At 67.7% G+C, this 115,343-nt stretch carries 97 protein-coding genes, 4 tRNA genes, 4 pseudogenes and 1 riboswitch (1 of these 106 running past the window's edge); of the genes and pseudogenes, 65 read left to right on the top strand and 40 right to left on the bottom strand.

The window, feature by feature from the left end:
• On the bottom strand, positions 1-1,657 hold the 5' portion of the coding sequence (locus BLU62_RS17970; protein WP_074851153.1) for an Rv1355c family protein. 461 nt of this gene lie to the left of the window's left edge; 1,657 of the gene's 2,118 nt are visible here — the first part of the coding sequence; it begins with the start codon at positions 1,655-1,657; the stop codon falls past the left edge of the window.
• A 174-nt stretch (positions 1,658-1,831) separates the two neighbouring features.
• Here BLU62_RS17970 and BLU62_RS17965 point away from each other — a divergent pair, with 174 nt between their 5' ends.
• Positions 1,832-2,593: a hypothetical protein gene (locus BLU62_RS17965; RefSeq protein WP_084811825.1), complete on the top strand. Its 762-nt coding sequence runs from the start codon at positions 1,832-1,834 to the stop codon at positions 2,591-2,593.
• Here the strand turns inward: BLU62_RS17965 and BLU62_RS17960 are convergent.
• Positions 2,539-3,699 carry a GGDEF domain-containing protein gene (locus BLU62_RS17960; RefSeq protein WP_084811923.1) on the bottom strand — a complete coding sequence of 387 codons (1,161 nt, stop codon included), beginning with the start codon at positions 3,697-3,699 and terminating at the stop codon, positions 2,539-2,541. The genes BLU62_RS17965 and BLU62_RS17960 overlap by 55 nt on opposite strands.
• Before the next feature lie 553 nt (positions 3,700-4,252).
• On the opposite strand from BLU62_RS17960, the gene BLU62_RS17955 reads away from it, so the two are divergent.
• Entirely contained in the window at positions 4,253-5,434 is a 1,182-nt protein-coding gene (locus BLU62_RS17955; protein ID WP_375295816.1) for an EAL domain-containing protein, read from the top strand.
• A 105-nt stretch (positions 5,435-5,539) separates the two neighbouring features.
• Here BLU62_RS17955 and BLU62_RS17950 read toward each other — a convergent pair whose 3' ends face one another.
• The 4 genes from BLU62_RS17950 to BLU62_RS17935 all read right to left on the bottom strand — a co-directional run bounded on the left by BLU62_RS17950 (position 5,540) and on the right by BLU62_RS17935 (position 9,251).
• Positions 5,540-5,986: an Hsp20/alpha crystallin family protein gene (locus BLU62_RS17950; RefSeq protein WP_074851151.1), complete on the bottom strand. Its 447-nt coding sequence runs from the start codon at positions 5,984-5,986 to the stop codon at positions 5,540-5,542.
• 157 nt (positions 5,987-6,143) lie between these two features.
• Positions 6,144-7,445 carry a saccharopine dehydrogenase family protein gene (locus BLU62_RS17945; RefSeq protein WP_074852988.1) on the bottom strand — a complete coding sequence of 434 codons (1,302 nt, stop codon included), beginning with the start codon at positions 7,443-7,445 and terminating at the stop codon, positions 6,144-6,146.
• Between the two features lie 44 nt (positions 7,446-7,489).
• Complete coding sequence (locus tag BLU62_RS17940; protein ID WP_074851150.1) at positions 7,490-8,569, bottom strand: AbrB family transcriptional regulator; 1,080 nt, start codon at positions 8,567-8,569, stop codon at positions 7,490-7,492.
• Between the two features lie 64 nt (positions 8,570-8,633).
• Positions 8,634-9,251 (bottom strand): class I SAM-dependent methyltransferase, encoded by a 618-nt coding sequence (locus tag BLU62_RS17935; protein WP_074851149.1) that lies wholly within the window; start codon positions 9,249-9,251, stop codon positions 8,634-8,636.
• A 62-nt stretch (positions 9,252-9,313) separates the two neighbouring features.
• On the opposite strand from BLU62_RS17935, the gene menD reads away from it, so the two are divergent.
• Positions 9,314-11,002: a 2-succinyl-5-enolpyruvyl-6-hydroxy-3-cyclohexene-1-carboxylic-acid synthase gene (gene menD, locus BLU62_RS17930; protein WP_074851148.1), complete on the top strand. Its 1,689-nt coding sequence runs from the start codon at positions 9,314-9,316 to the stop codon at positions 11,000-11,002.
• A 53-nt stretch (positions 11,003-11,055) separates the two neighbouring features.
• On the top strand, positions 11,056-11,598 hold the full coding sequence (locus tag BLU62_RS17925) for a DUF3592 domain-containing protein (RefSeq protein ID WP_074851147.1): 543 nt from the start codon (positions 11,056-11,058) through the stop codon (positions 11,596-11,598).
• On the opposite strand, the gene BLU62_RS17920 is transcribed toward BLU62_RS17925, so the two are convergent.
• Positions 11,585-12,202 (bottom strand): Type 1 glutamine amidotransferase-like domain-containing protein, encoded by a 618-nt coding sequence (locus tag BLU62_RS17920; protein ID WP_074851146.1) that lies wholly within the window; start codon positions 12,200-12,202, stop codon positions 11,585-11,587. The two genes, BLU62_RS17925 and BLU62_RS17920, sit on opposite strands and share 14 nt — an antisense overlap.
• Before the next feature lie 128 nt (positions 12,203-12,330).
• Between BLU62_RS17920 and BLU62_RS17915 the strand changes: the two genes are divergently transcribed.
• Positions 12,331-13,485, top strand: a complete 1,155-nt coding sequence (locus BLU62_RS17915) for a glycosyltransferase family 4 protein (protein WP_074851145.1) — start codon at positions 12,331-12,333, stop codon at positions 13,483-13,485.
• On the opposite strand, the gene BLU62_RS17910 is transcribed toward BLU62_RS17915, so the two are convergent.
• Complete coding sequence (locus tag BLU62_RS17910; RefSeq protein ID WP_074851144.1) at positions 13,431-14,792, bottom strand: MFS transporter; 1,362 nt, start codon at positions 14,790-14,792, stop codon at positions 13,431-13,433. The two genes, BLU62_RS17915 and BLU62_RS17910, sit on opposite strands and share 55 nt — an antisense overlap.
• A gap of 104 nt (positions 14,793-14,896) precedes the next feature.
• Here BLU62_RS17910 and BLU62_RS17905 point away from each other — a divergent pair, with 104 nt between their 5' ends.
• Positions 14,897-15,604 carry a demethylmenaquinone methyltransferase gene (locus BLU62_RS17905; protein WP_074852987.1) on the top strand — a complete coding sequence of 236 codons (708 nt, stop codon included), beginning with the start codon at positions 14,897-14,899 and terminating at the stop codon, positions 15,602-15,604.
• 184 nt (positions 15,605-15,788) lie between these two features.
• Here BLU62_RS17905 and BLU62_RS17900 read toward each other — a convergent pair whose 3' ends face one another.
• Positions 15,789-16,808, bottom strand: coding sequence for an oxygenase MpaB family protein (locus BLU62_RS17900; protein ID WP_074851143.1), 1,020 nt, complete (start codon positions 16,806-16,808; stop codon positions 15,789-15,791).
• Between the two features lie 228 nt (positions 16,809-17,036).
• A complete protein-coding gene (locus BLU62_RS17895) occupies positions 17,037-18,311 on the bottom strand; it encodes a geranylgeranyl reductase family protein (RefSeq protein ID WP_074851142.1) in 1,275 nt (424 codons plus the stop codon).
• Between the two features lie 121 nt (positions 18,312-18,432).
• On the opposite strand from BLU62_RS17895, the gene BLU62_RS17890 reads away from it, so the two are divergent.
• A complete protein-coding gene (locus BLU62_RS17890; RefSeq protein ID WP_074851141.1) occupies positions 18,433-19,449 on the top strand; it encodes a polyprenyl synthetase family protein in 1,017 nt (338 codons plus the stop codon).
• Positions 19,450-19,658: 209 nt separating this feature from the next.
• On the opposite strand, the gene htpX is transcribed toward BLU62_RS17890, so the two are convergent.
• Entirely contained in the window at positions 19,659-20,516 is an 858-nt protein-coding gene (gene htpX, locus BLU62_RS17885; RefSeq protein ID WP_074851140.1) for a zinc metalloprotease HtpX, read from the bottom strand.
• 202 nt (positions 20,517-20,718) lie between these two features.
• Positions 20,719-21,210, bottom strand: coding sequence for a YajQ family cyclic di-GMP-binding protein (locus tag BLU62_RS17880; protein ID WP_074851139.1), 492 nt, complete (start codon positions 21,208-21,210; stop codon positions 20,719-20,721).
• A 315-nt stretch (positions 21,211-21,525) separates the two neighbouring features.
• Between BLU62_RS17880 and BLU62_RS17875 the strand changes: the two genes are divergently transcribed.
• The 5 genes from BLU62_RS17875 (at position 21,526) to BLU62_RS17855 (ending at position 23,484) form a co-directional block, all read left to right on the top strand.
• Positions 21,526-21,606 (top strand) — tRNA-Tyr (locus BLU62_RS17875).
• Between the two features lie 117 nt (positions 21,607-21,723).
• Positions 21,724-21,796 (top strand) — tRNA-Thr (locus tag BLU62_RS17870).
• Positions 21,797-21,818: 22 nt separating this feature from the next.
• Positions 21,819-21,892: transfer RNA gene (locus BLU62_RS17865), tRNA-Met, on the top strand.
• A 93-nt stretch (positions 21,893-21,985) separates the two neighbouring features.
• Entirely contained in the window at positions 21,986-22,153 is a 168-nt protein-coding gene (gene rpmG, locus BLU62_RS17860) for a 50S ribosomal protein L33 (RefSeq protein WP_003929651.1), read from the top strand.
• Positions 22,154-22,386: 233 nt separating this feature from the next.
• Entirely contained in the window at positions 22,387-23,484 is a 1,098-nt protein-coding gene (locus BLU62_RS17855) for a fused (3R)-hydroxyacyl-ACP dehydratase subunits HadA/HadB (protein ID WP_074851138.1), read from the top strand.
• On the opposite strand, the gene BLU62_RS32895 is transcribed toward BLU62_RS17855, so the two are convergent.
• Positions 23,477-23,815, bottom strand: coding sequence for a hypothetical protein (locus BLU62_RS32895; protein ID WP_159441560.1), 339 nt, complete (start codon positions 23,813-23,815; stop codon positions 23,477-23,479). The two genes, BLU62_RS17855 and BLU62_RS32895, sit on opposite strands and share 8 nt — an antisense overlap.
• 480 nt (positions 23,816-24,295) lie before the next feature.
• Here BLU62_RS32895 and BLU62_RS17845 point away from each other — a divergent pair.
• From BLU62_RS17845 to BLU62_RS17790, 12 genes are all read left to right on the top strand, one after another.
• A tRNA-Trp gene (locus BLU62_RS17845) sits at positions 24,296-24,368 on the top strand.
• Between the two features lie 39 nt (positions 24,369-24,407).
• The gene (gene secE / locus BLU62_RS17840) at positions 24,408-24,887 is read left to right on the top strand and encodes a preprotein translocase subunit SecE (RefSeq protein WP_074851136.1); all 480 of its coding nucleotides are present in this window, start codon (positions 24,408-24,410) and stop codon (positions 24,885-24,887) included.
• A 67-nt stretch (positions 24,888-24,954) separates the two neighbouring features.
• On the top strand, positions 24,955-25,803 hold the full coding sequence (gene nusG, locus BLU62_RS17835) for a transcription termination/antitermination protein NusG (protein WP_074851135.1): 849 nt from the start codon (positions 24,955-24,957) through the stop codon (positions 25,801-25,803).
• A 95-nt stretch (positions 25,804-25,898) separates the two neighbouring features.
• Entirely contained in the window at positions 25,899-26,333 is a 435-nt protein-coding gene (rplK, locus tag BLU62_RS17830; RefSeq protein WP_006358215.1) for a 50S ribosomal protein L11, read from the top strand.
• A gap of 100 nt (positions 26,334-26,433) precedes the next feature.
• Positions 26,434-27,150 carry a 50S ribosomal protein L1 gene (rplA, locus tag BLU62_RS17825; RefSeq protein ID WP_074851134.1) on the top strand — a complete coding sequence of 239 codons (717 nt, stop codon included), beginning with the start codon at positions 26,434-26,436 and terminating at the stop codon, positions 27,148-27,150.
• 117 nt (positions 27,151-27,267) lie between these two features.
• On the top strand, positions 27,268-28,149 hold the full coding sequence (locus tag BLU62_RS17820; protein WP_074851133.1) for an ABC transporter substrate-binding protein: 882 nt from the start codon (positions 27,268-27,270) through the stop codon (positions 28,147-28,149).
• A 1-nt stretch (position 28,150) separates the two neighbouring features.
• On the top strand, positions 28,151-29,173 hold the full coding sequence (locus tag BLU62_RS17815; RefSeq protein ID WP_074851132.1) for a FecCD family ABC transporter permease: 1,023 nt from the start codon (positions 28,151-28,153) through the stop codon (positions 29,171-29,173).
• Entirely contained in the window at positions 29,170-29,955 is a 786-nt protein-coding gene (locus BLU62_RS17810) for an ABC transporter ATP-binding protein (RefSeq protein ID WP_074851131.1), read from the top strand. The genes BLU62_RS17815 and BLU62_RS17810 overlap by 4 nt, the downstream gene beginning before the upstream one ends.
• A 2-nt stretch (positions 29,956-29,957) precedes the next feature.
• Positions 29,958-31,289 (top strand): bifunctional adenosylcobinamide kinase/adenosylcobinamide-phosphate guanylyltransferase, encoded by a 1,332-nt coding sequence (locus BLU62_RS17805; protein ID WP_074851130.1) that lies wholly within the window; start codon positions 29,958-29,960, stop codon positions 31,287-31,289.
• Positions 31,290-31,425: 136 nt separating this feature from the next.
• Positions 31,426-32,913: an NAD-dependent succinate-semialdehyde dehydrogenase gene (locus BLU62_RS17800; protein ID WP_244278237.1), complete on the top strand. Its 1,488-nt coding sequence runs from the start codon at positions 31,426-31,428 to the stop codon at positions 32,911-32,913.
• Positions 32,910-34,022 carry a phosphotransferase gene (locus BLU62_RS17795; protein WP_074851128.1) on the top strand — a complete coding sequence of 371 codons (1,113 nt, stop codon included), beginning with the start codon at positions 32,910-32,912 and terminating at the stop codon, positions 34,020-34,022. The genes BLU62_RS17800 and BLU62_RS17795 overlap by 4 nt, the downstream gene beginning before the upstream one ends.
• The gene (locus tag BLU62_RS17790; RefSeq protein ID WP_099047868.1) at positions 34,019-35,341 is read left to right on the top strand and encodes an aspartate aminotransferase family protein; all 1,323 of its coding nucleotides are present in this window, start codon (positions 34,019-34,021) and stop codon (positions 35,339-35,341) included. The genes BLU62_RS17795 and BLU62_RS17790 overlap by 4 nt, the downstream gene beginning before the upstream one ends.
• 79 nt (positions 35,342-35,420) lie before the next feature.
• Here the strand turns inward: BLU62_RS17790 and BLU62_RS17785 are convergent, their stop codons facing one another.
• Positions 35,421-36,116, bottom strand: coding sequence for a GntR family transcriptional regulator (locus BLU62_RS17785; RefSeq protein ID WP_074851126.1), 696 nt, complete (start codon positions 36,114-36,116; stop codon positions 35,421-35,423).
• 208 nt (positions 36,117-36,324) lie between these two features.
• Here BLU62_RS17785 and BLU62_RS17780 point away from each other — a divergent pair, with 208 nt between their 5' ends.
• From BLU62_RS17780 to BLU62_RS17740, 9 genes are all read left to right on the top strand, one after another.
• On the top strand, positions 36,325-37,830 hold the full coding sequence (locus BLU62_RS17780) for a sugar ABC transporter ATP-binding protein (protein ID WP_084811823.1): 1,506 nt from the start codon (positions 36,325-36,327) through the stop codon (positions 37,828-37,830).
• Positions 37,827-38,909 (top strand): ABC transporter permease, encoded by a 1,083-nt coding sequence (locus BLU62_RS17775; RefSeq protein ID WP_074851125.1) that lies wholly within the window; start codon positions 37,827-37,829, stop codon positions 38,907-38,909. Before BLU62_RS17780 ends, BLU62_RS17775 begins: the two co-directional genes overlap by 4 nt.
• Positions 38,909-39,880 carry an ABC transporter permease gene (locus tag BLU62_RS17770; protein WP_084811822.1) on the top strand — a complete coding sequence of 324 codons (972 nt, stop codon included), beginning with the start codon at positions 38,909-38,911 and terminating at the stop codon, positions 39,878-39,880. The genes BLU62_RS17775 and BLU62_RS17770 overlap by 1 nt, the downstream gene beginning before the upstream one ends.
• A gap of 203 nt (positions 39,881-40,083) precedes the next feature.
• Complete coding sequence (locus BLU62_RS17765) at positions 40,084-41,316, top strand: sugar ABC transporter substrate-binding protein (RefSeq protein WP_074851124.1); 1,233 nt, start codon at positions 40,084-40,086, stop codon at positions 41,314-41,316.
• Positions 41,317-41,487: 171 nt separating this feature from the next.
• Positions 41,488-42,258 (top strand): 5-oxoprolinase subunit PxpA, encoded by a 771-nt coding sequence (locus BLU62_RS17760; protein WP_074851123.1) that lies wholly within the window; start codon positions 41,488-41,490, stop codon positions 42,256-42,258.
• A complete protein-coding gene (locus BLU62_RS17755; protein ID WP_074851122.1) occupies positions 42,255-43,181 on the top strand; it encodes a 5-oxoprolinase subunit B family protein in 927 nt (308 codons plus the stop codon). Before BLU62_RS17760 ends, BLU62_RS17755 begins: the two co-directional genes overlap by 4 nt.
• On the top strand, positions 43,178-44,146 hold the full coding sequence (locus BLU62_RS17750; protein WP_074851121.1) for a 5-oxoprolinase subunit C family protein: 969 nt from the start codon (positions 43,178-43,180) through the stop codon (positions 44,144-44,146). Before BLU62_RS17755 ends, BLU62_RS17750 begins: the two co-directional genes overlap by 4 nt.
• A gap of 56 nt (positions 44,147-44,202) precedes the next feature.
• Positions 44,203-44,412: a biotin/lipoyl-containing protein gene (locus tag BLU62_RS17745; protein ID WP_208863641.1), complete on the top strand. Its 210-nt coding sequence runs from the start codon at positions 44,203-44,205 to the stop codon at positions 44,410-44,412.
• Entirely contained in the window at positions 44,412-45,788 is a 1,377-nt protein-coding gene (locus BLU62_RS17740; RefSeq protein ID WP_074851119.1) for an acetyl-CoA carboxylase biotin carboxylase subunit, read from the top strand. Before BLU62_RS17745 ends, BLU62_RS17740 begins: the two co-directional genes overlap by 1 nt.
• A gap of 77 nt (positions 45,789-45,865) precedes the next feature.
• Here BLU62_RS17740 and BLU62_RS17735 read toward each other — a convergent pair whose 3' ends face one another.
• Positions 45,866-46,441 carry a TetR/AcrR family transcriptional regulator gene (locus tag BLU62_RS17735; protein ID WP_074851118.1) on the bottom strand — a complete coding sequence of 192 codons (576 nt, stop codon included), beginning with the start codon at positions 46,439-46,441 and terminating at the stop codon, positions 45,866-45,868.
• 75 nt (positions 46,442-46,516) lie between these two features.
• On the opposite strand from BLU62_RS17735, the gene BLU62_RS17730 reads away from it, so the two are divergent.
• Positions 46,517-46,918 carry a VOC family protein gene (locus BLU62_RS17730; RefSeq protein WP_074851117.1) on the top strand — a complete coding sequence of 134 codons (402 nt, stop codon included), beginning with the start codon at positions 46,517-46,519 and terminating at the stop codon, positions 46,916-46,918.
• 18 nt (positions 46,919-46,936) lie between these two features.
• Here BLU62_RS17730 and BLU62_RS17725 read toward each other — a convergent pair whose 3' ends face one another.
• From BLU62_RS17725 to BLU62_RS17715, 3 genes are read right to left on the bottom strand one after another with little or no spacing between them, the layout of a single operon-like run.
• Positions 46,937-47,998 (bottom strand): ABC transporter substrate-binding protein, encoded by a 1,062-nt coding sequence (locus tag BLU62_RS17725; protein ID WP_074851116.1) that lies wholly within the window; start codon positions 47,996-47,998, stop codon positions 46,937-46,939.
• Positions 47,995-48,822 (bottom strand): ABC transporter ATP-binding protein, encoded by an 828-nt coding sequence (locus BLU62_RS17720; RefSeq protein WP_074851115.1) that lies wholly within the window; start codon positions 48,820-48,822, stop codon positions 47,995-47,997. The genes BLU62_RS17725 and BLU62_RS17720 overlap by 4 nt, the downstream gene beginning before the upstream one ends.
• Positions 48,822-49,874 carry a FecCD family ABC transporter permease gene (locus BLU62_RS17715; protein WP_074851114.1) on the bottom strand — a complete coding sequence of 351 codons (1,053 nt, stop codon included), beginning with the start codon at positions 49,872-49,874 and terminating at the stop codon, positions 48,822-48,824. The genes BLU62_RS17720 and BLU62_RS17715 overlap by 1 nt, the downstream gene beginning before the upstream one ends.
• 72 nt (positions 49,875-49,946) lie before the next feature.
• Positions 49,947-50,129, bottom strand: a riboswitch (cobalamin riboswitch).
• 134 nt (positions 50,130-50,263) lie between these two features.
• Here BLU62_RS17715 and BLU62_RS17710 point away from each other — a divergent pair.
• The 3 genes from BLU62_RS17710 (at position 50,264) to BLU62_RS17700 (ending at position 52,595) form a co-directional block, all read left to right on the top strand.
• Positions 50,264-51,217 carry an L-lactate dehydrogenase gene (locus BLU62_RS17710; RefSeq protein WP_074851113.1) on the top strand — a complete coding sequence of 318 codons (954 nt, stop codon included), beginning with the start codon at positions 50,264-50,266 and terminating at the stop codon, positions 51,215-51,217.
• A 201-nt stretch (positions 51,218-51,418) separates the two neighbouring features.
• The gene (locus BLU62_RS17705; protein WP_074851112.1) at positions 51,419-51,691 is read left to right on the top strand and encodes an excalibur calcium-binding domain-containing protein; all 273 of its coding nucleotides are present in this window, start codon (positions 51,419-51,421) and stop codon (positions 51,689-51,691) included.
• Between the two features lie 73 nt (positions 51,692-51,764).
• Positions 51,765-52,595 (top strand): DUF2786 domain-containing protein, encoded by an 831-nt coding sequence (locus tag BLU62_RS17700; protein ID WP_074852984.1) that lies wholly within the window; start codon positions 51,765-51,767, stop codon positions 52,593-52,595.
• Positions 52,596-52,601: 6 nt separating this feature from the next.
• Here the strand turns inward: BLU62_RS17700 and BLU62_RS17695 are convergent, their stop codons facing one another.
• The gene (locus BLU62_RS17695) at positions 52,602-53,504 is read right to left on the bottom strand and encodes a YihY/virulence factor BrkB family protein (protein WP_074851111.1); all 903 of its coding nucleotides are present in this window, start codon (positions 53,502-53,504) and stop codon (positions 52,602-52,604) included.
• A gap of 48 nt (positions 53,505-53,552) precedes the next feature.
• Between BLU62_RS17695 and BLU62_RS17690 the strand changes: the two genes are divergently transcribed.
• On the top strand, positions 53,553-54,068 hold the full coding sequence (locus tag BLU62_RS17690) for a TIGR04338 family metallohydrolase (protein ID WP_074852983.1): 516 nt from the start codon (positions 53,553-53,555) through the stop codon (positions 54,066-54,068).
• A gap of 6 nt (positions 54,069-54,074) precedes the next feature.
• Here BLU62_RS17690 and BLU62_RS17685 read toward each other — a convergent pair whose 3' ends face one another.
• The 4 genes from BLU62_RS17685 to BLU62_RS17670 all read right to left on the bottom strand — a co-directional run bounded on the left by BLU62_RS17685 (position 54,075) and on the right by BLU62_RS17670 (position 61,403).
• On the bottom strand, positions 54,075-55,352 hold the full coding sequence (locus BLU62_RS17685) for an oxygenase MpaB family protein (protein ID WP_084811821.1): 1,278 nt from the start codon (positions 55,350-55,352) through the stop codon (positions 54,075-54,077).
• A 198-nt stretch (positions 55,353-55,550) separates the two neighbouring features.
• Positions 55,551-57,173, bottom strand: a complete 1,623-nt coding sequence (locus tag BLU62_RS17680; RefSeq protein ID WP_074852982.1) for a purine-cytosine permease family protein — start codon at positions 57,171-57,173, stop codon at positions 55,551-55,553.
• A 131-nt stretch (positions 57,174-57,304) separates the two neighbouring features.
• Positions 57,305-59,317 (bottom strand): hydantoinase B/oxoprolinase family protein, encoded by a 2,013-nt coding sequence (locus tag BLU62_RS17675; RefSeq protein ID WP_074851107.1) that lies wholly within the window; start codon positions 59,315-59,317, stop codon positions 57,305-57,307.
• A gap of 34 nt (positions 59,318-59,351) precedes the next feature.
• Positions 59,352-61,403 carry a hydantoinase/oxoprolinase family protein gene (locus BLU62_RS17670; protein WP_074851105.1) on the bottom strand — a complete coding sequence of 684 codons (2,052 nt, stop codon included), beginning with the start codon at positions 61,401-61,403 and terminating at the stop codon, positions 59,352-59,354.
• A 307-nt stretch (positions 61,404-61,710) separates the two neighbouring features.
• Here BLU62_RS17670 and BLU62_RS17665 point away from each other — a divergent pair, with 307 nt between their 5' ends.
• Positions 61,711-63,222: a helix-turn-helix domain-containing protein gene (locus tag BLU62_RS17665; RefSeq protein WP_074851104.1), complete on the top strand. Its 1,512-nt coding sequence runs from the start codon at positions 61,711-61,713 to the stop codon at positions 63,220-63,222.
• Here BLU62_RS17665 and BLU62_RS17660 read toward each other — a convergent pair.
• From BLU62_RS17660 to BLU62_RS17650, 3 genes are all read right to left on the bottom strand, one after another.
• Entirely contained in the window at positions 63,187-64,293 is a 1,107-nt protein-coding gene (locus tag BLU62_RS17660; protein ID WP_074852981.1) for a transporter substrate-binding protein, read from the bottom strand. The two genes, BLU62_RS17665 and BLU62_RS17660, sit on opposite strands and share 36 nt — an antisense overlap.
• Positions 64,294-64,381: 88 nt before the next feature.
• Entirely contained in the window at positions 64,382-66,400 is a 2,019-nt protein-coding gene (locus tag BLU62_RS17655) for a CocE/NonD family hydrolase (RefSeq protein WP_074851103.1), read from the bottom strand.
• Positions 66,401-66,623: 223 nt separating this feature from the next.
• Positions 66,624-67,811 (bottom strand): glycoside hydrolase family 76 protein, encoded by a 1,188-nt coding sequence (locus tag BLU62_RS17650; protein ID WP_074852980.1) that lies wholly within the window; start codon positions 67,809-67,811, stop codon positions 66,624-66,626.
• Positions 67,812-68,084: 273 nt separating this feature from the next.
• Between BLU62_RS17650 and rplJ the strand changes: the two genes are divergently transcribed.
• The 16 genes and pseudogenes from rplJ (at position 68,085) to BLU62_RS17570 (ending at position 90,675) form a co-directional block, all read left to right on the top strand.
• Positions 68,085-68,609, top strand: coding sequence for a 50S ribosomal protein L10 (gene rplJ, locus BLU62_RS17645; RefSeq protein ID WP_006865201.1), 525 nt, complete (start codon positions 68,085-68,087; stop codon positions 68,607-68,609).
• A gap of 80 nt (positions 68,610-68,689) precedes the next feature.
• Positions 68,690-69,079 carry a 50S ribosomal protein L7/L12 gene (gene rplL, locus BLU62_RS17640; protein ID WP_074851102.1) on the top strand — a complete coding sequence of 130 codons (390 nt, stop codon included), beginning with the start codon at positions 68,690-68,692 and terminating at the stop codon, positions 69,077-69,079.
• A gap of 201 nt (positions 69,080-69,280) precedes the next feature.
• The gene (locus BLU62_RS17635) at positions 69,281-70,273 is read left to right on the top strand and encodes a hypothetical protein (RefSeq protein WP_074852979.1); all 993 of its coding nucleotides are present in this window, start codon (positions 69,281-69,283) and stop codon (positions 70,271-70,273) included.
• 385 nt (positions 70,274-70,658) lie between these two features.
• Entirely contained in the window at positions 70,659-71,891 is a 1,233-nt protein-coding gene (locus tag BLU62_RS17630) for an ABC transporter ATP-binding protein (protein WP_074851101.1), read from the top strand.
• A 2-nt stretch (positions 71,892-71,893) separates the two neighbouring features.
• Positions 71,894-72,700: an MlaE family ABC transporter permease gene (locus BLU62_RS17625; protein ID WP_074851100.1), complete on the top strand. Its 807-nt coding sequence runs from the start codon at positions 71,894-71,896 to the stop codon at positions 72,698-72,700.
• Position 72,701: 1 nt separating this feature from the next.
• Positions 72,702-73,583: an MlaE family ABC transporter permease gene (locus tag BLU62_RS17620; RefSeq protein ID WP_074851099.1), complete on the top strand. Its 882-nt coding sequence runs from the start codon at positions 72,702-72,704 to the stop codon at positions 73,581-73,583.
• Positions 73,584-73,586: 3 nt separating this feature from the next.
• On the top strand, positions 73,587-74,918 hold the full coding sequence (locus tag BLU62_RS17615) for an MCE family protein (protein WP_074851098.1): 1,332 nt from the start codon (positions 73,587-73,589) through the stop codon (positions 74,916-74,918).
• On the top strand, positions 74,915-75,997 hold the full coding sequence (locus BLU62_RS17610; protein WP_074851097.1) for an MCE family protein: 1,083 nt from the start codon (positions 74,915-74,917) through the stop codon (positions 75,995-75,997). Before BLU62_RS17615 ends, BLU62_RS17610 begins: the two co-directional genes overlap by 4 nt.
• Before the next feature lie 5 nt (positions 75,998-76,002).
• Positions 76,003-77,094, top strand: coding sequence for an MCE family protein (locus BLU62_RS17605; RefSeq protein ID WP_074852978.1), 1,092 nt, complete (start codon positions 76,003-76,005; stop codon positions 77,092-77,094).
• Positions 77,094-78,461, top strand: a complete 1,368-nt coding sequence (locus tag BLU62_RS17600) for an MCE family protein (RefSeq protein WP_074851096.1) — start codon at positions 77,094-77,096, stop codon at positions 78,459-78,461. Before BLU62_RS17605 ends, BLU62_RS17600 begins: the two co-directional genes overlap by 1 nt.
• Positions 78,461-79,786 carry an MCE family protein gene (locus tag BLU62_RS17595; protein WP_074851095.1) on the top strand — a complete coding sequence of 442 codons (1,326 nt, stop codon included), beginning with the start codon at positions 78,461-78,463 and terminating at the stop codon, positions 79,784-79,786. The genes BLU62_RS17600 and BLU62_RS17595 overlap by 1 nt, the downstream gene beginning before the upstream one ends.
• On the top strand, positions 79,783-81,024 hold the full coding sequence (locus BLU62_RS17590) for an MCE family protein (protein WP_074851094.1): 1,242 nt from the start codon (positions 79,783-79,785) through the stop codon (positions 81,022-81,024). The genes BLU62_RS17595 and BLU62_RS17590 overlap by 4 nt, the downstream gene beginning before the upstream one ends.
• Positions 81,025-81,117: 93 nt before the next feature.
• On the top strand, positions 81,118-81,786 hold the full coding sequence (locus tag BLU62_RS17585) for a hypothetical protein (RefSeq protein WP_099047867.1): 669 nt from the start codon (positions 81,118-81,120) through the stop codon (positions 81,784-81,786).
• Positions 81,786-82,826 carry a hypothetical protein gene (locus tag BLU62_RS17580; protein WP_099047866.1) on the top strand — a complete coding sequence of 347 codons (1,041 nt, stop codon included), beginning with the start codon at positions 81,786-81,788 and terminating at the stop codon, positions 82,824-82,826. Before BLU62_RS17585 ends, BLU62_RS17580 begins: the two co-directional genes overlap by 1 nt.
• Before the next feature lie 335 nt (positions 82,827-83,161).
• Positions 83,162-86,650, top strand: coding sequence for a DNA-directed RNA polymerase subunit beta (rpoB, locus tag BLU62_RS17575; protein WP_074852976.1), 3,489 nt, complete (start codon positions 83,162-83,164; stop codon positions 86,648-86,650).
• 69 nt (positions 86,651-86,719) lie between these two features.
• Positions 86,720-90,675, top strand: a pseudogene (locus BLU62_RS17570) (DNA-directed RNA polymerase subunit beta').
• A gap of 65 nt (positions 90,676-90,740) precedes the next feature.
• Here the strand turns inward: BLU62_RS17570 and BLU62_RS17565 are convergent.
• The 5 genes and pseudogenes from BLU62_RS17565 to BLU62_RS17545 all read right to left on the bottom strand — a co-directional run bounded on the left by BLU62_RS17565 (position 90,741) and on the right by BLU62_RS17545 (position 96,545).
• Positions 90,741-91,739: an alpha/beta fold hydrolase gene (locus BLU62_RS17565; protein WP_074851092.1), complete on the bottom strand. Its 999-nt coding sequence runs from the start codon at positions 91,737-91,739 to the stop codon at positions 90,741-90,743.
• A 66-nt stretch (positions 91,740-91,805) separates the two neighbouring features.
• Positions 91,806-93,320, bottom strand: coding sequence for an acyl-CoA synthetase (locus BLU62_RS17560; RefSeq protein WP_074851091.1), 1,515 nt, complete (start codon positions 93,318-93,320; stop codon positions 91,806-91,808).
• Positions 93,321-93,354: 34 nt separating this feature from the next.
• Entirely contained in the window at positions 93,355-94,191 is an 837-nt protein-coding gene (locus BLU62_RS17555) for an SDR family oxidoreductase (protein ID WP_074851090.1), read from the bottom strand.
• 57 nt (positions 94,192-94,248) lie between these two features.
• Positions 94,249-95,046: a maleylpyruvate isomerase family mycothiol-dependent enzyme gene (locus BLU62_RS17550; protein WP_074851089.1), complete on the bottom strand. Its 798-nt coding sequence runs from the start codon at positions 95,044-95,046 to the stop codon at positions 94,249-94,251.
• Positions 95,047-95,091: 45 nt separating this feature from the next.
• Positions 95,092-96,545 (bottom strand): annotated as a pseudogene (locus BLU62_RS17545) (aldehyde dehydrogenase).
• A 115-nt stretch (positions 96,546-96,660) separates the two neighbouring features.
• Between BLU62_RS17545 and BLU62_RS17540 the strand changes: the two are divergent.
• Positions 96,661-97,692 (top strand): AraC family transcriptional regulator, encoded by a 1,032-nt coding sequence (locus tag BLU62_RS17540; RefSeq protein ID WP_074851088.1) that lies wholly within the window; start codon positions 96,661-96,663, stop codon positions 97,690-97,692.
• A gap of 35 nt (positions 97,693-97,727) precedes the next feature.
• Here BLU62_RS17540 and glsA read toward each other — a convergent pair whose 3' ends face one another.
• The 6 genes and pseudogenes from glsA to BLU62_RS17510 all read right to left on the bottom strand — a co-directional run bounded on the left by glsA (position 97,728) and on the right by BLU62_RS17510 (position 101,946).
• Positions 97,728-98,957 carry a glutaminase A gene (glsA, locus tag BLU62_RS17535; RefSeq protein WP_074851087.1) on the bottom strand — a complete coding sequence of 410 codons (1,230 nt, stop codon included), beginning with the start codon at positions 98,955-98,957 and terminating at the stop codon, positions 97,728-97,730.
• A 36-nt stretch (positions 98,958-98,993) separates the two neighbouring features.
• A pseudogene (locus BLU62_RS17530) lies at positions 98,994-99,266 on the bottom strand (VOC family protein); the annotation flags it as partial.
• Positions 99,267-99,361: 95 nt separating this feature from the next.
• Positions 99,362-100,303: an AlbA family DNA-binding domain-containing protein gene (locus BLU62_RS17525; RefSeq protein ID WP_074852975.1), complete on the bottom strand. Its 942-nt coding sequence runs from the start codon at positions 100,301-100,303 to the stop codon at positions 99,362-99,364.
• A 107-nt stretch (positions 100,304-100,410) separates the two neighbouring features.
• Entirely contained in the window at positions 100,411-100,776 is a 366-nt protein-coding gene (locus BLU62_RS17520) for a hypothetical protein (RefSeq protein WP_074851083.1), read from the bottom strand.
• A gap of 235 nt (positions 100,777-101,011) precedes the next feature.
• Positions 101,012-101,566, bottom strand: coding sequence for an RNA polymerase sigma factor (locus BLU62_RS17515; protein ID WP_074851081.1), 555 nt, complete (start codon positions 101,564-101,566; stop codon positions 101,012-101,014).
• Positions 101,567-101,568: 2 nt separating this feature from the next.
• A complete protein-coding gene (locus tag BLU62_RS17510) occupies positions 101,569-101,946 on the bottom strand; it encodes a hypothetical protein (RefSeq protein ID WP_074851079.1) in 378 nt (125 codons plus the stop codon).
• 211 nt (positions 101,947-102,157) lie between these two features.
• On the opposite strand from BLU62_RS17510, the gene BLU62_RS17505 reads away from it, so the two are divergent.
• From BLU62_RS17505 to BLU62_RS17480, 6 genes are all read left to right on the top strand, one after another.
• Positions 102,158-103,540: a GTPase gene (locus tag BLU62_RS17505; RefSeq protein WP_244278234.1), complete on the top strand. Its 1,383-nt coding sequence runs from the start codon at positions 102,158-102,160 to the stop codon at positions 103,538-103,540.
• 31 nt (positions 103,541-103,571) lie between these two features.
• Positions 103,572-105,407: a dynamin family protein gene (locus BLU62_RS17500; protein WP_074851077.1), complete on the top strand. Its 1,836-nt coding sequence runs from the start codon at positions 103,572-103,574 to the stop codon at positions 105,405-105,407.
• Between the two features lie 55 nt (positions 105,408-105,462).
• On the top strand, positions 105,463-107,310 hold the full coding sequence (locus BLU62_RS17495; protein ID WP_074852973.1) for an Hsp70 family protein: 1,848 nt from the start codon (positions 105,463-105,465) through the stop codon (positions 107,308-107,310).
• Between the two features lie 155 nt (positions 107,311-107,465).
• Positions 107,466-107,909, top strand: coding sequence for a hypothetical protein (locus BLU62_RS17490; protein ID WP_074851075.1), 444 nt, complete (start codon positions 107,466-107,468; stop codon positions 107,907-107,909).
• Complete coding sequence (locus tag BLU62_RS17485; RefSeq protein ID WP_074851073.1) at positions 107,906-108,799, top strand: universal stress protein; 894 nt, start codon at positions 107,906-107,908, stop codon at positions 108,797-108,799. The genes BLU62_RS17490 and BLU62_RS17485 overlap by 4 nt, the downstream gene beginning before the upstream one ends.
• Before the next feature lie 50 nt (positions 108,800-108,849).
• Positions 108,850-109,407: a flavodoxin domain-containing protein gene (locus tag BLU62_RS17480; protein WP_074851071.1), complete on the top strand. Its 558-nt coding sequence runs from the start codon at positions 108,850-108,852 to the stop codon at positions 109,405-109,407.
• Between the two features lie 2 nt (positions 109,408-109,409).
• Here the strand turns inward: BLU62_RS17480 and BLU62_RS17475 are convergent, their stop codons facing one another.
• Positions 109,410-109,964 carry a hypothetical protein gene (locus tag BLU62_RS17475; RefSeq protein WP_244278232.1) on the bottom strand — a complete coding sequence of 185 codons (555 nt, stop codon included), beginning with the start codon at positions 109,962-109,964 and terminating at the stop codon, positions 109,410-109,412.
• Positions 109,965-110,153: 189 nt separating this feature from the next.
• Between BLU62_RS17475 and ppsA the strand changes: the two genes are divergently transcribed.
• On the top strand, positions 110,154-112,502 hold the full coding sequence (ppsA, locus tag BLU62_RS17470) for a phosphoenolpyruvate synthase (RefSeq protein WP_074851067.1): 2,349 nt from the start codon (positions 110,154-110,156) through the stop codon (positions 112,500-112,502).
• 104 nt (positions 112,503-112,606) lie between these two features.
• Complete coding sequence (locus BLU62_RS17465; protein WP_074851065.1) at positions 112,607-112,990, top strand: PadR family transcriptional regulator; 384 nt, start codon at positions 112,607-112,609, stop codon at positions 112,988-112,990.
• 19 nt (positions 112,991-113,009) lie between these two features.
• Here the strand turns inward: BLU62_RS17465 and BLU62_RS17460 are convergent, their stop codons facing one another.
• Together BLU62_RS17460 and BLU62_RS17455 are read right to left on the bottom strand one after the other, a co-directional pair.
• The gene (locus BLU62_RS17460; RefSeq protein WP_074851063.1) at positions 113,010-113,570 is read right to left on the bottom strand and encodes an Rv1733c family protein; all 561 of its coding nucleotides are present in this window, start codon (positions 113,568-113,570) and stop codon (positions 113,010-113,012) included.
• Positions 113,548-114,237, bottom strand: a pseudogene (locus BLU62_RS17455) (DUF4389 domain-containing protein); the annotation flags it as partial. The pseudogene BLU62_RS17455 and the gene BLU62_RS17460, both read right to left, overlap by 23 nt.
• A 334-nt stretch (positions 114,238-114,571) precedes the next feature.
• Here BLU62_RS17455 and BLU62_RS17450 point away from each other — a divergent pair.
• Positions 114,572-115,309 (top strand): hypothetical protein, encoded by a 738-nt coding sequence (locus BLU62_RS17450; protein ID WP_084811820.1) that lies wholly within the window; start codon positions 114,572-114,574, stop codon positions 115,307-115,309.
• Positions 115,310-115,343: the final 34 nt, after the last annotated feature.

Genomic DNA, 115,343 nt, shown 5'->3' with positions numbered 1-115,343 from the left:
CGGCGCCCGCGGTGGGGTCGGCGGTGAGTTCGGCGAACATCTCGCGGTGCAGTTCGGGGGTCAGGAAGCGCGCCCGGTCGGAGCGGTCGGAGATCGAGGCGAAGGTCGCGAGGCCCGTGCGATCGGCCAGCGGTACGAGTCGGGTGGCCTCGGTGTCGGCGACATCGGTGAGGCGGATCAGGTCGTCGTCGCCGAGAGGCGAACCGTCGCCGGGGCCGCGTCGGGTGCTCCGCGCGAGCAGGGCCCGGAGGTCGCGTTCGTACTCGGGAGCACGTACTCCCGCACCGACCCCCTTGAGCCGGACACGTCCGAGCACCGTCTGGTCGTCCCCGACGATCTCGATGTCGTCGAGCACGCCACGACTGGCGGCCGCGACTCGGGCGTTGTGGAGGGCGGCGCCCACCGCCACCGCCGAGGCGCGGTGCCCGACGTCGAGCGCCGAGGTGCGCGACCGGTCGAGGGCGATCGTGACGGTGTCGTCGTCGACACTGATCCGCCACGGCTGCTGGTTGCCCGCCGACGGGGCACGCGACGCAGCGTGCGTGATCAGTTCGAGGTCGGACATCTCCTCGACCGGGATCTCCCGGCGCGCGAACGACTCGGCGGCACCGGCGGATTCGCCGCGGGAACCACCGGCGGATTCGCCGCGGGGATCGGTGAGCCCGTCGAGCCAGGTGTCGCGGTCGAAGCGCACGCGCCCGGACGGCAGCGGCCTGCCCTGGACGAGGCGGCGGACCGCGGCGGCGACCGTCGCGCCGCCGAGCAGTACGTCGCCGGCCAGCTGCGGCCATGCCGTGACCGTGTGTCCGAGTTCGATCGCGGAGGCCGCCATCGACGCGGTGACCCTGGCGGGCTCGAGGACCTTGACGGCCAGCGGGGTGAGGTGTGCGCGGTCGAGGCCCACGAGGTCCTCGATGCGGAGGTCTCCGGCGAGGCCGTGGAACAGCGGGCGACCCGGTTCGAGGTCGAATCGCTCCACGTCGAGGGTTCCGCCGTCACTCGTCTCCATCAGCACCGGAATTCCCAGTTCGCGACAGCGGTGCCGCACCAGCACCTTCACGTCGAATGAGTCACACTCTTCGACGACGAGGTCGAGTCCGTCGAGGAATTCGTCGATGTTCTCCGTGGTTATGCCTTCTGTGAAAACAGTCGTCTTCAGGTAGGGGTCGATTTCCGAAATTCGACGAGAAGCGACGACAGCCTTGTTTGCGGAGATATCCAGCAATGTGGCCGGAATTCGATTCATATTGGTCAGTTCGAGGTCGTCAAAATCGGCCAGTCGCAATTCTCCGGCCAATCCTTCGAGGGCCAGGGTGAGTGCGATGGCATGACCCACGCTCAGGCCGACGATGCCGATGCGCAGATTCGCGGCGGTATCGAGGTCCGCAGCAGTCAGCTTATGCCGGTTGCGGTCTAGCCGAAGTCGACGAAAAGATCCCGGTCCGGGGATCTTTATCAGCGATCTGCGCCACGAATAGTACGCGAATCGAGGTTTTTCGGCTCGGAGAGCTGGGTCGACCGGAGGGAGGATCTCATCGAGTGCGCGCGTGGTCTGATCCGTCAGGTCCGCTCTGTCGATCGTGTCGTCGGCGAAGAGGGAAACGGGTACTTCGGACTCGGAGTACAGGATGGCGGCAGTGGTCGGCGCGGAGGGCATACCTCATCGTGACTTACTGGACTCGGCGTCGCCAACTGGGCCGATTAGCGCAGATTCTCCGACCGGAAGATAGCTTGTCGCCCCGCACAAAAACGTTCCTGTGGCAACATAACACGCGGGGTCAGGGGAGATCTCGCAACGAATTCCTAATTTTCTGGAAGGCACAATACTGCGATGAATACGACGAAAACCGCCAGTGAAGTGGTCAAGACCGGCATGCTTCGGGCCACCGCCCGGGAGGCCGGTACGGAGTACACGGTCATCGCGGCCAGCCCGCGGCGCGAGAGGGACCTGTGGGACCGGTATCTGGCCGGTGCCGCGGCGTCATACGAACGGCACGGCTGTGCGGCGGCACTCGACTACGACGAGGTCTCCTCGGGTGCGGGAACGGCGCTGTTCTTCGCTGTCCTCGACGAGACCGACCAGGTCCGCGGAGGTCTGCGCGTTCAGCCGCGGTTCAATGCCGCGGCGCAGTCGCACGCCCTCGTCGAGTGGGCCGGGCAGCCCGGTCAGGTGCAACTCGTCAACGCCATCGAAGAGCGGCTGGCGGGCGGGATCGTCGAGGTCAAGACGGCCTGGGTCGACGAGCGCTCGCCCATCGCGAGGTCCGTGGCCGGACAGCTGTCCCGGCTGGGACTGGTCATCATGGAGATGTCGGGCACCGACCACATGATGGCCACTGCGGCCGATCACGTGCTGCGGCGCTGGCAGTCGGGTGGTGGACGCGTCGACGAGTCCGTGCCGCCGACGCCGTTCCCCGACGAGCGCTACCGCACGCGCCTGATGTGGTGGGATCTCGTCCGCCTCCAGGAACACACCACCGAGGAGACCTGGCGCCGGATGCGTATGGAAGCCGACATCCTGCAATCGCCGGGGCATGCTCAGAGCCTCCCCGGGCGGGTGTCCATCTCCTCGAAGTCCCCCGGACGCTGGTAGAACACCTCGTACAGGCTCGCCGACGGCGGTGACGCCGGCGGATCCTCGGCCGCGTGGACGCTCAGCGTTCCGTCGTTCCAGATGACCGGGCCGATCGAGTCGATGACCGTGGTGTCGCGGCCGCACTCCTTGGCCCGGTACACGCACTCGTCGGCCTGGCCCAGCAGGTTTCCGATGACGTCGTCGGTGGAGCGGGCCTCGCCGCCGCGTGAGGACACCAACGGTGCGCAGACACCTCCGACACTCACCGTCACCGGCGCGGTCGCGGCCACCGCGGCGCGGAGGCGTTCGGCGCAGAGCCACAGTTCGTCCTCGTCGTGGACGACGTGGAACATCAGGAACTCCTCGCCGCCGTATCGGCACACCTCCGAGCCGACCGGAGCGTGTTCGCGGATCGCTGCGGACGCGGAGAGGAGGACGCCGTCCCCGGCCAGGTGACCGTACTCGTCGTTGATCCGCTTGAAGTGATCGACGTCGAGCAGCAGGATGCCGATCCGTCCGGTGGACGAGCGCGCAGCCGACAACAGCTGCGAGGCCCGGATGAGGAATCCGCGACGGTTGAGCAGGCCGGTCAGCGGGTCGATTCCGCACAGCCTGGTCTGCTGATCGAGAACGGCCTCCATGGACTTGCGCAGCGCCACCACCAGGAACACCGGCACGATGATGATCCCGAACAACGCGCCGAAACTGATCAGGAACGTAGGACCCGAGTCCGCGAGGTTCAAGAGCACGGCGGCCGCGCATGCGATGGCGATCGCCAGGTGAGAGAGGATCAGCCGGGTGGACGCGGTGATCGCGCCGATGGCCGGGATCGCCGCCACGATGGCCAGCACGAGCGCAGCGGCCAGGGGGTTGGCGAGGATGAGCGACGTACCGCCGATCCCGGCGATCCCGAGTCCGCCGAGGACCGCGAATTCCCGGTCCGTCAGCCGGCGACGCAGTGCGGTCACGGCGAACACCAGGGCGATGAACGACCAGATGGCCATCAGGAGGCCCATCTTCCCGGGTTCCACGGTGTCGGGTGCGAGCACGGCGATGAGAGGAAGGGGGAGAACGCCACCGGTGCTGATCAGCGTTGCCATGGAGCGCGCGTCGTAGCGGCGCATCACATTCCTGATCAAGGCCATACGCCGGGACCGCTTTCCGTCGGTATGGCCGCGCAAGCGGCCACGGGAACTCCGAAGATGATTTACGAGAACGAAATCGTAACTTGAACTAACGAATCCTGAGTGGCGTCGCACCCAGGACTCGGGTCAACCGTACCAGTCGTTTCCTAGCCTCTCTAATTGATTCGGTGATGAGATGAAAAGCAAATGTGGTTGCGTGGCGTCGGGAATTGGTCACCTCGTGTCCCTCGCTGTCCCACTGTGCGAGATCGGCGCCGGGCTCGGCCGAATCGGATAATAGTCAAGCGACGCCGGAGGTCATCGGATACCGAGGCCGAATTATACGTTCCGACCCAGGGGTGGCGCGCGGCGTCGTGATTGCCGACACTAACCGAAACGGTCGATTCGTCAGGCCGAATCCGATGATTTGTGGAGACTCCTGGCCGCGTCGCGCAGTGCCGAACGGGGGTCTCGACGAGTAAAGTCTCGCCCACAAGAGGGCGTGGCGACCGGGCCGCGGTCGGGGGATCGGACGAGAACAGATGACGGAGTGTTGAACCGCGGTGCAACGGTGATCGCGGTCTCGGTCGACCCCTATCACCGTGCTGTCGTCGCCTATGGGCATGGGGCGGCCGTATCGATCGCCGAACTGTTCGTCGAGCAGGTCCTGATGCCGATCAGTCCGCGCGCCCGGTTCGAGCGCCGGTCGGACCTGCACTGGCTGATCTCCCTGTCGTCGGAGGACGGTGGTCACGATGCCCTGATCGACGCTGCCCGCCGGAAACTGGGTGCGCACACCGTCAGCGACGGGGACCGCAGCGGATTCCTCGATGTCTGCATGGGCGTCGCCGTCGGCGCCGACCTCGAGTCGGTCTGCGATGAGGCGGATCTGGTGCGGCACGCCGACGCCGCCCTGTGTGTCGCCCTCACCCGGCGGGTGCACGTCGAGTTCGCACGTTCGAGCATGGTGCGGCAGATCAGTGCGGAGGTCGACCTCGCGGCGTGGCTCACCCGGTCGGTCGAGCGGGACTTCTCGGTCTTCTACCAGCCGATCGTCGCGATGCCGGACCGGCGGGTGGTCGGGTACGAGTCGCTCCTGCGGTGGCACACCGAATCAGGAGTGCTGTCTCCCGACGCGTTTCTCGCTGTGGCCGAGGGTATCTCGCTCCTCGCGCCGATCGGCCGGCACGCGATCGGGGAGGCCATCCGGGATCTGGCCACCGACATCTCCGACCTCGCCGGGGAGGAGGCCTTCGTCTCCCTCAACCTCTCCGCGCAGCAGCTGTCCGACGACGGTCTCGCTTGCTTCCTCGACGGCCTGATCCGCGACCACGGCGTCGATCCGGCCCGGGTCTGGATAGAGGTCCGAGAGGACCAGGTCATCCGGCTCGAGACCTCCGCGGCCCGCACCGTCAACGCGCTGCACGATCTCGGGTGCACGATCTGCGTCGACGATCTCGGTGCCGGTTTCTCCGCCCTCCGATATGTGCGGGATCTGCCCGTCGACGTCCTGAAGGTCGATCGCACGCTGATCGCCCAACTCGTCCACAGTCATTCCGATCGTGCTGTGGTGCGGGCGATCTCGGAGATGGCGGCGGCCACCGGTCTGCGGATGGTGGCCGAGGGCATCGAGAGCGACGACGTGCTCGGGGTCCTCACCGAGCTCGGCTTCGACTATGCGCAGGGCTTCTTCTTCGGTCGGCCGCAGCCGCTCGCCACGTGGGCCGGCAGGTAGCCCGGTCGTCAGGCTTCTGCAGACCAACCGGCCGGTTCGCCGTCCCCGGCGAACCGGCCGATTTGATGTGTCCTCCCGATGATGTTGCGGGAGAGGGATTTCGGACTACGTGACGGTTCCGGTCTCGATGGCCTGCGGACTGCCGGTGCTCTCCACCTCGATCCGACGCGGCTTGGCCTTCTCGGCCACCGGGATGGTCACGGTGAGCACGCCGTTGTCGTAGCGGGCGGAGATGCCGGCGCTGTCGATGGAGTCGCCGAGCGTGAGTTGGCGTCGATAGGTTCCGGAGAACCGCTCGCTGGCGAGCCACTGGACGCCCTCGTCGGACGGGGTGCTCCGCTGGGCGGACAGCGTGAGTACGCCGTTGTCGACGCTCACGTCGATCGAGCCCGGGTCCGCTCCGGGTAGGTCGGCGATGAGCACGTAGTGATCCTCGACCTTGTAGAGGTCCAAGGGCATGAACTTCGGTGTACGCGCGGTCCCGGCAGCCGAACCGGTCAGCATCCCCCGGGCCCAGGCATCCATGTCGGAAAAGGGATCGAAACGCAGCACAGCACTTCACCTCCTGTCTCACAAGGCTGCTCGCCACTCGTCCGGCGAGCAGCTCAACGCTGTACTGACACCGAAGATAGCACCGGATCCCGCGCTCGTCTAGCACTCTCCGACCGAGAGTGCCAGATTTTTTCCGGAGCGGCGGCGGCCGCTCGAATCAGCCGAGTTCGGTTGCGTCGATGGTGAATCCGGCGTCGCGGAGGCGGTCGATGAGGGCGTCGCCCATGGCGGCGGCTGTTGTCAGGACACCGGCTCGGGACGGGAGGCGATCGCGGTCGAGTGCGAGCGCGAGTGCGCTCTCGGCGAGCATGACCGCGGTCGCCTTGTAGCCGGGGTCGCCCTGGGCGCGCATCTGCGACCGGTAGCGTCGGCCGGTGCTGGTCCGGGTGAACGTCTCGACCACGAAATACCCACTGTTGCGGGACTTCTCGCTGGGTCCGTCGCCCGGTTTCGGGAGGGCGCGGTCGAGGAGGCGGCGGGTGGGGCCGAAGCTCATGGCACCCATGAAGACGCCGGTGCCCACGGCGACCGCACCGGCGGCGAGGGTCGACACGGCCGGCACGCCACCCACGTTCATCGTCTCCGCGTAGTGGAAGTTCGAGCCGTAAGCGTTGTCCAGCAAGACATTCGACCGCCGCACGATCCGGGTGTTGTGGGCCGCCATGAAGAACGGCGCGAGAGTTCCGCGCAGCGACGGGTCGACCTTCTTGGCGCTGATGATCGACAGGTCGCTCGGCTCGTCGGACAGGCCCGCCCGGGGGATCTCGCCGGGGCCGCTGGACAGGGCCTGCGGATTGAGCATCAGGCGTCGGCTCTGCGAGTTCTTGGCCTCGTCGGCGATGACCCGCATCGAGTCGATGGTGCCGCCGGACAGGCCGCCGCGCATCGACTTCACCACGAGGGTGGTGTCGGTCATCTCACCGGCCGCGTCCTCGGTGACCTTCTTGTAGAGCGCGTAGGTGGTGATGTCGGACGGGACGGAATCGAATCCGCAGGAGTGGACGATCCGCGCACCCGACGCGACGGCGGTGTCATGCGCCTTGTCGATGGAGTAGCGGACGAACGGGACCTCGCCGGTGAGATCGACGTAGTCGGTCCCCGCGGTGGCGGCCGCGACCACGAGCGCCTCGCCGTACTTGAGGTAGGGGCCCACCGTGGTGCAGACGACCTGCGTGCGGGCGACCATCGCGTCGAGCGCGGCCGGCGAGTTGGAGTCGGCGACGATCAGCGGCCAGTCGTGGGCCCGCAGGGGCAGACGGTCGCGGACCTGCGCGAGCTTGGACTCGTTGCGGCCGGCGAGCGCGACCTTGGTGCCGATGGGGGCGTGGTCGGCGAGATAACGCGCGGTGATCTCACCCACGAAGCCGGTGGCACCGTAGACGACGACGTCGAACTCGCGGCCGTGCGAGCCGGCTGCGGATGTGTTCTCGGATGTTTCGGTGTTGGATTCCCCGCTCATCTCTCCGACCTTACGTGGGACTCCGGTCACATGTGACCGGAGAGTCAGTTGCGCCGTCCGCCGCCTCGTCGGGACGCGGCCCGGGCGGCGAACGGCGCCACGAAGAGCATGAGCAGCACCCGCAGGATCTGGGCCGCGACGACGAAGGCGACGTTGCCTCCCGCGCCGGTGGCCGCTGCCAGGACGGCGTAGATGCCGCCGGGGGTGGTCGCGAGATAGCAGTCGAACATCGACTCGCCGGTCCATGCCGACAATGCGACACCGAGCAGGGCGCAGCCGACGCCGATGGCGAGGATGAGGGCGAGCGCGTGGGGCAGGACGCGTCCGATCGCCCGCAGGCGCTCCATGGTGAAGCCGAGCCCGGCCTGCCAGCCGATCAGCGCGTAGGCCACGGTGAGCAGGATCGGGGAGACCGCGGCGTCGCCGGCGATGCCGGTGAGTTCGGCGGCGGTCGACAGTGCGAGCGGGCCGAGCAGACCGGCGGCCGGGAGACGGAGAAGCCGTCCCACGGGGATGCCCACTCCCAGACACACCGCGAGCAACAACAGTCCCCACGCCTGATCGGTCCAGGACGCCGGGACGATCTCGATCGCGCCTTCTCCGGCGCCGAAGACGAGAGACGCCACGAGCGGGATGGTGACGGTGACCAGCGCGACCCGCAGGTACTGGATGACCGCGACCATCCGTTCGTCGCCGCCGAACTCGCGGGTGAGCGCGACCAGGCCGGAGGCGCCGCCCGCCACGAGTGCGAGTGACCCGGTGAGCGGGTCGACGTCGCGATGCAGCCCGAGCAGCGCGCCGCAGATGACGGAGATGGCCAGGGTCGCGATGCCGATCACCAGGACCGGGAACCACGACGACCCCAGTCCGCTCACCGTTTCCGGTTCGGCCATCGTGCCGATGTAGACACCGAGCACACCCTGGGACGAGACGAAGGCCCAGCGCGGCACGATCGGGGCGTCGGGGTCGTCGTCGGAGACGCGGCGCCGGGGTGCCCGGCCGGCGATGGCCAGCAGGCCGGCGACGGCGAGACCGGCGAACAAGGCCGCCGCGTCGACGTCGAACAGTTCCAGGATCAGCGTCGCGGCCGCGGTCAGAAGGGCCAGCAGTGTCCAGCGACGCATTGTGCCCACAGTAGGGCAGCACCCAGGCGGGTGCGGCGCGAGGCCGGGAGGATCCCGGGCGCGGTCAGGCGGGCTGCGCGGTGCCCAGGCTCAGTGCGCCATGGGGTTTCGGAACCCCCGGCTGATAGAACGCGTCGACGGTGCCGAGTGTGAAACCGGCCGCCGTCAGTTCGGCTCGTACGTCACGGGTCAGGTGACAGCCGCCGACGAGGCGCTTCTGGATCGGCTCGAGGCGGTGCTGCCAGCGACGTACCTTCTCGTCGGGCGCGAGACCGTGTTCGAGGAAGCCGAGGGTGCCGCCCGGACGCAGGACACGGCGGATCTCGGTGAGGGCCGCGCGCAGGTCGGGGATCGTGCACAGCGTGAACGTCGACAAGGCGGTGTCGAAGGACTCGTCGTCGAACGGCAGTTTCTGGCCGTCGAGCCCGGAGCGCTCGATCGGGACCGACGACCCGGCGACCCGATCGGCGGCCATCCGCCAGCCGACGTCGGAGGGCTCGACCGCCGCGACCTCGGTGACCGTATCGGGATAGAGCCCGACATTGAGACCCGAGCCGAAACCGACCTCGAGCATCCGCCCGCTCAGCGGGGCGCAGGCGCGTTCCCGCAGCGGTGTCAGGGCGGACATCCCGCACGCCAGGTGGACCAGATGCGGGACGACGCGGTCGTCATAGAATCCCACGTGACCAGCGTAACGCCGCTCCCGGCGCATCGGAGGCGAGTTCGAGTCCCTAGGCTTGAGGAATGAATCGACCGGGTCCGAATCCCTCGACGCTTCAGGCGCGGGTCATCGTCGACGAGCTGATCCGGGGCGGCGTGCAGGAGGCCGTGCTGTGCCCGGGCTCCCGGAACGCGCCGCTGGCCTTCGCGCTGCACGCCGCCGACACCGCGGGCCGGCTCCGGCTGCACGTCCGCATCGACGAGCGGTCGGCGGGGTACCTGGCACTGGGACTGGCGGTGTCGTCGAAGGAGCCGGTGCCGATCGTCATGACCAGCGGCACCGCCGTGGCGAACATGGGTCCGGCGGTCTTCGAGGCCAACTACGCACGGGTGCCGCTCGTGGTGATCAGCGCCAACCGGCCCTATGAACTGCTGGGATCGGGCGCCAACCAGACGGTCGAGCAGTTCGGCATCTTCGGCACCCAGGTGCGTGCCGCCATCAGTCTCGGTCTCGCCGAGCAGGACCTCGACACCAACAGCCAGTGGCGGTCGGCCGTCGGACGCGTGCTCGCCGCCGCACGCGGTGCGCGCACCGGCAACGCCGGCCCGGTCCAGTTCGACATCCCGCTGCGCGAGCCGCTGGTTCCCGACCCGGACGAGGTCGGGGACGATGATCTGGGCTCCTTCGCGGGCCGTCCCGGAGGCCTTCCGTGGACGCAGGCGCCGGTCGGCAAGCTCGACGTCCCGCTGCCCATCGACCTGTCGCTGGACACCGTGGTGGTGTCCGGGCACGGCTCCGGCGAGCATCCCGCGCTTGCCGGTGTGCCGACGGTCGCCGAACCGACCGCGCCGCATCCGGCGACCCCGCTGCACCCGCTGGCCCTCGACTCGCTGCGGCCGCGCCAGGCGATCATCTGCGGTCGGCCGACCCTGCATCGCGGGGTCTCGCGGCTGCTGGCCGATCCGGAGGTGCGGGTCTACGCGCTCACCACCGGTCCCCGCTGGCCCGACGTCTCGGGCAATGTCTACGCGACCGGCACGCGCATCGAGGTCGTCGGCGAACCGCGGGAGGACTGGCTCAAGGAATGCGCCGCGGTCCAGGAGCGAGTGGCCGGCGCGGTCGAGGCGGAACTCGACGAGCCCGGTCCGACCACGGGACTGCACGTCGCCCGCGCCGTCAGCGCCGCGATGGCGCCCGGTGACCAACTCGTCGTCGGGGCGTCGAACCCGATCCGCGACATCGCGCTCGCCGGGCGGGTCGCCGAGGGCGTGCGCGTGCTGTCCAACCGCGGTGTCGCCGGGATCGACGGGACCAACTCGACGGCCATCGGCGCTGCTCTGGCCCTCGACCATGAGCGGCCCGGGGCCCGGACCATCGCCCTCATGGGCGACCTGACCTTCGTCCACGACGCCACCGGCTTGGTCATCGGACCCGGCGAACCGCGGCCCGATTCGCTGCGGATCGTCGTGGCGAACGACGACGGCGGCGGGATCTTCGGACTGCTCGAACAGGGCGACCCGCGGTACAACACCGGGCAGTACGCGGGCGCCTACGAACGCGTCTTCGGAACCCCGCACCGCACCGACATCGCGTCGATGTGCGCCGGGTTCCACATCCCGCACCGGCGGGTGGACGTCGACGACCTGCGCGCAGTGCTGGCCGAGGAACCGGCCGCCGGCGGGATCGAGGTCGTCGAGGTGGCCACCGATCGGGAGCGGTTGCGGTCGGTGCACGGGGCGATCGCGGCCCGACTGCGAGGGTCGGCGAACTAGCCGCGCGACGGCGGTCGGTGTCCCCGGCAGGGCGGCCGGTTACCCTGAACGGCATGAATCCGGTGATCCAGCGACGCGTGCAGCTCGGACTGCTCGTCGTCGGGCTGACCATCACCGCGATGGCGCTGTCACTGGTCGCCGGGTGCTTCAAGAACGACTCGGCGATCGAGTCCAGCAAGGCCACCGTGATGGCCGAGGTCGTCTCGGTGGACGCGCTGCACGCCGCGGTCGACTTCCAGACCCCCGACGGCTCGTTCCACAGTCCGCGCTTCGGCCTGCTGTATCCCACCGAGCTCAGCGAGGGACAACGGATCAGCGTCGAATATGCCGCGTACAACCCGGATCTCGCGCGCCCGACCGGACGCACCGCGATGCTCTCGATCATCCCCGGGCTGTCCGTCGCAGTCGTGGGCTGGGTGGTCGTCGGCCTGCTTATGGTCGGGGTCGCGGAGTTCAGCCGGCGCATGACCCGCCGGAATGCCGCGAACTCCGACGATGTCCAGGACGCCGACGAAACCGGGAACTCCGACGAGGCCGGGAGCGCCGACGACGCCGCGGATGACGCGGTCGGCGAGGAGTCGCTCAGCCCGCGATGACCGTCATGGTCCCTCCGGAGATCACGAGGGCCTCGTCGTCGCGCAGGAAGTGCAGCGGATGGTCGGCGAACTCCTGTCGCGTCCGGTCGATCCGTCCGCGCCCGCCGACGGTTCCCTCCGCATGCGGCACGACCGTGACTTCGATGAGTTCGAGTCCGACGGTCGAGGTCAGGGGTGCGGCTTCGGCTGGGTCGTCGAGCAACGCGAGAGGTCCGATGTCGGGGCCGGTGACGGCCGCCCCGGCACTGACCCCGATGTAGGGCAGACCCAGGCGGACCGCGTCGACGAGAGGGCGGTCGGCGCCCGCGTGGCGGAGCGCGCCGAGCAGATGGAAGACGTTGCCGCCCGAGACGAACACCGCATCGATCTCGCCGAGCGCCCGGGTGAACGTGGCCGCCGGGACGAGTTCCGGATCGACGTCGACGACCTCGAATCCCTGCTCTCGCAGCGCGGCGCGGTCGAGGTCGAGCCAGGCCTGGTCGGGGTAGATCGACGACGCGGTCGGGATGAAACCGATGCGGGCGCCGGCGCCGACCCGGGGGACGAGGAAGTCGCGTACCGGCGTGAGCCACCGGCTCAGCAGCAGTAGGTCCGTGTCGGGCACACGTCCACTGTGCACGACGACCGCGTGGGCGGGTCGTCGGGAACCCGGTGCCGGGAATTCACCGGGTGTTGCGCGTCGTGTCACGCCGAACTCCTGCGGGCGCCAGACGGGGAGAGCAGGGTCGGGCCATGCGCGTCGCGATCGTCGCCGAGAGCTTCCTTCCGCAGATGAACGGGGTGGTCAACTCCGTCCTGCGGGTCGTCGAGCATCTGGAGTCCACCGGTCATGAGGTGGTCGTCATCGCCCCGGACACGCCGCGGGGTGCGCCGAGCGGGCCGCGGATGGTCGGGCGTTCGACGCCGGTGCACCTGCTGCCGTCGGTGCGGGTGCCGCGGGTGACGTCGTTGCCGGTCGGCGTGCCGTCACCGCTGTTGTACCGCGCGCTGCGCGACTTCGCGCCCGACGTCGTCCACCTCGCGTCGCCGTTCGTGGTCGGGGCGGCGGGCGCAGCGGCGGCCCGAGCGCTGGGCGTGCCGACGGTCGCGGTCTTCCAGACCGACGTCGCCGGGTTCGCGGCGTCGTACAAGCTCGGCGCGGTCGAGAAGGTGGCGTGGCGATACACCCGCCGGCTGCACGAGATGTGCGATCTGACCCTGGCGCCGTCGAGCGAGACCATGACCGCCCTCGCCGCGCGCGGGGTGCCGCGACTCCGGCGGTGGGGGCGCGGCGTCGACCTCGGCCTGTTCTCGCCTGACCGGCGGAGCGATGCGCTGCGGACCGGGTGGCTCCACGATCGTGAGGATGCGCTGGTCTGCGGGTTCGTCGGGCGACTGGCGCCGGAGAAGCACGTCGAGCGGCTGGCCGGCCTGGCCGGGGACCCGCTGGTGCGGCTGGTGATCGTCGGCGACGGTCCCGAACGCGCGCGACTGGAACGGCTCATGCCGGACGCGGTGTTCACCGGCGAACTCCGCGGCGAATCACTGGCCTGCGCGTACGCCTCGTTCGACGTCTTCGTGCACGCCGGCGAACACGAGACGTTCTGTCAGACGATCCAGGAGGCGATGGCCAGTGCACTGCCGGTCATCGCGCCCGACGCCGGCGGGCCCCGAGATCTGGTGTCGCCGTTCCGTACCGGATACCTGCTCGACGTCGGGCGATTCGAGGACACGCTGCCCTCGATCGTCCATTCCCTGCACGACGACGCGGTGCGCGCGGCGTTCGGCCGGGCTGCGGGGCAGGCGGTGCGGTCACGGACGTGGCCCGCGGTGTGTGCGGAACTCGTCGGGCACTACCGGTCGGTGACCGGTGCCGGCGTCGCGGCCGAGTTCGACCGGCCTGCCTGATCGTCGCCGAGTGCGTCGGGGCTGTCCGCGCGCCGGCGCGTTCCGACGACGAACGACAATGCGGCCGCGATGACGCACAGCACGGCGCCGCCCCACCACGCGTAGGTGTAGGTGCCGAAGGAGTCGCGGATGGCGCCGGCACCGATGGCCGCCGCCGCGGCGCCGACCTGATGGGACGCGAACACCCAGCCGAACACGATGGTCCCTCGTTGACCGAACAGTTCCCGGCACAGGGCTGCGGTGGGCGGCACGGTCGCGACCCAGTCGAGTCCGTAGATCACCACGAACATGATCATGCTCGGGTGGACGGTCTCCGACAGCAGCCACGGGAGCAGGAGGAGGCTCACTCCACGGAAACCGTAGTAGGCGACGAGCAGCTTGCGGGGATCGAATCTGTCGGTCAGCCAGCCGGAGGCGATGGTGCCGGCGATGTCGAAGACGCCGACCGCGGCGAGCAGTCCGGCGGCGACGGTCGTCGGCATGCCGTGGTCGTGCGCCGACGGGATGAAGTGGATGCCGATGAGTCCGTTGGTCGTCGCCCCGCAGATCGCGAAGGCGATCGCGAGCGCCCAGAACGACCACGACCGCGACGCGAACGCCAGGGCTTCCAGCGCGCGGGAGAACGCGCCGCCGGTGGCGTCGGCGGGCGGCGTGTAGGTGTTCGGATCGGCGCCGTAGGGGAGGACGCCGCGGTCGGACGGGTGGTCGCGCATCACGGCCCACACCAGCGGCACGACGACCAGCGCGGCCGCCGCGATCACCAGGGAGGCCGCGCGCCAGCCGGTGGACTCGGCGAGAGACGCGACGGGCGGCAGGATGATGAGCTGCCCGGTCGCCGACCCGGCGGTGAGCACGCCCATGACCAGGCCCCGTCGCTCGACGAACCAGCGCGTGGAGACGGTCGCGGCGAGCACGAGCGCCATCGACCCGGTTCCGGTGCCGATGAGCAGACCCCAGAACAGCAGCAGCTGCCACGACGCCGTCATGAACACGCTGCCGCCCGCGCCGCAGGCGACGAGCACCAGTGCCGCGGAGATGACCTGCCGCATCCCGAAGCGATCCATGAGTGCCGCAGCGAACGGCGCGATCAGTCCGAACAGGAGCAGGTTGATACTCACGGCCAGCGACATCACGCTGGTCGACCACCCGAACTCGTGGTGCAACGGCACCATCAGCGCACCCGGCGCGGCCCGGAATCCGGCCGCACCCAGCAGCGCGAGGAAGGCCACCGCGGCCACCCACCAGGCGGGATGGATGCGGTGGTCGCGGCCTGCGGAGCGGTGTCCGGAAGATGGGGCTGTGCTCACTCGACGATGATCCACTGCGCCCGCAGCGTCGGGACCGTCCGGGGGTCGCCGGTGCGGCGTACCTCACGACCGTCGCGACGTCGGCGCGCGGTAGCGTGACCCCCATGGCATCGACGGGCGCGAACCCACCGCAGCGGGCAAGTCTGGAGAAGGATCCGGCCGAGGTCGCGGCGATGTTCGACGGCGTCGCCCGACGCTATGACATCACCAACACGGTGCTGTCCTTCGGGCAGGATCGCGGCTGGCGCAAGAAGACCCGTAAGGCGCTCGATCTGCGCCCCGGGGACATCGTCCTCGACCTGGCGGCGGGAACGGCCGTGTCGACCGTCGAACTCGCCTCGTCGGGCGCGCACTGCGTGGCGGCCGACTTCTCACTCGGCATGCTGAAGGCCGGCGCGCACCGCGACGTGCCCAAGGTCGCAGCCGACGCGCTGTCGCTGCCGTTCGCCGACAACTCCTTCGACGCGGCCACCATCTCCTTCGGCCTGCGCAACGTCAATGACGTCCCGACCGCGCTCGCCGAACTGCGTCGTGTGCTGAAACCCGGTGGGCGGCTGGTGATCTGCGAGTTCTCCACGCCGACTCTCAAGCCGTTCCGCACGGTGTACATGGAGTACCTGATGAAGGCGCTGCCCGCGGTCGCGACCAAGGTGTCGAGCAGCCCGGCCGCGTATGTCTATCTGGCCGAGTCGATCCGGGCCTGGCCCGACCAGTTCGCGCTGGGCGACCTCATCCGCGAGGCCGGATTCGACCGGGTGCGCTGGCAGAACATGACCGGCGGGATCGCGGCGATCCACTCCGCGCGCGCCTGATCCGCCCCGCTCCCTGAGGTTGAGCGGCGGTGACCCCCTCGCTCCCTGAGGGCGAGCGAAGCGAGCCACGACGGGTCGGCGACGTCATCTCACCAGGCCTTCGAGGCTCGTCGCTTGCGCTCCTCGCGCCTCAGGCAGCGAGGGGAACGGCCGCCCGCGAAGCAGCCCTGGTCGCTCCCTTGCATCAGGAACCAGCAGCCTGCGGTGCTTCCTCGGCGAGGAGGTCATGCGGCACCGGGCATCCGGTGGGCGGCGTTGCAGCAGAGCTCTTCTCGGCCTTCGGGACCGGGCAACCCGGACTGAAGGTGCCGAGTTCCTCGAGGCGGTAACCGTTGGGGTAGCTGCGGATCTGCTTGGTCTGGCGGCCGAACAGCGGCTCGGTCCGCGGCGGGAAGAACAGCCGGATCGCGAGACCGCGGGCCTTCAGGCCGCCGCGCACCAGGATGCGTTCGACGAGGGTCGGCTTCGGGTACTTGAACGCGGTGAGGAGGCGATCGTCCATGAGCGCGAACGACATCCGGCGCACCACTGCGCGCGGGAGCAACTTGTAGGGCATGAAGGTGCCCATCAAGTCGAGTGTGGAGTCCGCGACGGCGAGGGCGTCGGGACTGAAGGCGAAGTTGGCCGTCTCGTAGTCCTCGTAGAACTGTTTGAAGCCCGCGTAGGTCTCCGGGATGTCCTTGATGCCCATGAGCTGCCCGATGCGGCGGTAGTAGTTCGTGAGTCCGCGGATCTCGTGGTTGGTGAGCTTGCGCCACTCGTAGGCGTTGACCCACTCGACCGGGCACACCACGAAGGTCGCCAGCACGTAGAGGAAGTCTCCGTTGGAGATGTCGTACATACCGTGCATCTGGTTGATGCGGCGGATGCCGGCGCGACCCAGTGGGCTGTCCACGCCGTGCTCGATCGGGGCGTCGAGCAGGAGGACCGTGTCGTCGTAGCGCTTCTGCGTCGACTCGGTGAACTGGCTCGTCTTGTACAGCAGGTCGCCGATCGACGGCACCGCGTACGTGCGGAACAGCGCGAAGCTCAGGGCCTGGGTGATGCCCCAGGGGAACTCCTGGGTGCCGAGTGCCCGGGCGATGGCCGTCGGGTCGTTGTCGGCGTCCATGCGATCGATGTCGCCACGCAGGTGATAGCGCTGTGCCACCCGGTTCTGGACGGCGTGCTTGGCGCGGGTGGCGAGAGTGGATGCAGTGGACATCTTCCATCTCCTGGGTCGACGGTGGTGATGATTGTTGCACGGGTGTGGTGGGCGCCACACTGTTGGAACAATACCGCCTCGATGTCTCTTCGGGCACCCCGGGTGGGGAGAGGTCGCAGATTTGCCGCGCGGGCGCTTCCTTCCCGCCTGCCGGTTTCCCTCGCGCTTGTCGGGTAGGGCCCGCGCGAGGGAGGCAGCACCGCGGGAAGGAAGCGGGCACGCGGCAGTTCAGGCGAACGGCGGCCGCGGATCGATGCGGCTGGAGATGCGGCCGACGGTCCGCCAGGCGCGGGCCACGAGGTCGGCGTCCTCGTCGGTGATCAGGTTGCCCATGACGCGGACGACGAGCGACATCAGCTGCGGCGACCGGATGCCGGGGCGGCCGAGCGTGGGCACGGCCTGCGGCATCGTGAGAAGTCCGGCGAGGCGTCGGGCGGCGGAGAACGCGAGCCCGTAGTGGCCGACGAGGATGTCGCGCCAGCGGTCGGTGTAGTCGTCGGCGCCGAGGAGTTCGACGGCCAGGCGCGCGGTCTCCATCGCGTAGTCGATGCCCTCGCCGTTGAGCGGGTTCACGCAGGCGGCGGCGTCGCCGATCAACACCCAGTTGCGGCCCGCGACACCGGTCACCGCACCGCCCATCGGCAGCAGGGCCGAGGCGATCCGGACCGGCGGTCCGTCGAGTGCCCACTCGTCACCGACCATGGCGGCGTAGTGCTCGAGAATCGGCCGAAGTGCCATGTGCGCCGGTCGTTTCGACATGGCGAGTGCGCCGACCCCGACGTTCACCAGCCCGCCGCCCGCCCCGCCGAGCGGGAACACCCAGCCATAGCCGGGCAGGAGTTCGCCGTCGGGCCCACGCAACTCCAGGTGCGAACCCATCCAATGGGAATCGGCCCGCGCCGAGGGTGCATAGGCGCGCGCGGCCACGCCGTATGCGGTGTCCCGATGCCATTCGCGGCCAAGGGATTTACCCAGACCGGAACGTACGCCGTCGGCGACGATCAGGTCGCCCACGCGGACGGTGTGCGTGGCGCCGCCGGAGGAGAACGTCACCGCGGCCACCCGATCGCCGTCCATCGTGACGTCGACGGCCTTGGCGCCCTGAACCATTCGGGCGCCCGTGCGCACCGCGTGCGCGCGGATCGCGTCGTCGAACTCGGTGCGTGCCACGGCGCTGCCGTACGCCGGGAAACGTCCCGACGGCCAGCGGACCTGCTGGCGGGCTCCCCACCCGTTGAGGAGCAGGCCGTCGATGCGGGGCCGGTCGGCCACCAGTGTTCCCAGACCGAGTGCGTCGAGTTCGGCGATGGCGCGCGGGGTGAGTCCGTCGCCGCAGGTCTTGTCGCGCGGGAACACCGCGGCGTCGACCAGGACGACCTCGCGACCGGCAGCAGCGGCATGCGCGGCGGCCGCCGACCCGCCCGGTCCGGCGCCGACCACCAACACGTCCGCGTGGTCGGGGAAGGAGGTGGCATCCGGGGGCGTCGTTTTCTCAGCGCTCACCCGAACAGTATGTCCGTTGCCCTGACCCGATAGGCTCGGCAGGCAAGGTGGGGCGACGAGGACACTCGGGCATCCGCCCACCGCATATTTGCCGGATCAGACGAGATGGGGCGGCATAGCTGTGAAGTCCACATTCGCCGGGTTGGACCTGGTATCGGATGAGTTCGCCGACACGGTGCGCTCCTCGTTGCAGAAGGTCGAAGACCTGCTGCTGAGTGAGCTCTCATCCGGGGACGACGTCATGACCGAGGCCGCGACCCACCTGGCCAAGGCCGGCGGCAAGCGGTTCCGGCCGATGTTCGCCATCCTGGCCTCGCAGTTCGGGCCGCGGCCCGAGTCGGACGACGTGATCACCTCGGCCACCGTGGTGGAGATGATCCACCTCGCGACGCTCTACCACGACGACGTGATGGACGAGGCCTCGATGCGCCGCGGCGCCCCGAGCGCCAACGCCCGCTGGACCAACAGCATCGCCATCCTCTCCGGCGACTTCCTGTTCGCCCGCGCCTCGCGCCTGGTGTCGACGCTGGGTCCCGATGCGGTGCGCATCATCGCCGAGACCTTCGCCGAACTCGTCACCGGCCAGATGCGGGAGACCGTCGGCGTCAAGCCCGGCGCCGATCCCATCGACCACTACCTGCAGGTGGTGTGGGAGAAGACCGGCTCGCTGATCGCCGCCGCCGCCCGCTTCGGCGCGATGGCCTCCGGCGCGACCTCCGACGACATCGAGCGTCTCTCCAAGATCGGCGACATCGTGGGCGTCGCCTTCCAGGTCTCCGACGACATCATCGACATCAGCTCGGTCTCGGTGGAGTCGGGCAAGACCCCGGGCACCGACCTGCGCGAGGGCGTCCACACCCTGCCGGTCCTCTACGCACTCACCGGCGACGACGCCACGTCGGCGCGGTTGCTCGAGCTGCTCGTCGGTGCCGACGGCGGATCACGCCCGCTCACCGACGACGCCGAGGTCGCCGAGGCACTCGAGTTGCTCGGCTCGTCGGCCGGTATGGCCGCCGCGCGGGCCAAGCTGCAGAGCTTCGCCGACGAGGCCCACGCGATGCTCGCCGAACTGCCGGAGACCCCGGCCCACAAGGCGTTGTCGTCGTTGGTCGACTACACGATCGACCGCGTCGGGTAGGGGGCTTCGACGCGGTGCCTCGCTGCGCTCAGTACCGGCTCAGCCGGCGGTAGGTGCGGGGCTTCGACGCGGTGCCTCGCTGCGCTCGGTACCGGCTCAGCCGGCAGGGGGCGTGCCTCGCTGCGCTCGGTACCGGCTCAGCCGGCAGGGGGCGTGCCTCGCTGCGCTCGGTACCGGCTCAGCCGGCGGGGGGACGCCGCGTATCGAGGTCAGCGCCCGTTGCGAGCCATCTCCTGGAGCCGCCGGATGCGTTCGGCGGTCGGCGGGTGCGTGGAGAACATCTTCGCCATCCGGTCGCCGGCCCGGAACGGGCTCTCGATCATCATGTGCGACTGCGCGGCGATGTCGGGCTGCGGCGGCAGCGGAGCAGCCTGGACGCCGCCGGAGATCTTCGCCAGCGCCGACGCGAGCGCGAGGGGATCGCCGGTCAGCTCGGCACCTGATTCGTCGGCCTGGAACTCGCGGGAACGCGAGACGGCCATCTTCACCAGCGTGGCCGAGATGGGGCCCAGGAATGCGATGAGGAGCATCGCGAGCGGATTGGGACCGTTGCCGCGGCCGCCGAACGCGCCCATGAACATCGCGAAGTTGGCCAGACCGCTGATGACCGCGGCCATCGCGCCGGCGATCGAGCTGATCAGGATGTCGCGGTTGTAGACGTGTGACAGCTCGTGGCCGAGCACCGCCCGCAGCTCCCGCTCGTCGAGCAGCTGCAGGATGCCCGTCGTGCAGCACACGGCGGCGTTCTTCGGGTTGCGGCCCGTCGCGAAGGCGTTGGGGGATTCGGTGGGGGAGATGTAGAGCGCCGGCATCGGCTGGTGGGCGGCGGTCGCCAGTTCACGCACGATCCGATAGATGACGGGCGCCTGCAGCTCGGTGACCGGCTGTGCGTGCATCGCCTTCAGCGACATCTTGGCGCTGTTGAAGTACACGTAGGCGTTCATGCCGACGGCGACGATCACCGAGCCCCACAGGATCAGGGGACTCTGGAACAGTGCACCGATTCCGACGATGATCGCCGACATCACACCCAGCAGGGCAGCGGTCTTCAATCCGTTGAGATTCATCGGGGTTCCTCGTCTGTCGGGCGCCGGAATCGGGGGAGGGCGCCTCGTTCATTCAAACGACGCAGCAAGCGTTTGGGTTTCCGACTGCCTGCTCTGCGATCTTGCACACATTTCACCGCTGCCGGGCGTCGCGGCTCGGTGGGGGTGAAGCGACACATCCCCGCCCGGCAGGTCGCGCGGGCGGGGATGGGTGTCGCGAGGGTCAGCGGTAGTTGACGAACTGCAGGGCGATGCCGAAATCCTCGCCCTTGAGCAGCGCGATCACGGCCTGGAGGTCGTCGCGCTTCTTGCTCGAGACGCGCAGCTCGTCGCCCTGGATCTGCGCCTTGACGCCCTTCGGGCCCTCGTCGCGGATCTTCTTGGAGATCTTCTTCGCGTGTTCGGAGTCGATGCCCTGGACCAGGTTGCCGCTGATCTTGAACGTCTTGCCCGACCCGACGACATCGCCGGCGTCGAACGCCTTCAGCGAGATGTCGCGACGGATCAGTTTCTCCTTGAACACCTCGAGGCCGGCCTGCGCGCGCTCCTCGGCGTCGGAGGTGATCACGATCGTCTCCTCGCCGGACCACTCGATACCGGTGTTGGTGCCACGGAAGTCGTAGCGCTGCGACAGTTCCTTGGCGGCCTGGTTGAGGGCGTTGTCGACCTCCTGGCGGTCGATCTTGCTAACCACGTCGAACGATGAATCAGCCATGTCCGACAGGTTATGTCATCGCCTCGGCACGATCGGGCTCGTGGCGGGGTTTCGACGTGGCTCAACCGGCAGAAGGACGGGGCTCAACCGGCAGAAGGACGTGGCTCAACCGGCAGAAGGACGGGGCTCAACCGGCAGAGGGGCGTGGCTCAACCGGCAGAGGGGCGTGGCTCGACCGGCAGAGGGGTGCGGCGGGTTCTCGGCGACCTGCCAAAACTGTCGCGCTGACCAGCCGGTTTGCATGCGGACGTATGGTTCGTTGTATTCTTCACCGCGTTGTTCCAACGACCGTCACGACGGCCGTCAGAGCAGCACGGCAGGTTGCCCGAGCGGCCAAAGGGAGCGGATTGTAAATCCGTCGCGCAAGCTACATAGGTTCGAATCCTATACCTGCCACGACGTGGTCGACGTTCATGAAAACTGCAAAAAGACGGTCGCTGACCTGCGATTTGTCTAGCACGGACATGAGTGTGTAACCTCGTTAAGGCCCTCGAGCAGCGATGCTCGGGGCACGCCCCCTTAGCTCAGTCGGCAGAGCGTTTCCATGGTAAGGAAAAGGTCGACGGTTCGATTCCGTCAGGGGGCTCGCTGGACGACAAAGTCCGCGGGGCGGTGTAGCTCAGCTGGTTAGAGCGCACGACTCATAATCGTGAGGTCGAGGGATCGAGTCCCTCCACCGCTACACATCGGGTCCGACCGGAACCGAGCGCAAGGGTCGCAAGCCCTGAGGGAACTGCCGAACCCGACCACGTACCACCCGAAAGAAGGCAATCAAGTGGCCTCCTCAACAGATGTTCGCCCCAAGATCACCTTGGCATGCGAGGTGTGCAAGCACCGTAACTACATCACCAAGAAGAACCGCCGCAACGATCCCGATCGCCTCGAGATCAAGAAGTTCTGCCCGAACTGCGGCAAGCATCAGGCGCACAAGGAATCGCGCTAGACACGCCTGTCGGCGATTCCGGTACAAGAACCAGCACACGGGCTGCCTCTGCGAAGAGGCGGCTCGTTTTGCTTGTTGGCGGGCCGTTAGTCGCCCGGCGCAAGGTGCTTCGCAAAACTAAATAAACTCAACGAGACAACACGCGCAGCGCGGCGCGGGTGGGTCGTCGATGACGGCCCACGTAGTCCGATCGGGCCCCTCCCGATCGGTCATGCGAAGGGAGCAGTAGTCACATGTCAGACGCGAGTGGAACAGACCTCCAGGAGCGGATCGCCGAGTCGAGGAACGGCGGTGTGAAGCTCACCCCCGAGGAGATCGCCGCGCACACCCAGTCGCTCGTCGGCTTCCACTACACCGTCGACGACTACTACGAGATCGGCCGCGAAGAGGTCCGCAAGCACGCGATGGCCGTGCAGGACGCGCACCCCACCCACTGGAGTGAGGAAGGCGCCCGCGAGTTCGGTCACGACACCCTGATCGCCGCTCCCACCTACGTCTCCGTCCTGGGCATCATCGCGCAGCGCAAGCTGTTCGAGGACGTGATCACCGGCTACGACATGTGGCAGATCATGCAGACCGATCAGCGCCTTGTCTACCACCGGCCGATGAAGGTCGGGGACCGGCTGATCTGCGACGTCTCGCTCGAGTCGTTCCGTCACGTCAGCAGCCCCGAGATGATCGACCTGATGGTCACCAAGAACGTCATCTGGAACCAGCACAACGAGCCGGTCATGACGACCTGGACGTCGCTGGCCGCGCGGCCCGGCATGGACGTCGACCCCGAGCTCGAGGCCTCCCTCGATCACGTGATGATGAAGATCGACGCGATCGGCGATCCCGGCCACACCGTCAAGGCACCGGCCGGCCGCTACGAGCTGCCCGATCCGACCAAGTCGCCCGACGCGTACGCGGCGGTGAACTTCGACACCCTGTCGGTCGGTCAGGAACTGCCCGCCAAGCGGTACTTCCTCACCCGGGGCAATCTGTCCAACTACGCCGGTGTCGCCGGCGACCCGAACCCGATCCACTTCTCCGACCACGTGATCAACGCGGCCGGAATGGATGACGTGGTCGCCCACGGAATGCAGACGATGGGCCTCGGCGCCAGCTTCGTCTCCGAGTTCATCGGCGATCCGGCCGCCTTCTGCGAGTACAACGTGCGCTTCACCAGCCCGGTGTACGTCCCGGCCGACAACAGCGCCGCCGTCGACTTCACCGGCAAGGTCAAGTCGCTCGACCCGGAGACCCGACGCGGCACGATCGCGATCACCGCGAAGCAGGACGATCGCCGGATCTTCGGCCGTGCCACGGTGGTCGTCCAGTTCAACTGACATCCGAACACACCGACGGCGGCGACCTCTGTGGTCGCCGCCGTCGGTGTTCTCGACGTAGTGTCCGAGATTGCGTCTCACGGCGTCGGCGTCGCCGGGCCGAGAAGCGGTGGTGTTGGCACGAGGGCCGGTGTCGAATACCAGCATCCGGCCCTGGCCGCGCAGGTGTGTCGGCGTCGATGTTCTGCCGCTGCTCGCCGTAGATTCCCTGCAGCGCAACGGGATACGCCTTCAGGGTGTAGTCGGGTTCCAACTCCATCGCCTTCTCCGCGGCGGCCGCGATCGGCACGTCGAGTGCCTGCCGGACCCAGATCGAAGTCGCGTGCGACATCGATCGGGTCGCGCGACCTCGGCCGATGTCGCAGATCCCGACTGAAGTCGCGTGCGACTTCATTTCGTCAGGCGCCGGAGCGTGTCGACGCCGGTCCTCCGGCGTGGCGCGGTGACGCGGAACACCCGCCGTGTCATCCGGGTACGACCGGGGAGACCAGCGTGTCCGTGCCCCGCCATCGCCGCCATTTCTGCAGGTCGCGGCCTGATGTCGTCGACCGTCGACAACGTTCCGGGGTGCGAAACGCCCGTCACGGGACTTGGGCGGACGTGCACCGTGTACGGTCGTCGATGGGAGCAGATGGAGCGCGTTTTGGGTCCACAGCCCCGGTGATCTACACTGAAGTGTCTGATTGATTCAGACTTGCGCGCTACCCAGTAGGGTGGCGCGTTGGTTTTGTCGGCGGTGAAACGCCGGTACCGGTCGCGAGGCCGGGATCGATGAGACGGCAGCGGAACCACCTCGGTGGGGAAGTCGCAAAGGGGCGTAGCTCAATTGGCAGAGCAGCGGTCTCCAAAACCGCAGGTTGCAGGTTCAAGTCCTGTCGCCCCTGCCCTGGTGAAGGGCACACGTTGACGAGAGGACCGCGAAGTTGAGCAAGCGAGATCGGGCCGCCCGCGCCAAAGAAGCCGCTGAGGGTTCTGCGGCCGATTCGGCAGCGGCTGAGCTCGACGGTCGCGACGAGGCAACCGGCGGTGCGGACGACGAGACGTCGACCGGCGCCGCGAAGGAGCTGCGTCCGTCCGGCAAGCGCTCGGCTCGTGGACGTCGCTCGTCAACCGGTGCATCCGGAACCGACGGAGACACCGACTCCGGCACGGGGTCGGCGGTAGCCGTCAAGGAACGCAAGAAGAAGAAAAAGGCGTCTGCTGAGGAGAGCCGGAATCCGTTCGTTCGGATCTGGTTGTTCCTCACGCAGGTCGTCGCCGAGCTGAAGAAGGTCATCTGGCCGACGCGGCGCGAGATGATCACGTACACGATCGTCGTGCTCGTGTTCGTCATCGTGATGACCGCGTTCATCTCCGGCCTCGACCTGGCCTTTGCCAAGGGCGTCCTCTGGTTGTTCGGCTGACCCACGCGGTGGGTGGCCGGGCGAGCGGGAGCCGACCGGAGATGAACCATAAGGAGCGTGGGCTGCAGTGAGCACCCCGGAGAACGAACTCGCATCGACCGACGCCGTCGAGGTGGCTGACACCGACGTCGACGCGGCCGTGACCGACGAGGTCGACGAGGCTGCAGTCGACGAGGCCGGTGACACCGACGTCGAGGCGGCCGCCGAGGGCGACGAGGCTCCCGCGACCGACGTCGACTCCGAAGACGCCGATGCCTCTGACGAGGCCGTCGAAGAAGCCCCTGAGGAAGAGGTCGATCCGGTCGAGGAGCTGCGCAAGCAGCTGCGACGCGCTCCCGGCGACTGGTACGTGATCCACAGCTACGCCGGCTACGAGAACAAGGTCAAGGCCAATCTCGAGACCCGCGTGCAGAACCTCGACGTCGGCGACTACATCTTCCAGGTCGAGGTTCCGACCGAAGAGGTCACCGAGATCAAGAACGGCCAGCCCAAGAAGGTCAACCGCAAGGTGCTGCCGGGCTACATCCTCGTTCGCATGGAACTCAACGACGAGTCGTGGGGCGCCGTGCGCAACACCCCGGGTGTCACCGGCTTCGTCGGGATGACCAGCAAGCCGTCGCCGCTGTCGCTCAACGAGGTGCTGCAGTTCCTCATGCCGCGCGCCGAGGCCAAGAAGCCGGCCCAGCGCGGTTCCGCCGCCGAGGGTGTCGAGGCCGCTGCGGCCGCCGCGTCGAACGTCATCGAGGTCGACTTCGAGGTCGGCGAGTCGGTCACCGTCATGGACGGCCCGTTCGCCACGCTTCCCGCGTCGATCAGCGAGGTCAACGCCGAGCAGCGCAAGGTCAAGGTGCTCGTCTCGATCTTCGGTCGCGAGACTCCGGTCGAGCTCGGGTTCAACCAGGTCGAGAAGATCTGACGCCCTCCGCGGAGAGCGGATGCACGGCAGATAAACACAGACTTTCACGTCTCCAGCGGGCGTGAATTCGCAAGGAAACAAGCAAGGACAAAAGGATGCCTCCCAAGAAGAAGAAGCTCGCCGGGATCATCAAGCTCCAGATCCAGGCAGGCGCGGCCAACCCGGCCCCGCCCGTGGGTCCGGCGCTCGGTCAGCACGGCGTGAACATCATGGAGTTCTGCAAGGCGTACAACGCGGCGACCGAGTCGCAGCGTGGCAACGTCATCCCGGTGGAGATCTTCGTGTACGAAGATCGCTCGTTCGACTTCAAGTTGAAGACCCCGCCGGCAGCAAAGCTCCTGCTCAAGGCCGCAGGCCTGCAGAAGGGCTCCGGCGAGCCCCACACCAACAAGGTCGGCAAGGTGAGCATGGACCAGGTCCGTGAGATCGCCAAGACCAAGGCCGAAGACCTGAACGCCAACGACATCGACCAGGCCGCGAAGATCATCGCCGGTACTGCTCGGTCCATGGGCATCACGGTCGAGGGCTAGACCCAACCGAGGGCTAGACCCAACACATTCATCTCGTGGGAGGGCCGGCTCGGCCCGCACCACACACCCCGCCGATTGAGTGCGGAGAAAGAACAGAGCCATGAGCAAGAAGAGCAAGGCCTACGCGGCCGCGGCCGAGAAGGTCGACAAGTCCAAGCTGTACAGCCCGCTGGAGGCTGTGGAGCTGGCCAAGGAAACCTCGTCGAAGAACACCGACGCGACCGTTGAGGTTGCGATGCGGCTGGGCGTCGACCCCCGTAAGGCAGATCAGATGGTTCGAGGCACCGTCAACCTGCCGCACGGCACGGGTAAGACCGCCCGCGTGATCGTGTTCGCCGCCGGCGACAAGGCCGCCGAGGCCACCGCCGCCGGTGCCGACGAGGTCGGCGCCGAGGACCTGATCGAGCGCATCCAGGGCGGTTGGCTGGACTTCGACGCCGCGATCGCCACCCCGGATCAGATGGCCAAGGTCGGCCGCATCGCGCGTGTCCTCGGACCGCGCGGCCTGATGCCGAACCCGAAGACGGGCACCGTGACCACCGACGTCACCAAGGCCGTCAACGACATCAAGGGCGGCAAGATCAACTTCCGCGTCGACAAGGCAGCCAACCTGCACTTCGTCATCGGCAAGGCTTCGTTCGACCCGGCCAAGCTGGCCGAGAACTACGGCGCCGCGTACGACGAGATCATGCGTGCGAAGCCGTCGGCAGCCAAGGGCCGCTACATCAAGAAGGTCACCATCTCCACCACCACGGGCCCGGGCATCCCGGTCGACCCGCAGGTGAGCCGCAACTTCGCCGACGCCCCGCAGGTCTGATCCTGTGGTAGGCGCTCGCGCGTAGCAAGAGACACCCACGAGGGGCTCGGCATCCGATGCCGGGCCCCTCGTGCTCTGTCTCCCCAGTTCTTCGGAGGTCAGTGGCTCGTGGTGAGAATGTGTATCCGTAACCGTGGTGTGGCGGTGGCCGCCGCGCTGCTGTCGATGTTGCTCGTGGTCGCCGGCTGCGGCATGGGAAGTGGGTCCGACGACGCCGCGGCGTCGGGCACCCCGTCGAGGATCGTGTCGATCAGTCCGACGGCCACGGAGATGCTGTTCGCGGTCGGCGCCGGTGATCAGGTCGTCGCCGTCGACGATCAGTCGGACCACCCGGCCGACGCACCGCGAACAGCGCTGTCGGGTTACACCCCGAATCTCGAGGCGATCCTCGCCCACGACCCCGATCTCGTCGTCCTCACCGACGACAACAACGACATCGTCGCCGGCCTGGACCGGGTGGGCGTCGAGGTTCTGAAGATCCCGGCAGCGACGAACCTCGACGAGACGTATACGCAGATCAAGCAGGTCGGTGACGCGACCGGACATGCTGAGGCAGCCGATGATCTCGTGGTCTCGATGCGTGACGAGATCGAGCAGATCGTCCGCACCGTGCCGCTGCGCGAGGTTCCGCTGACCTACTTCCACGAGCTCGACGACACGTACTACACGGTCACCGACGACACCTACCTCGGCCAGATCTACAGCCAGCTCGGTCTGCGGTCGATCGCGACCGGGCAGAACGGCTATCCGCAGCTGTCGCCCGAGTTCATCCTCGAGAGCGATCCCGAGGTCGTCTTCCTCGCCGACTCCCAATGCTGTGGGGTCACGCCGGAGAAGGTCGCCGCGCGTGCCGGCTGGGACGAGCTGCGTGCGGTCGTCGACGGTCAGATCCACGTCCTCGACGAGGACATCGCGAGCCGTTGGGGTCCCCGCGTCGTCGACCTGGTCCGCGACATCGCGCGGATCGTCTCCGGCGTCGACGGACAACCCTCGAACTGACATGGCCAGCCGTCACGTCGGGGTCATCTGCGGGGCGGTCGCGGTGCTGCTGGGCGCTTGTCTGCTCGCAGTCCTCGTCGGCCCGGCCGGCCTGACCCCGAAGGGCGTGCTGCTCGACCTTCTCGACCGACTCCCGCTCGTCGACGTCGAGTCGGGTCTCACACCGCGCCAGCAGGCGATCCTCTGGGAGGTGCGGATGCCGCGCGTCGCGCTCGGCGCGCTGGTCGGCGCGATGCTGGCCGTCGCGGGTGCCGCGTACCAGGGCGTCTTCCGCAATCCGCTCGCCGACCCCTACCTGCTCGGTGTGTCCAGCGGCGCGGGCCTCGGCGCGACCGTCGCGATCGTCCTCGGTGGTGCGGCCGGCACGATCGGCCTGCCGCCCGCGGCGTTCATCGGTGGCATCGTGGCGGTCGCCGCGACCTATGCACTCGGGCGGACCGTCGGCGGCGGCCGGACCGAGGTGGTCATCATTCTCGCCGGCGTCGCGGTGGCGGCGTTCGCGAACGCCATCCAGACCTTCCTCATGCAGCAGCACGACGACACCCTGCGGCAGGTCTACAACTGGATGCTCGGCCGGCTGTCCACCGACGGCTGGTCCGAGGTGATCACCGTGCTGCCGTACGTCGTCGTGTGCGTCGTCGTCATCGTGCTGTTCGGGCGCACACTCGACGTCATGGCGGTCGGCGACATCGAGGCGTCGAGTCTGGGGATCAGGCCCGAACGCGTGCGCCTGCTGCTCGTCTGCATCGCGACGCTCGGCACTGCGGCCGTGGTGTCGGTCAGCGGGTTGATCGGCTTCGTCGGCATCGTGATCCCGCATGCCGTGCGGCTTCTCGTCGGCCCGGGGCATCGGCTGTTGCTGCCGCTGTCGTTGCTGGTGGGGGCGGCCTTCCTGGTGCTCGCGGATGTGGTCGCCCGGACCGCGATGTCGCCGTCCGAGCTGCCGATCGGCGTGGTCACCGCCGCCATCGGTGCACCCTTCTTCCTGGTCGTCCTCCGACGCAGCAGCCGGAGTTCCGTATGACCGCCGCGATCGTCTGCCGCGGCGTGTGTGCCTCCCGCGGCGGGGTGGAGGTCCTACACGACGTCGACCTCGAGATCGGTTCGGGCGCCTGGGTGTCCCTCGTCGGCCCCAACGGCTCCGGGAAGACGACGCTGCTCCATGCGCTCGCCGGTCTGGTGGCCTCGACCGGACGCATCGACGTCGCCGGGGTCGACCCCGGCCGCGCGCGCCGACGCGAGATCGCGCGGGCGGTGGCCCTGATGCCACAGCGGCCGATCGTCCCGGAGGGCACGTCGGTACGCGAGCTCATCGGCCTGGGTCGCACCCCGCACATCGCCCGGTTCGGCAGCGAGACCCGCACGGACCGTGAGGTGGTCGACGACGTGATCGGTCGCCTCGATCTCGAGGAGTTCGCGAACCGGGCCGCGTCGGCGCTGTCGGGTGGTGAGCTGCAGCGGGTGGTGCTTGCCCGTGCGCTGGCCCAGCAGCCGCGGGTGCTGCTCCTCGACGAACCGACCAGCGCCCTCGACATCGGCCACCAGCAGCAGGTTCTCGACCTCGTCGACTCCATGCGGGAGGCCAGTGAGCTGACGGTCATCGCCGCGATGCACGACCTGACATCGGCCGCCCAGTACGGGCAGCGACTCGTGCTCCTCGACCACGGTCGGATCGTGGCCGACGGTCCGCCCGCGGAAGTCCTCACCGCCGAACGGCTTCGGGATGTCTATGCGGCGAAAGTGGAAGTCCTCGACCGCCCCGACGGACCGGCGGTGCTGCCCGTGCGCGACCCGGGACACCGGTGACGATGAGGATCACGCTGCTCGGCACCGGTGCCGCCGATGGCTGGCCGAATGCGTTCTGCCGCTGCGGGTCCTGTGCCGATGCGCGGCGCAGACGGGACTTCCGCGCGCAGACCGCGGCACTCGTCGACGACGTGCTGATGCTCGACTTCGGCCCAGACGCTCCGGGTTCCGCAGTGCGCCAGGGGGTTTCCCTCGCCGGCGTGCGGCATGTGCTGATCACCCATGCGCACGCCGATCACCTCGCTCCGCAGTCGTTGTTGTTCCGGTCGTGGGTCGAGGGGGCGGGTGAGCTGGAGTTGATCGGCCCGGCCGATGCTCTCGACCAGTGTCGTCCGTGGGTGGGGCCCGACAGTCCGGTGCGGTTCACGCCGGTTGCCGCGGGTGCCCGGCTTCCTGTCGGCGACTTCGATGTTCGTGTACTTCCCGCGCAGCACAAGGTCTTTCGCGAGGGCGACGCGGTGCTCTACGACGTCACCGGGCCGGATGGCACACGGCTGCTGTGGGCGACCGACACCGGCGTGTGGCCGGGCGATCGGATCGACGCGGTCGCGGGCGCCGGGTTCGACGCGGTCTTCCTGGAGGAGACCTTCGGTGATCGCGAGGACCTCTCCGACGGCCATCTCGGGTTGGCGGGTTTCGGGACGATGGTCGAGGCGCTGCGCGAGGTCGGTGCGATCGTCGACTCCACGGACGTCGTCGCCGTTCATCTCGGACATCACAATCCGCCGGTCGGCGCGCTGCGCGAGAGGCTTCGGGGTCTGGGCGCGCGCCCGGGCCATGACGGGGAGGTGCTCGAGATGGGCAAGCCGGGGCAGCGTCGGACCTTCGTCACCGGTGGGGCGAGGTCGGGGAAGTCGCGGTATGCCGAAGGCCTGCTGGCCGGCATCGACGACGTCGTGTACGTCGCCGCGGGTGGGCCGCGGACCGGCGATCCCGACTGGGATCGGCGCGTCGAACTCCACCGTGGACGACGCCCGGAATCGTGGACGACGGTCGAGGACACCGATGTCGCCGGAGTCCTGCGGTCGGCGCGCCACCCGGTCCTCGTCGATTGTCTCGGGACGTGGCTGGCGGCGCGGATCGACCACCACAGTGCTTGGGAGACCGGCGATCTCGACGGCATCCGGTCGGATGTCGACGACCTGCTGGTCGCGTGGCGGGCCTGCGCGGTGCCCGTCGTCGCCGTCAGCAACGAGGTCGGCAGCGGCGTCGTCCCGGCCACCGCGTCGGGCCGGCTGTTCCGTGACGAGCTGGGCCGGCTCAACGCCGGAATCGCCGGCCTCTCCGACGAGGTCGTGCTCATGGTGGCCGGACAGGCCGTGACCATCCGCTGAACCAGAGTTCTGCCAGGCACTTCCGGTGGGGAAGTGTCCGTTCTGTGGCGCGCCGGCAACCCTTCTTCAGGCCGCTTTCGTATCCGGCGCGCGCATCCACCGACTCTGCAGTAGCATTCGATTAACAGTTGTACTGTTGAACAGTAGGAGAGAGGCGCAGATGGCGGGTTGGGCGAGTAGTGAGCTGCTCAGGAATCTCGAGACGGGCATCCACGTGGGGAGCTGGCGCGATCCGGAGGGAGCGCGCACGCTGGCGGTCACGTCGCCGGTGACCGGCGAGGAGATCGCGACGGTCGCCGACGCGGGTGAGGCCGATGCTCTCGCCGCGCTCGACGTGGCGACCGCCGCGATGGCCGACTGGTCGGCGACGAGCCCGATCCGGCGCGCAGACATCTTGATGACCGCCCACGCGCGAATTCTCGAGATCGCCGATGAACTCGCCGTGATCATCTGTGCCGAAACGGGGAAGGTCCTCGCGGAAGCCAAGGGCGAGGTCGCCTACGGCGCACAGTATCTCCGGTGGTACGCGGAGGAGGCCGTACGCCTGGGCGGACGGATCACAAAGGCGCCGGACGGAAACTCCGACATCATCGTCGAATCCCGGCCGGTGGGGCCCTGCCTGCTCATTACGCCGTGGAACTTCCCGTTCGCCATGGTCGCCCGGAAGGTCGCACCCGCGCTGGCGGCCGGGAACACGGTGATCATCAAGCCGTCCGAACTCACCCCGCTGGCGTCCTATGTCCTGGTGCAGGTGCTGTTGGAGGTGGGGGTTCCGGCGGGCGTCGTCTCGCTGCTCACCACCACCCGGCCGGCCGAGATCAGCGGTCCGTTGCTCTCCGACGCGCGACTCCGGAAGGTCTCCTTCACCGGGTCGACCGGTGTCGGCCGAGTGCTGCACGAACTGGCCTCGGCGCACTTCGCCAAGACCTCACTCGAACTCGGCGGAGACGCACCGTTCGTGGTCTTCGCCGACGCCGACGTCGACCGGGCGGTCGAGGGCATCATGCTCGCCAAGTTCCGCAACTCCGGACAGACATGTGTCGCCGCCAACCGGATCTACCTGCAGCGGGGCATCGCCGACGCCGTCCTCGCGCAGCTCACCGAGAAGGTCGGTGCGCTGACGGTGGCCGACGGCTTCGCCGACGGTGCCGATGTGGGCGCCGTCATCGATTCGCGCGCGCAGGCCAAATGTTCCGAGGTCGTCGAGACCGCTGTCGCCGCGGGCGGAACGGTGTTGGCCCGCAGCGCGGTTCCCGACACCGGCTGCTTCGTACCCGCGACGCTGGTCGCGGGTGTGCCTCTCGAATCTCCGCTGCGTGGCCAGGAGATCTTCGGTCCGGTGGCGATCGTCAGCGTCTTCGACGACGAGAAGGAGGCGGTGGCCGCGGCCAACGACACCTCCTACGGGCTCGCCTCCTACGTCTTCACCGCCGACCTGGATCGGGCCAACCGGGTGGCACGGTCCATCGACGCCGGCATGGTCGGCATCAACACCGGCCTGATCTCCAATGTCGCAGCACCTTTCGGCGGGATAAAGGCCTCCGGTGTCGGCCGTGAGGGTGCCGCCGAAGGCATCGAGGAGTACCTGATCCTGCGCTACGTGAACGTGGTTCCGGGCCGATGATCGACGACACCCTGAGCTTCTTCGACCAGGTCCTCGTCGAGACCGCGATCGCCGCGCCTCAGGAGCCGGTGGATCGCGGGCTCGTCGAGCGACTTCTGTCCGAGAACTACGGGCTGCGTGGCGAACTGCAGCCGGTGGCCACCGAGAAGGACGACACCTTCCGGTTGCGCGCCGACCGCGACTACCTCGTGAAATGTTCGCCCGCCGGCGAGGATCCGCAGCTGGTCGAGCTGCAGACCGCGGCCATGGTCCATCTGGAGACCACGTGCCCCGATCTTCCCGCGCAACGGGTGATCACCACCCTCGACGGCGCCCGCGAGGTGGTCATCGAGGGAACGCGGCCCTATCCGCGGATCCTGCGCGTATTGAGTTACGTCCCCGGGGATCTCCTCAAGGACGGTGCCCGCACCGCCGACCACTGGTCGCTGGCCGGGTCCATGCTGGGCCGGTTGACTGTCGCGATGGCGGGCTTCGCCCATCCGCGTGACGAGCGGAAGCTGTTGTGGGACATGGGCAACTTCCACAAGATGCCGGAGCTGCTCACCTTCATCGAGGATGACGCATCCCGTGCGCTCGCGCACGGTGTCTACGGGGACTACCTCGACGTCGTCGTGCCCCGGCTCGCCGACCTCGAGCGCCAGGTCATCCACGGTGACTTCAGTCCGTACAACGCCGTCGTCGACCCGGAGGACCCCGACTTCGTGACGGGTGTCATCGATTTCGGTGATGTCGTGCGCACCAGCGTCGTGTTCGACGTCGCCGTCGGCATGGCCAACCTGATCGGTGTCGACGAGACCGACCCGTGGGGGAAGGCGCTGACGTTCCTCGGGGGCTACCTCCGCACACGGCCGCTGGCCGTGGCGGACGTGGAGATCCTGCGTGAGATCGCACTCGGTCGGCTTCTCCTCCGGGCGCTGGTCGTGGGCTGGCGCGCTCAGGGTGACCCCGAGCGTCACGCCTACCTCGTCACCCACGCCGCCCGTGACTGGACGTCGCTGCGGCGCGCATATCAGGACGACGCCGAGGACGTGCGCAGCCGCCTCCGCCTCGCCGCCACGAAACCGCTACCGTCCCAATCCGAAGCACGTGAAGGAGAACACCAGCGATGAGCAGGCCCGTGATGGTCAACGCCTACGACCCCGCCGATGCCGAGCGCGTCGAACCGCGGACCCGGCATCTGATCGAACGTCGGGAAGACGTCCTCGGTCCGGGATACCGGTTGTTCTACCGCGAGCCGCTCGCGGTGGTGCGCGGCGAGGGTTCCCACCTCTTCGACGCCGACGGCAACGACTACCTCGACGTCTACAACAATGTGCCGAGCGTGGGCCACAGCCACCCACACGTCGTCGCCGCCGTTCACGAGCAGATGCAGCGACTGAACACCAACACGCGATACGTCCAGGAATCGCTGGTCGCCTACGCCGAACGGCTCGTCGCCACCTTCCCCAAGGAACTCGACCGCGTGACCTTCGCGTGCACCGGTTCGGAGGCCAACGACCTCGCGCTGCGAGTTGCCCGCTACTACACCGGGAATCAGGGCGTGATCGTCACCGAGGGTGCCTACCACGGACTGACCTCGGAGGTGGCGGCATTCTCACCGTCGCTCGGCACCGGGTCTCCGCTGGGCTCCCACGTCCGGACCATCAAGGCGCCCGACGTGCGGAAGGCCGATGGCTCACTCGACGACTACATGCGGACCGAGATCCGTTCCGCCATCGCCGATCTGCAACGCCACGGTTACGGACTCGCGGCCTTCTTCGCCGATGGCATCTTCTCCAGTGACGGCGTGTTCTCCGACCCGGCCGGCTTCCTGAAGCCGATCCTGGAAGAGGTCCACCGTGCGGGTGGTCTCTACGTCGCCGACGAGGTCCAGCCCGGCTTCGGCCGCCTCGGCGAGTCGTGGTGGGGATTCCAGCGGCACGGCATCGTTCCCGACATCGTCACCATCGGCAAGCCGATGGGCAACGGAATCCCGGTGTCGGCCGCCATCTTCCGGTCCGAGGTCACCGAGGAGTTCGGCCGGAACGTGCGCTACTTCAACACGTTCGGCGGGAGCTCGGTGCCCATCGCGGCCGCGAACGCGGTGCTCGACGTGATCGAGTCCGAGGGTCTTCAGGACCGTGCGCGAACCGTGGGTGCGGCACTGCGCGCCGGTATCGAGGACATCGTGAGGCCTTTCGGCTCGGTCACCGACGTGCGCGGCATCGGATACTTCCTCGGCGTGGAGATCTCCGACGCGGACGGTGGTCCGGACCCCGTGAAGGCGTCCGATCTCGTCAACGAACTGCGTCAGCGACGCGTGCTGATCTCGGCGAGCGGCCCCGACGGCAACGTGCTGAAGATCCGTCCGCCACTGGCCTTCTCGTCCGCCGATGCCGATAGGTTCCTGACCGAACTGGCCGCGGCGAGCGGTGTACTGAACAGCTGAGAGGGGCGGCTCGGCCGGCGGCGATCCCGCCGGCCGAGTAGGTCCGAGGGTTACCCTGGTGGCGGCGATCCCGCCGGCCTCACCTACCCGCGGAACTCTCCCGGGCGCGGCGCTTGCGGATGGCCTCGCGGACCTCGTCGCGGGTGAGGAGGACGGTGTCGCCGACGACCTCGGCGGCGCGTTCGGCATTCCGGGACTCGAGGGCCTTGACGATCGCCTCGTGTTCGGCGCGCAGCTTGTCGTGGTCCTCGTACTCGCGCTCCTCGATCGACAGCAGGAACGCGAAGAAGCGGATCTGGCGGAGCAGCTGTTCGAAGACCGAGGCGAGAAAAGCGTTGTCCAGCAGTGCAACCACCGACTGGTGGACCTTGAGGTCCTTCTCGACGATGAGGTCGGGATCGTGTTTCTCGAGGACGGCGGCGAACTCGTCGAATGCCTTGCGCACTCCGGTGAGGTCCACGTCGCCGGCGACCTGGCGGGCGCCCAGGGTCTCGAGGTGGAACCGTGCGGCGAAGAGGTCGAGGATCTCCTCGTCGGTCGGATCCCAGACCTGCATCCCGCGACGGGGGTGGGGTCGGAGGAGTCCGGTGGCCTCGAGCAGGCGTACCGCCTCGCGCATCGTGTTGCGGGAGATCCCGAGGTCGCGGGACAGGGTGCTCTCGTTGATGCGATCGCCGGGAAGCAGTGCGCCCTTGAGGATCATGTCCTGGAGTCCGTCGGCGACCTGCTGGGGCGTCGTGGTGCGTTGTAGCGTCACGAAGTCTGAGAGATCCATGCCGCTAAGATATCCGAATTGTTCAACAGTGGGGCGGTGGATCGCGGCGCGGGAGTGGCCGAGCTGAGCTCGACCACGGGGTGACGGCAATCTCGTAACACGGCAGAAACATGAAAAGTACGCGGGAGAAAACATTCGCTGATTCACTGTTCAACAGAAAGACAGTTCAGCAATGGGGTTGTCCGGCATGACAGAGTGTGAGGATCGAATGGGATACATCAAGATCGAGGGGGTCGAGAAGTCCTTCGGCGCGACGCGGGCTCTCGCCGGTGTCGATCTCTCCCTCGCGCAGGGGGAGGTGCACGGGCTTCTCGGTGAGAACGGTGCGGGCAAGTCCACTCTGATGAAGGTGCTCGCCGGTGTCGTCACACCGGACGCCGGCAGCGTCAGCATCGACGGTGCGACACTGGAACTCGGGCGTCCGCAGGCCTCGCGCGCTGCGGGCCTGGGGATCGCGTACCAGGAGCTCAGCTCGCCGGGGAACGTCGATGTGGCGACCAAGCTGTGCTGGCCGAATCTCCCGCGCGGATGGTCGGGGCTCGTCAGTCGCGCGAAGATGCGTGACCGGGCGAGCGAGATCCTCTCGCGGTTCCGCTTGGAATCCGTCGATCCGGCCCTGCTGATCGCCGACGCCGATCTCGCCACCCGCCAGCGGGTGGAGATCGTCGCCGCGATGGCGCGGGACCCCAAACTGCTCGTCCTCGACGAGCCGACGGGCGCACTGCCCGACACCGATTGGCTCTTCGACGCGGTGCGACGAATGGCCGCCGACGGGACCGCGGTCATCTACATCAGCCACAAACTCCCGGAGATCGAGGAGATCTGCGATCGCGGGACCGTCCTGCGAAGCGGGCGCACCGTCGGCACCTTCGAACGCGGATCGGTCAACGAGACCGAACTCGTGGAGATGATGATCGGCCGCTCCTTCGAGCAGAGCTTCCCGGCCAGGCACGCCGGACCCGAGGCGGCCGACGTCGTGGTGGCGGTGAAAACCCTTGCCGCGGGCGATCGTCTGCGCGAAGCGGACCTGACGGTGCGGCGCGGTGAGATCGTCGGACTCGCGGGCCTCGAGGGGCAGGGGCAGAAGGACCTGGTGTATGCCCTGCACGGGCAGGTCCGCACTCTCGGCGGCTCGATCGACATCGACCGCGGTGACGCCGCGGTCTCGACCTCGCTCGTCCCGGAGGAACGCAAGACCGAGGCGCTGTTCGCCGAGATGACCTCCGAGTTCAACCTGACCGTGGCGAGCATGGGCGCGTTCTCGGCCGGCCCGCTCATCAACCGGTCGCGCGAGCAGTCGGTCGCACTCGAGGCCGCGCAACGTGTGAACCTCCCCGAACCGATGCTCGCCAAGCAGATCTCGACGCTGTCGGGCGGCAACCAGCAGAAGGTCATCTTCGGTCGGGCGGTCGCCCGTGATCCCGCCTGTCTGCTGTTGTTCGATCCCACCCGTGGTGTCGACGCGGCGACCAAGTTCGAGATCTACGAGATGACAAGGGAGTTCGCCAACCGCGGACGCGGTGTCCTCTTGTACTCGACCGAGATCCCCGAACTCGTCGGCCTGTGCGACCGCGTCTACGTCGTCGCCGGCGGCCGCATCGTCAGCGAGCTGGTGGGAGACGAGATCAGCGAGACCGCGGTGATGAGCGCCGCGCTGGCCTGGAAAGACCCGGTGAGAGACCCGGGGTCGGACGCAGAGAAGGAATCGGCATGAACACCGATGTGCTGAAGCAATTGTGGGGCCGCTGGTCGGTCACCCTCCCCGCAGTGGGGATCTTCGCCGTGGTCTACGGCGTCCTGCTCATGGTGTCGCCGCAAGAGGGCACCAGCTATTCGTTCGGGAACTTCATGGCGCTCGTGGCGCCGCTGGCGCTCGCCGCCGCCGGCACCACGGTCGTGTTGCTCACCGGCGGCTTCGATCTGTCGGTGGCGGGCGTCATCTCGCTGACCAACGTCGTCTGCGCAACCCAGATGTCCGGCGCCTCGTCGCCGTGGTTGATCGTCGCGCTCGTCCTGGGCATCGGGATGGTGTCCGGAGCGGTCAACGGTCTGCTCGTCGTGTTCTTCGGGTTGCAGTCGCTGGCGGTCAGCCTCGGCGTCCACATCGTGCTCACCGGTCTGGCGCTGGTCGTGCTGCCCGCACCGGGCGGCACCATCCCGACCGACTTCACGACTTTCGTCCAGAAGAGCGTGGGTGGCACCATCCCGATGGCGCTCATCATCCTCCTCGTGGTGGCGATCGGATGGCTGATCTTCCGCAACACCCGCACCGGTGTCGCGGTCGTCGCCCTCGGTGGCGATCGTGAGGCCACCCGGCTCTCGGGTGTACCGGTGCGCGGGGCAGAGTTCAGCGCCTGGGTCCTCGCCGGTCTGCTGTACGGCCTGGCCGGTGCGATGCTCGCCGGGACCACCGCAACCGGAAACCCCTCGGCGGGTACGCCTTTCCAGTTGACCGCCTTCGCCGCCATGGCGTTGGGCCTGGTCAGCTTCAAGGGCGGGCGCGGCAGCGTCATCGCCGCGATGTTCGGAGCCGCGACCCTCATGGCCATTCCGAAGGTGCTCTTCGGTCTCGGTGTCGAGGACTTCTGGGTCGGCGCATGCCAGGGCATCGTCATCATCCTGGCCCTCGCGATCCCGCTGACGGCCCGCTTCCTGACCACCCGCCGGCGTCCGGTGTCGGTCTCACCCGGGACGACCGAGGCCGGACCGAACGTCCACACAGATCCGGTGACCGACGACGCAGCCGAGCCTGCCCTCGCCGGCGCCGGCACCCGAAAGGAGGTGCGGAGCTGATGGTCGCAACGATCGCGAGCGCGGGTTCGCCCGTCAAGGAGCGGCTGCGCAGCCAGACCGCCATCGTGTGGGTGCTGCTGTTGGCGGCGATCCCGCTGTCCCGCCTGGCCAGTGAGAACTTCCCGTCCTGGTCGCTGGTCGACGGCACCCTGGTCCTGAGCCTGTTCCTCGTCCTGGTCGCCTTCGGCCAGGGTCTGGTGATCCTCACCGGCGGTATCGACCTCTCGCTCGCCACCGTCGTCACCCTGGGCGCCTACCTGACCGGAAGACTTGTCTCCGACGGGATGCCGCTCCCGGTGGCGATCCTGCTCACCCTGCTCGGCTGTGCCGTGGTCGGTGTGGTCAACGGCCTGCTGGTCGGCAAGGCCGGATTCCCCGCCTTCATCGTGACGCTCGCGACGGGCTCGATCGTCGCAGCCCTGCTGCTCGGTGTGAGTCGCGGTGCCCCGGCCCAGCAGTCGCCGACCCAGCTGTCGTCGTGGTTCGGCGACTCGTCGATCCTCGGCATCAGCACCCCCATCTGGATGCTTCTCGTCGTCTGCGTGCTCGGGTGGGCGATCCAGCACCGTTCGGTGCTCGGCCGCCGGGCCTTCGCGGTCGGCGGAAGCCCCACGGCCGCAAAGCTGTCGGGCATCCCGGTGATCCGCACCTACGTGATGACCTACGCGGTCGCGGCCATCGCCTACGGCCTCGCCGGCATCGCGCTCCTCGGCTACTCGTCGGGCGCCGACCTGAGCATCGGCAACAGCTGGCTGCTGCCGAGCATCACGGCCGTCGTCGTCGGCGGTTCGTCGATCCGGGGCGGGGCGGGCTCGTTCATCGGCACCGTCGGCGGCGCGATCCTGATCACGTTGCTGGGCACCGACATCAGCGCCGCCGGACTCGCCGAGGGGTGGAAGCAGGTGCTCTACGGCCTGATCATCATCGCCGCGCTGCTCGGAAACCGGGTGTTCCAGTCCGGTCGGCGCTGAGAGGTTCTCGGCAGGCGGCCCTTCGAGGCTCGTCGCTCTCGCTCCTCGCACCTCAGGGAGCGGGAGGGTCGCGCTTCTCCTCGCACCTCAGGGAGCGGGAGGGTCGCGCTTCTCCTCGCACCTCAGGGAGCGGGAGGGTCGCGCTTCTCCTCGCACCTCAAGCGAGCGAGCCAAACAAATACCCATCGAGAGAAAGAAGAACGATGAAGTTGCACATGCGGAAGGTGGCAGCAGCCGCCGTGGCTGCGCTGACGTGCTTCGGCGTCGCCGCCTGTGGTGGTGGCGACGACGGCGGCAAGGAGAAGGTGTTCCTGAACCTCTCCTACAGCGGCAACAACTGGCAGGACGAGGCCGCCAACCTGGCGATGGCCGTGGCGACCTCGCCGGAGTACGCCGAGAAGTACACGGTCCAGAAGCAGATCTCGGGCACCGACGTCCAGAAGCAGATCTCCGACATCCAGTCGATGATCTCTTCGGGCGCCAAGCTCATCGTGTCCTACCCGCTGTCGCCGACCGCGCTGGATCCGGTTGTCGCACAGGGCTGCGCACAGGGTGTGACCTTCGTCTTCTACGACTCGACGGTCAACGCGCCGTGCGCCTACAACGTCGCGTTCATCACCGGCCCACGCGTCGACGACAAGACCAAGCCGTTCTTCGGTGCGCAGACCGCCGAGGCGCTCGTCGACATGCTCGACGGCAAGGGCAAGATCTTCATGAACCGCGGCGTCGCCGGCACCGCCACCGACACCGTCCACTACGAGACCGCCAAAGCCGTGTTCAACCGGTACCCGGGCATCCAGGTCATCTCCGAATACCACGGTGACTGGAACTCCTCGGTCAGCCAGCAGCAGACGGCCAAGGCGCTCGCCGCGCATCCCGACGTCGACGGCGTGTGGTCGCAGGACGGCGAGGCCGGCGTGGTGAAGGCACTGCAGGCCGCGGGCAAGCGTGTCCCGGTCACCGGTGAGTCGAGCAACTACTTCGTGAAGGAACTCGGCGCGGGCTGGCCCGGCGTCGCCTCCGGTTCGGCACCCGCACAGGGCGCCGTGGCCATGAAGGTCGGCCTCCACATCCTCGAGAACGGCGCCGAGGGCGTGCCGAACAACATCGAGATGCCCATGCCGTGGACCACCACCGAGACCGCGAAGGAATGCCCGGGCACCACCTTCGAGGACGGCTGCAACTACTTCAAGGGCGTCGACGACAGCTTCGTCACCATCATCTTCAACCAGGACCTGTTGCCGGAGGCCACGATCGACGCGGCCCGCACCGGTGACGCGTTCCCGACCGTGCAGCCTCTGCCGGACATGAACGAGTTCGCCCAGCCGGAGAGCCGTCGCATCTACACCCGCGGCGCCTGCGACGAGGGCTGGACCCCCGGCCCGGTCGAGGTCGGCCAGACCCCCAAGGGCCTGAACGGCTGCGTCCAGAAGTAGGACCCGCACGTCGGGCGGCGGGAGTTCCTCCCCCCCTGGGACTTCCCGTCCCCGGCGTGCAGCACGGCCGATTCGGCCGGGGTGTGGGTCGACGGTCCCCCATCGTCGACCCACACCCGAACAATCGAGAACCTCCGAAACCCCTGTACGACACCCAGATAGGAACCTGTGATGACACTGTCGATCGATCTCAATGCCGACGCCGGGGAGAGCTTCGGTCGGTGGAAGCTCGGGAACGACGAGGAGCTCTTCGATGTCGTCTCGACGGTCAACATCGCTTGCGGCTATCACGCCGGTGACCCGGTCAACATGCGCAAGGCCGTGGTGGGTGCGCGCGACGCCGACTGTGCGATCGGCGCGCATCCCGGCTATCCGGACCTGCTGGGCTTCGGCCGACGGGCGATCCCGGCGAAGCTGACCGACACCGTCGACTACGTGCTGTACCAGGTGGGTGCGCTCGCGGCGATCGCCGCGGACGAGGGGGTGACGCTGTCCCACGTGAAGCCGCACGGCTCGCTGATGGGCACGACGGTCCGCGACGCGGAGCTGGCCGTCGCCATGGCCCGCGCGATCCAGAGCGTGCAGACCGGGATTCCGCTGGTCATGTCGCCGGGTCCGGCCATGGACGCGGTGGTGCGGGCCGGCCTCCCGGTGACCCCGGAGAACGCCGCCGACCTGGACTTCGACGACAACGGCTTCAACGTCATCGAACCCGTTCCGGCGGAGAAGGATCCGGAAGCGGTCGCGACGCGGGCGCTCCAGATGGCGCACGGTTCCGTCGAGACCGTCAGCGGTGCGACGATCGCCATGCCGGTGACGTCGATCTGTATCCACGGTGATCGGCCGAACGCCGTCGCGGTTGCCGCTGCGGTCCGTCGTCGACTCGAGTCCGAGGGCGTCGCGGTACACCCCGTCGAGCGCCGGGCAGGACTGCCGGCATGACCGCCGCGACCCTGACACCCCAGTACTTCGCGCTCCCCGGCGGTGCGCGGCTCAGCTTCGGCGGCGACGAGTTCGTCTTCGTCGAACTCTCCGAGGCCATGGATCTCGCGGTGGCACTACAGGTGCAGTCCATCGTGGCCGCGATCGTCTCGCTCGACATCGACGGCGTCGTCGACATCGTGCCGGCGCACGTCAGCTACATGGTCCGCGTGCGCCCGGAGGACCTCGACCCCCGCGACCTCATCCCGACCCTCGTCGCGGCGCATCAGAAGGTCGTCGACTCCGGTGGGGGCGGCTCCGCGCCCACCATCGCCACCACGATCGTCGAGATCCCGGTGTACTACAACGACCCCTGGACGAACGAGGTGACCGCGCGCTTCCGTGACCGGCACCCGTCACCGGAGGAGACCGATGTCGAATTCACGGCGCGGGTCAACGGTTTCGACTCCGCCGACGAGCTGATCGCGGCGCACTCGGCGCATCCGTTCATCGCGACCTTCAACAACTTCATCCCCGGCAACGCCGAATGCGTGCAGCTGGTACCGCAGGAGATGCAGATCCAGGTGCCCAAGTACCTGAGCCCGCGGACCCAGACGCCGGCGCGCGCGGTCGGGCACGGCGGCAACCAGATGAACATCTACCCGGTCGAATCGCCGGGCGGTTTCCAGCTTCTCGGGCGGTCGGCGCTGCCGGTCGTCGACTTGTCGATGACCCGTCCCGGATTCACCTCCTCGCCGGTCCTGTTGCCGGCGCCCACCCTGGTGAAGTTCACGCCGGTCGACGAGTCGGGATACGACGAGGTCGTCACCGCGTTCGAGGCCGGAACCTATGAGATCAACCGTGCCGCCATCGAATTCGACCTGCAGGCGTTCACCGCGGACCCGCTCGGCTACACCCGTTCCCTGGTAGGAGAACTGCGATGATCACGATCATCAAGCCCGGACTGCAGACCACCGTCCAGGACCTGGGGCGTCCCGGCAAGCTCACGTTGGCGATGCCGCCGGCCGGGGCGCTCGACCAGTTCGCGCATCGCATCGCGAATGCCCTGGTGGGCAACGGTCCCGAGGCCGCGACCCTCGAGGCCGCGCTGATGGGACCCACCCTCGTCTCCGACACCGGCTGCATCGTGGCGGTGACCGGTGCGGATGTCGACGTGATCATCGACGGCGTGGTGCACCCGTCGTGGACGGCGATGTGGCTGCCTGCCGGTTCCGAACTCAGGCTCGGACCGCTCCGCAGCGGTGCCCGCGCCTACCTCGCGTTCGCCGGCGGTATCGACGTGCCGGTCGTGATGGGCAGCCGATCGACCTACATGCTCTCGGGCATCGGCGGTTTCGAGGGGCGCGCACTGCGCGCGAAAGACGTCCTGCCTCTCGGACCCCGGACGCGTGCGGTCGAGGAGGGGCGTCGGCTCCCGGTCCGGTACCGGCCGACTCCCTCGTCGTCGATCGAGGCCCGGATCGTGCTCGGACTGGCCGCCTATCGGTTCACCCCGGAATCGTTGCGGGCCTTCACCGAACGTGAGTACCAGCTGTCGCCGGAATCGAACCGCACGGGCTACCGATTCGTCGGGGAACCCCTGGACTTCGTCGAACGGGAGGCGCCGTTCGGAGCGGGGGACAACCCCAGCAACGTCGTCTCGCTGGGATATCCGCTCGGATCGATCCAGGTGCCCAACGGTTCGGAACCCATCTGCCTGCTCCGCGACGCCGTGACCGGCGGCGGATTCGTCACGCTCGGCACCGTGATCTCGGCCGATCTGGACCTCCTCGCGCAGGCCAAGGCGCCCGATCGGGTGAAGTTCACCGCGGTCGACATCGACACCGCACTCAAACTCCGCCACGAACACAGCGAACACGTCCACAACGCCGTCGCCGCCATCGTCTGACGCGGCTCCCGACCCAAGGAGAACACAATGACCGAGATGCAGAGCCCCACCCCGGATTGTTCTGGCACCGTCCGGATCCCGACAGTGAAGTGTTCTGCAAGCCCGGCGACACCGTCGAGATCGGACAGCAGATCGGCGTCGTCGAGGTGATGAAGATGTTCGCGCCGATCGAGGCCGAGGTCGCCGGCGTGTTCACCGGATACGCGGTGGACAGCGGGGCACAGGTCGACGCCGGGCAGGTCATCGCCACGTTCGAGGCTTCCTGATGTCTCCGGGGAACGGCGCACCGGCGCGGCGGGTGCTCATCGCCAACCGCGGTGAGATCGCCGTTCGTATCATCCGCGCCTGCCACGACCTGGGCTGGACCGCCATCGCGGTCCACTCGGATGTGGATGCCGACAGCCTGCACGTCCGCCTGGCCGACGAGGCCGTCGAGATCGGTCCCGCGGCCGCGGCCGACAGCTACCTGCGGGTCGAGGCGATCCTCGACGCCGCGGTGCGCACGGGCGCCGAGGCCATCCACCCGGGATACGGATTCCTCTCGGAGAACGCCGAATTCGCGCAGGCGGTGATCGACGCCGGTCTCCGCTGGGTAGGGCCGTCGCCGCAGGTCATCTCCATGATGGGTGACAAGGAGACCGCGCGGCGCACCGCACGTGCGGCCGGTGTCCCGGTGGTCCCGGGCAGCGACCTGCTCGCCGACGCCGATGCCGCGCTCCGCGCCGCGGACGAGGTCGGGTACCCGGTCCTCGTCAAGGCGCGGGCAGGTGGCGGTGGCAAGGGGATTCGTGCCGCGGCCGGACCCGACGACCTCGTCGAACAGTTCGCCGACGCGCGACGCGAGGTGATGGGTGCCTTCGGCGACGACGGCCTCTACCTCGAGCGTTCGCTCCCGCAGGTGCGCCACGTCGAGGTGCAGGTTCTCGGTGACTCGCACGGCAACGTCGTGCATCTCTTCGAGCGCGAGTGCTCGCTGCAGCGTCGTCGGCAGAAGGTCGTCGAGGAGGCTCCCGCGCCGACACTCGATCGTGAGGTCGCGGCCGCGATGCACGCGTCGGCTGTCGCGCTGGCCGCCGAGGTCGGTTACACCTCGGCCGGCACCGTCGAGTTCCTGGTGGATCCGGCGGGGGAGTACTACTTCATCGAGATGAACACCCGGATCCAGGTGGAACACGGTGTGACCGAGGAACTCACGGGCGTCGACCTGGTGGCCGAGCAGCTGCGGATCGCCTTCGGGGACCCGATCGGCGTCAAGCAGGACGAGATCGTCGCCCGCGGTGCGGTCATCGAACTCCGTCTCAACGCCGAGAACCCGAAGTTCCACTTCTTCGGATCGCCGGGAGCCGTTGCGGGATGCACCTTCCCGGCCGGACCGGGTGTGCGCATCGACAGCGGCGTGGTCTCCGGATCGGTGATTCAGCCGCACTACGACTCGATGGTGGCCAAGATCGTGGTCGCCGGGGCCGACCGTGAGCAGGCGATCGCCCGCGCGGTTCGGGCTGTCGGCGAGACCCGTTGGGCCGGACCGGTCACCACGCTCGGCTTCCTCGACGCCGTGCTGGCGACCGACTGGTACCGAAGTGCGGACTTCCACACCGGCACGATCGACGAGACCCTGCCGGAGCTGCTCAGGTCGTTGTAGGCCGGATTGTTCGGCCGGCTCCAGATCGTCACCGGGGCAACCGCGGCCGTCCACCGGCGGCGCCCATCGCGTCCGGTTCAGCCGAGCACGGTGTCGACGAGCAGGTCGAGTGCGCGATGCGCACGGTCGGGAGCATCCGGGTTCGACGACTGCGCCAGCCACAGCGCGGCCTCGTTCATCGCGCCCGACAGTTGGGCGGTGAGGGGATCGAGAAGATCGGGGTCGGTGCCGACCGACGCGAGGGCCTCCCGCAGGTGGACGACGGAGTTCTCGGCGTCCATCTGCCGCCACTTGTCCCATCCGAACACCGCCGGCCCGTCGACGAGGAGTACCCGGACCGCCGGCTCGGCGGTGATCGCGTCCAGGAAGCCGTGACATCCGGCCCGCAGCTGCGCGCGGGGGTCGTCGCCGGCGGATTCGGCGGCTTCGACGACGGAGGTGGCGACCACGGCTTGGAGATCCGCCGCGACGGCCCCGAAAAGTCCTGCCTTGCTGCGGTAGTGGTGATATACCGCGCCGCGGGTCACGCCGGCGGATTCGGCGACGTCGTCGAGTGAGACGTCGCCGAATCCGCGGGTGCCGAACATCTCGGTCGCGATCTCGCGGATGTGGCGGGCGGTGGCCGCGGCGGCAGCCGCAGAGGCGCGGGGCATCTTGGGGTTCCTTTACGTACGGTGCGTATGTATAGTCGGCAGCATTACATACTCATCGTACGTAAAGGGGAGATCATGACCACCACCGGCTTCTATCCGGTCCTCATGTCCGGCGACGTCATGTCCGCGGCGGACTTCTATCGCACCCACGTCGGATTCCAGACCACCTTCGAGGCCGACTGGTACGTCAGCCTGCGGCTCGGTGACTTCGAACTGGCCCTCGTCGACGCCGCGCACCCGACGATCCCGGAGGGATACCGGGCGATGCCCCGCGGCGTCATCGTGAACCTCGAGGTCGACGACGTCGACGCGGTCCATGCCCGCATGGTCGATGCCGGGGTCGAACCGGTTCGTGCGCTGCGCGACGAGGACTTCGGTCAGCGCCACTTCATCGTCGAGGCGCCCGATGGGGTGCTGCTGGACGTCATCACACCCATCGCGCCGAGTGCCGACTACGCGGATGCCTACGCCGGCTGACCGTGGTGGCCCGGGGCCTCAGTCCAGCCAGTCGTTGCCGCCCAGGTTCAGCTGCTTGACGTCCAACGCCGGAGTGATGCCCGATTCCGGTGCCAGGTCGTGCTTTTCGAGGACCGATCGCAAGGTCTCGGCCGCGTCGATGTTGAGCGGGCTCGACACCCACATCGCGTAGGGCAGGTTCACAAAGCGGTTCTCGCGCACGGCCTTCAGGTTGCGGCTGGCCGGATTGCTGCGCAGCGCGTCGATCTTCTGTTCCACCGACTGGCCGGGGTAGTCGACGAACACGATCAGATCCGGGTCGGCGGTGGTGATCCGTTCCCAGCTGACCGCGGTCCAGGTGTCCTCGACGTCCTCGGTCGCGTTGCGTGCGCCCGCCGCGTCGATGATGCCCTGCGGGCCACCGAAGGAGCCCGAGGAGAAGATGGTGTCGGAGACACTGTCGAAGACGAAGGCGGTGGGCCTCTCCGCGGGTTGCGGTGCGCCGCGGAGCTTTTCGAGGCGTCGGTCGATGTCGTCGGCCACCCTCGCGCCCTGCTCCGGGTTGCCGGTGATGGTGCCGATGTTGCGCAGGTCGGTGTCGAGCGCGACCCACGGGTCCATCGTGCCCCGCTGGGCCTGGCCGTCGACCTGACGGCATGCCTCCGACAGCTGATACACGTCGATGCCGTGGGAGGCCAGGATCTCCGGGGTGATCCCGCGGGACTCGCTCATGCCGTAGTTGTATCCGGCGTACAGGACCTGGGGTTCGGCCCCGACGATGTTCTCGAGCGTGGGCTGCTCGGTGGCGACCTCGTTCAGCGTGTCCACCTGCGCGCCGAATTCGAGTCGGAGAACGTCCTTGTCACGCGCGAGCGAGCTGACGGCGACCATCTTGTCGCGGGCGCCGGCCGCCAGCGCGATCGCGATCATCCCGCCGTCGTTGACGAAGAGGCGATCGAGAGGCTGGTCGAAGGTGACCTCGGCGCCGCAGTTGGTGACGGTGACGCTGTCGGTGGCGGTGGCGCCGGACTCGGTGCCGCAACCCGCTGCGATGCCGAGGACGACGGCGAGCGAGGCGAATCGGGTGGTGTTGTGCTTCATCGGTTTTCCTTGCTGGTGTGGACCTGCGACGCAGGTGACGTGGGGGAGTTCAGGAGCAGATGGGGGAGACCGGTCTCGGGGTGCGGCACGACCGTTCCGGACACGTCGAAGACCGAGGCCAGCAGATCGGGTGTCAGTACCTCGACCGGCGGGCCGTGGGCGGTGATCCCACCGTCGGAGACCACAGCGACGGAATCGAAATGGCGGAGGACGAGGTCGAGGTCGTGCATCGCGGCGATGACCGTCGCCTCGAGGTCGTCGAGGATCTGCATCAGCCGCAGTCGCCAGGCCGCGTCGAGGTGGTTCGTCGGCTCGTCGAGTACGAGGACCGGCGTCTGCTGCGCGATCGCGCGGGCGAGCACGACACGGTGCCGTTCGCCGCCCGAGAGCTGCATACACGACCGGCGTTCCCAGCCTCCCAGTCCCACCTGCTCCAATGCGGACCGGACGATCTGCTCGTCGTCGGAATTGCGAGCGGCCCAGGCGGATCGGTAGGGCGTGCGTCCCAGGCCCACCGCCTCTGCGACCGTGAGTTCGGCCGACGGGTGTTCATCCTGACCGACGACCGCGATCGACAGCGCACGACGCCGCGCCGGAAGCCGGTCGAGATCGTCGTCGGCCAGTCGGATACGCCCGGACGCCGGTTGTTCGAGACCGCACAGGGTTCGCAGCAAGGTGCTCTTGCCCGACCCGTTGGGGCCGACGACGGCGAGGCGGGTTCCCGCCGGGACGTCGAGGTCCACCCCGCGGAGGATCGTGCGGCCACCCCGGCGACAACCGAGGCCGTTCGCGCGCAACGACATCGAGTGTTCGTCGGCGTTCATCAGGACCCGCCGCCGAACACGTACTGGCGTCGTCCCATCAGGAACAGGAAGATCGGTGCGCCGATGAGTCCGGTCACGATGCCCAACGGCATCTCGCGCGGCGACGCGGCCACCCGCGAGATGACGTCGACCCACACCAGGAACAAGGCACCGCCGCAGACCGCGACGGGGATCATGGCCCGGTGCGTCGCGCCGACCAGCAGGCGTGCGGCGTGCGGAACGATCAAGCCGACGAATCCGATGCCGCCCGCCACCGCGACGAGGACCCCGACCAGGATTCCCTGTACCGCGAACAACGCGTTCCGCATGGCGCGCACCGGAACCCCGAGGGACGTCGCGGTGTCGGTGCCCGCCGCATAGGCGTCGAGCCAGGAGTGGATGGCCAGCATCGCGAACACCGTGACCACGACCACCACGCCCGCGATCTGGACCTTCGCCCACGTGGCACCGGCGACGCTGCCCAGCATCCAGAACATCACGTTGTCGGCGGCATGCGGGTCGGCGGCGGTGAACACCAGGAGCGACGACAACGCCATGAACGCCGAGGACAGCACGACGCCGGACAGGATCAGGCGGAGGGCGGTCAATCCGCCTTGGGCCCGGGCCACCGCGTACACGGTGACCGACGCGGCGAGCGCGCCGATCAGCGCGCCGCCGGACAGCGCCCAGACACCCAGTGCAGCAAACGAACCGAGCGTGATCACGGCCGTCGCGCCGACGGCGGCACCGGCGGACACACCCAGCAGATACGGCTCGGCGAGCGGATTGCGGACCAGCGCCTGCATGAGGGCGCCCGCGAGCGCCAGACCGGCGCCGACGATGGCCGCGAGTACCGAACGCGGCAACCGCAGATCCCAGATGATCACGGCGTGAGCGGCGTCGAGCTCCTCGCCACCCAGTCGTCCGGCGACGGTATGCCAGACATCGCCGAGGGGTATGGTCTCGGCGCCGAAAGCGGTGGCAACCGCGATGCTCACCAGGGTGAGGGCGAGAAGAATCAGGGCAAGAGGCATCGACGGGAGTCGCCGTACCGACATGGCGGTGGCGATCATCGTCGTGCCGTCAGGAGGACGGGACACTTGTGGTGCTGCCTTAGGTCTGGGTACCTGTGCGCGAGATACCGGGTGGACTCGACGAGAACGGCAGGTATTCGGACTCGGGTTCGTCCGGACCCGACGCCTTCCCGGGTTGCCCCAGTGGCCTGTGTGTCGGGTCCGTCCCCCATACCGCTGCGCGCCAGTCCTGGATTCGCACCAGGTTCCCTGGCACCCGCGTGTGCAGGTGCGACCGCTCTCTGGACGTGAGGCTAGCAACACTCTCGTGGAGATCCCACCGCCGCCCGGGTCCGCCGAACCGGGCGCGCGACGTCGGGAGGTCTTACCCTGGGTGCCGACAGTGCTGAGCAACAGTCGCGAATCGAACCGAGGCGGACGGTGATCCGATGGACGGACGACCCACGAAACTTGCCATCATCGGCGCGGGCGCGGTGGGCACCGCGATCGCCTACTCGGCGCTGATCCGGGGAGTGGCGCGGACCGTCGCCCTCCTGGACATCAAGGCGCCGAAGGTCACCGCCGAAGTTCTCGACCTCTCGCACGGGCTGGAGTTCGTTCCCCGTGCCGACATCATCGGGTCCGACGACGTGTCGGTGTGCGCCGACGCCGACGTCGTCGTGTTCACCGCCGGCGCCAAACAGAAGCCGGGACAGTCGCGTCTCGAATTGGCCGAGGCGACAATCGGTTTGACACGGTCGATTCTGCCCGGTGTGCTCGAGGTCGCGCCGAATGCGATCTATCTCATGGTGACCAACCCGGTCGACGTCGTCACCTACGCCGCGCAGCGGATCACCGGTCTGCCGTCGAATCAGCTGTTCGGTTCCGGAACCGTTCTCGACTCGTCGCGCCTACGGTTCCTCATCGCGCAGCACTGCGGGGTGGCGGTCCAGAGCGTGCACTCCTACGTCGTCGGCGAACACGGCGACAGCGAGATCGCACTGTGGTCGTCGGCCACGATCGGCGGGGTGCCGCTGACGTCGTGGAAGCCGCTGCCCGGCCGTCCGGAGATGGATGCCGTTGCGCGTGAACGTATCCGGAACGAGGTCGTGCATGCTGCCTACGCGATCATCGAGGGCAAGGGTGCCACCAACTACGCCATCGGCCTCGCTGCCACACGGATCGTCGAAGCCGTCCTGAACGACGAGCATCGTGTCCTGCCGGTCTCCACCGCGGCGAACGGCTTTCCCGGACTCGAGGACGTGTGCCTCTCGCTGCCGACCGTCGTCGACCGCGGCGGTGCGCAGACCCGGCTCGAGGTCCCGCTGTCGGCCGACGAGGAGGCGGGTCTGCTGTCATCCGCGGAAACGCTGCGGGGGATGCAGGCGCGATTCGGGTTGTAGCCGCCCGACCTTCCCTACCCATTTCCACGATCGCCACTCCCGGCAGGATTCGCTGTTTCCAGCCAGCACATCTCTGGCGGAGGTGGCGATTCTTCGTGGGCCACTGTCCACCGGGTGGACCAATCCGCGCGCACAAGGCCGGTTCCGCGTCCCGGCCCGGGTAGCTTTACCTCGTCACATAGGTGTGAGAGAGGTTCGACGATGAGTGGTTCGCGGAAGATGGTTCTCGGGTTCGTCGCTGCGGCGTCGATGGTGGTCGCACCGCTGCTGGTGGCGGCACCCGCGTCGGCCGCGACCGACTACGCCAACTGCACGGAGCTGCGCGCGGACTACCCGCACGGCGTCGGCGAACCCGGTGCCGTCGACTCGACGTCCAGCACGCCGGTCACGAACTTCACCGTCGACCAGGCTCTCTACGACGCGAACTCCGAGAGTGATCGCGACGGCGACGGCATCGCCTGCGAGAAGCACTGACGCTCGCACCTGCTCTTCTGAGCCCTCCGGCGACCCGATGGAACCGATCTGGCGCGCCGATAGTCTGAACTACATGCGCGACGACAAGCTGCTCACCCGGATCTCCGCCCTCCTGCGACAGGCGGAGAACACCGACAACGAGCATGAGGCCGAGACGTTCATGCAGGCCGCACAGCGGCTGGCCACGGCGTCGTCGATCGATCTCGCGGTGGCCCGCGCCCACGATCCGGCCGCCCGCAAGAAGGTCACCCCGATCTCGCGGCAGATCAAGATCGGCGAATCGGGCAAGCGCGGCCTGCGCACCTACGTGCAGCTGTTCGTGGCCATCACCATGGCCAACGACGTGACCGTGGACGTCGCGAGCAACTCGACCTTCGTCCTCGCCTATGGCTACGAAGCCGACATCGACGCCTGTGAGGCGCTCTACACGTCGCTGATCATCCAGATGGTCGCGGCCAGCGACGCCTACCTGCGGTCGGGTGCGTACAAGGGCGAGACTTTCGCGCGCGTCGTCACCAAGGGCAGCGGCTGGCGGGCCCGGCGGGTGATCGAGGAGAAACCGCTGTCGCCGATCACCGCGCGCCTCAACTTCCAGTCGGCGTTCGCCGAACGGATCGGCAAGCGCCTCGCCGAGGCCCGCGACGCCGCCCGCGAGGAAGCCCTCGCCGCCGAGCGGAAGTCCGGTGAGCCCGAACGCTCGACGGCGCTGGCGTTGCGCAACAAGGAACTCGAGGTCACCGACTTCTACAAGTCCGAGTCCAGTGCCCGGGGCACGTGGCGACCGTCGAGTGCGTCGGCCGGCTATTCCGAGGCCGCACGGAAAGCGGGGGACCGGGCGGGGCGTCGGGCCAAGATCGGCGCCGACCGCGAATTCGGCGGTGCCCGAGGAGCTCTCGAAGCCTGAGCGCTGTCAGTCGCGCCGGTCGTACCAGGCGGCCGACGGGGTCGGCGTGAACGGTGTCGGGGTCCCGGCCCATCGCCGGACCCAGGTGCCGACCCGTCCGGCGTCGGTCGCCACACAGTGGACGACGATGGCGGTCACCACCAGGATCGCGGCGAAGACGAACAGCCAGCTGATCGCGACGAACACGATGCCGAGCGTGCCGAAGTAGCGGATGGTGCTCGACGCCAGCGCGGGCAGCGCGATCCGGCTCCCGACCAGCAGAACCGTGATCAGCAGACCCGTGCCCACGCCGTTGAGCACGAGGAGTCGCAGCGGGACCTGCGCGGATACCAGCAGTCGCGGGATCGCGGTGAAGACGGCCGACCAGATCACCACCGTCACGAGAAAGATCAGCACGATGCCGAGGAGGCCGCTACCGCCGAGGTGGATCCCGAAGAGCGACTCGGCCTGCAGTCCGGTCGACAACCCTTGAGCGGTGACCGCGGCCGGGATGAGGAACAACACGACAACCCATCGCCAGAACGCGCGCCACGGCAGTTTGGTGACACCCCAGATCGAGACATACATTCGGCCGAGTGCACGTGACAGGGAGGTGGCGCCGGCGATGGTCATGAGTGCGCCGATGACCCCGAACGTGGCGAAGGACTGCGGGTCGTCGACCGAGGTGTGGTCCAGTCGGCTCACGGGGATGCCGAGTCCGGTGAGCGCATCGTCGACGACGTCGGTCCCCGGCAGTGTGAGCAGCAGGATGACGATGGGCAGGATCGAGGTGAAGGCCTGCGCGGCGAGGGTCATCGCACGGTCGGTGACATCGCCGCGCGCGATGTCGGTGAGGATGCGCAGGCTGAGGGTCGCGCCCGGCAGTCGCAGCACACGTCCGGCGAACGTGTGCAGGTCGGGACGGCGCATGAAGTCTCCCATCGGGTACAACGGACCCTCATCATCATTGGTGATGCCGTGAGTCCGCGTGACACCGGGCGGGCCCGGTACTACGACGCCGAACATCTCGTCCACCGGCTCTTCGACACCGCGTCGTCGTCGCGGACGGTGCAGATCGCCGGCACCGAACTCACGCTGCCGGCCGAAGCCCGGTTCGCCTCCGTCGACGCGGTGCGCGACTACGTGCGGCGCGTACTGGAGCTGCCGGGCGTGCGGGAGCGGTTCCCGCGTGCCGCCGAGCCGGTGTCGGTGCGTGAGCGGCGCGGTCAGAGGTCGGCGCACTACGCCCGGGCGACGACGGCGTCCGGCGACGAGTTCGTACGCGCCGAGATCGCGATCCCGTCGTCGGAGTCGCGATGGGCGTTGCGCGAGCTGGTGGTCCTGCACGAACTGGCACACCATCTCGACGATTCCGAGGGACCCGGCCACGGACGTGGCTTCGTGCTGACCCTCATCGAACTCGTCGGCCTGGTGCTCGGTCCCGAGGCGGCGTTCGTCTTCCGCGTGGTGCTCGCCGATTCGGGGATCAGCTGACCCGGTTCAGTGGCCGGTGATGCCCTTCGCCGAATGGCCGATGGTGGCCTCACCGCGGGTCATGATCCGCATGAACTCGAGTTGTTCGGCCATGCCGCGGACGGCTGCCCGCTCACGTCCGCCCGGGCGCTGGGCGGCGATGGAGCGAACCACGTTGACCGGGAATCGGATCGCGGGATACCAGGGCGGGACGAAGGGCAGTCCGAGCGTCCGCATCGCGGCCGGACCGAGCAGCGCGCTGGTGATCGAGAGATGTTGCGCGCGTGCGATCTTGCGGCGTAATCCGGGGAATCTCGAGTAGTTCCACTGCAGCGGGTCGTCGGCCATCGGAACCGAGAGGTGTCTGGTCGTCTCGTCGGGTGTGGAGAGGGCATACGAGGTGTGGTAGAGCACGCGCAGCGCGTCCCGAAAACTGTTGGGCAGGAAGTCTTCCTGGACGCCGAGTAGCCAACCGGTGTATCGGGTCAGGTGTGCGACGGCGTCATACTCGCCGGGGCGGTTGACAAGTCCCATCGTGACGACGCCGAGGCTCGGCGAGACAAGCGCTCCGACGAGCGTCGCGGCCATGTCGGTCTGGTTGATGGGCAGTCCCCAGGCGTCGGAATCCCAGTCGGGGAGTGCGGCGACGTGGCGTCGGACCATCGCATGGATCAGCCGGACGCGCAGCGTCGACTGGTAGCCGACGCCCTGCGGCAGCAAGCCGTTTTCGGTGATGACATCGGTCGCCCACCGGGTGGTCTCGGCGAACCTCGCATTGGAGCCCTTCTCGAGGGCGCCGGTGCGCAGCAGGGTCTGGTTGAAGCCGGCGAACTGGTAGCCGCCGAGAAGTGCGACATCGCGCGCGATGTACAGGCCGTCGGCCCCGCCGCTGCGCATGACCCGGGCGCCCTGCTCGATCAGGTCCCGGTCCACCCACTCCGGGACGGTCTCCACCTCGCTGAAGAACTCACGAAGCGGGGCCGGGGCGTCGTCGACCGATGCGATCCCGTCGACCAGTGCCCGCTCGAAGAGCGGACGCGCCTGAGCCATGCCGGCCGTGTGCATCCACTCGACCAGGCGGTCCGCCGGCTCGTCGCCGACCGTCAGCAGCTCACCGAGGCGGCGGAAGAGTTCGCGGTCGGGTTTGCGCAGGCCCAGCAGGAGGCCGACGGCCCGCAGTCCCGCCGGGATCTTGCACGGACCCGAGGGGTGGCGCGAGGGGATTCCCGGCGCGACGGGGATCTGTGCGGATGGGCTCGGGGGCGCCGTCCGCGGCATTGCGGACGCGGTCGGTGAGATGGTCATCGACGGCCCTCCTGATCGCTGGGTTTGGACACATGTGTTACCAGAAAACGCTAGGCCGCCGAGCCTGCGCTGTCAATGAGACGAATGTAGGCCATCGTCCAAAGTCGCTGCTCACCGGCACCACGATCGGGAGGTCGCTCCACGACGAAGCCGTCCCGGGCGGCGGTCTACCCGGAACGGCTCGTCGAGGGAGAAACGTCAGCTCACACGATGTGCGGCGGCCTCGCGGTCTGCCGCGCGCTGGAACTCGAGGTCGTCGGACGCGCACGCCAGGCAGATCGGAGCGTGGTCGGCCGACGGGTCACGATCCATTTCGTAGGCGATGTAGCTGTCCTCGCATCGGTGGCAGCGAATCCTGGCCTCCCACATGTCGTCGACCTCGGTGCGCGGATCGTGGGGCCGCTCCATGGTGAACCAGCCGTCGCGACGGAAGGCGAGAGCGACCGCGTAGATCGCGCCGGCCACGAGGAAGGCGACCGGCGGCGCCCACAGGGCACCCGTGCCGCCACCGAAGAGGACGAGTGCGATGCCGATGGCCGACGACGTGGCCCATGCGCCGACACCCGCCGGGTTCACCGCCGGGACACGTCCCGGCCGGAACTCGAGCGAATCGGCAGGCATCTTGCGCAGCCGCATCCAGCCGATGTGTGTCAGTGCGATGGCGACCCATCCGACGATGAGCACACCCTGGTACTGCAGCGACGTGGTGATCCAGGACAGCACGTTGGTGAGCATCATCAGGTACACGATCACGGCGACCACACCCACCCAGAAGGTGCGGGGCATCGAGAACTTCACGGTGCGTGCGAAGAAGTTCTGGAAGTTGGTCGAGGCCAGGTAGAAGTTGCCGCTGTTCACACGTGTCTGGCTCACCACGACCCAGAGCAGCCCCCAGATCCCCATCATCCCGACCACGCCGAGGATGGCCGATTCTTCCGAGAGCGGGCCGGCGATCGTGATGGTCTGCGCCAGGAACATGCCGACCGCCGCGTTGATCAGCAACGTGACGACATAGAACGGCGTCCCGAAGGACACGCGGGCGTTGAAGGTGGCGTCCTGGGGACGTCCGAAACGTGCGTAGTCCCAGGCCATCATCGTGACGACCCAGACGCCCATGTAGATGACGAACGAGAACCACCAGCCGGGCACTCCGAGATCGGCCGCGGCCTCCGGTTCGTAGGTCAGCCAGTCATTGCTGTAGCCGTACTCTGCGATCGCCCACACGACCGAACCGACGAGTCCGAGGACGTACAGGGGCAGCAGCACCCCGTTGAGTCGGTCGAGCCACGTCGCGACGCCACGCCATGCCAGCGGGGCCTGGTATGCGACGACGACAAACGCCCAGAACGCCATCGGGAGGCCGCCGAAGTACGCGTGCAGTGCCGACGCGACGATCGCGCCCTCGGCCACCACGTAGTAGGCGATCGTGATACCGAAAAGGGCTGCGGCGAATGCCGACCCGGCGCGCCCGAAGACGACCCGCGAGAACAGTGAGACGCTCGTACCGGTCTGATTCGCGAACTTGGCCGCAACGGAGTTGATCGCGCCGTACGCGAGCACCGAGAGTCCGATGCCGATCAGGGCATCGGCCGCGCCGACCGACAGTGAAACCGTCGCGCCCACGACGACGAAGAACATGGCGCTCATCAGTCCGAACCAGGCCATCGACACCGACGATCGCGATGTCCGCCACGACGGCGGCACGATGTGCATCGAATAGTCCTCGGCGGCCGCTCGTGCGAGCACCTGGGGGTCGTCGGTGTAGGTCACCTCGAGAGCGGGCACACCGCCCGGCGTCGAGGAGGAGATCTCCAGAGTCATCTTGTCTTCCTTGGTCAAGGGGTACGGGGACGAACAGAACAGCGGCGGGTGAGTGGCCTCGTTGCCACCACCCGCCGCTGGGTGTTGTTTTCTCAGACAGGGTTTGGTGCGGTGTTGCGGTGTGGCCGGACCTAGACGGTGGCCGGCTCCGAGACGGTCAGGGTGCCCGGCACGAATTCGATGGTCGGATCATCGGTCCAGTGGACGACGGTGCGCCGCTGCAACATCTTCCGGAACTGCGCAGTGGTGTTCTCGAGTACTTCGCCGCTACCCCAGTCGAGGATCACGCCGAACTGACGAACGCAGTCCATCTCGTTGATCAGGCCGGAGAGGTACTCCTCGGACACTGTCTCGGGATCCCGCTCGATCCACGCGTGACGGTTCGTGCGGATGAACTCACGCGCGGCAAGCGTCGCCTCGAGATCTATCTCGTAGAGGAAGATCTCGGGATCGATCGCCTTGATGACGACGCCGTAGTCCTTCTCGGCTCGCGCGATGGTGACGTAGCCGTCGATCACGTCTTCGAGCACCGCGTCGACGTCACGCTGCAGCGGATCGCCGAGGCCACCCCCGCCGGCCGAGGGCCGGGTGAACTTGTCGCCCGACTTGATCGGCTCCGCGGCGAAGATCGAACCCAGGTAGCGCTCGTTCTCGGTGCCCTTGTTGAGCCAGACGCCATGCGGGATCGACGGGAGGCCGCCCCAGAGTCCCCAGGTCACCGATCGTTCCCGGTCGCAGCAGTAGGACATGACGGTGTTGTCACTCGCCCAGAGCTTTCCGCCCTTCTCCGCGCCGAGACCGCCTCGGAACTTACCCGGGCCACCTGAGTCCGGGACGAGGTCGTGGCATGACGTCAACACCGGGGCAAGACGTTCCTGGCCCTCGAAAGGCTGTGTGCCGTACTGGACTCCGAAGACTGCGGCGGATGCGTTGTAACCGTCGGCGCCGTTGCGGGCGCCCCAGCCACCCATCATCCAGTCGTACCACATGAAGTTCGGGTTGCCCTCGCCTCGCTGATCGCGGCCACCCACCAGGAGGTACTCGAGGTTGAACGTGCACGCCATCGCGCGGTCGGGCTGGATGTCCGACCAGATCTCGAAGACCGAACTCATGATCTTCTCGAACGGTCCCGAACAGAAACCGGCGCACGGTGACGGCCAGTCGGCGTTGACCACCGAGCCGAGCGGTCCGAGGTCGGCCGTCACCACCCGGTAGAAGCCGGAGTTGAGCGGGATGTCGGGGAACTGCATCTTGGTTCCGGCCACGATGCCGGCGAAGGAGCCGCCGAATCCGGCGTTGAGCATCGACGAGATCGAGGCGTGGGACTCGCTCAGGTCGTAGTGGACGGTGTCCCCGGAGATCGTCATACGCGTCTTGATCGGGATGAGCCCCTCGCCGCGTGCCGGATCCTGATCGATGTAATCCTCTGTGTACCAGACACCGTCGGGAAGGGCGGCGATCTTGGCTCGCGTCAGATCCTCGACGTAGTCCTGGACCTCGGCCATCGCGGTCTTGATGGTCTCGACGCCGTATTTGTCACACAGCCGCTGGATCTCGCGCTCGGCGACGCGGGTCGCCTCGGCCTGGGCCTGCATGTCGCCGATGATGTCGCGCGGGTTGCGGGTGTTCTTCGCGATCAGGTACGCGACGTCTTCGAGGAACTCGTCTTTGCTCCACAGGCGGGTCGGAGGAATTCGCAGACCCTCACCCATGTGGTCGAGCGCCTTGACGTTGAACGAGCCGGGGGTCGCGCCGCCCACATCCGCCCAGTGGCCGTTGGCCTGTGCGTAGCCGAGCAGCTCGCCGTCGTAGTAGATGGGGCGGATGATCCGGGTGTCGTTGAAGTGGCTGCCGCCCTCGTAGACGTCGTTGATGACGAAGACGTCGCCGGGATGGATGTCCCCTTCGAACTGCCGGATGACGGCCTTGGCCGTGTAGTGGAGCGTGCCGACATGCGCGGCGATGTCGCCGGTGCCCTGCATGACGGTGTTGCCCTCCGTGTCGCACAGAGCGGAGGAGAAGTCGCGCGAGTAGATGACGAACGAGTAGCAGGTGCGGAGGATCTGTTCGGCCATCTGGTCGACGGTGTTGATGAAGGCGTTCTTCAGCACCTCGAAGGTGACCGGGTCCAGAGTTGTTGCCATGTCTGGTTTTTCCTTGTCTGTCAGATGTGGTTGATCACGCGGTCGTGGTGAGGAGGAGGTTGCCCCACTCGTCGACCCGGGCAGAGGTCTTCGGCGGGACCACGGTGGTGGAATCGAGCTGGTCGACGATGCAGGGGCCGGCCAGCACCGCTCCGGGCGGCAGGGTCGCACGGTCGTACACGGGGGTGGCGAGTCGCGCGACCTCGTCGGGGAACAGCACCTGCCGCACTTCCAGCGGCTCGGGGTCGAAGGTCGCGGGATCGATCAGCTCGGCGGGGGTGACGTCCATCCGAGGCGTGAGGCCGATGGCGCGCAACGAGATCCGGTAGATCTCGACGCCGGTGTCCTCGGCCGCGAAATTGTGCTCCTTGAGGTGGGTCGCGTGGAAGGTCGCGACGACCTCGTCGAGGCTCGTCAGCGGCATGGACACGGGCACCGCGATTGCTCGCCACTGACCCTCGTACCGCATGTCGAGGTAGTACTCGAAGAGCATGTCCTCGGGGTCGACGTGTTCGGCGGCCAGGCGTGCCCGACCCTCTTCCTGCAGCTCGGCGAAAGTGGCTGTCAGATGGTCGAGATCAGCGCCGGCGGCGTCGGCGAGATACATCCGGGTGATGTCGTGCTGGATGTCGACGAGCATGCAGCCCATGGCGGAGGTGACGCCCGGGTGGGGCGGGATGATGACCGTCGGGATCCCCAGGTCCTTGGCGAGGTATGCGGCATGCAGGGGACCGGCGCCGCCGAATCCGACCAGCGCGAAGTCGCGGGGATCGTGTCCCTTGCGAATGGAGATCAGGCGGATCGCGTCGGCCATGTTGGCGTTGGCGACCTTGATGATCGACTGGGCGGCGGTGTCGACGTCCAAGCCGAGCGGTTCGGCGACCTTTTCCAGTGCATGTCGGGCCTGCGCCTCGTCCAGCTCCTTGACTCCGCCGGCCAGCTTCTTCCCGACGGTGCCGAGAATCAGGTTCGCGTCGGTGTTGGTCGCGAGCTCACCGTTGCCGCCGTAGCAGGCCGGGCCCGGGTCGGAGCCCGCGGACTGCGGACCGTTGCGCAGTGAACCGGCGTCGTCGAGCCACGCGATCGAACCGCCGCCGGCGCCGATTGTGAGCACCTCGATGCTGGGGAAGCAGATGGGATGGCCGAAGGCCACGCTCCACATGTTGGTGGTGGCCAGCACCCCGTTGTCGGTCAGCGACACATCGGTTGACGTGCCACCCATGTCGAAGCCGATCGAGTTCTCGAAACCACAGGTACGGGCGATGTGCCTGCTCGCGATCGCCCCGGCCGCGATACCGGAGGCGGCCAGACGCGCGCCGTACTTCTCGGCCATCGCCGGGGTCATGACGCCACCACCCGAATGGAGCAGCAGGACGTCGTTCTCGTAGCCGGCCTCCGCCAGTCGCCCTTCGAGGGTCCGCGCGTAGGGGCCGATGATCGGGACGAGGGCCGCGTTCGCGACCGTCGTGGAGAATCGTTCGTACTCGAAGATCTCGGGCAGGACGTCACTAGACGTGGTGATCGACACCCCGGGAAGCTCCTCGGCGAGGATCTCCGCCATGCGGTTCTCGTGGGCCGGGTTGGTGAACGAGTTCACGAAACACACAGCGACGGTTTCGATCTCGCGACGCCGCAGGATGCGGGCCACGTCACGGGCGCCTTCCTCATCGAGCGGTTCGAGAACCGTGCCGTCGTAACCGATCCTCTCCTTGACGGTCAGCCGATGACGCCGCGACACCACCGGCGGTGCGACCTCCTCGTACGGATCCCAGGATTCGCGATCGCCGCGCCGGATCTCGATGACGTCGCGGAATCCTTCAGTCGTGACCAGTGCGACCTTCGGGAACCTGCGGGTGATGAGTGCGTTCGTGGCGATTGTCGTTCCGTGCGAGAAGAACTCGACGTCCTCCCAGCTCACCCCGGCCTGCTCCATGCCCGCAAGAACGCCTTCGATCGGGTTGTTCTGCGTCGGGTACTTGGCGGTGACGATCGTTCCGTCCGATTGCTGGATGAAGACGTCGGTGAACGTGCCACCGATGTCGACGGCAGTCCGTACCTTGTCGGTGCGGCTGATGGCTTCGGTCATGAGAGATTCCTCGTGCGTCGGCGGTATGGGGACGCCTACAAAGAAACTCGTGACCGGCTCGCCGGACAATTGGCTCATCAGCCAGGTCAGACGGTGTGCGCACTGGACGATCGCACGCGTGATCCGATTCCGACTGCGCGTCACCTGCGGAAACCCTCGGCGGATGGCGGTAACGCACTTGTGTCCGACATCGGCCGGAAACGTTCTGTCACACAAAGGAAACGTGGACATCGTTTGTGCTCGGGTGGTGAGAACCGCTGCGAGCGCGGATAATCGAGGGGCACGAACGACAAGCGAAGGAGGCCCGATGGCGACGGTTGGTGACGTCGCCGATCGTCTCGGGCTGCTGACGCTGACGCCTGGTCCGGCAGGGCGGACGCGACGGCTTCGGGTTTCACGGGTCATCCAGGTCGGCGGTGTGCCGTTGACAGCAGTCACCTCCTCTGACGTCGTCTGCGTCGGCGGGGCGGGATGGAAGGCGGTGGGCGAACCGGAATCGTTCGCAGCCGCCATCCGCGAACGCGGTGTCCCGGCGATCGTCGTGGACACCGACGACGATCGCCTGTCAGCGGAGTTCGTGTCGTCCTGTGTTCAGCACGGAGTCCCGATCTACATGCTCCCGCGCGAGCGTACGTTCGCCGACCTGCTCGGTTGTTTCGCGCCGCAGACATCGGCGGCCGGAGGTGGTGACAGCGACGCGGGGCAGGTGTCGGCGATCATCGACGTGCTCGCGGACTTCCACCGCAAGTCCGGAATCACCGGTGCGGTCGTGCTGCGGGGCGCTTTCATCGCGGCGTCGCCGTCCTCGGTCGATCTCGACCTGGTCTCGAAGACGCTCGCCCTGGCACCCGTTCCCATGCACGCGATCCCGGGAACCGCGGCCGCGTTGCATGTCGCACTTCCCAGTTCGGGTGCCGCGCTGACTCTCTCGAATTCCCAGCGGAGGCCGCTCGAGCCGACTCGAGTCCGAAAACTCGCCAACGACACCGACCGGGCCGTACAGCTCCTGGCGGCGCAACGGACGATGCGCAGACCGCTCGAGGACGCGCTGGTGCGCGAGTTGATCGACGCTCGAATCCCCGCCGCGGCCATGGACCCGTGGGTCGAGTCGTTCGGGTATGTGGCCGGCGACCGAGTGCGTGCGGTCGCGGTGACCGTCGGCCCTCGCAGTGACGCGACGCCGACGGACGTTGTCGAGGCGCTCCACGATCTCGGAGTGTGCAGTGGAATGGCGACGGTGGCCGCGGCGCGTGAGTCCGTGGTCTTCGCCTTGATCAAGACGGGGACGGAGAAGGAGCCGAACCCGCTGGCCCGCAGTGACTTCGAGGCGCAGCTGGTTACGTTCGAGCGAATGTTCCTGGCCCGCCACGCAGGTCTCACGATGGGTGGGAGCTCATACGTCATCCGCAGCAGCGATGACCTCATGAGGGGACTGATCAACGCCCGCCAGATGGCCGAGAGGCAGTCTCGTGCCCAGGAACCGGGAGGATCGGCGATCACGCTGGCGGTGCCGCTCGCAGCGACCCTGCTGGCAGGGGATCCAGAGCGTGCCCACGCCCTGCACGAATCGGTGCTCGGTCCGGTGCTCGCCTACGACCAGGGTAAGGACGCCAGCTACCTGTCGACCCTGACGACGTTCTTCGCACTGGACTGCCACTCGGGTGCGACCGCGAACGAACTCGGAATCCACATCAACACGCTCCGGTACCGGCTGTCACGTATCGAGAAGCTCACCGGTCGAAGCCTCGCGTCGACGGCGGATCGAACCGACTACTACCTGGCGCTATGCGTCGGCGAGGCGATCGGGGACCGGCGGTAGTGCATTGCCCGACCACCAGGGATCGGGCAGTCGGGCGGTGAATTCGTTGATGACCTCGTAGCGCCCGCCTTTGGCACGTCCGACATACGACGGGTGTGCGCTGTAGTGGTTCGCACGGAAGTAGAAGGGCGATCCTTCCGGGTTGGAGTCGAATCGAACTCCGATGAGGGCGCGTGCGAGATCGTCGACGTCCAGGGACCGCGACTGTTCGGCGGCCAGGGCGAGCGCGTGGACGGCGTTGAAGGCCCCGACCTGGGCCGAGTGGCTCCAGCGCTGACCGCGGGCTTCGAGGAGCTCACGACGATACGACGAGTTGACCGGGGACGCGAGGTCGGAGAAGTACGTCGCGACCATGTAGTGTCCGTCGCTCACCTCCGCCGGCATGTGGGCGAGGTCCAGTTCGGTGGTGACGGTCGCGGCGATCGGTGTGGATTCTGACGTGAAACCGGCAAGGTGGAACTGCGTGTAGAACGCCGTCGTCGAGTCCGCTCCGACCAGATTGCAGATCACCACCGAGGGCTGTTGCTCACGGATGTCGTCGACGATGGACTCGAACCTGGTCTCGCCGAGCGGCGTGTACCGGTCGCCGACGATGTCGATGCCGACCTGCCCCGACAGTCTCCGGATCGCCTCGGCGAGCACTCGGGGATAGATGTAATCCGACCCCACCACGTACACCCGGCGCCCCAGCGTCTCCGCGACCCACGTCAGGTAATCGGCGATGTACTGGTTGGGGGCCGCACCGCAGTAGAAGATGCGGGAATCGGTCTCCTCTCCCTCGAAATAGGTGGGATACATGAGCAGCGAAGCGTTTTCGTGGATGGCGGGAGTCAAGGCGAGCCGTGCCGCGGAGGTGTAGCCTCCTACGATCGCGTCCACGTGCTCGACGCGACACAGATGTTCGACTCCTCGGGCGGTCGACGACACCTCGGAGTGGTCGTCGAAGATCGCCACCTCGACATCGGATCCGAGAACGCCTCCACGCGCATTGATCTGAGCAACCGCCAGCATCGCACCGTCGAGGATCGACTGCTCCATCTCGGCCTGGGCGCCCGACAGCGAGAAGAGCATGCCGAGTTTCACGTCGGTTCCCGATCGGTGTGCATGGCTGTCACTATGCCAGCTACCGCGCTGCTCGGCTCGCGGGAGAAGGTGGGTCTCAGCGCAACCCGTCACCCGCGAGCAGGGTGAGATAGCTCGGGTGCTCGGGGTCGAGGACCAGGCGCTGCCTACGGCCGCGTGCCTTGATCAGGTCGGGCACGACGGTGAGGTACCGCGGCAGGCTCGCCGCATAGACGTCGACGCGCAGGCGGTGTCCGGGCTGCAGGACCGCGTCGGTGGGGACGAGGTCGACGTCGATGCGGACCGGCTCGTCCGCGGGTACCGGCAGCTTGCGCTTGCGGGACAGGTAGTGGTGCGCGGAGAGCAGACTGCCGTCGGTCGCATAGGTGGACTTGCTGCGGTCCAGCGCGCGATTCGACGCCGACAGTGCGCCATTGGTGAGCACGGTCGACGTGCCGTCGGGCGCGACGTCGTTCACGGTGACCGCCCAGATCGCCTCGTGTGCGGTGGTGGCGACATTGAGCCGCAGGTTCATCGCCCCGCTGACCGGCGTGGCCTCGAGAACCGGTGCGGTGGTGAACGACAGTGCGCCGCGCTCCTGGAAGCGCGCGTCCTTGGCATAGTCGGCGCCGAGGATCATCGTCGCCCCGGCGGTCACCTGGGTCATGTCGCGCGACCGCAGGCCGCGGGTGTCGGGTCGGATGTGCAGCGACGAGACATCCTGTGCAGGAGCCGAACCCAGCGTGCCGTCGTGCACCGCGTGGTCGGCCGTCGACGACGCGTCCGGCGTCAGGTAGAGCCGCGTCGGCGCGACGCCCGGGCGCGGGAAGTCCTGGCCGGCGGTCCACGCGCCGCCCTGCTGCAGCATGGTGACCGGACCGTAGAACTCGACCCCGTTGCGGTGTCCTTTGAGCCAACGGTCGAACCAGGCGCGTTCGAGGACGTCGAGCCGCGGCGGTGCGAACTTGCCGCCGTACCCCGAACCGACGTCGAGGTGATAGCCGTCGCCGACGATCATCTGCTTGCGCCCGGGTTCCATGTCCAGTCGCTCGTAGACGCCGGTTGCGCTGCGGCCGAACAGATCATGCCAGGCGCCGACAGTGAACGTGGGGGCCTCAATGCGGTCGACGACCGGATCGCGTTCGTCGAAGTACGGGTCGTCGAAGATGCGCGGGTCGCGTGCGGTGAGGAAACCCCAGAGCAACGACGGGATCTCGGTGGCGGGCGACTTCACCCGGTCGATGGCCCACTTCAGGGCGTGGCCGCTGGTGATGTCGCGAATGATGTTGGCGGGGTTCGGAACCCACTTGAGCACGTTCACCGCCGACAGCCAGACCGGGATGAACGCCGACGGCATGCCGCCGGTGATGTAGATGTCGCGCACGATGTCGTCGCAGCCCTCGACCGCGAAGACCGCCTTCAGCTGCGCGGGCCGCTTGTCCGCGGCCTGCAGCGAGTTGATCGCCGAGTACGACCAGCCGGCCAGGCCGACGGTCCCGTCGCACCACTCCTGCTCGCTGACCCAGTCGATGATCTCGACCGAGTCCTGCTGCTCGCGCGGACCCAGGATCTGCCACTTGCCGTGGCTCGCACCGGTACCGCGCACGTCGACGACCACCTGGACGTAACCGCTTCGCACGAGGTTGCGGTTGATGCCGAAGACGTCGAAGACTCCGCCGGACAGTGTCTGGGTGAGCGTCGTGAGGCCCTCGAGTGCGGTGCCGGTCGCGTCGATCGACGCCGACGCGGTGTGCAGTGCCTTGCCGAGCACCGGGGCGTGCAATGCCTGGTCGACGAAATCGATGGCGGCCCGGTTGTACGGGTTGATGTTGATGATCGCGGGGTAGGGGGTGAGGACCGTCTGCCCGAACCGGTTGGCCGGGCGGATCACGGTGGCCCGCAGGACGACACCGTCGGTCATGGTGATGGAGACGTCGCGGTCGATGACGACGCGCGGGTACAACTGCTTGCCGTCGACCTGTTCACGCCAGCGGATACCGTCCGCGCCGCCGGTGGGGTCGCCGAGGGGGAGTGTGCCGAAATGGGGAGCTTCCGTGGGGCGTCGCGAGGGAACCGGCCGTGCGCGTCGTTCCGCGGGATCCAGCTGATACGTCATGGTGCATCACCCTGCCTGGGGTGAGGTGTCACACCGCGTGTGCTGCTGGTCGAGATGGTCGGGTGGACACCGACACCCCTTCGTGTCGGTCGTGGGGCGCCGGGCCGGGTTCGCCGACTGCGGAATCCGGTGTGTTCCAGGTCACTCCACGCGTTCGCTGAAGAATAACTCAGACCGGATATCGGATGGCTAACCAGGTGGCGTCGGTTTGGCCATCGCAGGTCTAGGAGCGGTCACGTTCCGGTAGCGACAGGTCGATCGCGGCGGCGGCCTCCAGGACCATCCAGGCCGACAACTGCACCGACAGGTCGCGTTCGGGGACCTCCGACGGCATCACCGCACCCGCCACGAACTGGGCTTTCCTGCCCGACGCGGTGGGGACGACGGCCGGGCGGCGCCAGTCGCTGCCGAACACGACGCGCCCCCGGGTCTCGGTGCGATTCGTCCACGCGGCGTCGGCGCTCGTCGTGACCATCCGGGCTGCTCGGACGCGGAGTTCATCCGATCCGTCGACAGTCGGGAGATCGGTCGCGATGAGCGCGAGATAGCGCGCGAGCACCCCGTGGAACAGGCCGCCGTCACCGCCACCCCCGCCGTTGATCACCCCGTCGGTGCAGGAATGCTTCTCGACGGCGCTCAGGAGCCGGGCGAGACGTTCCAGATGGCGCGGCGAACCGGTCGCGCGGAAGGCCTCGAGCTCGGCGCCGAGAACGACGCCCTGGCAGTAGGTGTAGGTCCCGGTCTCGGCCTTCAGCGAACCGTCGGGCTGCTTTTTCAATCCGTCGATGACGAGGTGCGTCTTCGGGTCGATGAGGTTGGCGTCCATCCAGTCGCACATCGCGACGGCACGTTCGACGTGGCCGGTGCGGGCGAGGAGGATCGCGGCCGGACCGTTCGCGGGGGCGTTGAAGAACTGGTCGGCGGTGCGCCACGGGATGCCGCCGCCGTCCTCCGGGACCCAGGCGTCGAGCATCCGCTGCGCCAGGACCTGCAGACCTCGCGCGTGGTGGAGGTCGAGGTGGCGGTCGGCGCGTTCGATCGCCAGGCCCAGCCACGCCATGTCGTCGTAGTAGTTGTTGGTCCACCGCCCGAGGTTGCGGACCTTGATCCCGCGTAAGACCCGGTTGGCGTCGTCGGCGACATCGGGGTCGAAGGAGCGGTCGCCGTGGCCGGACCCTTCGGGGCGATGGATCGCGGCGTCGACGAGCAGGTCTACGAGGTGCGCATGCCACCAGTAATGCCAGGATCCGAGGTGTGCCTGGACGAATCCGATCGGCCAGGCGACGGCCGCCGTGCGCGTCGCAGGTAACCCGAAGGCACGCTGCAGGTGCCGCGCCGCGATGGCGTCCATGGCGGCCTGCGCGCGCTCGTTGGGGTCGTGCACGTCGGTCGATTTGGATTGTTCCCCCACGACCACGTAGCCTAGTCGTCGATGTGATGCACAACCGTGTGTCGTATCGGTTCAACCAGAGACCGTTGGTCGTCGGGAACTCCCGAACGAAGGCGCGACGAAGTCGCCGGCCCACGCAGGATGAACGAGGAATGCAGTCCCACACGTCAGTGTGAGCCTCCACGCCCCGTGCCTGTGTGCCGGGGCGTTTGTCATTTCGGCCCTCGATCGCCTCCGCGGCCCGTCGCTCAGTTGAACCCGACCAACTCAAGTGACGAGGAGAGGAGGCGAAGTATGGCCAAGTCCGAAAAGGTCGCCGCTGTGGCGGAGATCGCAGAGCAGTTCAAGGGCTCCACGGCTGCAGTGGTCACGGAATACCGTGGTCTGACTGTCACCCAGATCTCCCAGCTGCGACGTTCCCTCGGTGAGGGTGCAACCTACTCCGTCGCCAAGAACACCCTGGTGAAGCGTGCCGCAGCTGATGCGGGCGTGGAAGGGCTCGACGAGCTGTTCACCGGTCCGACCGCCATCGCCTTCATCGAAGGTGAGCCGGTTGTGGCCGCGAAGGCGATCAAGACTTTCGCCAAGGACAACAAGGCTCTGGTCATCAAGGGCGGGTACATGGACGGCCGCGCGCTGTCCGTTGCCGAGATCGAGCAGATCGCCGACCTTGAGACCCGTGAGGTCTTGCTGGCCAAGCTCGCCGGTGCCATGAAGGGCAACTTGGCTAAGGCAGCCGGTCTGTTCAACCAGCCGGCATCGCAGGTCGCGCGTCTCGCAGCGGCCCTGCAGGAGAAGAAGAACGAAGCCGGCGAATAACTCGCCGCACCAAGCCGATCCCCGAACCGTACGGGGATGCACACCAACCCCGTACGGGGACTTACAGGAAGGACGCCACCATGGCGAAGCTCACCGCTGACGAGCTCATCGATCAGTTCAAGGAACTGACCCTGCTGGAGCTCAGCGATTTCGTGAAGAAGTTCGAAGAGGTCTTCGAGGTCACCGCGGCCGCTCCGGTCGCCGTCGCCGCTGCCGGTGCCCCGGCTGCCGGTGGCGCTGAGGCTGCTGCCGAGCAGGACGAGTTCGACGTCGTGCTCGAGAGCGCCGGCGACAAGAAGATCCAGGTCATCAAGGTCGTCCGCGAGGTCGTCTCGGGCCTGGGCCTGAAGGAAGCCAAGGACCTCGTCGAGAGCGCTCCGAAGGCTCTGCTGGAGAAGGTCGACAAGGACGCCGCCGAGGCTGCCAAGGCCAAGCTCGAAGAGGCCGGCGCCAAGGTCTCCGTCAAGTAAGACTCTTCTTACGCGACTCACGAGCCCGGGACAGCGATGCTGTCCCGGGCTTGTTGCTGTTTGGGTGGACCCGGATTGATGTCGCGTGCGAACTCGATCCGGTCGTGCGCGTTCGGTCGAGGTCGTCTCGCCGGGGTGATGTCGCGTGCGACTTCAATCCGGATCGTCGGTGTGGGGCCGACGGGCCGCGGTGGGACGTCGATGAAACCGAACTCGACGCTCCTGCGTCCAAAGCTCGTGACCGAGTTTCCCGTCGAGCGATTCCCCACTGATAGACATGGCCTCATCCGTCGCGAGGCGACGCTGCGCGTGGGCATCGGCGACGACACCGTGGCCGGAGCTCTGAGGCGCGGCCGACTTCTTCGGCTCGCTCCGGGCGTCTGGGTGGCCGCGAGCCCGGATTTCGAGGGTCCTTGCGGTGCCGATCATCTATATCGTCACCGTTCCATCGCGGTGGCGACCTCTGCTCGTGACCGGGGCACTGCCACCTTGAGTCACGAGTCGGCGGCAGTGGTTCTCGGTCTGGAAACACTGCACCCGGACCGCGATCGAGTCCATCTCACCAAACCGTCACGAGGTGGCGGGTTCGTACGTGGCCACCGCCACGTCCACAACGGCCCCCTGACGCCGAACGAGATCGTGTCGGTCGGCGGGGTGGCGGTGACCCGCCTCGAGCGCACGGCCGTCGACGTGGCGATGGCGGGCAGCTTCGATCAGGCGCTTGTGGTGTTCGACCGGGCACTCGCCAAGGAGGCAGATGTCTCCGTGATGAAAGGTCTGCTCGACGACCGGTCCGGCTGGCCGAACGTGGGCACGGCACGGCGCGCTCTGACATTCGCGGACGCCAGATCTGAAAGCGTCGGAGAATCCTGGAGCCGCGCACAGATGATTGTGGCCGGGCTTCCGTCGCCCAGGCTCCAGCACACCTTCAAGATCCCGGGTGGCGAGGCGAGGACAGACTTCGACTGGGACGGACGCCTCATCGGAGAGTTCGACGGTCTGCAGAAGTACGGCCGGCTGTTGCGGCCGGGGGAGACTGCCGCAGCCGCGTTGATTCGCGAGAAGCAGCGAGAGGACGCACTTCGCGCGCAGGGAATCGTGGTGATCCGGTGGACCTGGGCCACCCTGGAACGCGGACAGTTGGTCGAGACCATTCGGCCGTGGCTCGTGACGGCCGGACTGCTCGCAGCCTGATCGACCGTACTCCTGAGGATGGTTCTGACCGACCGCTGGACACCGTTGATCCGGATTGAAGTCGCGTGCGACGCCGCTTCGGCCGCACGAGTTCGATCGATGTCGCATCGCCGAAACGGACACTTCCCGAGTGACCTGGGACTCTGCGTCCGGCATCACATCCGCCGCTGATGTCCGACTTCCCTCACTTCGTTCCATCGGCTAATGTCATCGACGCAGCGAGAGTTACCGGCTGGTAGCTTTCGCGGGCGCAAGCGCTGAGTGACTCCGGTCGCATGGTTGGTGGTCTCTGGTCGGTTACAGTGACCCCAACCACAAATGCCACCGGTGGGTGTGCGGTCACACCGTGGCCGCCTTAGGGGGCAGCGATCGTCTGGAGGAAGTTGTGGGTGTAGAGGTCAGTGTCGAGGGGCTCACCAAGTCGTTCGGTTCTCAGAACATTTGGCGTGATGTCACTCTGACCCTCCCGGAGGGGGAAGTCTCCGCGCTGCTCGGTCCGTCGGGTACCGGTAAGTCGGTGTTCCTGAAGACCTTGATCGGTCTGCTGCATCCCGAGCAGGGTTCGGTGATCATCGATGGCACCGACATCACGCAGTGTTCGGCCAAGGAGCTGTACGAGATCCGCAAGCTGTTCGGTGTGCTGTTTCAGGACGGCGCCCTGTTCGGCTCGATGAGCCTGTTCGACAACATCGCGTTCCCGCTTCGTGAGCACACGAAGAAGAAGGAGAACGAGGTCCGCGACATCGTGATGGAGAAGATCGACCTGGTCGGTCTGACCGGTGCCGAGGACAAGCTTCCCGGTGAGATCTCCGGCGGTATGCGCAAGCGTGCCGGGCTGGCGCGTGCGCTGGTGCTGGACCCGCAGATCATCCTGTGCGACGAGCCGGACTCGGGTCTGGATCCGGTGCGTACCGCTTACATCTCGCAGTTGTTGATCGACATCAACGCGCAGATCGACGCGACGATCCTGATCGTGACGCACAACATCAACATCGCGCGGACGATCCCGGACAACATCGGCATGTTGTTCCGCAAGGAGTTGGTGATGTTCGGTCCGCGTGAGCAGTTGCTCACCTCGGAGCAGCCGGTGGTCAAGCAGTTCCTCTCCGGTGACCGGTTCGGTCCGATCGGTATGTCGGAGGAGAAGGACGAGGCCGTCCAGAAGCAGGAAGAGGCCATGCAGGCCGCGGGTATCTCCGGTGGTGGTACCAAGGAGGACTTCACCGAGATCATCCCGCAGGTGCAGCCGAATCCCGGTATGCCCGAGCGCAAGGCGATCGCCCGTCACCGCGAGCGCGTCCACGCGATGCTGCCGGACCTCCCGGCGAATGCGCAGGAGGCGATCCGCCGCAGCCAGGAGCAGGAAGACCAGATCCGCGAGGAGAGTCGCGCCCACGCGGCGGACATGGCCGGAGGCCGGCACAACTCCGGTTCCGGTTCCGACGAGTGGACCAGCGCGCCCGCAGGCAACGTCGCGGTGGCCGACGCCAAGACCGACGTCATCGACTACGGCGGCAGCGATGCGCCGACCGAACAGTGGCAGACGCCCGGTGGCGGCGACGCACTGACCAAGCCCAGTCATCGTGCTGCTGACGGGAACGAAGGGCGGACCACCTAGGAATGACCAGTGCCACCACGCGTGGCGTCGACCGAATCGCGCAAGCCGGAACAGGCGCTCTAGCCCAGACCGGCAACATTGTTCAGCTCTTCGTCGATGTTGCACGCCAGACCTTTGTGCGCCCGTTCCAGTGGCGGGAGTTCATCCAGCAGGCGTGGTTCATCGCCAGTGTGACGATCCTGCCCACTGCTCTGATCGCGATCCCGTTCGGCGCGATCGTCTCGTTGCAGACGGGCTCGCTGATCAAACAGCTCGGCGCCGAGTCGTACACCGGTGCGGCCAGCGTGCTGGTGGTCATCCAGCAGGGATCACCGCTCGTGACCTCGCTCCTCATCGCGGGTGCGGCCGGGTCGGCGGTTGCCGCCGACCTCGGTTCGCGCACCATCCGCGAGGAGATCGACGCCATGGAGGTGCTGGGCATCAACCCCATTCAGCGCCTGGTGGTCCCACGCGTGCTGGCCATGGTCCTGGTCGCGATGCTGCTCAACGGCCTGGTCGCCGTGATCGGCATCGGTGGTGGTTACTTCTTCAACGTGGTGGTGCAGGGCGGCACCCCGGGCGCCTACCTGGCGTCGTTCGGTGCGCTCGCCCAGCTGCCCGACCTGTACGTGTCGACCCTGAAGGCAGCCATCTTCGGTGTGCTCGCCGGTGTCGTCGCCGCTTACAAGGGCCTCAACCCCAAGGGTGGCCCGAAGGGTGTGGGTGACGCCGTCAACCAGAGCGTCGTCATCACATTCCTGCTGCTGTTCCTCGCCAACCTGATCATCACGGCGGTCTACCTGCAGATCGTCCCACCGAAGGGGAGCTAGCGTGACCGAAGGTGGCGGCGGCGTGACGATCGCCAAGAGCAGGCCCGAGTACTACATGTACGAGGCCCGCAAACAGCTGGGCAAACCGCTCAAGGTGCTCGACGGTGCCGGTGAGCAGATGTCATTCTACGGCCGCACGCTCGCGTGGATGCCGAAGACGCTGGTGCACTACACCCGTGAGGTCCTGCGCCTGCTCGCCGAGGTCGCCTTCGGTTCGGGCGGACTCGCGGTCATCGGCGGAACCATCGGCGTGATGGTCCTGATGTCGGGCTTCACCGGCGTCGTCGTCGGCCTCCAGGGTTACGCCGCACTCGACCAGATCGGGTCCCAGGCGCTGACCGGCTTCCTGTCGGCCTACGTCAACACCCGTGAGGTCGCGCCCCTCGTCGCGGGCCTCGCCCTGTCCGCGACCGTCGGCTGTGGTTTCACCGCACAGCTCGGTGCCATGCGGATCTCGGAGGAGATCGACGCCCTCGAGACGATGGCCGTGCCGTCGATCCCGTTCCTGGTGTCGACCCGCGTGATCGCCGGCTTCATCGCCGTCATCCCGCTGTACGTCCTCGGCCTGCTCTCGGCGTACCTCGCGTCACGTGTGGTGACGACGGTCTTCAACGGGCAGTCGGGCGGTTCATACGACCACTACTTCAACCTGTTCCTGCCACCGGCCGACGTGCTCTGGTCGTTCGGCAAGGTGCTGGTCTTCGCCTTCGTGATCATCCTGGTGCACTGCTACTACGGCTACTACGCATCCGGTGGCCCCGCAGGTGTGGGCGTGGCCGTGGGTCACGCGGTCCGAGCGGCGTTGGTCCTCATCGCGATCCTCGACTTCTTCCTGGGACTCGCGATCTGGGGCACCACGACGACCGTGCGAGTGGGGGGTTAGCGGATGCCGGTCCTGCGCCGACGGCTGCTCGGCTTGGTCTTCTTTCTCGTGGTCGCGCTGTTCCTCACCGCGACCATCACCAAGTTCAACAAGACCTTCCAAGACTTCACCGACGTCACCCTGCTGACCGACTCCACCGGCAACGCGCTGCCCGCGAACGCCGACGTGAAGGCGCGCGGCATGGTCGTCGGCGAGGTCCGCGAGGTCAAGCCCGCGCCCGACGGGTCGGTCGAGGTGATCCTCGGCCTCGACCCGACCAAGGCGAAGGAACTGTCGGACAAGACGACCGCGCGCATCCTGCCCAAGACCCTCTTCGGCGAGCGGTACGTCGCGCTGCAGGTCCCCGAGGACAACAACGGTCCGACCCTGACCAACGGCGCGACGATCGAGACCGATCAGAGCGGCAACGCCCTCGAGGTCCAGCAGTTGTTCGACAAGCTCCTGCCGGTACTCGAGGCCATCCCGCCGCAGGACCTCAACGCGACACTCACCTCGCTGTCGAAGGCGTTGTCGGGACGCGGTGAGCAGCTCGGCACGACGCTCGAGGAGCTCGACCAGATCTTCGTCGCGGTCAACCGGAACCTGCCCGATCTCGAGGGCACACTCGAGGGCCTGGCGTCCTTCTCACGGACCTACTCGCAGGCACTGCCCGACGTCGTCGATGCGCTGGACTCGTTCCGCACCACGTCGAACACCATCGTCGAACGGCAGAGCGATCTGCGGACACTGATTGCGACCCTCGGTGTGGCGTCCGACGACCTCACCGGATGGCTGCGCCAGAACCGCACCGACCTGATCGACCTGTTCGTCGACTCCGAGCAACTGCTCGTCGGGCTGGCCAAGCAGTCCCCGACGTTCGTCTGCACGTTCCGCAACTTCGCGGGTCTGATCCCCGAGTCACGCAACATCGTGGGCGAGGGCACCAAGAACCCCGGTGTGCGCGTGAACCTGCAGTTCGTCAACCCCCGTGGCCGTTACCTACCGAACCAGGACGAACCCCGTTTCATGGATCTCGACCCGCCCGCCGTGTGCTACGAGCCCGCCAAAAACGGTCGCCCGTTCCCGCAGTACCCGGGTGGCGGCCTCGCCGACGGCAGCTACCAGCCGCCGTCACGCAACGCGGGTCCGCGGACCGTCAAGCAACTCCCGCAGCCGCAGTTCAGCGGCATCCCCGCGGGAACGGTGAAGCCCAACCCGTTCGACGACCCGGACTACCGCAAGCAGCTGCAGGTCATCTACGGCGCGACCACCGGTGAGTCGCCGGAGTCGGTGCCGACCTGGGTCACCATGATCGCCGGCGGCGCCCTCCAGGGAGCGAAGGTCGACATCAAATGAGGTCGATCGTCGCGCCCCTGGTCAAGCTGATCATCTTCGCGGTGGTCACCGTGGTCACCACCAGCCTGCTCGCGCTCACCATCGCGAACGCCGGTGGTGACGGCGGTGCCGAGTTCAAGGCCGTCTTCTCCGACGCCACGCTGCTGAACGCCGGAGACGACGTCCGCATCGCGGGCGTCCGGGTGGGACAGGTGAAGAAGGTCGAGGTCTACGACCGCAACCGGGCGATGGTCTCGTTCAACGTCGACCGCGACCGGTTGCCGGACGGAACCCAGCTCTACATCCGCTACCGGAATCTCACCGGGCTGCGATACCTCGGCCTCGAGCGGGGAGCGGGTGACCCGTCGCAGACCGTGCCGCAGGGACACACCTTCGGTCTGGAACCCGGCAGCACCGACACGCATCCGCCGGTGAACCTCACCGAACTGTTCAACGGGTTCCGCCCGCTGTTCCAGCAGCTGTCGGCCGAGGACGTCAACAAGCTGACCGAGCAGATCATCGCGATCTTCGACGGGCAGGGCGGCTCGATCACGCGCCTGGTCAGCGACACCGCGGACCTGACGAACGCGATCGCGGACAAGGACAAGGTCATCGGTGAACTGATCGGGAACCTCACCAAGGTCCTCGACACCGTCAACCGCAACGACGAGCAGTTCACCAGCCTCCTCGACAACACCGAGAAGCTCGTGACCGGCCTTGCGGGGCAGCGCGGTTCGGTGGGATCGGCGATCACCTCGGTGTCCGGCCTGACCTCGGTCACCGCGAACATCCTCGGCGCGACGCGGCCGTCCATCCAGGGCGACATCGCCGGTCTGAAGTCGCTCGCCGACCAGATCAACAAGCGTGACGCGGACATCGAGGAGACGCTGACCAACCTGCCGATCAAGGCGCAGAAGATCGGCCGGGCCGCGACCTTCGGCTCCTGGTTCCAGTTCTATCTGTGCGGCATCGACGTGGTGGCCGGCAACGGCAAGTCGCCGCTGCTGACCCAGCCGGTGGTCCCGCTGCCCGACATCAATCACGTGCTCTACACCAGCGCGGCAACCCGCTGCTGGGCCGACGAGAAGCCAGGGGGGTGACCACGATGGCAGACGACAACACGAACGCCGACAACACGAACGACGCCGGGCAGAAGCCGGCGAAGGCGCAGCACCCCCATCGCCGTTTCGGTGGGCGACGCAGCCCGGTGAGCATCGGTGCCATCGGCATCCTGGTCCTGATGATGCTCGGACTCAGCGCGTTCTACCTGACCGACGTCCCGCTGCTGGGCGCGGGCGCCCGCTACACCGCGAAGTTCAGTGAGGCCGCCGGGCTGAAGCCCGGTAACGAGGTGCGTGTCGCCGGCGTGAAGGTCGGCGAGGTCGACGACGTGAAGCTCAACGGCGACCGCGTCGACGTCACCTTCAAGGTGGAGAACACCTGGATCGGCAACCAGACGCAGGCCTCGATCCAGATCAAGACGATCCTGGGCCAGAAGTTCCTGTCGCTGAACCCGCGCGGCAGCGAACCCGCCGATCCCGACGTCCCGCTGACCGACACGGTCGCGCCCTACGACGTCATCGAGGCGTTCTCGGCCGCGACGAATCAGATCGAGGACTTCGACAACGATCAGCTGGCCGAGTCGATGCGCGTGCTGTCCGACGCCTTCTCGGGCACCGCCGGCACCACCGGCCCGGCCCTCGACGGCCTGGCCCGGCTGTCGAACACGATCGCCAGCCGCGACCAGGAGGTGCAGAAGCTCCTCGCCGCGACCAAGGACACCTCGAGGCTCCTGGCCGATCGCAACGAGGAGTTCGTGCGCCTGATCGCCGGTGCGGGACAGCTGCTCGACGAGCTGAACAACCGGCAGCAGGCCATCTCCGCGCTGCTGGCCAGCACGACGAGCCTCGGCGACTCGCTCACCGGCATCGTGCGTGACAACGAGGAACAGATCGGACCGGCGCTCGACGCGCTGAAGGGCGTCAACGAGCTGTTGCAGCGCCAGAACCAGAACATCCGCGACTCGATCAAGTACATGGCGCCGTTCTATCGGCTCTACGCCAACGTGCTCGGCAACGGTCGCTGGTTCGAGTCGTCCGTGGTGAACCTGCTGCCGCCGGCGCTGCCGCAGCAGAACACGACGCGTCCGCCGAACAAGACGCTGGACCAGAACAACGGCGGAACGGAGGCAGGCTGATGACCGCGCCAGACCTGACACAGACCTCCGGCCCCGGCCGGTGGTTCACACCCCGCCACATCGTGGCGCTCGTCCTCGGCCTGATCATCGCGCTGGTCGTCGCCGGTGCGCTGTGGTGGGTGTTCTCGTCGATCGGGACCACCAAGATCACCGCGACGTTCAAGCGTTCCGTCGGCATCTACTCCGGTTCCGACGTGCGCATCCTCGGCGTGGCCGTGGGCAAGGTCGACTCGGTGACGCCGCAGGGCGACACCGTGAAGGTGACGATGACCGTCGACCGCGGCATCACCCTGCCCCAGGACGTCCGCGCCGTGCAGGTGATCCCGTCGGTGGTCGCCGACCGCTACGTGCAGCTGACCCCGGCCTACTCCGGTGGGCCGAAGGCCTCGCGTGACATCACCCTCGACGTGAACCAGACGATGGTCCCGGTGGAGGTCGACGAGCTCTACCGCAGCGTCAAGGAACTGTCCGACGCGCTCGGTCCCGACGGTGCCAACAAGCAGGATGGCACCGGACGTCAGGGCGCGGTGAGCGAACTCGTCGCGACCGGCGCCGCGAACCTCGAGGGCAACGGCGAGAAGCTCGGCGCCGCCATCGAGAACCTGTCGAAGGCGACCACGACCCTCAGCGACTCGCGCGGCAACCTCTTCGACACGGTCAAGAACCTCAACACCTTCGTCGGCGCGCTGCGCGAGAACGACGCCCAGGTGCGGCAGTTCAACACGCAGATGGCCTCGTTCAACCAGTTCCTGGCCGGCGAACGCGACCAGCTCGCGTCGGCGCTGAACAAGCTGTCGATCGCCCTCGGCGACGTGGCACGCTTCCTCGACGAGAACCGCGAGCAGATCGGCGAGACCGTCAGGGATCTCCAGCCGACCACGCAGGCGCTGCTCGACCAGAAGACCAACCTCAAAGAGGTCCTCACCGTTCTGCCGGTCACCATCAGCAACCTGATCAACGCCTACGACGCGGAGTCGGGAACCCTGGCGATGCGTCTGACGATCCCGGATCTGCAGGACCTGATCGGCGCCCAGTGCCGACTGCTCGATCTCGGTCAGCTGCTCCCGGGCAACCCGCAGGCCACGCAGTTCAGCAACACGCTCCGACCGCTGATCAGCCAGTGTGAGGCCCTGGGCAAGCAGATCACCGACGGCGTGCTCGAGCCGCTGCTTCCGGTGCTGCCCTTCGGCATCATGAGCAACAACAAGCTGCAGCGGGCGCCGGTCCCCGGCACGGTCCCGGGTAACCCCGATCCCGAGCTCGGCACCCCGTCGTCCTCGCGGGCACCCGCGCCGCCGGCCGCACGTGCACCCGCATCGTCGTCGACCACCAAGTCGACCACCCCGCGACCCCGGGGAGGCAACTGATGAACCCGCGTTCCATGCGTGTGGCACTGGCCGGTGCGGTCCTGTCGCTGACGGTGCTCGTGTCGGGCTGTATGTCCAACGGCATCCAGTCGCTGCCGCTGCCCGGCGGCGTCGACACCGGCGGTGACCCGCGCACCTACAAGATCCAGTTCGACGACGTGCTCGACCTGGTGCCCCAGTCGATGGTCAAGCGTGACGGCATCCCCGTCGGCCGCGTGACCAAGGTCGAGGTGCCGAATGATCAGTGGTTCGCACAGGTCACGGTCGAGGTGAAGAACGACGTCGACCTGTCCGACGAGTCCGAGGCGAGCGTCCAGCAGACCTCGCTGCTCGGTGAGAAGTTCGTCGCGCTGAGCGAACCCGACGGCAGCGCCGACGCGCCGCGCCAGAACCCGGCGGAGCCGATCCCGACGTCGCGGACGCGCACCGCCACCGACATCGAGCAGGTCCTCGGCGCGCTGGCGCTACTACTCACCGGCGGCGGCATCAACCAGATCCAGCCGATCGTCACCGAGCTGAACAAGACGCTCGACGGCCGGACCGACAAGGTCCGCGACCTCATCGATCAGTCCGAGAAGCTGATCGCCGGTCTCAACCGCCAGCGTGACGACATCATCGGCGCCATCGACGGTCTCGCCGAGCTGTCGGCGCGTACCGAGAAGCAGACCGCGCAGATCGACCGCATCCTCAAGCAGCTGCCGGAGGGCATCGAGGTGCTCGAGGAACAGCGCCCGCAGTTCGTCGAACTGCTGACCAAGCTCGACCAGCTCGGTCAGGTCGGCACCGACGTGCTCGGCAAGTCGCGCAAGGCCCTGATCAACGACCTGAAGGCGCTGCGCCCGGTGCTCACCCAGCTCGCCGCGGCCGCCCCGGACCTGATCACCGCCGCACCGCTGATGCTGACCCATCCGTTCCCGGACTGGCTGCTGCCCGGTGTGAAGGGCGACGCGACCAACCTCTTCATGACGCTGGACCTGCGCATCCTCAACCAGATCGAGGCTCTCGGCGTGGGGCAGGGAACACCGAAGTACTCGCCGCCGGCCCGGGTGAACGTGCCCGTCGACCCGCGGAACCCGTACTACGGCGGTAACGGACCGCGCTACGGCTGGCCGACGATCACCCTGCTGCCGCCCGCCCCGAACTCGCGCCCGGGACCGAATACGCCGCCGTCCGGCGGTCGCTACCCGGCATCGTTCTCGCGGTCGACCGACGGCGCCGGCCCGATGCCCGCACCAGCGACGCCCGGACAGGGCATTCTCGACGGTCCGCTCGCGGCCATGGGGCTGGCACCCGAGTCGCCGGGACCGACAGGAGCAGGACGATGATCGGCAAGTTCGTCAAGATCCAGCTGATCGTGTTCGTCGTGGTCGGTCTGGTGGCTCTGGTCTACGTCGGTGCGAAGTATGCGCGGCTGGACAAGCTGGCCGGTGTCGGCATGTACACCGTCACCGCGCAGCTGCCCGACTCCGGCGGCATCTTCACCAACGCCGAGGTCACCTACCAGGGTGTCCCGGTCGGACGTGTCGGTGGACTGACGCTGACCAAGACCGGCGTCGACGTCGCCCTCGACATCGACTCGGGCGGTCCGGACATCCCGGCGTCGGCGACCGCGGTCGTCGCGTCGCGCTCGGCGATCGGTGAGCAGTACGTCGACCTGCAGCCGACGACGTCGTCGGGTCCGTACCTCAAGGGCGGCGACGTCATCACGAAGTACAAGCTGCCCGAGCCGCTCGAGGACGTCGTGAAGTCGGCGATCGACTTCACCTCGTCGATCCCGGTCGACGACCTGCACACCGTGATCACCGAACTCGGCAAGGCGTTCAACGGTCAGAGCGAGAACCTGACCCGCCTCGTCGACTCGCTGGGCAAGCTGTCGCGCGCCGGCGTCGACAACCTGAGCCAGGTCGTGTCCCTCATCCAGGACTCGAACGTCGTCCTCGCGACACAGGCCGACCAGTCCGACGCGATCCTCACGTGGTCGCGGAACCTCGACCTGGTCACCGCGACCCTCGCGTCATCGGACCCGGATCTGCGGCGTCTGCTGACCACCGGCACGCTGTCGGCGACGGAGATCTCCGAGCTCATCCAGAAGAACGGCAACGACATCTCCAAGGTCGTGAAGGACCTCTCCGAGGTGGCCCGCACCATCGAACCGGCCACCTACAACACCTCAACGACCTTCGCGATGCTGTCCGCGCTGTCGGCCGGCAGCCATTCGCCGGCACCCGGCGACGGCCAGATCCACTTCGGCGTCGTGCTCGAGACCAACAACCCGGCGGCGTGTACGCGGGGCTACGGCAGCACCGAGGCGCTGATGGCGGAGATGCGGCGGAAGAACCCGGACTTCGACAAGCACTACGACGAGTTCCCGTTCAACACCGACGCCAAGTGCACCGTGCCGTTCGGCAATCCCACCTCGGTGCGTGGCGCCGAGCGCGCGCAGTACGCGAACCCCGCGTATCCCCAGCCGTGGGACTCCACGCCGAAGAAGGACCCCGACAAGCTGAACCTAAACCCGCTCGCCCGGCAGCTCGCAGCGCTGCTCGGCGTGCGGCCCAAGTAGACGACGCGGGCCGTTCAAGGCCCCGGCCCCGCCTCCCGGCGGACGCTGCGCCTTGGCCTGCGCTCAGGAGCGATCTATACAGTGTCTTCTGCTATGACTGGCACCACCGAACCCTCAGGCTATCCAGATCCGGATCACGGTCCGACCGAGAAGAGCACCGGTACCCGACCCGCGTCGACGCGGATCACCGGTGTCGTGCCGCTCGCGCTGGCGATCGTCGCGGTGATCGCGGCGACGGTGTGCGTGGTCGTGTTCGGAGTGCGTGCCTACGACGTCTACGCCGACCAGTACCCGGCGCAGCAGACGCGGGACGAGGCCACCCAGGCGGCCGAACAGACCGTCCTGAACGTCACCACCATCGACCCCGCCGATCTCGACGGTTTCAAGAAGCGCGCCGAGGCGTCCCTGACCGGCAAGGCCAAGGAGGAGGTCCTCGGCGGCAAGGACGGCAGCGTTCTCGACATGCTCTCGCAGGCCGGCCCCGGCACCGCGAAGCTGAGCGCGCGACTGGTGCGCAGCGCACCGAGCGAGGTCAACGCCGACGAGGAGAAGGCCAAGGTCCTCGTCTACGTCATCACCACTCTCGAACGTCCGGGTCAGCCCGGCGTCGACGAGACACGCGGCTTCGACGTCAGCATGGTTAAGGACGGCGACACCTGGAAGGCCGAGAACCTCCTCGGCCTGGAGGGCATCGCGTACTCCGACGGGGGCCAGGCAGGTAATGGCCAGGCGCCCGCACCGGCTCCGGGAGGGGGCAACTGATGGCCCAGAACCCGAAGAAGCCCGCCGGCAAACGTCGTCCGACACCGAAGGTCGCCGGCCACACCCGCGGTGCCGCGCGTCCGGACACCGACCAGGCGACCACCGATCCTGTTGTGCCCCAGTCGAAGTCCGATGAGACGACGGCCCCCTCGTCCCCTGAGGTGCGAGGAGCGAAAGCCGCCGGGCCGAGCGAGCGTAGCGAGTCGAGGTCGACGACCCCGTCGTCCCCTGAGGTGCGAGGAGCGAAAGCCGCCGGGCCGAGCGAGCGTAGCGAGTCGAGGTCGACGACCCCCTCGTCCCCTGAGGTGCGAGGAGCGAAAGCGACGAGCCTCGAAGGGCCCGGCGACGACACCACGAGAACCGACGCCGCCACCGAGAGCCCCGCGAAGCCGGACCTCACCAAGCCGAAGACCAGGCCCGTCTCCCGGGTCTCGACCCTGCGTCCCAGCGCGGCCGGCACGGCTGCGGACGCCGAGACCTCGTCGAACCGCCCGCTGGGCCGCCGCCCCGGACGCCGGGGGAGCGGTGGCGGCAAGAAGGTCGCGACCCCGCTGGCGGCCGTCCTCGCCGCGGTCGCGGTGGTGCTGGGCATCGTCGCCGTGGTCCTCGCGTTCCACCCGGGTGCGGACGTGGGCCCGAACAAGGCCTTCGTCGAGCAGGAGGCCACGTCGCAGCTGACCGGGCAGGCACAGGAGCGGATCTGTGCGGTGTTCGGTTACGAGCACACCGAGCTCGACGCCTGGCAGAAACGCGCGCAGGATGCGCTGACCGGGCAGGCGCGCGAGGAGTTCGACAAGACCTTCAAGGCGCAGAAAGACCTGATCACGCAGACCAAGACGGGCGCCGAGTGCCGGGTCGACACCATCGGGGTGAAGGACCTCACCGGCGGCGGTGACGGGGCGAAGGCGACCGTGATCGCGAACCTGATCATCAGCGAGACGCAGAACAGCATGGCCACCAACAGCGGTGCGCCGCGCGCGCAGTTCGCCATGGTCAAAGAGGGCGACACCTGGCGCATCCAGGGCGTCGAACCCTTCTGACGCCGGGTCTGGCGGGTGAGTCCGAGGACAACTTCGCGAAATTGGCGCGTACCGCTTGACGTTTGGGCGTTGTCGGGCCAGTCTGTGACCAGCGATCGACGTGCAGGCAGCCACCCGTGCGAAATCGCTTCTAGACGGGCTTGACAAAGTACGTCTACTTTCTGCTACAGTTGGACGTTGCGCTGGCTGCCTCCTGTCCATCTACCGATCCTTCTACGGCCACTCTTAGTTGTGTGTGCTGCGGTGATCGCCGATCTCAGGGTGTCACCAGCGAACGGCCCATCAAGCCACCGCACATCTAGGTTGTGAATAACGTCGTGTTGGAAGGACGCATCTTGGCAGTCAACCGCCAGTCCACCTCAACAATCCCCGGCGCGCCGCATCGCGCGTCATTTGCAAAGATCAGCGAGCCGCTGGAGGTCCCAGGCCTCCTCGACCTCCAACTCGATTCCTTCGAATGGCTCGTCGGGTCACCGGAGTGGCGCGCCAAGGCGATCGCCCGCGGAGACGAGAACCCGACCGGCGGCCTGGAGGACATCCTCCACGAGCTGTCCCCGATCGAGGACTTCTCCGGATCGATGTCCCTGTCGTTCTCCGAGCCGCACTTCGACGAGGTCAAGGCCTCCGTCGAGGAGTGCAAGGACAAGGACATGACCTACGCGGCGCCTCTGTTCGTCACCGCGGAGTTCATCAACAACAACACCGGTGAGATCAAGTCGCAGACCGTCTTCATGGGCGACTTCCCGATCATGACCGACAAGGGCAGCTTCATCATCAACGGCACCGAGCGTGTCGTGGTGAGCCAGCTGGTCCGTAGCCCCGGCGTGTACTTCGACGCCGCGATCGACAAGGCCACCGAGAAGACCCTGCACACCGTCAAGGTGATCCCGGGTCGCGGTGCGTGGCTGGAGTTCGACGTCGACAAGCGCGACACCGTGGGCGTGCGCATCGACCGCAAGCGTCGTCAGCCGGTCACCGTGCTGCTCAAGGCCCTCGGTTTCACGACCGAGGAGATCGCCGAGCGCTTCGGCTTCTCCGAGATCATGATGTCGACCCTGGAGAAGGACAACACCGCCAACCAGGACGAGGCGCTGCTCGAGGTCTACCGCAAGCTGCGTCCGGGTGAGCCGCCGACCAAGGAGTCCGCGGAGAACCTCCTGGAGAACCTGTTCTTCAAGGACAAGCGTTACGACCTCGCTCGCGTGGGCCGTTACAAGGTCAACAAGAAGCTGGGCCTGACCGGCAACCCGATGACCGGCGAGTCGACCCTGACCCGCGAGGACATCATCGCGACCGTCGAGTACCTGGTGCGTCTGCACGAGGCCGACCCGCACACCGTCACCTACATGACCGTGCCCGGTGGCGTCGAGGTGCCCGTCGAGGTCGACGACATCGACCACTTCGGCAACCGTCGCCTGCGTACCGTCGGCGAGCTGATCCAGAACCAGATCCGCGTGGGCCTCTCGCGTATGGAGCGTGTCGTGCGTGAGCGCATGACCACCCAGGACGTCGAGGCGATCACCCCGCAGACCCTGATCAACATCCGTCCCGTCGTGGCGGCGATCAAGGAATTCTTCGGAACCAGCCAGCTGTCGCAGTTCATGGACCAGAACAACCCGCTGTCGGGTCTGACCCACAAGCGTCGTCTGTCGGCGCTGGGCCCCGGCGGTCTGAGCCGTGAGCGTGCCGGCCTCGAGGTGCGCGACGTCCACCCGTCGCACTACGGCCGTATGTGCCCGATCGAGACCCCTGAGGGTCCGAACATCGGTCTGATCGGTTCGCTCTCGGTGTACGCGCGGGTCAACCCGTTCGGCTTCATCGAGACCCCGTACCGCAAGGTCGTCGAGGGTGTCGTCACCGACGAGATCGAGTACATGACCGCCGACGAGGAGGATCGCTTCCTCATCGGTCAGGCCAACACCAACTTCGACGGCAGCGGCCGCATCACCGACGAGCGTGTGCTGGTGCGCAAGAAGGGCTCCGAGGTGGAGTTCGTCGGCGCCGACGCCGTCGAGTACCTCGACGTCTCGCCGCGTCAGATGGTGTCGGTCGCGACCGCGATGATCCCGTTCCTCGAGCACGACGACGCGAACCGCGCCCTGATGGGTGCCAACATGCAGCGTCAGGCCGTGCCGCTGGTGCGCAACGAGTCGCCGCTGGTCGGTACCGGCATGGAGCTCCGTGCCGCCGTCGACGCCGGTGACGTCATCGTCTCGGGCAAGACCGGCGTGGTGGAAGAGGTCTCGGCCGACTACATCACCGTCATGTCCGACGACGGCACCCGCGACACCTACCGGATGCGCAAGTTCGCGCGTTCGAACCACGGCACCTGCGCCAACCAGCGTCCGATCGTGGACGAGGGTCAGCGTGTGGAGGCCGGCCAGGTCCTCGCCGACGGCCCCTGCACCGAGAACGGTGAGATGGCGCTCGGCAAGAACCTGCTCGTGGCGATCATGCCGTGGGAGGGTCACAACTACGAGGACGCGATCATCCTGTCGCAGCGCCTCGTCGAAGAGGACGTGCTCACCTCGATCCACATCGAAGAGCACGAGATCGACGCCCGCGACACCAAGCTCGGTGCCGAGGAGATCACCCGGGACATCCCGAACGTCTCCGACGAGGTCCTCGCCGACCTCGACGAGCGCGGCATCGTGCGCATCGGTGCCGAGGTCCGCGACGGCGACATCCTGGTCGGCAAGGTCACCCCGAAGGGCGAGACCGAGCTGACCCCGGAAGAGCGTCTGCTGCGTGCCATCTTCGGTGAGAAGGCCCGTGAGGTCCGCGACACCTCGCTGAAGGTGCCCCACGGCGAGACCGGCAAGGTCATCGGCGTGCGCGTGTTCAGCCGCGACGACGACGACGATCTCGCGCCCGGCGTCAACGAGCTGGTCCGTGTGTACGTGGCCCAGAAGCGCAAGATCCAGGACGGCGACAAGCTCGCCGGTCGTCACGGCAACAAGGGCGTCATCGGCAAGATCCTTCCTCAGGAGGACATGCCGTTCCTGCCCGACGGCACCCCCGTCGACATCATCCTGAACACCCACGGTGTGCCGCGTCGTATGAACATCGGCCAGATCCTGGAGACCCACCTCGGGTGGATCGCCAAGGCCGGCTGGAACATCAACGTGGCCGAGGGCGTTCCGGAGTGGGCGTCGAACCTCCCCGAGGACATGTACTCGGCGGAGCCCGACACCAACACCGCGACCCCGGTGTTCGACGGCGCGCGCGAGGAGGAGCTGACCGGACTGCTGTCCTCGACGCTGCCCAACCGCGACGGCGAGGTGATGGTCAACGGCGACGGCAAGGCGATGCTGTTCGACGGTCGCTCCGGCGAGCCGTTCCCGTACCCCGTGTCGGTCGGCTACATGTACATCATCAAGCTGCACCACCTGGTCGACGACAAGATCCACGCTCGTTCGACCGGTCCGTACTCGATGATCACCCAGCAGCCGCTCGGTGGTAAGGCGCAGTTCGGTGGTCAGCGCTTCGGTGAGATGGAGTGCTGGGCGATGCAGGCCTACGGTGCCGCCTACACCCTGCAGGAGCTGCTCACCATCAAGTCGGACGACGTGGTGGGCCGCGTGAAGGTCTACGAGGCGATCGTCAAGGGCGAGAACATCCCGGAGCCGGGTATCCCCGAATCGTTCAAGGTGCTTCTGAAGGAACTTCAGTCGCTCTGCCTGAACGTCGAGGTCCTCAGCTCCGACGGTGCCGCCATCGAGATGCACGACACCGACGACGAGGACCTGGAGCGCGCCGCTGCCAACCTCGGAATCAACCTGTCGCGCAACGAGTCGGCAACCGTCGACGACCTCGCCAACTGACCGCACGGGGGCTGCGCCCCCCGTGTGCCCCCCACAGACGAAGACAGAGCTCGCTCAGGAAGGCACAGAGTGCTCGACGTCAACTTTTTCGACGAACTGAAGATCGGCCTGGCCACGGCCGACGACATCCACAACTGGTCATACGGTGAGGTCAAGAAGCCGGAGACGATCAACTACCGCACGCTCAAGCCCGAGAAGGACGGCTTGTTCTGCGAGAAGATCTTCGGACCCACCCGCGACTGGGAGTGCTACTGCGGTAAGTACAAGCGCGTCCGCTTCAAGGGCATCATCTGTGAGCGCTGCGGCGTCGAGGTGACCAAGGCCAAGGTGCGCCGTGAGCGCATGGGCCACATCGAGCTGGCCGCACCGGTCACGCACATCTGGTACTTCAAGGGTGTGCCGAGCCGGCTGGGCTACCTGCTCGACCTGGCGCCGAAGGATCTCGAGAAGATCATCTACTTCGCCGCCTATGTGATCACCGCGGTCGACGACGAACTGCGTCACAACGAGCTCTCGACCCTCGAGGCCGAGATGGAGGTCGAGAAGAAGGCCGTCGCCGATCAGCGCGACGCCGACCTGAACGAGCGTCAGCAGAAGCTCGAGCAGGATCTCGCCGAGCTCGAGGCCGAGGGTGCCAAGGCCGACGTGCGCCGCAAGGTGCGCGACGGCGCCGAGCGCGAGATGCGTCGTATGCGCGACTCCGCTCAGCGTGAGCTCGACGGCCTCGAGGAGATCTGGGACAAGTTCGTCAAGCTCTCCCCGGGCGACCTCATCATCGACGAGAAGCTGTACCGCCAGCTCGAAGAGCGCTACGGCGAGTACTTCCAGGGTTCGATGGGTGCCGAGGCGATCAAGAAGCTCCTCGAGACCTTCGACATCGACGCCGAGGCCGAGTCGCTGCGCGAGACCATTCGCAGCGGCAAGGGCCAGAAGAAGCTGCGTGCCCTCAAGCGTCTCAAGGTCGTCGCCGCGTTCCAGCAGTCGGGCAACTCGCCGCTGGGCATGGTCCTCGACGCCGTTCCGGTGATCCCGCCGGAGCTGCGCCCGATGGTTCAGCTCGACGGTGGCCGCTTCGCGACCTCCGACCTGAACGACCTGTACCGCCGCGTCATCAACCGCAACAACCGCCTCAAGCGTCTGATCGACCTCGGTGCCCCGAGATCATCGTGAACAACGAGAAGCGGATGCTGCAGGAGTCGGTCGACGCCCTGTTCGACAACGGTCGTCGCGGCCGTCCGGTCACCGGACCGGGCAACCGCCCGCTGAAGTCCCTGAGCGATCTGCTCAAGGGCAAGCAGGGTCGTTTCCGTCAGAACCTGCTCGGTAAGCGCGTCGACTACTCGGGCCGTTCGGTCATCGTCGTCGGCCCGCAGCTGAAGCTGCACCAGTGTGGTCTGCCGAAGCTGATGGCTCTCGAGCTGTTCAAGCCGTTCGTGATGAAGCGTCTGGTCGACCTGAACCAGGCCCAGAACATCAAGTCGGCCAAGCGCATGGTCGAGCGTCAGCGCCCCGCGGTGTGGGACGTCCTCGAAGAGGTCATCGCCGAGCACCCGGTTCTGCTGAACCGTGCGCCGACGCTGCACCGCCTCGGTATCCAGGCCTTCGAGCCGCAGCTGGTGGAGGGCAAGGCCATCCAGCTGCACCCGCTGGTGTGTGAAGCCTTCAACGCCGACTTCGACGGTGACCAGATGGCAGTCCACCTGCCGCTGTCCGCCGAGGCGCAGGCCGAGGCCCGCATCCTGATGCTGTCGTCGAACAACATCCTGTCGCCGGCGTCGGGCCGCCCGCTCGCCATGCCGCGTCTGGACATGGTGACCGGTCTGTACTTCCTGACCACCCTCAAGGAGGGTGCGGCAGGGGAGTACACCCCGGCCACCGCCGACGACGTCGAGCGTGGCGTCTACTCGAGCCCGGCCGAGGCCATCATGGCCGTCGACCGCGGACAGCTCACCGTGCAGTCGCGCATCAAGGTGCGCCTGACCGATCAGCGTCCGCCCGCCGAACTCGAGGCCGAGCTGTTCCCCGAGGGATGGCGTTTCGGTCAGCCGTGGTCGACCGTCACGACGCTGGGTCGCGTGCTCTTCAACGAGCTGCTCCCGATCGAGTACGCGTTCGTCGACGAGCAGATGCCGAAGAAGCGTCAGGCCGCGATCATCAACGATCTCGCCGAGCGCTACCCGATGATCGTGGTCGCCCAGACCGTCGACAAGCTGAAGGACGTCGGCTTCTACTGGGCCACCCGTTCGGGCGTCACCGTCTCGATGGCCGACGTGCTCGTGCCGCCGCAGAAGGCGGAGATCCTCGACCGTTACGAGGAGCGTGCCGACGGCCTGGAGCGCAAGTTCCAGCGCGGTGCCCTCACGCCGGACGAGCGTCGCGACGCACTGGTGGAGATCTGGAAGCAGGCCACCGAAGAAGTCGGTAAGGCCATGGAGGACTTCTACCCCGAAGACAACCCGATCATCATGATCCCGAAGTCGGGTGCCACCGGTAACCTGACGCAGGTTCGTAACCTGTCGGGCATGAAGGGTCTGGTGACCAACCCGAAGGGTGAGTTCATCCCGCGCCCGATCAAGTCCTCGTTCCGCGAGGGCCTGACCGTCGCCGAGTACTTCATCAACACGCACGGTGCCCGTAAGGGTCTGGCGGACACGGCTCTCCGTACCGCCGACTCGGGTTACCTGACCCGTCGTCTGGTCGACGTGTCGCAGGACGTCATCGTTCGCGAGACCGACTGTGGCACCGAGCGCGGCATCAACGTGCCGCTGGGTGAGAAGCAGCCCGACGGCTCGATCATCCGCGACGCGCATGTCGAGACCTCGGCATACGCACGCACCCTGGCCGCCGATGCGGTCGACGCCGACGGCAACGTCGTCGTCGAGCGTGGCCACGATCTCGGCGACCCGGCCATCGAGGCTCTCCTCGCTGCCGGCATCGCCCAGGTCAAGGTCCGGTCGGTCCTCACCTGTGCCACCGGCACCGGTGTGTGTGCGCACTGCTACGGCCGTTCGATGGCCACCGGCAAGCTCGTCGACATCGGTGAGGCCGTCGGTATCATCGCGGCCCAGTCGATCGGTGAGCCCGGTACCCAGCTGACGATGCGTACGTTCCACCAGGGTGGCGTCGGTGACGACATCACCGGTGGTCTGCCGCGTGTCCAGGAGCTCTTCGAGGCCCGCGTGCCCAAGGGCGTCGCGCCGATCGCGGAGGTCTCCGGCCGGATTCGTCTCGAGGACGACGACCGCTTCTACAAGATCACGATCATCCCGGACGACGGTTCCGAAGAGGTCGTCATCGACAAGATCTCGAAGCGTCAGCGTCTGCGCGTGTTCAAGCACGACGACGGTTCCGAGCGGCTCCTCGCCGACGGTGACCACGTCGAGGTCGGCCAGCAGCTCATGGAGGGCTCGGCCAACCCGCACGAGGTCCTGCGTGTCATGGGTCCCCGTCAGGTGCAGATCCACCTGGTCAACGAGGTCCAGGAGGTCTACCGAAGCCAGGGTGTGTCGATCCACGACAAGCACATCGAGACGATCGTTCGTCAGATGCTGCGTCGCGTGACGATCATCGATCACGGTGCGACCGAGTTCCTGCCCGGTTCGCTCGTCGAGCGTTCCGAGTTCGAGGCGGCCAACCGTCAGGTGGTCACCGAGGGTGGCGAGCCCGCAGCCGGACGTCCGGTGCTCATGGGTATCACCAAGGCCTCGCTCGCGACCGAGTCGTGGCTGTCGGCGGCGTCGTTCCAGGAGACCACTCGTGTCCTGACCGACGCGGCGATCAACAGCCGCAGCGACAAGCTGATCGGTCTGAAGGAGAACGTGATCATCGGTAAGCTGATCCCGGCCGGTACCGGTATCAACCGTTACCGCAACATCCAGGTTCAGCCGACCGAAGAGGCGCGTGCCGCGGCCTACGCGGTGCCGTCGTACGACGACACCTACTACAGCCCGGACGGCACCTTCGGTGCTCCGGCCGGCGCTGCGGTGCCGCTGGACGACTACGGTTTCTCCAACGAATACCGGTAAGCCGTACTGAGCTGAAAGGCCCTCGCACTCGTTGAGTGCGAGGGCTTTTCGCTGTTCCGGGAGACTCAGTGCACGGGAAGGGTGGTGACGGTGCGTGTGGTGAGCAACAGGTCGTAGTAGCGGCCGCCGGGGTAGTAGGTCGGGGTCACGGAGTCGGCCACCATGTCCGACGACCACCCGGTCGCCAGTGCGCGGATGACCCGGCCGTTGCGGGGTCGCGGCACGGCGAGTTCGGACACTTCACCGATGAGGTCGGTCGAATCGCCTTCGGCGTCGATGTGGATGCCGGTGACCAGTCGCGAGCCGAGGAACTCCTGCCGCGTGGTCCGCTGGAGGACGGACACGCCGGACTCGAAGGTGTTCGACACCGACGGCTGCGACGCCAGCACCCGGATCGGGAGCCGGGCGGCACCGAGAGATGCTGCGGCGGAAGCGAAGTGGGTGCCGAAGAAAGAGTTGACGGGATCGAACAGCATGATCCCGGCCAGGCGCCGGTAGGCGGCCGGGTCGGCGCGCCGGAGCGCGTCGGCCGCGACCACCACGAATTCGCCGCCGGCCGAATGCCCCGCGAAGACCATGCGGTACGGCATCGTCACGTCGGGACGGTGGGCGGCGTCCCGTGCTCGGACGAGACTGGTCCCGAGCGGGCCGGCGGCGTCGCGGCCCGACCCGAACACCCCGCCGACGGTCCGGGCGAACGCCGCGTTGTCGGCGATGTTGAACGCGACGGCGCACCCGCCGAGGTTCACCGAGTCCAGCGTCGGGCTCACGACGAGGAAACCGGCGCTCGCGTATGAGCGGGCCAAGGAGTCGAGGTTGGCCGCCGTCCGGGAGAAGCCGTGCTGGAGCCAGACGAGTGCCGTAGGCCGACCTGGTGGGAAATACCAGCGGGCCGCGACCTGTACAGGTTTGCCCGCACATTCGGTGGCGATGACGGACGACGACACGACCACCGGCGCAGGGGCGGCCGGCGCGGCCAGTACGGCCGGCGGCGGCACCACCACGAACATGACGAAGGCGGCGAGTGCCGCGATCCACGGCCAGTGGAACGATCTGCCCGACATCCGCCCAGTCTAGGTCGGCCGGACGCCGGGGACGGAGGTTCGCCGACGAGTCCCGGACGATCCGGGTCAGAGGTTGCGCTTCACCAGTTTCCCGGTCGGCGTGCGCGGCAGCGTGTCCCGGAAGATCACCTCGCGCGGCAACTTGAACCTCGCGATCCGCGGACGCAAGTGCTCCAGCAGCGCTTCGGCGAGGTCGTGGTCGCCGCTCGCTCCGTCGACCGGTTGGACGATCGCGGCGACCCTCTCCCCGAGGTCGGCGTCGGGCAGTCCGACGACTGCCGCGTCGAGCACCGACGGATGCGCGAGGAGCGCATCCTCGATCTCGCGGGGGTAGATGTTCACCCCGCCCGAGATGATCAGGAACGAGTCCCGATCGGTGAGAAAGAGGCGCCCCTCCTCGTCGACGTAGCCGACGTCTCCCGTCGTGGTCCACGTCGGGTGATCGGGGTGCTGCGCGGCACTGGTCTTCTCCGGGTCGTTGTGATACTCGAAAGGCAACCGGTCCCGCTCGAAGTAGATGGTGCCGATCGTTCCGGGCGGCGTCTCGGCGCCCGACTCGTCGCAGACGCGGATGGTGCCCAGAGCGGCCCGCCCCACTGTTCCCGGGTGTTCGAGCCACTCCTGGGTGTCGACGATGGTGAGACCGTTGAGCTCGGTGGACGAGTAGTACTCGGAGAGGATGGGCCCCCACCAGTCGATCATGGCCCGTTTGACGTCGACCGGGCACGGGGCCGCGGCGTGCACCGCGACTCTCATACTCGAGGTGTCGTACCGGGCGCGCACCTCCTCGGGGAGGCGCAGCATGCGGACGAACATCGTCGGCACCCACTGGCTGTAGGTGACGCGGTACTTCTCGATGAGCGCCAGTGCTCGTTCCGCGTCGAATCGTTCCATCACCACCACGGTGCCGCCGAGGGCCTGGACCGACGCGCACGTACGGAGGGGTGCTGCGTGATACAGCGGCGCGGGGGACAGATAGACCGTGTCGGGTCCGACGCCCCACACCGACTGGTTCATCGCGGTCATCGTGTCGCCCGGCTCGTGGATCTGACGGCCCGGCAGTTGGGGTTTGATGCCCTTGGGGCGCCCGGTGGTGCCGGAGGAATACAGCATGTCCGCGCCACGCGGTTGATCTCCGGGCGGCTCGGTCGGTTGCCGCGCCGCAACAGCATCCAGTTCGTCGTGACCGTCGATGTGCCCGGAGTACGCGAACCGCGTCGTCACGTTCGGGGTGAGGGGGATGAGCTCGGTGCCGATGTCGGCGAGAGCGGCGTCGACGATGAGTGCGGTTGCGCCGCAGTCGGACACGATGTGGGCGCTCTCGCCGGCGGTGAGGTGCCAGTTCACCATGGTCAGGTACAGGCCGGAACGCATTGCCGCCCAGTAGATGTCGAAGACCCGGGCGGTGTTCGTGGCGAGTACTGCGAGATGGTCGCCGGGTTGAAGGCCGCAGTCGGCCAGAGCCCGGGCCATCTGGATGGACCGGGACTCCAGCTGTGCGAACGTGACGGTCTCGCCGCCCTCGGCCATGATGACCGCGGGGTCGTGGGGTCGGCTGGTGAGATGGGCTCCTGGGTACATGGCGTCGGCCTCCTGACCGTGTCGGGACCGTGGGTCAGTACAGGTAGTCCTCGCCGCTGGCACGCACCGTGACATCGGAAAGGCTGATGCCCCAGGGCTGGTCGATGACGTGGACGACGGCGTCGGCGAGGTCGTCGGGCTTGATCAGCCAGTACTTGATCGAGTCGACGTCGGTGAGTTCGGCGGGCAGGTCGTCGTTCATCAGGGCGGTGACGTGCTCACCGTACGAGGCGGCGCGCTGGCCGACGAGCCCCATGATGGCGGTGTCGTTGACGATCCAGCTGGCGAGGTTTGTGCCGGTGATCCCGGTCGGTTTGACCGTGGTGACCTTGATCTTGCCCTTGGCCTCGATCCGCAGCGAGTCGGAGATGGTGGTGACCGCCGCCTTCGTCGCGCTGTAGACGCCGGACCCCTCGATGCCGGCGTTGCCGTAGATCGACGAGATGTTGACGACCTGTCCGCGGCCCTGCGCGATCATCTGGTCGTAGACGGCGGAGATGCCGTTGACCACGCCCTTGATGTTGATGTCGATGGCGGCATGCCACTTCTGCCATGCACGTTCGTGATCGGCGAAGTAGGCCAGCGGCATGACGCCGGCGTTGTTGACCAGGACGTCGATCGAGCCGAAGCGGTCGACGGCTGCCGTCGCCGCCGCGGTCACCTGCTCCATGTCGGTGACGTCGGCGACCTGGGCGAGAGCCGAACCGCCGGTGCCGCGGATGCCGTCGACGACGGCGTGGACGTTCTCGGCGTTGACGTCGACACCGACGACGTGCGCGCCGGCCGCGGCGGTCTTCTCGGCGATCAGTTTGCCGAAACCGCTTCCGGCGCCGGTGATGACGATGACTTTGTCCTTCAGGTACTCGGACATGTGTGTGCTCCGTTCAGGTGGGATCGGGAAGGGCGATGTGCGGATGAATCGGTGGTGTCAGACGATGTCGACGGCGTCGAGGACCCCGGCGATGTACTGCCGGTCCCCGGCGACCGTCACCGCTGACCGCCATGCGCTGCGGGTCGTGCCCCAGCGGAGGAAATCGATGGCGGACGAGGCCGCGACGTCGGCCGGGAGATCCGCGGTCTCGGTCACGGTGACGATTCCGCCCGCTGTGTCCCGGCCGAGGACGAACGAGCGGTCCGTGGCACCGGTGAGGTGCAGGCCGATCGGCCGCTCGAGTGTGGGATACAGTGCGGCGCCGTTCATCTGCGGCAGGCCCGCGATCATCCAGTCGATGGCGGGGTCGATGGCGGCACTCACCGACACCTCGGCGGAATCCAGCGGCCCGAACGGTTTCAGCAGATCGCTGGTCAGGTGCACCAGGTGGTCGAAGGCGACGGCGTCGCCGAGCTGGTGCAGCCGGTAGGTGCCCAGGTCGAGCATGTCCAGCGGCTGGTCCCGAAGCTCTTCTCCCTGTAGGGCAGTCAGGGTGGCGAGGCCGGCTTCGGACTGCGCGCGGTAGTACTCGACGGCCTGCTCCGAGGTCCAGTCGGCGCGCTCGCGCACCGCGGCGTCGTTGAGCCGCTCGGATGTCCCGCTCGGGTTGTCGGGGAAGACCAGGCCGGGGTCGGCGATGAAGTTGAAGAAGAACCCCATGTGGGTGACGACATCGTGGACGCGCCATCCGTGGCATGCGCTGTCGGCCGCCCAGTCGGCGGGCGTGAGTCGGTCGAGGAGTGAGAGGGTGTCGTTCACCAGCGCCTTGGCGGCGGTGACTCCGGCGTCGGACATGCCGATCGCCTCCTTCGGAAGTGAGGGGACGGGAGGGGGGAATGTTCAGGCGGGCAGGAAGATCGACTTGAGGTTCTGGTAGGCGGCGAGGCCCTCGGGGCCGAGTTCGCGGCCGATGCCGCTGGCCTTCACGCCACCGAAGGGCGAACCCCAGTCGAGGTTGAAGTAGTTGACGCCGAACGAACCGGTCTCGACGCGACGGGCGACGTCGACGCCGCGTTCAGGGTCGGAAGTCCACACGGTGCCGCCGAGGCCGTACGACGAGTCGTTGGCCAGCGCGATGGCGACGTCGACGTCGTCGTAGCGCAGCACCGTCAGGACCGGGCCGAACACCTCTTCGCGGGCGATGGTGGCCGAGTTGTCGATGCCGGCGAAGACGGTCGGCTCGACGAAGAACCCGCGGTCGACGCCCGACGGCGTGCCACCACCTGTGGTGACCGTGCCGCCCTCGGTGCGGCCACGCTCGATCAGCGACAGCACCCGGTCGCGGTGCCGGCCGCTGGCAAGTGGCCCGACCGCCACGCTCTCATCCATCGGATCGCCGACCGGCAGCGACGCGCACATCGCGCTGATGGCATCGAGGTACTCGTCATAACGGCTGCCGGGCACCAGGATTCGGGTGGACATGTAGCAGGTCTGGCCGGTGTTGAGCAGGGATGCGGTGGCGAGGCCGCCGACGGTCTGCTCGAGATCGGCGTCGTCGAGCACCAGGGCCGCGGACTTGCCGCCGAGTTCGAGGGTCACGGGACGGATGAGTTCGCCACAGACACGGCCGATCTCGCGACCGGCCGGGGTCGATCCGGTGAACGCGACCTTGTCGACGTGCGGGTGCGACACCAGGTGACGGCCGATCTCGCTGCCGCCGTTGACGATGTTGAGGACGCCGGCGGGCAGTTCGGCGGCGATGGCCGCCTCGGCGAGGACGTAGGCGTCGAGGCTCGTCTCGGGGACGGCTTGAGGACCACGGTGCAGCCGGCGGCCAGCGCGGGCGCGATCTTGAACATCGAGAGGACCGCCGGGAAGTTCCACGGCGCGATCGCGCCGACGACGCCGATGGCCTCGCGGCGCACGATCGTCGAGCCGGGCAACGGTTGGCTGGTACGCGTCTCTTCCACAGGGGTGGATTCGACGAGGTCGGCGTAGTAGCGCAGCAGCTGAACCGGGGCGGCGCCTTCGGCGAACCGCGCCAGCGCGATGGGCATGCCGTTCTCCGACGTCACCGCTGTTGCGCGGTCCTCGGCGCGCTTGTCGAGCTCGTCGGCGAACCGTCGGAGATGTGCGGCGCGGTCGGCGGGGGACAGGTCTCGCCAGCCCGACGACCGGAAGGCGGTGCGCGCGGCTGCCACGGCGGCGTCGACGTCGGCGGTGGTCGCCTCGGGTACCGAGCCGAACTCCTCTTCGGTGAGCGGCGAGATGACCGGGATCGTCGCCGAGCCGGACGGCGTGCGCCAGCCGCCGTCGATGTAGAAACTCGCGCGAACGGATTCGATGGTGGTCATCTCGTACTCCCCTTGCTGTGTCAGCTGCCGAGCGTCCGGCGGTCTGTGTCCATGGTCACTTCGGAGACCGCCAGATTTCTTGACATCTCACGACTCATATTTGACAGTTGGTGCCATGGCCGACCTCATCTGCGCCTCGTCACTCAGTCAGCTGCCCGAGTTGATAGAGGAGTACGGCGGTGACGCCGGGGCGATGCTCGCGCGGGTCGGCGTGGATTCGGGCGTCGTCGGTGCCTACGACCGGTTCGTCCCGTTCACCGCGCTGTCGACGGTCATCGGCCTCTGCGCCGCCGAGTTCGGGGTCTCCGATTTCGGCCTCCGGCTCGCGGCCAGACAGGACCCGGACATCCTCGGGCCGGTCGCGATCGCGGCCCGGAACGCCGTGACCATCGGGGATTCCTTCCAGCAGATCTCCGCCTTCGCCCATGTGTACAGCCCGGCCATCACCGCGCAGATGCACGACGGCGAGCGGGAGGTCGCCTACGAGTTCGACATCGTGCTTCAACGCGTGCCGTACCGGCCGCACGTCGTGGAGCTCGCGATGGGTGTCACCCGGTCGACCTTCCGGATGACGTTGGGACACGACTTCCGGGCCAACCGGATCACGTTGACGCACCCGCCGATGTCCGACCCTCGCGTCTACACCGACTACTTCGGCTGCCCCGTCGACTTCGAGGCCCCGGCCAACCTGGTGGTGTTCCCGCGCGGCGTCATGCAGCGGACGCTGCCGCGTGTCGACGCGCTCGCCTACGACGTGGCGGTCCGGTTCATGACCGGCCACGACCGGGAAACAGCTTTCGCCGACGCGGTGTCGGCGTTGATCGTCAGGTCGTTGCCGGCGGGTGCCGCCACGCTCGACACGGTGGCGGGCCTGTTGATGATGCACCCGCGTGCGGTCCAGCGGGAACTCGCCGAGGGCGGCACCACCTTCGAGGAGCTCGTCGATGATGCGCGTCGCGATCTGGCGCTCTCGTTGCTCGCGAATCGCGGTGTCCCGCTGTCAGCTGTCGCGCGGCAGATCGGCTATTCCGAGCAGAGCACGCTCACACGTAGTTCTCGACGCTGGTTCGGAAAGCCGCCGCTTGCGAAGCGACGCGAGCTGACCGGGCAGCCGGCGGTCACGGCCGGGCGGCGAGCGGCGCCATGATCCCGGGCTGACCGTCGGTCCGAGGGTCCCGGTCGTCACTTCTCCCGGTTGCGGGTGTCCCGGTCGTCGGGTCCGGAATCCATGAGCTCGTTGGGGTCCTCGATGCGGACGTCGTGATCGTCCTCGAGTCGACTCGCCACCTCGCGCAGCAGACCTCGTGCGGCATCGTCCATCACGCGGACATGCGTCAGGTCGAGGATCACCCTGCCGGTCGAAAACCCCTCGCAAGCACGGGTTGCAATGATCTCCGCGCCCGCGAACCGCACGTCGCCCTGGACTTCGACGACGGTCGTGCCGTCACGTTCCTCGACCGACCGCAGTGCCGGCAGTCCCGACGGCGCGACGTGCATCATGTGCAGTTCCATGTCGCGCGAGAGCCTTTCGAAGACGGCGACCCCGCGTACGCTGTTGCCCTGCTCGTCGAGACGAGGCGACCACACCGCGACCCCGACCTGTCCGGGCAGTACACCCAGGATCGCCCCGCTCACACCGCTTTTCGCGGGTATCCCGACCCTTGCCATCCAGCTGCCGCTGCCGTCGTACATGCCGCAGGTGGCCATCACCGACAGCAGGTGCCGGGTGATCCGGCCGTCGAGGAGGCGTTCGTCGTCGGTGGTCGTCGACAGTCCGCCGTTCGCGAGTATCGATCCCATGACCGCGAGGTCGCGGCAGCTCACCTTGATCGCGCACTGCGCGGCGTATCCGTCGACGACCTCGTCGGGTTCGTAGTCCAGCTTGCCCGCCGACCTCAGCAGGTAGGCGAGGGCGGTGTTGTGGTCGTCGGAGGCGAGTTCGGAAGAGTGAACCTCGGAGTCCACAGACACTTTTCGGCCCGCGAGGGTACTCACCAGGTCGACGATCCGGTCGACCCGTTCGGTGGCGCCGTCACCGTCGAGCATCCCGTGGACGGCGATGGCCCCGGCGTTGATGAGCGCGTTGCGGGGTCGGCCGGTCTCGGCCTCGAGCGAGATCTCGTTGAAGGCGTCGCCGGACGGTTCGGTGTCGACGCGGTCGAGGACACCGTCGAGTCCCCGGTCCTGCAGCGCGAGTGCATAGGCGGGCAGCTTCGCGATGGACTGCATGGAGAACTCGTGGTCGGCGTCGCCGGCGGTGTAGACGGTCCCGTCGACGGTGGCCAGGGCGATGCCGAAGGACGTCGGATCCGCCCGCTCGAGTTCACGGTTGCCGGACATGACGTCGCCGGCGTCGTCATCGCGGCAGTCGCGCAGTACCTGGTGGAGATAGTCGTCGATGGGGGATCGCATATCCCACCGTAGCCACGGCCCATGGCGGGCCTGCGCTCAGTTGTCGCGGTAGGGCAGGTACTGCGCCGACCAATGGTTGCCATCCGGGTCGGTGAAGTACACGAAGTGACCCCAAGGCTGTACGTCGACCTCGCTGGCGTCGACGCCCGCTGCGATCAGCTGTTCGTGTGCGGCGTCGATGTCGGTGACACAGATGATGAGCGGGCCGGTGGACCCGGGTGCCCTGTCGGTGATGGCCTTGCCGAAGGCGATCGAGCAGTTCGATCCGGGAGGCGTCATCTGGACGAAGCGGATCTCCTCGCTCACGGTTCCGGTCCTCTTTCCGCAAACCCACCCCTTTTCGGCAAAGCCACCGGCTCGCAAGGGGGTGGAAATGCCGAAAAAGGGTGGGTTTGCGGGAGGAACTAGACCGACGAGAACCGCACGGCGGCCTGGACCTGGGCTGCCACCGCGCGCCCGACGCCGAGCGGCCAGCGGTACATGACGTATTCGGCGGCCTGGTCGACGCTCAACTGCCGGCTGGAGTTGCCGGCCCGCACCCAGAACTCGGGGAGTGCATTGTTCTTCGTGCCGCGCAGGTACACCGGCCGCGGCGACGGGGTGCACTCCACCCGGCACACCGGAACCTCGGCGGGGCCTTCGGAGTCTGCGGTCGCATCGGCCGGGCGCGCGACCTGTTCGAAGAAGATGCCCACCTCCGCGGCGGTGCTCTGACCCAGCATGGTGGTCAGCGTGTCCCGCAACCACAGCTCGAACCGGTCGGCGTCGGGCTGGCGCAGCAACGTGAAATCGGCGTCGAGACCGAGGGGAGTGCCGTCGTCGTCGACGCCGATCAGCAGGTTCCCGCCGTCGGAGTTGAGGAATGCGGCGACCGTCTTCACGATCACCGCCTCCATCGCGGGATCCCGCTGTTTGGTGCGCAGGTTCATGCGGGCGGTCGACTTGAACTCGACACGTTCGGATTCCCCGGACTCCAGGAGCTCGGGGACCGAGATGCCGGTCGGGCTCTGCAACCGTGCCGCGACGAGCGCGTAGGCGCCGACCGCCACGATCGAACTGACCAGTCCGAGGAGGATGGTCACCGGGTGCCAGATGTTCATGCGGTGATCGACGGCGCCGGCGATGAACAGTCCGACAGCCGTGCCGAGGATCGAGAGCACCATGCAGGATGTCGTGTTCAGGCGCGCACGGCGGCGTAACAGCCACTTCGCGACAGAACCGAAGAGCCAGGCCACGATGAGGACGAGCACGAGCGCGGTCGCGGTCGCCCACACCGGAATGGCGAACTCCAGTGCGCCGATGTTTCCGCGATCGGGGTCGGCCAGGAGTATCAGGTCAGCTCGCACACCGGACAGTATGACGAATCGGACATGGGTTCCGGCCAATCGGACTCAACGCGAAATCCCGGCCGCGAAAGGCGACCGGGATTCGGCGTGAGAGTGGACTTGTCGGATCAGACCGCGTCGCCGCCGTCGACGCTGCCGAAGTCGCCGACCTCGACATTGCCCTCGTCATCGACGGCGGTGTCGAAGGTGCCGTCGCCATCGGTGTCGGCGACCGCGATGTCGGAGTAGCCGTCGCCGTCGGTGTCGGCCTCGATGACGTCGATCTCGCCGTCGGCGTCGGTGTCGGCCTCGATGACGTCGATCTCGCCGTCGGCGTCGGTGTCGTAGGCGATGGAGTCGGCCTGGCCGTCACCGTCGGTGTCGAGGACGGCGTCGGTGGTGCCGTCGCCGTCGACGTCGGTCAGTGCGGCGTCGACCGCGCCGTCGCCGTCGGTGTCGACGAGTACTGCGTCTTCGGGGATCTCGGTGCTCATGGTGTTTCCTTCCAGGGATGGTGTGGGTTGTGGTTTTTCGTGCTCTGGTTACTTGGAGACGAACCTGGCGGAGTTTGTTCCCTGGGAGGAGTCGATCATCCGATCAGAGGACCTGCCCGCCGATGAACACGTCGACGAGCATATCCGCGTAGCGGGTGGCCCACGCATATTCCGAATGGCCGAAACATCGGCCGGCAGAGAGCAATTCGTTAGCGGAGCACAACGATTGGCGGAGTCACCGCAGATCTGCGAGCAACTCCGCGAGGATCGACCGTGCCCGCGAGATCCGGCTGCGCACGGTCTGCAGGCCGATGCCCTGCGCCTCGGCGATCTCCGAATAGCTCAGTTCGCCGTAGACCCGTAGGACGAAAGTGGCCCGGTACGCGTCCGGGACCTGCGACAACGCCTCCTGGATGCGGTCGGAGACGACGACCTGCTGCGCGACGTCGAGCGAACTCACCGGGTCGTGATCGTCGATGTCGTCGGCGTCGGACCGTTTGCGGATACGCGCCAGCGCCGCGTTCGACCCGATCCGGTACAGCCACGTCGACAACTGTGCGTCGCCCCGGAAAGTGCCGATCGCACGCCACGCGGCGACCAGTGCGTCCTGGAGGGCGTCCTCCGCGTCGTGCTGGTTGCCGGTGATGCGTAAACAGATGGCCCACAGTCGATCCCGGTGCTGCTCGACGAGCGCGGTGAAGGCCTGCTGGTCGCCGGCGCGTGCGCGCTCGAGAAGGTCTGCGCCCGATCCGGATTCGTCGGTCCACGAAGACACCCCAGAAGTGTCCATCCTCAGAAGTCGTCGCCGAGGGAGGAGTCGTCGAAAGTCGTATCTCCGAATGACTCGTCGCTGACGTCGTCGTCGGTGCCGAAGACGTCCGGGCTGTCGAAGGTGTCGTCCCCGCCGGGATCGGCGCCGAGATCGTCTTCGAACCCCGCGAGCTCGGGATCGGGGGAACCGTCGGCGGATTCCCCGTCCAGCGGATCCGGGCCCGGTGCGGCGGTCAGGTCCTCGGTCGGTTCGTGGGAGGGATCAAAGGCGGTCTCGACCGCGGAATCCCAGGCCGCGGCGGGTACGGCCAGCTCACCGGGCGGGTCGCTCTCGCGCAACCAGGACTCGAGGTCGTCCCCGTCGAGGGGATCGTCCCAACTGGTGTCACTGTCGGTCATGGCCTTCCGCTCCTGCTCGGATCTGCGACGCGAGCGACCTCGGCCCGGATACCGTCATCCGGTCGACTGTCAGGGCGTCGACGGTGGTGGAGAATTCTCGTCACGTGACTAGGAGTGTCGGCGACGCGGGAATGTTCCCGGCGGCGACGACACAGTGCACTAAAACGAGGCAATGTCCGTGAACTGGAGGACCGATCGCGTGGAGCAACGCATGACCGTGCGGGGACGCGTGGAGCAGTTGCTCGACGAGGTCACCCCGCTCGCGCCCGACGCCACGGTGATCGGTTCCCTGCGTGCGCAGCTGGCGAACCCGCTCACGGTCGCGCTCGTGGGACGCGTCAGCGCCGGCAAGTCGACGCTGCTGAACGCGCTCGTCGGCGACCGCGTCGCGCCCACCGACCGCGCCGAGTGCACCAAGGTCGCCGCCCTCTACACCGAGGGCAACCCGCAGCGCGTCGAGGTCGTCGGCCTCGACGGCACCGTCACCGAGATCCCCGGAACCATGCGCGGCGATCTGGGCCGGCGTCCCGACGACATCGACCACGCGGTCGTCCACACCCCGTCACGCCTGCTCCGCGAACGGTTCCGGGTCATCGACACCCCGGGTCTGTCCGGGTTCACCGACACCGCCGAGATCGCCACCCGCCGGGTGTTCTCCGGAGAGAGCCGACTCCCGCGACCCGACGTCATCCTGTTCCTGCTCGACGACGCGGCGGGCCCCAAGGCCGACGAGGTGGCGTTCCTCTCCGACGCCGGGGCGTCGGCGCAGAACACGATCCTGGTGATCTCGCACGCCGACCTCATCGCCGCCGACAACCCGATGCTCAAGGCCCAGGAGATCGCCCGACGGGTCTGGCGGCGGTTCCCGGCGATCGCGGGTGCGGTGGTCGCGGTGTCGGGACTCATGGCCGAGGCCGGGGTCTGCGGGGTGACCGAACGTGAGACCGCGCAGATCTCCCGCCGAGGAGCCCTCGAATCGTGGGAGCTGCTGAGCATCCTCGACGGCGCGGCCCCGCCGCCACCGGGTCTCGACGTCGACCTGCTCGGCCGGCTGGAGGACCTGGTCGGAACGTATGCGATGGACGCCGGCGCCGACGTCGCCGGCCAGGGTGCGCGTGCGTATTGCGAATGGCTGCACCGGGTCTCGGGTATCGACGAACTCCGCCTCGCGATCGGCCGGCGCTTCCTCGCGGTCGGCGACATCCTCAAGGCACGCACGGTGCTGGCCGAACTGCGCGAGGCGGCGTACCGCAGCGCACGCCGCGATGCCTTCCTGGAGGCGATCGAGGAGGCCGAGACCGCTCCCGAGCTGCACCGGGTGCGCGAGGTCGCCGCGCTCGAGGCGCTCGCCCGCTGGCAACCGGACAGCGAGCTGATCGGCGAGCTGAACCTGGTCGTCGCGAGTCGCGATGTGCGCGTGCTGTTGTCGCTGCCGCCGAATGCCGCACCGCCCCAGATCGCCGACGCCGCACGGGAACGCGCCACCGACTGCCGCACCCGCCGTGCCTTCGCCGCGACGTCGGCCGAACGGGAGGCGTTGCTGGTACTCGAACAGACCTATCAGCTGGTGCGCCGCGGACGGTGGACCAATTGAGCCGGCCGGCAGTGAGACGAGGAGTGGCCCGATGAGTCTGGAGAAGACACCCGCCAAACCCGCCGCTCCCACCCCCGACGCCGTGCTGCGGACGGCCGTGGACATGCTGCGCAAACACGGCGAGGATGCCATCGCCGACCGTGCTCTGCGCGTGAAGGACCGGCCCGCCCCGCAGGGGACCGTCGTGGTGATCGGCGAGGTCAGCCGCGGCAAGAGCTCGCTGGTCAACAGCCTCGTCGGCGTGAGCGGACTGGCGCCGGTCGACACCGAGATCACCACCTCGGTCTACGTCCGGTTCACCCCGGCCACCGAGGATCTGCCGGTCGGTTCAGCACTCGTCGAGTTTCCCGGTGCGGCACAACGCATCCCGGTCGCCGACCTCGCCTCCTGGGTCACCGTCGGCGGCCGGAACGCGGCGGGCGTCCCCGCCGAACGCCTCGCCCCCGGCACTGCGGTCGATTCCGTTCTTGTGCCGCCGGTCTCGGCCCGCGTCGCCGTCGACTCGCCGTTGCTGCCCGGTGTCACCATCGTCGACACCCCGGGGGTGGGGTCGCTGGTCCCCGAACACGTCGAAGCCGCGGTGAGCGCGGCCCGCGGCGCGTCGGTACTCGTGATGGTGTGCGACGCGACCGCACCGCTGTCGGCCCCCGAACTCGCCTTCCTCGGCAGTGTCAGCGAGGAGGTCGCCTCGGTGGTCCTGGTGGTCACCAAGACCGACCTGGTGATGAGGCAGTGGCGAAGCATGGTCGCCGAGAACCGAAAACTGATCGGCGCCAACGCACCTCGTTTCGCACACATCCCGATCATCGGCATCTCCAACCGCATCGCCGAACAGGCCGCCGCCATCACCGACCCCGAACGCCGCGAACGGGCGCTCGCCGCGTCGGGCATCCCCGAACTCGTCGACGCCCTCACCCCGCTGGTGGCCGAGGGGGCGGCGTCGCCGGAACGCAATGCGCTGCAACTGACCTTCGCCGGACTCGACGACGTCCGCAAGCGCCTCGTCCTGGAGATGAAGGCCGCCACCGCGACCCCGGCCGAACGCGCCGACATCGAAGCCGAACGAGATCGCCTGCAGCGCCTCAAGGATCGACGCCGCGAGTGGCGCGCGCGGCTCAACCAGGACATCACCGCCGCGTCGTTGCAGACCGACGACCTGATCCGCGACCGCTTCGACAAGCTCCTCGGCCAGTGGTCGACGCGCATCGACAAGCTCCGCTTCTACGAACCGCACCGCGCCGGACAGGAACTGATCGGGCAGATGACCGTCGACCTCGAGGCCGCGGCCCGCGAGGTCAGCGCGTTCTTCGTCGCCGGGATCGAGCGGATCGCCGACAATCTCTTCGCCGACGCCACCATCTCCGGCGAGCTCGTCGACCGGATCTCCGGCAACGTGTCCGACCTCAAGCTGCGTGAGCAGGAGAAGATCTCGCCGTGGAAGAACATGGTCGACCCGGTGCTGCTGTCGATCGTCGCCGCCGGCGGTCCGCTGGCGATCATCCCGGTGGTCAACGTGGTGGCCGTACCCGTGTGGGCCGGTGTGGTGGTCGGGTTCCGGGCGTCGAAGGTCGGCAAGGAGAACCACCGCAAATGGCTGACCAAGGCGGTCAACGACATGAAGGCCGACGTCCGGTCCCAGCTGCAGTCGATCAAGTCCGAGGCGAGTGCCGACCTGCAGATCGCCTACGACGAACTGCTCGAACGTCTGCTCGCCGAGTCGACGAAGGTCATCAACGACGCCGCGGTGGAGGCCAAGAAGTCGGCCGCCGACCGGGAGAAGACCGCGGCCGACCTGCGCAACAAGATCGTCGCCGTCGACAACGTCCGCAAGTCGATCGCCCGGGTTCTTCGAGCGCCCACCGGATGAACGCCGGTCGGTTGTGTAACCATGTGCCTCAGGGCGGATGGTGGGAGGTGGCCTCGTGACGCAGGAGACCCGACGGCGACTGTGTATCGACTTCGGTACCAGCAACACGGCGGCCGCATACCGGGTCGGGTTGGCGGAGCCGGTCATCGTGCCGCTGGGGCAGAGTGGTCCGGCCATGCCGTCGGCGGTGTTCGCGGGCGAGGGCACGGTCGTCGTCGGACACGACGCCGTGCACCGCCGCGTGCAGGCTCCCGACGCGTATGAGGACTCCCCGAAGTCGCGGATCGACGAGGGCGAGATCGAGCTCGGCGACCGGTTCTGGCCGATCGAGGACCTCATCGGCGCCGTGCTGCGTCACGTGCACCAGACCGCGCTGCGCCACAGCGGTCTGCCCGCCTTCGACTCGGTCATCCTCACCCACCCCGACAAGTGGAGCGAACGACGCAAAGGCGTGCTCCGACGAGCCGCCGAACGCGCCGGGATCTCCGCCGACCGGTTGCGAATCGCCTCCGAATCGCTCGCCGCCGCTTGGTATTACGTCTACCGCGGGCACGACGTGACCGGCGATGAACGGATGTGCGTCTTCGACTTCGGCGCCGGCACCTGCGATGTCGCGGTTCTCATCCGTGCCGGGGCCGACGGCTTCACCGTCACCGGGTCGGGCGGCGACAACAACCTCGGCGGGCGTGACCTCGACGCCCGGATGATCCGCTGGGTGCACGACGAGGCCGCCGAACTCGACCCCGAGCTCTCGGCCCGACTCCGCGCCCCGGCCGCCGCCATCGCCCTCGCCGACCACGTGCGCGCCGCCAAGGAGGCCCTCTCCGACACCGCGCAGGCCGTCATCGAACTGCCCGGCACCCAGCGCACGCTGTTGCTCACCCGCCGCGAGTTCGAGTCGATGATCGCGCCGTTCGTGGAGCGGGCCGTCGAACTCACCCGGGATGCCATCGCCCGGGCCGACGCCGCCGGCACCGGACCCAAGGGGCCGGTCATCGTCTACGTCACCGGCGGCACCAGCAGCATCCCGATGCTGCAATCGGCGCTGTCGTCGGTGGGTCGCGTAGCCCGGATTGGCGACCCCAAGATCGTCGTCGCCCAGGGCGGACTCCTTCGCTCGACCAACGTGGACGTCGAGGAGGCCGGCGGTGTCCCGCAGAACGCGGCGCGCCCCACCGACCCGCCGCTGCCGGCGACCGCGGTGGACGCATCCGCCCGCCGGATCGCGTTCCCCACGGTCCCGCCCGGCACGGTGATCTCCGGTGTCCATGCCCGGAGCGGGCAGGTCGTGCGGGCCGGTGAGCCGCTCGCGACGCTCGATTCCCCGTCCGGCCGGCTCACGGTCGGCGCTCCGGTGGCGGGCACGTTGCACGGACTCGATCTGCGTCCCGGCGTCGTCGCCCAAGCGGGTGCGGTCTTCGGCGCCGTCGGTCCGGCCGATCTACGACCCGAGCAGTGGGCGCAACTGCACCGTGCGCCGGCCGGGCTCACGGCAGCGCAACCTCCGCAGCACACGCCACCGCCTCAGCCCCGCACGGCGCCGCCCCAGCCGGTCGGCACCCCGGCCGCCGGCCACGCACCGCCACATCCGGGTACACAGCCGGGCCACGCACAACCGCAGGCGCCGTACCCGCCGCAACCCGGCTATCCGCCTCCCGGACCTGCTGGTGGACAGCAGGTTCCGTCGTCGGGTGTCAACACGTACGGACTGGCCGGACTGATCGTCGGTATCCTCGGCTTCCCGCTCTGTCTCGGCACGATCGTCGGGATGGCGCTCACCATCATCGGCATCAATCGGGCGGAGGGGCGTCGCGACGCCCTGCTGATGGCCGCGCTCGGCGTCAACATCCTCGGCACCATCGCGTGGGTGGCGTTCGGGATCTGGGTGCTCGTCAGCGGCTGACGACCCTGACACACCCCGGCTGCGGGACTTTCAGCGCCGTTCCCGATGACCTTCGACTCCGGTTCGACGCCGACCCCACGACGACGATGAGAGGTGCCGGAGGCGTCGGTCCCCGAAGACCCCTCGGCGCCGTCGACATCCCTCGGAGTGCAGCCGTGACCACCTCGGAGTCGTTCTCGGTCCGCGATGCGGACGCCTCGCACAGGCGTGTCGGCTACTCGGTGAGCATCGCCGTCAACGCCGTGCTGCTGGGGGCGGTCCTCGGCTGGCCGGGGTGGGAGGCGGTTCCCTTCCTGACCGACGACTTCTCGCGGGTCCTCGGCTGGGTGGTCGCTCCGCTGATCGCCGCGATCGTCGCGAATGCCATCTATCTCGTCGCCGACCCGCCGCCGGTCAGGGCGCTGGGGGAGCTGGTCGTCAACGCATTCGGGCTGGCCGCGCTGGTCCGGCTCTGGCAGGTGTTCCCGTTCGACTTCGGCGACACCGCCGTTCCGTGGCCGACGATCGCCCGCGTCGTGCTCGTGGTCGGCATCGCAGGCACCGCGGTGGCGATGGTCGTCGTCATCGTCCAGACCGTTCGACAAAGGAATTCGCCATGACAGATTCACCGACCCGGCCGATCGATCCGAGCGCACCGATCGTCGTCGGCGTCGACGGCTCGGAGTTCGCGCTGAACGCCGTTCGCTGGGCGGTGGCGGCCGCATCCCGCGAGCGCCGCCCGCTGAAGGTGCTGTCCGCGGTCGGGCTCATCCCGTACGCGTACGCACCGACCGCGATGATGACCTCAGACGCGGTCACCGAGGCGATGCAGGCCGGCGCCCGGCGGGCCGTCGAGGACGCGACCGCACTGGCGCACGAGATCGATCCCGACGTCCGGGTCGAAGGCGAGGTCCTCGGCGGCTCCCCGGTCCTCGCGCTGCGGAACGCGTCCGCCGAGGCACACGAACTGGTCGTGGGCCGGCGCGGGCTCGGTGGAGTTCGCGGGCTGCTGCTCGGGTCCGTCAGCGACGATGCGGCAGTGCACGCGGAGTGCCCGGTGGTCATCGTCGGGGGATCGCCGCCGTCGACGGGACCGGTGGTCGTCGGGGTCGACGGTTCGCCGACGTCCACCGCCGCGATCGCCCACGCCTTCCGGCAGGCCGACCTGCTGCAGACGTCGCTGCTCGCGGTGCACGCGTTCGGCGGCTTCTCGGGCACCGCGTTCTACGGCCGCGAACAGATCATCCGGCAACTCCGCGACGAGGCCGAAGAGCTGCTCGGCGAGCAGCTCGCCGGATACTCGGAAGACTTCCCGGACGTCAAGGTCGAACGGCGCGTCGGGATCGCCTCTCCCGCTGACGAGATCGTCGACGCCGCGCAGTCCGCACAACTCGTCGTCGTCGGGACACGGGGCCGCGGCGGATTCCGTGGCCTCCTGCTCGGGTCGACGAGCCGGGCGGTCCTCCAGGTCGCGCCGTGCCCGGTGATGGTCGCCCACGCCGCACCCTGAACACCCTGAACACGCTTCACCCTGAACACCAGAGACCGGGAGGTTCGACGATGCGCACGGTGGTCGTCTACGCCAGCGCCCACGGGGCGACGGAGGGGATAGCCCGCAGGATCGCCGACGGCCTGCGCGCCGGTGGTGATCCGGTGGAGCTACGCGATCTGGGAGGTGCGCCGTCCGACCACGACGACACCCCGGTCGGTGGCGGCCGCCTCGTGATCGGTAGCGCGATCCACAACGGTCAATGGCTGCCCATCGCAGAGGATTTCGCGAAATCGGTGACGACGGCGTCGAACGGTCAGGTGTGGGCGTTCTCGGTGTCCTCGGTGGGCGCCACGTCGACCTTCCTGTCACCCCGGGTGGCGCGCTGGCTGCGTCCGCGGACCCCGCTGCCCCGGGCGGTCGCGACGCTCGACGCCACCGGGATCCTCCGCGCGCACCGTGTGTTCGCCGGTGCCATCGCCAAGGGCGACTGGCCGGGCATCGGTCGGATCGTGTTCCGCCTCATGGGCGGCCACTACGGGGACGCCCGCGACTGGGACGACATCGATTCCTGGGTACGGCAGATCCTCGACGACGAGGTGCCGGCGCCGGCCGACGGCGAGAGCTGAGCTCAGCACGGCACCGGACGCCACCACTCGTGCCCGTCGGATTCGCCGGGCACGCCGGCGAGCAGCGTTTCTCGCGTGCTGTCGGCGACGACGTGAAAGCGGATGGAGTCCCGCTGGGCGACCGCCATCAGCGGCCACCACAGGGCTCGCACGTAGTCGCCGGCGCTGTCGTAGCCGTCCCACTCGTACACGCCGCGATACAGGTTGTTGCCGTCGGCGGTCATCCACAACTTCGTCACGAATCCGTCGAATCCGGCGAACAGGATGGTGTTACACACGCTCTCGATGCGGAAGAGTCTGTGCGCGAGCCGATTCCCCTTCACCCACCGCAGCCGGAAGCAGACGATGAGGCCGGCCGGCTCGGTGACCGGGCCGTCGTGGAGGACGGTTTCCCGGTAGACCGCGGCCCGCGTTCCGTCGGCGAACGCGATGACGCGACCGATGTTCGACGACGGCTGGCGGAGGCGTCGTCGACGCAGGGATTCGACGACACCGGCCAGGCAGCGGCCGAAGGCCTTCAGGGCCTCCGGCCACGGGAGTGGTTGCGGGGTGGTCATCTCTTGCACCGTTTCTCGCCGGCGCCTTTCGCGGCGATCCGTGCCACCATTGCACGCCCGAATCCTCCCGGGGCTCTAGTGCCGAATGGCCTCACGCCGGTGATGGGACCTAAGGCCCCGACCTTGGTCCTCGTGTTCGTCACCGTTGGTCACTAGGGGTTGCCCCGTGAGAGGACGATCGTTGGGCCTATGACGTATGTGCTGCCTTTCGCGGAATTGGGACTCGAACAGGTGTTGCTCGTCGGCGGCAAAGGGGCGAATCTGGGCGAACTGGTCTCCGCCGGACTGCCGGTGCCGGACGGATTCGCCCTGACCGCCGACGCGTTCGCGGCGTCGATGGACGACGGCGGTGTGCGGGCGGAGTTGCTCGCCACACACCGGGAGGCGCTGGCGGCGGTCGGTGACGACGCCCGGCTGGCCGACCTGAGCCGCCGGATGGCCGAGATGGTGACCAAGGTGGGCATCACACCGCGGGTCGCCGACGAGGTGACCGCCGCGTATCGGACCCTCGGGCCGGAACCGGGCGGATCCGAGATCAACGTGGCGGTCCGGTCGTCGGCGATCGGGGAGGACGGCAAGGACGCGTCGTTCGCGGGCATGAATGCGACGTTCACCAATGTCGGTACCGAGGAGGAGCTGCTGGCCGCGGTGGTGCGGTGCTGGGCGTCGCTGTTCTCGCCGCGCGTGATCAGCTACCGCGCCGACAAGGGGCTGGACTCCGAACCGCTGATGGCGGTGGTGGTGCAGCGGATGGTGTCGTCGGTGACCGCCGGGATCGTCTTCACCGCCGATCCGGTCACCGGCAACCTCGACATCGTCGTCGTCGAGGCCGTCGCCGGACTCGGTGAGGCGGTGGTGTCGGGTGCGGTCACCCCCGACACCTTCCGGGTCTCGCGGACGGACTGTTCGATCCTCGAGACGAGTCTGGGAAACCAGGAGTTCCGGATCGTGCGGGGCAGCGACGGGCACGACACCCGTGAGCCGGTGCCGTCGGGACGGACCACGCCGATCATCGACACGACGACCGTGCAGACGATCGCGCGCATGGCGCTACGGGCCGAACGGCACTACGGACGGCCGCAGGACATGGAGTGGGCCATCGATGCGCAGGGCCGGATCTGGATCGTCCAGTCGCGGCCGATCACCACACTCCAGTCGACCGCGACCGCTGCCACCGATACCGCCGCTGCCACCGATTCCAACGCTGCCACCGAATCGTCGGGTTCGGTTCTACTGCACGGACTCGCGGCTGCCCCGGGGATCGCGAGCGGTGCGGTCCGCATCCTGTACTCGCCGCACGACGGTCACGAACTCGTCGACGGGGAGGTTCTGGTGGCCCCCATGACCGACCCCGACTGGTTGCCGACGATCCGGCGGGCGTCGGCCGTCGTCACCGATCGCGGTGGCATCACCTGCCACGCCGCCATCGTCGCCCGCGAGGTCGGTGTCCCGTGCATCGTGGGAACACGAACCGGCACAACCGATCTCGTGCAAGGAGCGATGGTGACCGTGGACGGCGGTTCCGGCGAGGTCACCTCCGGTGTCGCGGCCCGCCGTCCGGCGACGACCGTCGCGGCTTCCTCGGCACCCGCCTCCCATGCCGACGTGGTGACCGCGACCAAGATCTACGTCAACCTGGCGTCGGCCGAACACGCCGCCGAGGTCGGTGCCACCGACGTCGACGGCGTGGGACTCCTCCGGGCCGAGTTCATGCTGGCGGAGGCGCTGTCGGGGCGTCACCCGCGTGCGGTCATCGCGGCCGGTGAATCGGAGGCCTTCGTCGCCGCGATGGCGGACACCCTGGCCCGCATCGCGGGACCGTTCGGTACCCGGCCGGTGGTGTATCGGACAACCGACCTGCGCTCCAACGAGTTCCGCGGACTCGAGGGCGGCGAACAGTTCGAACCCGAGGAACGCAATCCGATGATCGGGTTCCGCGGCTGCTACCGCTACGTCCAGGAACCCGAGGTCTTCCGGCTGGAACTCGAGGCGCTCGCGAAGGCGCGCGAGGCGCATCCCAACCTGCACGTGATGCTGCCGTTCGTCCGGACCCGCTGGGAACTCGAACGGTGCCTCGAACTCATCGAGGAGAGCCCGCTCGGCACCCATCGCGGCCTGCATCGCTGGGTGATGGCCGAGGTGCCGTCGGTGCTGTACTGGCTCCCCGACTACGTCGACGCCGGCATCGACGGGGTGTCGATCGGCAGCAACGATCTCACCCAGCTGATCCTCGGCGTCGACCGCGACTCCGAATCCTGCGCCGAGCTGTTCGACGGCAGCGACCCGGCGGTCCTCGACGCCATCTCGACGATCATCTCCACCGCACGCAGATGTGGGATCACCTCCTCGCTGTGCGGGCAGGCGCCGTCGACCAACCCGGCGTTCGCGGAACATCTGGTGAAGATGGGCATCACGTCGGTGTCGGTGAATCCCGACGCCGTCGCCGCGACCCGGATGCACGTCGCCCGGGCCGAACGCCGGCTGCTCGTCGACGCCGCACTCGGTTCTGGGCATTGTGACCCTGTTGCGCGCGACTGATGAGGAGGATCGTGTACCTCACCGGCGCGTGTGCAGGCTGACGTGTCCGATCTTCGTCTGCCCTTCCGATCGCGGCGGTCTCCTGAGCGAACGGAGGATGGCAGATGAGAGCAATTGAGCGGGCCGCCGTCCGAGTGCACATCCTGGGTATCGGGCTGAACACCGATGTGTCAGACCGTCAGATGGCCGACGAACTGCAACGCCGGGGTTATCGCCTCCGGGCGAACGAGCTACGACTGGTCGTCGACGAACTCGTCGGCCGGGGGCTCGTCGGCGTGCGCGAGGCCGCCGCCGGATATCCGGGTCTACGGACCTATGAGACGACCCCGGCCGGGCGGATGTCCTGGGCCGAGGAATGCCGGGCATTGAGCAAACTCACGCACGAGGTCTTCGGGACGCGGTTGCCCCCGTTGCCCCCGCACATGGGAATCGACGACTCGCAGGCCTGGTTGTCGACGCGCGACCTCGAGGAGGTCGACGACGGCTGAACCGCCGGCGGCCGGGAGGTCATCGGTGACTGTCGATGTCGAGGTCGCGCCACTCGGCCTCCCACCGCCGCATCCGATGCCGGTCGGCGGCCGCCCGGACCAGCAGGACCAGCCCCCACCAGCCCAGAACGGTCAGCATCACGACGCCGAGCCCGGCCATGACGCCTTCCACCACGGCGTCGGTGGCGGTGCGCGGCGGGTCGGCGACCCGCTGCTGGTCGTCGAGCCAGATGATGCGGACGCGACCGACGCGGTCGGTCCGTTCGGCGTCCACCGCTGCGGTGACTCGTGCGCCGTCGGTCCGCCGCCAGACGACGATCGTCGGATCGTCGTCCTGCTTCGGTGGCGTGGTGACGGTGGCGCTCACCGAGTGGCGGGGTCCCTGCACGTCGGCGGTGGCCTTGTGCGTGGCATAGGTGTTGCCGCCGACGGTCAATGCGATGAGCAGTCCCGCCAGCGCAGACACCCAGAGTGTCAGCAGCACAAGTGTTTCCACCCGGTCCGTGGGTCGGACGAGCCGGTTGGAGGTGGCGTGCATCAGTCGCCAGCTGTGCAACTCACGGGAGAGGAACCGCAACATCCCGGGCTCCCGTCGAGGTCGTCGGTTCGTCCCCGCCCTGATCGAGCCGGAACGGCGGATACTCGTCGCGCATCAGCGCCGCATACGCCCACACCCGGTACTGCCAGCGGTTGATACCCATCGCGAAGTCGAACAGCCCGCGCGGGTACCTGCCGGTGAACAGCAGCGCCACCGCGGCGAAGAAGACAACCAGCACCAGCACCGGCGCGATGATCAACCGGCCATCGTCGCCGGCCTGCGCGACGTATCCGGCGGCCGCCGGGCCACCCAGCCACCCGCCGGCCAGCACCCCGAGGACGAGGTAGTGGGGGATCGCCAGCAACCACCACTTCACCAGCACCAGGCCGCGGGACAGCCGCTCCGGGTAGTCCACGTCGAAGTCGGCGGGGTAGTCGGTCCGACGCAGCGAGAAGGGCGGGTACCGGTCGGTGCCGAACGCGGAATGCGTGTAAAAGGCGACGCGCCAGTTCCACCGGATGACGCCGACGTTGAAATCGAACAGTCCCCGCGGATAGCGACCGGTGAACAGGATCCCGAAGCCGGCCACGACCGTGCAGAAGAAGAATGCGATGTCCAATGCGATCAGAACGAGGAAGTGCGGGATCGCCAGAAGCCATTTCAGCAGCCAGAGCCACCTCGACAGCGGCTCGTCGAGATGTCCGGTCAGCGTCACTGCGTGCACGTCTCGAGTCCTCCCGTCGAAGTCCCTGAATCGAGTGAAACCCGCCAGGCGCGGGAGGGGAAGGGTCTTCGGTGATGTGTGTAGGGCCGATCTGCCGACCGAGCCGGGGAATGGGACCCGGTCGGGGTCTTTCGCCCCATGTAATTAGACAAACTTCGCAATCTTCAGTCATTCGACTCACGCATTCGCGAAATCCTCGCTATTGTGATCGTGCGCTTCGTTAACGGCATCGAAGGGGGTGTCGGGGCGTAGGGGGTCAACACCGGGGTGGGCAAATCCACTTCGGAGCATCAATGGTCTACATGTGTGGAGGGCTCAGTTGACCAGTACTCTTTCTGTGCGCGCGTCTCGACGCGGCACCCGGAAGTTTCTCGAACCGTCGGCAATCGCCGAGGCCATCGCCATCGAGCAACACATCGTGTTGCGCGGATATCAGGCGCTGACTCACTATTCGTCCACTTTCGGACTGACCGAACATCTGGTCCGTGAGATCGACGATGCGACGCGACGCCACCAGGCGATCGTCGCCCAACTTCAGCGGATGCATGCCGATGCTCTTGCTGCGGAAACGATTTCGTCGGCACATCAGGAGGCGCTGGCTGCGCTGGGACTTCTCGAGCCCAGCCAGGGCGAAGCGGTCGGCGCCACGCCGCCGCGACCGGTGCAGGTATGCCACATCATCCAGTCGTATCCGGGCCGCCAGGGCGACCCCGAGTCGCGGGCGATCGTCTCGCTGGCCTTCCTGCTCGTCGCGGTGCATGCGCTGACCGATCCGACGAACTGCGGAACCGCCTCTCCTGCACTGAATCTGGTGCCGCCTCCGCTGCATCGCGATCGTGCGCTGCTCGACAAGGTGCTCAAACACGTGGTGGCCGCGTTCGACGCATCGTCGATCTCGGAGCTGACCGGGTTCATCGCCGAGGCCAGCGGGTCGTTCGCCGGCTGGTCGACGGAGACGCAACGCGGGCTGTCGGTGCTGCGCTACAACCCGCATGCGCTGCGCACGGCGTGCCGGAGCGTGGGACTCGGCGAGATCGACGTCCGTATCGCCGTCTGAATCGCCGTCTGAATCGGCGGGGTGAGCACCCGAG

The sequence above is a fragment of the Gordonia westfalica genome, from assembly GCF_900105725.1.
Lineage (GTDB): Bacteria > Actinomycetota > Actinomycetes > Mycobacteriales > Mycobacteriaceae > Gordonia > Gordonia westfalica.
Note: the sequence above shows the minus strand (reverse complement) of the source record. Positions and strands in the feature narration are given on the sequence as shown.

Coding starts and splice junctions, on each gene's coding strand:
- BLU62_RS17965 (WP_084811825.1), top strand. CDS start 1,832: ATGAATACGACGAAAACCGCCAGTGAAGTGGTCAAGACCGGCATGCTT.
- BLU62_RS17960 (WP_084811923.1), bottom strand. CDS start 3,699: ATGCGCCGCTACGACGCGCGCTCCATGGCAACGCTGATCAGCACCGGT.
- BLU62_RS17945 (WP_074852988.1), bottom strand. CDS start 7,445: ATGAGCGGGGAATCCAACACCGAAACATCCGAGAACACATCCGCAGCC.
- BLU62_RS17940 (WP_074851150.1), bottom strand. CDS start 8,569: ATGCGTCGCTGGACACTGCTGGCCCTTCTGACCGCGGCCGCGACGCTG.
- menD (WP_074851148.1), top strand. CDS start 9,314: ATGAATCGACCGGGTCCGAATCCCTCGACGCTTCAGGCGCGGGTCATC.
- BLU62_RS17925 (WP_074851147.1), top strand. CDS start 11,056: ATGAATCCGGTGATCCAGCGACGCGTGCAGCTCGGACTGCTCGTCGTC.
- BLU62_RS17915 (WP_074851145.1), top strand. CDS start 12,331: ATGCGCGTCGCGATCGTCGCCGAGAGCTTCCTTCCGCAGATGAACGGG.
- BLU62_RS17905 (WP_074852987.1), top strand. CDS start 14,897: ATGGCATCGACGGGCGCGAACCCACCGCAGCGGGCAAGTCTGGAGAAG.
- BLU62_RS17900 (WP_074851143.1), bottom strand. CDS start 16,808: ATGTCCACTGCATCCACTCTCGCCACCCGCGCCAAGCACGCCGTCCAG.
- htpX (WP_074851140.1), bottom strand. CDS start 20,516: ATGAATCTCAACGGATTGAAGACCGCTGCCCTGCTGGGTGTGATGTCG.
- BLU62_RS17880 (WP_074851139.1), bottom strand. CDS start 21,210: ATGGCTGATTCATCGTTCGACGTGGTTAGCAAGATCGACCGCCAGGAG.
- BLU62_RS17855 (WP_074851138.1), top strand. CDS start 22,387: ATGTCAGACGCGAGTGGAACAGACCTCCAGGAGCGGATCGCCGAGTCG.
- BLU62_RS32895 (WP_159441560.1), bottom strand. CDS start 23,815: ATGTCGCACGCGACTTCGATCTGGGTCCGGCAGGCACTCGACGTGCCG.
- rplK (WP_006358215.1), top strand. CDS start 25,899: ATGCCTCCCAAGAAGAAGAAGCTCGCCGGGATCATCAAGCTCCAGATC.
- rplA (WP_074851134.1), top strand. CDS start 26,434: ATGAGCAAGAAGAGCAAGGCCTACGCGGCCGCGGCCGAGAAGGTCGAC.
- BLU62_RS17820 (WP_074851133.1), top strand. CDS start 27,268: ATGTGTATCCGTAACCGTGGTGTGGCGGTGGCCGCCGCGCTGCTGTCG.
- BLU62_RS17815 (WP_074851132.1), top strand. CDS start 28,151: ATGGCCAGCCGTCACGTCGGGGTCATCTGCGGGGCGGTCGCGGTGCTG.
- BLU62_RS17810 (WP_074851131.1), top strand. CDS start 29,170: ATGACCGCCGCGATCGTCTGCCGCGGCGTGTGTGCCTCCCGCGGCGGG.
- BLU62_RS17805 (WP_074851130.1), top strand. CDS start 29,958: ATGAGGATCACGCTGCTCGGCACCGGTGCCGCCGATGGCTGGCCGAAT.
- BLU62_RS17795 (WP_074851128.1), top strand. CDS start 32,910: ATGATCGACGACACCCTGAGCTTCTTCGACCAGGTCCTCGTCGAGACC.
- BLU62_RS17790 (WP_099047868.1), top strand. CDS start 34,019: ATGAGCAGGCCCGTGATGGTCAACGCCTACGACCCCGCCGATGCCGAG.
- BLU62_RS17785 (WP_074851126.1), bottom strand. CDS start 36,116: ATGGATCTCTCAGACTTCGTGACGCTACAACGCACCACGACGCCCCAG.
- BLU62_RS17780 (WP_084811823.1), top strand. CDS start 36,325: ATGGGATACATCAAGATCGAGGGGGTCGAGAAGTCCTTCGGCGCGACG.
- BLU62_RS17775 (WP_074851125.1), top strand. CDS start 37,827: ATGAACACCGATGTGCTGAAGCAATTGTGGGGCCGCTGGTCGGTCACC.
- BLU62_RS17770 (WP_084811822.1), top strand. CDS start 38,909: ATGGTCGCAACGATCGCGAGCGCGGGTTCGCCCGTCAAGGAGCGGCTG.
- BLU62_RS17765 (WP_074851124.1), top strand. CDS start 40,084: ATGAAGTTGCACATGCGGAAGGTGGCAGCAGCCGCCGTGGCTGCGCTG.
- BLU62_RS17760 (WP_074851123.1), top strand. CDS start 41,488: ATGACACTGTCGATCGATCTCAATGCCGACGCCGGGGAGAGCTTCGGT.
- BLU62_RS17755 (WP_074851122.1), top strand. CDS start 42,255: ATGACCGCCGCGACCCTGACACCCCAGTACTTCGCGCTCCCCGGCGGT.
- BLU62_RS17750 (WP_074851121.1), top strand. CDS start 43,178: ATGATCACGATCATCAAGCCCGGACTGCAGACCACCGTCCAGGACCTG.
- BLU62_RS17740 (WP_074851119.1), top strand. CDS start 44,412: ATGTCTCCGGGGAACGGCGCACCGGCGCGGCGGGTGCTCATCGCCAAC.
- BLU62_RS17735 (WP_074851118.1), bottom strand. CDS start 46,441: ATGCCCCGCGCCTCTGCGGCTGCCGCCGCGGCCACCGCCCGCCACATC.
- BLU62_RS17730 (WP_074851117.1), top strand. CDS start 46,517: ATGACCACCACCGGCTTCTATCCGGTCCTCATGTCCGGCGACGTCATG.
- BLU62_RS17725 (WP_074851116.1), bottom strand. CDS start 47,998: ATGAAGCACAACACCACCCGATTCGCCTCGCTCGCCGTCGTCCTCGGC.
- BLU62_RS17720 (WP_074851115.1), bottom strand. CDS start 48,822: ATGAACGCCGACGAACACTCGATGTCGTTGCGCGCGAACGGCCTCGGT.
- BLU62_RS17715 (WP_074851114.1), bottom strand. CDS start 49,874: ATGATCGCCACCGCCATGTCGGTACGGCGACTCCCGTCGATGCCTCTT.
- BLU62_RS17710 (WP_074851113.1), top strand. CDS start 50,264: ATGGACGGACGACCCACGAAACTTGCCATCATCGGCGCGGGCGCGGTG.
- BLU62_RS17705 (WP_074851112.1), top strand. CDS start 51,419: ATGAGTGGTTCGCGGAAGATGGTTCTCGGGTTCGTCGCTGCGGCGTCG.
- BLU62_RS17700 (WP_074852984.1), top strand. CDS start 51,765: ATGCGCGACGACAAGCTGCTCACCCGGATCTCCGCCCTCCTGCGACAG.
- BLU62_RS17695 (WP_074851111.1), bottom strand. CDS start 53,504: ATGCGCCGTCCCGACCTGCACACGTTCGCCGGACGTGTGCTGCGACTG.
- BLU62_RS17685 (WP_084811821.1), bottom strand. CDS start 55,352: ATGACCATCTCACCGACCGCGTCCGCAATGCCGCGGACGGCGCCCCCG.
- BLU62_RS17680 (WP_074852982.1), bottom strand. CDS start 57,173: ATGACTCTGGAGATCTCCTCCTCGACGCCGGGCGGTGTGCCCGCTCTC.
- BLU62_RS17675 (WP_074851107.1), bottom strand. CDS start 59,317: ATGGCAACAACTCTGGACCCGGTCACCTTCGAGGTGCTGAAGAACGCC.
- BLU62_RS17670 (WP_074851105.1), bottom strand. CDS start 61,403: ATGACCGAAGCCATCAGCCGCACCGACAAGGTACGGACTGCCGTCGAC.
- BLU62_RS17665 (WP_074851104.1), top strand. CDS start 61,711: ATGGCGACGGTTGGTGACGTCGCCGATCGTCTCGGGCTGCTGACGCTG.
- BLU62_RS17660 (WP_074852981.1), bottom strand. CDS start 64,293: ATGCTCTTCTCGCTGTCGGGCGCCCAGGCCGAGATGGAGCAGTCGATC.
- BLU62_RS17655 (WP_074851103.1), bottom strand. CDS start 66,400: ATGACGTATCAGCTGGATCCCGCGGAACGACGCGCACGGCCGGTTCCC.
- rplJ (WP_006865201.1), top strand. CDS start 68,085: ATGGCCAAGTCCGAAAAGGTCGCCGCTGTGGCGGAGATCGCAGAGCAG.
- rplL (WP_074851102.1), top strand. CDS start 68,690: ATGGCGAAGCTCACCGCTGACGAGCTCATCGATCAGTTCAAGGAACTG.
- BLU62_RS17635 (WP_074852979.1), top strand. CDS start 69,281: ATGAAACCGAACTCGACGCTCCTGCGTCCAAAGCTCGTGACCGAGTTT.
- BLU62_RS17625 (WP_074851100.1), top strand. CDS start 71,894: ATGACCAGTGCCACCACGCGTGGCGTCGACCGAATCGCGCAAGCCGGA.
- BLU62_RS17615 (WP_074851098.1), top strand. CDS start 73,587: ATGCCGGTCCTGCGCCGACGGCTGCTCGGCTTGGTCTTCTTTCTCGTG.
- BLU62_RS17610 (WP_074851097.1), top strand. CDS start 74,915: ATGAGGTCGATCGTCGCGCCCCTGGTCAAGCTGATCATCTTCGCGGTG.
- BLU62_RS17605 (WP_074852978.1), top strand. CDS start 76,003: ATGGCAGACGACAACACGAACGCCGACAACACGAACGACGCCGGGCAG.
- BLU62_RS17600 (WP_074851096.1), top strand. CDS start 77,094: ATGACCGCGCCAGACCTGACACAGACCTCCGGCCCCGGCCGGTGGTTC.
- BLU62_RS17595 (WP_074851095.1), top strand. CDS start 78,461: ATGAACCCGCGTTCCATGCGTGTGGCACTGGCCGGTGCGGTCCTGTCG.
- BLU62_RS17590 (WP_074851094.1), top strand. CDS start 79,783: ATGATCGGCAAGTTCGTCAAGATCCAGCTGATCGTGTTCGTCGTGGTC.
- BLU62_RS17585 (WP_099047867.1), top strand. CDS start 81,118: ATGACTGGCACCACCGAACCCTCAGGCTATCCAGATCCGGATCACGGT.
- BLU62_RS17580 (WP_099047866.1), top strand. CDS start 81,786: ATGGCCCAGAACCCGAAGAAGCCCGCCGGCAAACGTCGTCCGACACCG.
- BLU62_RS17565 (WP_074851092.1), bottom strand. CDS start 91,739: ATGTCGGGCAGATCGTTCCACTGGCCGTGGATCGCGGCACTCGCCGCC.
- BLU62_RS17560 (WP_074851091.1), bottom strand. CDS start 93,320: ATGTACCCAGGAGCCCATCTCACCAGCCGACCCCACGACCCCGCGGTC.
- BLU62_RS17555 (WP_074851090.1), bottom strand. CDS start 94,191: ATGTCCGAGTACCTGAAGGACAAAGTCATCGTCATCACCGGCGCCGGA.
- BLU62_RS17550 (WP_074851089.1), bottom strand. CDS start 95,046: ATGTCCGACGCCGGAGTCACCGCCGCCAAGGCGCTGGTGAACGACACC.
- BLU62_RS17540 (WP_074851088.1), top strand. CDS start 96,661: ATGGCCGACCTCATCTGCGCCTCGTCACTCAGTCAGCTGCCCGAGTTG.
- glsA (WP_074851087.1), bottom strand. CDS start 98,957: ATGCGATCCCCCATCGACGACTATCTCCACCAGGTACTGCGCGACTGC.
- BLU62_RS17520 (WP_074851083.1), bottom strand. CDS start 100,776: ATGAGCACCGAGATCCCCGAAGACGCAGTACTCGTCGACACCGACGGC.
- BLU62_RS17515 (WP_074851081.1), bottom strand. CDS start 101,566: ATGGACACTTCTGGGGTGTCTTCGTGGACCGACGAATCCGGATCGGGC.
- BLU62_RS17510 (WP_074851079.1), bottom strand. CDS start 101,946: ATGACCGACAGTGACACCAGTTGGGACGATCCCCTCGACGGGGACGAC.
- BLU62_RS17505 (WP_244278234.1), top strand. CDS start 102,158: ATGACCGTGCGGGGACGCGTGGAGCAGTTGCTCGACGAGGTCACCCCG.
- BLU62_RS17500 (WP_074851077.1), top strand. CDS start 103,572: ATGAGTCTGGAGAAGACACCCGCCAAACCCGCCGCTCCCACCCCCGAC.
- BLU62_RS17485 (WP_074851073.1), top strand. CDS start 107,906: ATGACAGATTCACCGACCCGGCCGATCGATCCGAGCGCACCGATCGTC.
- BLU62_RS17480 (WP_074851071.1), top strand. CDS start 108,850: ATGCGCACGGTGGTCGTCTACGCCAGCGCCCACGGGGCGACGGAGGGG.
- BLU62_RS17475 (WP_244278232.1), bottom strand. CDS start 109,964: ATGACCACCCCGCAACCACTCCCGTGGCCGGAGGCCCTGAAGGCCTTC.
- ppsA (WP_074851067.1), top strand. CDS start 110,154: ATGACGTATGTGCTGCCTTTCGCGGAATTGGGACTCGAACAGGTGTTG.
- BLU62_RS17465 (WP_074851065.1), top strand. CDS start 112,607: ATGAGAGCAATTGAGCGGGCCGCCGTCCGAGTGCACATCCTGGGTATC.
- BLU62_RS17460 (WP_074851063.1), bottom strand. CDS start 113,570: ATGTTGCGGTTCCTCTCCCGTGAGTTGCACAGCTGGCGACTGATGCAC.